Consider the following 115,343-nt stretch of genomic DNA (forward strand, 5'->3'; position numbering starts at 1 on the left):
AGTTATTATCGCATCAGGTGGTTTTCAGCAACCGTTTATTCCCTCAGTTTCAGCAAATCTATCATCACATATTTTTCAAATACATTCATCACAATATAAATCACCATCACAAATTCCTAAGGGAAAAGTACTAGTAGTAGGTGGTGGGAATTCAGGAATGCAAATTGCAGTAGAACTGGCAAAGACTCATGAAGTTACGGTGTCTATTAGTCATCCTTTAACGTTTTTACCGTTACAACTTTTTGGAAAAAGTATTTTTAATCTGCTAGAAAAAGTGGGTTTATTGTACGCTGAAATAAATACAAAGAGGGGAAGATGGTTTCAGAAGAGAAAGGACCCTATTTTCGGTTTTGAAGGTAAGAAACTTATTCGTAATGGAGCAATCAAACTGCAAGAAAAAGTAGTAAGTGCATCAGGAAATAACATTATGTTTCAGAATGGTGATACTTATAGTGCAGAAAGCATTATATGGTCAACTGGTTTTGTTCAAAATTATAATTGGATTGAAATTGAACAGGCAGTGAATGAGAAAGGATTTCCTAATCATATAAAGGGAATCAGTCCAGTAAAAGGATTGTATTATATCGGATTACCGTGGCAATCTCAAAGGGGTTCCGCACTTATTTGTGGTGTAGGAAAGGATGCAGCGTATGTACTTTCTGAAATCAAAAAAATAGATCAGTAGCAATAACTACTGATCATCCATATGTACATGAATTAGGAGAGGTCAAACATTTATTAACTTTATTATAATAGATTTTCATAGAATTAAAAACTGAAAATTCAAATTTAATGTTGAGAAAGTTTTTTGTATCGAAATATATGAAAAAATAGGGATTTTTATTAAAACAGAAAAAGATATTTCTATTTTAGTAAATTATGATATATTCTAAATAATCGTGTTTTTCCATAAATGTAATTATTTTCATTGTAGTTTTGTTTATATGAGGGAAGGAGAAGTAATTATGAAGTTTGATGATCAACGCTTACTAGGAGTCCGATTAGGTTCTGTACTTGTGACAGAGGAAAATCAATATTTAGTAATTAAGAAAAAAGATCATTATGCACTGTTAAATATACATAATTTAGAATGCACTCATGTTGAAGTGCAGTTAGAACATTTGGAAGAAATGTTGCGGGAAGATTTCCAAGAAAGTATAACGGAGATTATCGCACCAGAACATATAAAAATTGTTGCGAAAAATGTTATATAGATAAAGATGCTGGAAGGAACAGCTTCTTTATTTTCATTATAAGGATAACGTTTTTACAACCTCACCAATGATCCCTTCCATTTGATGAACACCTAAATCGGAATTGGTCATAATAACAGCAACATTCCCGCAGTATGGATAACAAACCATCATACATTGAAATCCAACGCCCCATCCGAGTGAATAAACCTGTAATTTCCCATTAGAATCATCTAGAAAAACACCCAATCCAGTCCATTTTGAGCAACCTTGAGGAGAAATCATGTCTATTACTAATTTTTGAGAAAGTTTTAGTTTGCCCTTTCCTTGTAAGGAATGAATGATTTCAATAACTAAAGCTGATAAGTCAGTTGGTGTTGTCCAAATACCTGAAGCAGCTGCGAATGGATAAAATGGATACTTCTCATTTGTTACAGTTCTATCTTTATTATGTCCGCAAGCAAAAACATCGGTTTTATCTATGTCTTTTGGAGAAAAAAGTGTACTATTTTTCATTTGTAATGGCTGGAAGATGTGTTCTTCTACTAACTGACTAAATGATCTTCCTGTAATATCTTCTAGTAGTAGTTCGATTATACAAAAGTTTGCGTCTGAGTAGTGAAATTCACTTTCTGGTTTATAAGTTACCTCTATAGGTACGGGGCAATATAGTGTTTTACCGGAAAGGAGCTCAGACATATTAGGTAAGCCTTTTGCAGGTGTATAATGTTCAAAACTATTAGGTGGATCAATGAGTCCAGATTGATGGCTTAATAAGTTTCTCAAAGTGATGCTTTTTTGTGAAGTAAATAGATTAGTAGGATTGTTCCAAGATGTGAGTTTATCATTTACGTCTTCGTCTAAATGCAAGATTTCTTGATCTGATAACATTAGTACGAGCATTGTAGTGATGAATTTGCTGATAGAACAAGAATTAAAGAGAGAATTTGTAGTAACAGCTCTAGTTGTTCCAGCTTCAAGTGTTCCAAAGGCAGTCGCTTCATCTAGTTTGCCATTACATATAACAGCGAGGCTTAAACCTGCAACGGAATATTGGTTCATTTTCTCGTATATATTGCTACTTTTTAAGTTCATGGTGACTCCTTTCTTTAAAGACAGAATATTATTTTTATTATACAGTAGTAAAAAAAAGAAAACACTTCGTCATTCACCAATGAAGTGTTTTCTTTTTTAGTTAGTTTGAAGTGAACTTTTGAAAAAATTTGTCTCGGTACATGTACATAACCCATGAGATTGTTATTAAAGAAATGATGATTTGTTTGTTTTTAATTGGTGCATTGAAAACAAGCCAACCAACTATATCAAATAACAAATGTAGCACGATTGAAAGAACTACAAATTGAAGTAACGTATTTAAAAATCTTTTCATAAAGTGTCCCCCTAAAATAATAGGTTTTATTAACAGTTTGATATAGTGATATTATACATTAAATGTTTATTGTGGTAAAATTTACATAATTTAGTGGAATAAAGCAAATGAAAGTTAGTAAGGGGGAACATTCATGGAATTCTGGATGGTTATACTGATAGTAGCCGTTGGTTTCATTTATATCGCTGAAAAATTAGCTACAATTGAAAAGAAAAATGATGCGCGTTTAAAGAGAATTGAAGATAGATTACAATTAATTACGAAAGAAATGGGAATTATAGAAAGAGAACCTGAAATTAATAAAGAACTACGCCAGCTTGTAGAAGAAGGCAAAAAAGTTACAGCAGTTAAGAGAGTAAGAGAAGCTTTTGGGTTTTCTTTACTAGAAGCGAAGCAATATGTTGATAAATTATAAAAAAGATCATCCATTTGGGTGATCTTTTTCACTGCACCATGCGTGTATTTACATAAGCCGCGATTATAAAGTGTCCAATTATATGGAACAAACATTTGAGATAAATTGTCTAATATAGGTAATAACTATTTAGCTTGAAAGAAAGGGTTGATAACATGAAAAAGAATACGTTGTTAAAAGTAGGATTATGTGTAAGTTTACTAGGAACAACTCAATTTGTTAGCACGATTTCTTCTGCACAAGCATCACAAAAGGTAGAGCAAACAGTAATCAAAAATGAGACGGGAACCATTTCAATATCTCAGTTAAACAAGAATGTATGGGTTCATACGGAGTTAGGTTATTTTAATGGAGAAGCAGTTCCTTCGAACGGTCTAGTTCTTAATACTGCTAAAGGACTAGTGCTTGTTGATTCTTCTTGGGATGACAAATTAACGAAGGAACTAATAGAAATGGTAGAAAAGAAATTTCAGAAGCGCGTAACGGATGTCATTATTACACATGCGCACGCCGATCGAATTGGCGGAATAAAAACGTTGAAAGAAAGAGGAATTAAAGCGCATAGTACAGCATTAACCGCAGAACTAGCAAAGAAAAGTGGATATGAAGAGCCACTTGGAGATTTACAAACAGTTACGAATTTGAAGTTTGGCAATACAAAAGTAGAAACGTTCTATCCAGGGAAAGGACATACAGAAGATAATATTGTTGTTTGGTTGCCGCAATATAAAATTTTAGCTGGAGGCTGTTTAGTAAAATCTGCGGAAGCTAAAAATTTAGGAAATGTTGCGGATGCGTACGTAAATGAATGGTCCACATCGATTGAGAATATGCTGAAGCGATATGGAAATATAAATTCGGTAGTACCTGGTCACGGGGAAGTAGGAGACAAGGGATTACTTTTACATACATTGGATTTATTAAAATAAGAAATTGTAGAAATACAAAAGAAAGGAGAAATAATTTTCTCCTCTCTTTCTTCTAACTATATTTAAATGCTGAATCTGTCGATTACGTCAGCATATATTACTGAGATTTTAATTCCAAGTATACAAATACTAGTACTGTCATAATTGCAATAACAACGTAAGTAGCATCAAGCATTATAAGTGTTTTTAAAGTTTCAGTCATCGTAATTCACCCCTGTTATAAAAATATAACATGATCTTTTTATTGATTAGATAAGAGATCATAAAGATAAAATGTATATGAAATTTCTTAAGTAGCTTCTATATAAATATATCATATAAATAATGTAAGTAATGTTAAGATAATGTAAATGTATTGTAAATAAAGAGGTTTACAATGAAGGCTTTAATAAAAAAATGATAGTTCCTTAAAATAAAAAATACGCTATTTTCATATGAGATGAATTGCAATTATTTGTATAAGGGATTCAAAAAAATTTTTTCGTTGTATATATTTCTCCAAATTAATTATTTAGCTATTTAAAAGTATCGAAAGATGTGTGCACACTAATGTATATTTTTTGGATGTCAATAAAAGTATTATGTCAACAATATGAACTGTCACAAATCTTTATATATTATTGTGATTGATATCACATCACTTTTTTTCAATGGGTATTATGCTTAAGGTGTAATGAATGATTGGGAGAGGGTGGGATGATATGTTTTGTTATCAATGTGAACAAACGCCAACAGGCGGATGTAAAGTAATGGGTGTTTGTGGCAAGAATGAAACGATTGCGAGTTTACAAGATACGATTGTGTTTGGGCTAAAAGGAATTGCAGCTTATCGCACACATGCTGCTCAGCTAGGGTATACGGATGCATTTGTAGATGCTACAACACAAGAAGCTTTATATATGACATTAACAAATTCTAACTTTAACGAACAAGAGCATATTGATATGGCTATGAAAGTTGGGAAATCAGCTTTACGGGTGATGGAGTTATTGGATGAGGCACATACGAATCATTTTGGTGTGCCAGAGCCTGTACAAATTACACAAAATCGTGTAGAAGGTAAAGCAATTGTAGTTACGGGCCATAATTTATTTGCATTAGAAGAACTATTAAAGCAAACAGAAGGAAAAGACATTAATATTTATACGCATTCTGAAATGCTACCAGCACACGGATACCCGCAGCTGAAAAAATATAAACATTTAAAAGGAAACATCGGTAAGGCATGGTATGATCAAAGACGCCTTTTTGAAAAATTTACTGGTGCCATATTAGCTACAACGAACTGTGTTATGCCAATTAAAGGCTCGTACTCTGATCGATTCTTTTCATATGAAATTGCAGGTTTAGAAGGTGTACAAAAAATTGAAAATGATGATTTTACACCATTGATTCAAAAAGCGCTAGAACTTCCAGAAGTACATATGGAGTCGGATGAACAGTTAGTGACAGGGTTTCATCATAATACAGTATTATCATTAGCTCCAGAAATTATTGATGCAGTAAAAGAGGGGAAGATAAAGCGTTTTTTTGTTATCGCCGGTTGTGATGCACCGGGAAAAGGCGGAGAATATTATCGTGAATTAGCAACGTCACTTCCGCCAGAAACGGTTATTTTAACAACTTCTTGCGGGAAATTCCGCTTTAATGATGTGGATTACGGTGTTGTACCTGGTACGGAAATTCCGCGTTACATTGATTTAGGACAGTGCAATAATTCAATTTCTACAGTGAAAATAGCGGCTGCTTTAGCTGATGCTTTTCAATGTGAAGTGAATGAATTGCCAGTAAGTATTGTACTATCATGGTTTGAACAAAAAGCGGTTGCCATTTTACTCGGGCTATTTAGTCTTGGGATTCAAGATATTCGCATCGGTCCAAAGGCTCCTGAATTTATTTCACCTGGCGTGCTTGATGTATTACAAGAAACATTTGGTTTAAAACTAATTACAAATGCAGCAGAAGACATGGCTATGATGTTATCGTAACGGAAAAGATGTTTTCACTTAATTGTGGTTTTATAAATCATTTGTATGTGTGTGAGTAAACGCACATACAAATGATTATTAATAAAGAAAATCGCTATATCTATAAATTTTATAGAGCTTTTAAAGTGTAACACCACATGCCCATCACCTTAAGATTTTAAGTATCCCCAAAACGAAATTTCTACATGAATATCTATAATTTTACCTCTTTTTCATTTGATTTGAAAATAAGCTTTCTATTTTAAAAAACCAACGATACCACCTCAAATTATAGGAATAAAATCCATTCATTTATTAGGAAAATGGATTGAAAATAATAAGGTAGACTAAAAAGTAAAATATTATTTATGATAATCATTCTTTTATAAAATTTAAATTGGAAATAGCCCTACTCATTTTGATTGCGCATTTTCAAAATGGAGGGGCTTTTTTTACTGTAAAATCAATAACTGCATCTTATTTTTGTTGAAAAAATTCTCATTCTTATTTTGAAAGTGATATGGGTACATTTACATGCACATCAATCTTTTATTATGAAGTGGCCCTTGAATATATTGTTTTTTATTGACAGACATAAAAATGATTTATTTGCTGTATTGATAATTTGTAGACGTTATAATAAAATGTTTATGTATATGTAAACTTAATTTATTTTTGTTTGGTTTTATTGTGAGGTTAGGCAGTGTTAATAACAATAAAATAATGAATATATCACCTGCAAAAAGAATGAAAACAATACGGAGAAGATGATTTTGTTAAAAATTCGAAAAATAAGCGTTATTAGCTCTTGAAGAAAAATGACTAGAAAAATTACAAGCATATGGAAAATAGGGTTATACAAAAAGTCCTAAAGGGGGACGGAATTATGGAGAAAAGAAAGTATTCAGTAACACCACAAGATCGAATGAATTATGTATTAGGTCTTTATTCTGCAGATCAACAAATTAATGCAGTTCTTTATTTTCCTGTAGGTATATCTAAGGAAATACTTGAAGAATCAGTAAGGATAACGTTGCAATTGCAACCAGTTTTGAACAGCCGGTTTGTAGAAAATGATATTCCTTACTGGGAGGAACATTCATCTGACACTAACTCATCTATTTGCTTTTTTGCAGAAGGAAATAATCAAGAACTTGAAATAATGGCAATAGATTTTATTAAGGAACCTGGTGATCGTATTCAGGGGCCTATGGTTCAAACGAAATTATTACGGGGCACTACAATAGATATGTTAGTTGTGAAATTGTCTCATCTATGTTCAGATGGTGCAGGAGTCAAGGAATATATAAAATTGCTTGGAACAATATATACTCACCTTTCATTGGGACGGTCTAAGAAGCAAATTATAAAGGAATTTGATGAGGGAAATGAGAGTTGTCGAGATCAATCACATGTATTCAAATACGCTGGAATATCGGACATAAAAAGTGCGTATCGTCCTAACCAAGAACAACAGGCATCGTTATGGTCTTTTCCATCTCAACCTAACAAAAATAAATTTCCCCAAATGTCCGTACGGCGATTGAGCCATAAGCAAACTCTACGTTTAACCCAATGGACAAAAGCACAACAGGTTACCTTGAATGATGTAATCATGACTGCTTACTTCCGAGTTTTATCACATTTCACTGTGTATGCAGAACCTCGCACTGCAGAAAAAATGATTGGTTTGACAATTGATTTACGTCGATATCTGCCTAATAATACAACTGGTGCTATTTGCAACTTATCTGGTATGGAAATGCCAGTGATTAAAATGGAAGACGATGAAACATTTAAGCAGACTCTTGTTCGAGTTAAACAATCAATGGATAAAATAAAGTCTCAAAATCCAGGTCTTTCTTCAGCAGCAGGAATGGAGTTACTGGCAGAAATGAAGCTATCTACAGTGAAGGAAATGTATAATCAGCAATATGAACAGGCTGTACAGATGGGGATGGCGTTGCCATTACTGACAAATTTGGGAGTGATTGCTGAGGAACCTATTCAGTTTGGTCAAATTCAAGCTGAGGACGGGTATATGGCATCACCTATTATGTATGCACCATTCTTTTCAATGGGAGCAAGCTCTTATAATGGAAGGCTTACATTTACGATCGGTTATCATGCGCCGGATACATCAAAAGAAAAGGTAGAAAAATTTTTAGATAGTGTTGCTAATCAACTATCAGAAATAAAATAAAAGAGAATATAGAGAACAGATTTCTAACAGAATTGTATTTTAGGGGCTCGTATCATGTACGGATAATCTCTGGAAATTTTCTCTGACCGCACTTGCCTTTATGCTTTATATGCAATGGGAATGGTAGTGAGAAACAATTTGTATCGTGAAAAAACAAGATATATCGGTATAAAAACAATAAAACAGAGCTGATTTAAATTACACTTTGAATCAGTTCTGTTTTGCTAGTGTGATGGTCCTTACAACAAAAAAGTAGGCTGTATCCGATTAGGGTAAAGCGGATTTTTAATTTTTTTGAAAATAAAGTTGACATCCATAACTACTTAGTCATACAATGTAGATGTAATAAGTGATACTGAATAGTTCGGATTCACAAAAACTGTTCAGTAAAAAATTCGCCTTAGTACTCTGTGATACTGAATATAAGTCAGACAGAATAGGGGGTAAAGGAGGATCAGGACATGGAAAATTTAACTGAAATGCTGAAAGGTTCACTGGAAGGGTGTGTACTGGAAATCATTAGTCGCCGTGAAACGTATGGCTATGAGATTACCCGCCACCTGAATGATCTTGGGTTTACCGAAGTTGTGGAAGGTACGGTGTATACCATCCTCGTACGATTAGAGAAGAAAAAGCTTGTGAATATTGAAAAGAAACCATCAGATATGGGACCGCCTCGTAAGTTTTATTCATTAAATGAAGAAGGCCGCCAGGAGCTTGAATTGTTTTGGGAAAAATGGGATTTTGTATCGTCAAAAATTAACGTCTTGAAGTCAAAATAGGTTCATAAGATAAAATGTTCCGGCCGATACTTTGGGAATTTCTTGTTCGGTTTTATAAAAAAGGAGGAAAATAAGATGTTAGAAATGTTCAAAAAGTTAATTGGTGATAAAAAAGAGTACAAAATGATGATGGCACGAGTTGAGGCTCTGCCAGAGGACTACCAATTTGTATTTAAGAAAATTCAAAACTACATGTGGAATTTTTCAGCGGGTAACGGGATGGATATGTTACACATACAGTATGAATTAATCGATTTGTTCGAAGCGGGTGCAGCGGAAGGAAGACAAGTGCTTGACATTACTGGGGATGACGTGGCTTCCTTTGCTGACGAACTAGTGGCAAATGCTAAAACTTACGTCTCCAAGTATCGTGAAGATTTGAATGAAAGTATTATGAAGAAATTGAGAAAAAAATAAATGGAATAAGTAGTACAGACTGATTAGCTGGTTACACATATGAATTGCCATCATAGCTATTCAGTTATATTTTTAACTCGGTACTAAGTAATACAGAATATCAGTGATACTAAATAGATAGAGGTAAATAAATAGTCTTCGCAAAACATTTTTATAGGGAGGAAAAAAGTATGAGTCATGCAGCGATTTCTGTAAAAGGCTTGAAAAAATCCTTTAAAGATAAGGAAGTTTTAAAAGGGGTAGATTTTGAGGTGCAGCGTGGAGAAATTTTCGCGCTGCTAGGCTCAAATGGAGCGGGAAAGACGACAACGGTCAACATCCTTTCGACACTCATGAAGCAAGATAGCGGTGAAGTAAGTATTTGTGGATTTGATGTACAGAGTCAACCAGATCATGTTCGTCAAAGTATCAGTTTGACAGGGCAGTTCGCAGCTTTAGACGGTATGCTGACTGGGAGGGAAAACTTGATAATGATCGCCAAATTACGTGGTGTTTCCAATCCCGCTCAAGTTGCTGACAATCTACTTGCAAGATTTAGCCTGACTGATGCGGCAAACCAAAGGGCAGATCAGTATTCAGGCGGGATGAAGCGCCGGCTTGATATCGCGATGAGTTTGATTGGGGCGCCAGCAGTTATTTTTCTTGACGAACCAACGACTGGACTTGATCCTGAAGCGCGAATCGAAGTGTGGGATACAGTCAAGGAACTTGCTGGTAGCGGTACAACTATTTTGCTTACGACTCAGTATTTGGAGGAAGCAGAACAACTGGCAGACCGTATCGCTATTTTGCATGGCGGAAAAATTATTACGACAGGTACTCTTGCTGAACTAAAAGAGATGTTCCCGCCAGCAAAAGTGGAGTATATCGAGAAGCAACCGACATTGGAAGAAATATTCCTTGCGATCATTGGAAAAAAGGAGGAGATGTAAATGAAAAGTAAAACAGGTGTATTACTAGGTCGTTTAATGCGTAACATTATGCGCAGTCCGGATACAATTATTACAGTGGCGATTACACCGATTATGATGATGCTATTATTTGTCTACGTGTTTGGCGGCGCAATAAAAACTGGAACGGAAAACTACGTTAATTATTTATTGCCGGGAATTTTGCTAATGGCTATCGCATCCGGTGTAGCTTACACTTCCGTTCGACTATTTACGGATGTAAAGAGTGGGCTGATGGCACGTTTCATTACGATGCCTATTAAGCGCTCATCGATATTGTGGGCTCACGTTCTAACCTCTCTGGTTGCTAATGTACTTACTATCGTGGTGGTTATTCTTGTTGCACTCTTAATGGGTTTCCGTTCCAGTGCTAATATTCTAGATTGGCTCGCGGTAGCTGGGATACTTGGGATGTTTACGCTGGCGCTAACATGGCTAGCTATCATTCCAGGATTGAAAGCGAGGTCTATGGAAGGGGCGACTGCTTACTCGTACCCGCTAGTTTTTCTTCCATTTATTAGTTCGGCCTTTGTGCCTACCGAAACGATGCCAAAAATTGTTCGTGCGTTTGCAGAGAATCAGCCTGTAACTTCAATCGTGAATGCGATTCGTGCTCTTTTATATGAAGGAACTGTTGGAAACGATATTTGGATTGCGCTCGCTTGGTGCGTAGGTATAATGGTCATCTCTTACTTTTTCGCCAGTAAAGCATTTAAACGTCAGTTAGGGTAAGAAACGTGATAAACGAAACCTTCAGGAATAATATATATTTAGAAAAGCACGGGAGATTTTCCGTGCTTTTATTATTTATCATGCTCTCATTGTAGTAAATGAAATGGTATTTAAAAATAGGATAATTATCCAGTGATAAAGCTTAATATTTGAGGCTCACTGCTTATGGAATGTATAAGCACACTCGTTTTTGTAAATCTGCTAATACTTCATCGGGTATTTCTTTGATTTTAATATCCTTCCCTAGAAAAAGCAGCCAATTTATTATTTCCGTCACTTCATCGGGATTGTTAACATTGATAAAAGCTTTTAAAATGGCTGTGGATTGGTAAGGATTAGTATAAGATATTGAAATTTTTAAAGGATGGTATTTTTTGAACTGGGCAATTGCTTTTGGTCCAAGTTCAAGTACCAAGTTGATTATTTCGTCCTTCTTACTTAGTTTTTCTAAAATCTTTTTCTTATTTAGCCTTTTGTTCGTCGTGTATGGTTCGATATTAATGAGATCATCGACAGGAAACATCATCTTCTTTTCTTTTTTTAAGTCAAACCCTTCAATGATCCAATGGCTTTTTTCTTGATAAAGGTGCAATAGATAAATTGGATAAGTCTTGATTTCTTCATCTTCTTTAATGGTAATCAATAAATGGTTATCCAAAAGAAGGATTTGAATGAGTTTTTCTAACATAGGATGGGGGAGATCAGAAAGCTCAAGTAGATCGGGATTATGAGGGTTAGTCCCTTGGAAAAGCAAGAGTTGATTTAAAAGAACGAGATCATCTTGCTGGGTTTCTGAGATGAGTCCTAGTAGTTTTTCGGCTAAAGATTGACGACTCTTTAGGTAGGGAAGTTGTTGATTCCTCGTAGCCATAAAGGCAATAAAAAGAGCTTTCACTTCATTATCAGTAAAGCGAACAACGGGCAGGATAGAGTTGTGCATAACAAAATATCCCCCGGACCTCCCAACTTCAGCGACAAGTGGCATTCCCATAGCTTCAATTTCTCTAATGTCTCTAATAGCTGTCGACCGTGATATGTTAAATTCTTGTATAATTTCAGAAATTGTAAAGTGAGAGCGGTTGTTGATATACCGCATAATTGTATTAATCCGTTCAACTTTTTTCATTTTAGTCTCCTAAACAGTATCATTTTTTGATATGGTTTAAAGGTATTATAAACGTATCAGATGAAAAGATAAATCGTTTGATTAATAAAAAAAGAGGCAGGTTTTGCATATGAAAAATTATACGATAGAAGAAAAAGATAGCTTTATTGTGTTAGGTATTGGAACTGAAATTAAGAGTGAATACACAGACTTTGCTGGAATAAATAAAGAAAAGGAAGACTTTTGGTCGGCTGTTAAAGAAGATGGAAGGCTGGACACTTTAAAAGCTTTAGCGACAAATGAATACATTTTTTCCGTGAGCGAAGCGGTGAATAACAAAATGATGTATTATGCGGGTGTCATGACAGAAGCACAAATAGAAGAAGAATCTAGAGTAATCCAGTTTCCGAGGGGAGAATACTTAGTAGTGAAAGGGGAGGACAAAACGGCTGAAGAGCTAAGTAATAAGTTGACTGGTATCGCCTTCGGTCAAGCTTTACCAGATGCAAATGAGTTTGCTTATGTTGGTGGACCAAATACGACGGTTGAGATGGGGAAAAGAAACGGCTTAGTGTTTGGTGAAATGTGGATTCCAGTTGTTAGGAAGTAAAGTGATAAAAGGTACGAATATGGGAAGTAGAGGCTAACAATCTTGGATTGTTGGCCTTTTTAACATGAATATAATATTCATATGTCTATTGTATTTTTTGCGGCAAGATTAAATAGCTTTTTTGTTACTTTACAATAAAGTATACTTAATATCAGTAATTCATGTAATTAGGGGTGGTTTCTATATTTAGAGAAAATACAAAAAGGATACTTCTGTCATTAGTAACAAATCCAATACTAATAATTGTATATGGGATTTTTTGTTATGAGTTGGCCTTATACTGTAAGTACGGAAGAATGAATTATAATATTTACATTTTGTTATTATGTATAGTACTTTTTATATCCATAACTACATTTACTACAATGCGGGTGATAAAAAATAGAGAATATGAATCTAAAAAATTAACAAATTCAATAGCATGGAGATCCATTTCTATTATCATTATTGTTGCAATTACATCATTTTATGGGATGCAGATTTATAAAAGTGCAATAAATTACAATGGTAAATTGGCATGGTTTATAGAAAAGTTAAAACATGAAAGGTCAGTTAAACTTAAACATAATAATATATATAAGTCTGGAGTAGAAGGTATTTTTGAAGATATAAATAAAAAATATCCTTTGCCAAAGAAATTGTATATGGCAACTGATTTTGATCTTACATTTCATTCAGATGGAACAATCACAGCGTTTGATACATTTGTTTATGGGAAAAATGATGATGGGAAAGAAGAAACTTATTTAATCTCTTATAATAAGAAGAAGTCAGAAGATATTACTATAATACGAGACGGATACGCAAAGCCTGATTATAATGATGATAAATTAGTAGAACCTTTAATTGAAACGGTTAAGGCGATTCCAGTTAAGCAAACGGTTAGAAAATGGAATGAAAGTAAGTATGGGTTGATTTATTATGGAAAAAGAAATTGGGGATCCAATACAGAGGGAATTATTAATATTACTGAGGATGGTAAGGGGCAGAGTCTTAAAAAAGCAGCTTCTGATATCATTGGATATACTGTATCTATATTTGTCCCTGGAAAAGAGCAAGAGCTAGTCCCTGCTAGATATAATTTAATAAGTGACGCAAGTTGGAGTAAATCAAAGACGCCTCCAAAAGAAGATATGCTTAAAGAGAAGAAACAACAAGATTTAAAGAATGAAAAAGAACAGTTTTTCCTATCGAAAGAAGTTGGTTATAAACTAAATATGACAGATAAAGCATTAGGGAGCGCCTTTTATTCATTAAGCAAGACTAGTGATGAAGGGAAAACATGGGAGGTTATCAATCCAGACCCATTTAATGGGGGGATTGGTAGTGTATCAGGAATCACTTTTATAAATGATAAACTTGGGTTTTTAGGAGCAATTAGGCCTTCTGGTAATGAAGGAGAGTTATATCGCACAGATGATGGGGGAGTATCTTTCAAAAAGGTAGAATATCCGCCGCATGAAGTGAAATTAGATCATACACAGTCCACAATAAGTCCTTTTGATTCACCTAGTATGCCATATGAGAAAGATGGGGTTTTTAATATGTTAGTTGGACAAGGGGCAGATGGAGACTACAATGGCGATAGTAGTGCACTTTATCAATCAAAAGATAACGGAGAGACATGGGAATTTGTAGAAGAAGTGAAAAAGAAATAATCAGAATTTTTTTGAAAAATAAGGTAACTACTTAGCTATACATTTTATTTAGAAGTTTGGTAAGGGGTATAATTCCAGCCATGAAGATAAAAATGGACCTATACCTCGCTGCCTTTCTTTGTTTTATTTCTTATGCTTACTATCAACGCTATATTTATAGAAAGGTATTTTGGTGATATACAAAAATGGATTCGAAATATCACATGTTGTTTTGCTTTATTTGTAGTGGTTTTAGTAGCTCTATGGATAGGGTACTCTTAGATCCTTACTTAAGAGAATGAGAAGTATGTGATTACAATACATTCGATCCGATAATATTACTTAGCTGCATCGTTTTATATTAATCTTTTCTCTCCTCAATCATGATAAAATGTACAATAGGAAATTTATGTAAAATAAAGGGGGAAGGTTTATGGTCAGCCTGAGTACATTGGTAGCTTTTGCAATTGTTTCGCTTAGCATGGTTTGTTCACCTGGGCCTAATATGATTTACCTCATTTCCCGTTCCATTACGCAAGGACGTATGGCGGGATTTATTTCTTTATTGGGCATCATGCTCGGATTTGTAATCTATATAATCGCAACTATGTTTGGACTTACAGTTCTATTCGTTGCTGTTCCCGCTGTATATGAAGCAGTAAAGTGGGCAGGTGCTGCTTACTTACTGTGGCTTGCCTGGAATTCGATTAAACCGGGTTCTACATCTATTATGGAACCTCGTATGATTTCTAATGAGCCACCAAGGAAATTATTTCTGATGGGACTCATGACGAATCTTCTGAATCCAAAGATTGCTATTTTGTATGTATCACTTCTACCTCAATTTGAAGATCCAGAGAAGGGATCGTTGCTTTTTCAAGGTGCAGTTTTGGGGCTTACGCAAATCACTGTTAGCTTTATAGTTAACCTTGTAATTGTATGTACAGCAAGTAAAATTGCAAAATGGTTTGGCACACGTCCGACGTGGCTACGAGTACAGCGTTGGCTTATGGCAAGTGTTTTAACGGGGCTTGCTGTACGTCTTGCTTTTGAACGTCGACAGTAAGAGCCTCTTTACCTTCAGTTTCTATAATATAACCTAATAAATATTAATATAATTTATGTATAGTAGATATTTACCTTATAAAATAAGGGGGGAATATTATGACTGAGACAAACGAATCTTTAGAAGTTAATTTGAAAAAAGATGTGAAGTTTTCTATTATAATTCCTGCGCATAATGAAGAAAAGTACATTAGAAAATGTTTAGATTCAATTGCAAAGGCATCAGAGGCATATAAAGAGCAAACGGAAGTTATAGTTGTTTTAAATCGTTGCACAGATCAAACAGAGGAAATAGCAAAATCTTATAATTGTGTTACATTGAAAAATAACGATAAAAACTTATCTAAAATTCGAAATGCAGGGGCTAAAATAGCTAATGGAGAAATAATCGTCACTATAGACGCTGATACCATAATGACAGAGTCTATGTTGTCTAATGTAGATAAATATTTAGCTTCAGGTAAATACATTGGTGGTGGGGTAAATGGGAAGTTTGAAAGAATATCTTTAGGAATATTTCTCTCCGCAATGTTAATCATAATCCCCTTACTTTTTAAGTACGGAGCTATATCTGTAGGGATTTTTTGGTGCTATAGAAAAGATTTTATGGCAATCAACGGATTTAATGAAAACATGCTTATGGCAGAAGATGCAGATTTCGCTAAACGTTTAAAAGAGTGGGGAAAGAAAAATAATAAGAAATTCGGTACTATTAAAAATGGAATGATAACTTCATGCAGAAGATTTGATACATATGGAGACTGGACTTTACTTAAAAATCCAAAAGTAATTTTAGCTTATCTAAAAGGAAATGATAGAAAATACGCAGATAAGACATATTATGATAACCAAGAAAGATGAAAATGGAGAAAATCTGCAGGGGAGAGCTAGTACTTTTTTAGATATAATGAGAATCCAACTTAATTTAATAGATATTATAAGAAAACCATCAATTTGATTACCCTTTTTCAAATTGATGGTTTTTATTTTTGAAATAAATATGTATTTTTTTATAAAAATATTTTTTGACCCCCATAAAACTTTGTACTCCTCCGAATATGTATAGTGAAAAAAATAAATAGAAGAAAAATGACTATGAAAGAATATAGAAGTATTAATAAAATTACTAGATTAAGTGGCATCCAAAACGGAAGGATGAAATTACCAATTATATAGAGAAGAGTTATTCAAGGATTGCAGATAAAATAGAAAATGAATAAGCAAAACGAACGGTAGAAAATAAGAAAGTAGATAAAAATACAAACTTAACTTTAGTGCCGAGAGAAAAGGAAAAATCATTAAGAAAACGTTAGACTCTAAAAATATAACTAACAGCAAGAAAACAAGACCGAAGAAAAGTACCAAGAAAATCTGGTTAAATGGTCACTTTTGTAGTGGCCATTTTGCTATTTGAAGGAGGCTGGGAGATTACAAGTGTTGAGTTTAGTAATGAAGATCTTAAGAAAACCGAAAATAGAAGATATCGTATGTAACATACAAAACAACGAAGAAGATAAAGAAGCGTTTATCGTACAGTATCAGCCTTTTATTAGAAAATCAATCTCATCTGTCTGCCGCCGATATATTACAGAACAGGATGATGAATATAGCATTGGATTGTTTGCATTTAACGAAGCAATTGAACAGTATTCCTATACAAAAGGAAAATCCTTTTTAGCGTTTGCTGATCTTCTTATAAAAAGAGATGTAATTGACTATATACGTAAGGAGTCTAAACATAACTTTGTCTTTTTAAAAGAAGATGAGCAAGAGGAAATGTTAGAAATGCAAGTGTCGCTTACGGAGTATATGAAAGAGATGGAAAATAGTAACCGTAAGGAGGAAATTCTTCATTTTCAAAGTGTGCTAGCTGAGTTTAAAATCACATTCTCAGAGCTTGCTAAAGAATCTCCTAAGCATCGTGATACGCGTGAGCACTTAATAGAAATTGTAAAAATTATTATAAAAGAAGAGGAAATGATGGAAGAGCTGTTCCGAAAGAAAAAGTTACCGCTTAAACATATTGAACCGCGTGTTAGGGTAAGTCGTAAAACGTTGGAACGACATAGAAAATACATTATTGCAATGTGTATTATTTTTGCAAACAACTATACATATATTCTGGATTACATAAGAGGGGAAAAGCATGATGAATAAAGGAATTGTGATGGATATAAAAAAGCATAGCGTAGTTGTTTTAACACCAAATGGAGAGTTTATTACGTGTAAAAGAAAAGGGGATTCTTGCATGATCGGGGAGGAAATCTCATTTGATGAGCAAGAACAAAAAGTATCGCATTTTTCGATCCCTTCCTTTTTAAAACCTGCATCAATACTTGTTGCTTGTTTTCTATTTGCAGTGCTGTTTTTCTACAACCAACCAGAAGAAAAAGTATTTGCTTACGTCTCAGTTGATATAAATCCAAGTTTAGAGGTGAGCGTAACGAAGGATTTTCGTGTTATAGATTTACAGGCTTGTAATGATGATGGAAGGCGTATTTTAAAAGAATTGAAGCAATGGGAAAATAAACAATTACAAGAAGTAATACGTACTATTATAAAGCAAAGTCAAGAGGATAAGTATTTAACGAATGATAAGCAAGTTATGCTAACAGCAGTTGCAAAGGACAAGGCGCTAGAACCACAGTTAGAAAAGGCAATGAAAGAATTGAAGAAAGAATATGAGTTAAAACATATTACAGTTGAATATCAAAGTAGCACGATGCAAGTACGAGAGAATGCTAGAAAAGCTGGAATTGGCACAGGTGTCTATATAAAGCAAGAGAATGAGAAAAACAAATCGCTTACGCCTCCTGCCACGCCGCCTAATCCGGTGGGAAATGAAGAAGAGGTGCAATCACAGCCGGAGTCATCTCCTGATGCATCAGTGGATTTATCTCCTGTAGACGAAAAAAAATATGAAAAGCAAGAGCAGAAAGAACAAAAGAAAACAGAGGAACAGCCATCGAAGCAAATAAAAGAAAACAATGGAAGAGGATCTCAGCAAGAAAATAGAGGGAATCAACAGGAGAATAAAAGTAGAGAAGCTCAACAAGGAAATAATGGAAATGGGCAAGGGAACAACGGAAGAGGATCACAACAAGGAAATAATGGAAATGGGCAAGGGAGCAACGGAAGAGGATCACAACAAGGAAATAATGGAAATGGACAAGGGAACAACGGAAGAGAATCACAACAAGGAAATAATGGGAACGAGCAAGGAAACAACGGAAGAGGGTCTCAACAAGGGAATAATGGAAATGGGCAAGGGAACAATGGCAGAGGATCCCAGAAAGAAAATGGTGGAAACGAGCAAGGGAACAATGGTAGGGGGTCTCAACAAGAAAATAGAGGCCACCAGCAAGGGAATGAAAAGAAGAATCAATAGAATATGGAAGTGAGAGATTCATTTCAAAGCTAAAAGGATTTATCCCGCTATTTGCCGGGCAGTAAGACCTCCAGCTCAAAATTCAGCGGAAGCAAAGAAGTTAGGTGGGGATTGGGCTGCCCGTAAATGCCCGATTGGTGAGGGCTGATTAAAGTTGCACTTTATTATTCTATAGTTCTATTAAGAAGGAGTATGTGAAAAATATAATGGAGAAAAACATTCAACAAGAGAAAGATAAAGAAAAACCTGTTTTTTATGATCCGAAAGGAAGGAGAAACATAGCCTTTATTTCGTTTCTATGTATTTCAATAGTTAGTGTAGGTGTTGTATTCTATTTTTTCTTTCAAAGTATTTTTTCAACACCAGAAATTCCAAATATGAATACCGCTGTACAACAAGATACTAAACTTGTACCAATTAATCAAAAACTTAGTGATCAGCAGTTAAAGAAGGAAGAATTTAACCCAAATACCGAAACGAAGGATAATAAAAATTTGGTGAATCCGCCGAAGGATAGTAAACAACCTAAAGAAGTGTATGGTTTTTACGTAAACTGGGATGAAAATAGTACCGCTTCTTTAAAAGAAAATATCGATTCCTTAACTACGTTAGTACCAGAGTGGTATCATTTAAAAGCAGATTTAACGATTAGAAGTGAGATCAAACCTGAGATAGTAAAGTTGGCAGAAAAAAATCAAGTGAAGATTATGCCTTTGCTTACTAACTATACTGAGGAAGCTTCTGGTCCTGATAGTGGGCTAATTCATAAGTTACTGAATTCCTCAAATGATGTAAAGACAAAGTTTATTAATGATTTAGTAAGCCAAGTTAAAAAAAATCAGTTTTCAGGTATTAATATTGACTTTGAGGCCGTACCTGAAAGTGATAGAGAAAACTTAACAAATTTTATGAAAGAACTTACTACGGAATTTCATGAACATGATTTGCTCGTTACACAAGATGTTCCAGCTAATGATAAGGCTTTTGATTATAGTGCGTTAGCAAAAATAATAGATCGAATGATTGTCATGATGTACGATGAGCACTATGGAGCCGGGGAACCAGGACCAATTTCTTCAAATAAATGGTTCCAACATACATTGAAAGAACTGAATATTCCGTCTAATAAGCTTATAGTTGCTTTCGGTAACTATGGATATGATTGGGAAGTAAATAGTAAAGAAGCTGCGAAGTCTTTAACTTTCTCAGAAGTTATGGCAATGGCTCATGATTCAAATATGAAAATTCAATGGGATAAGATTAGTGGAAACCCTTATTTTAGATATAAAACAGGAGAGAAAGAACATACTGCTTGGTTCTTAGACAGTGTTACTCTCTATAATCAAGTGAAAATTGCAATGGAGAACAATGCAAAGGGCTTTGCATTATGGAGACTAGGAGCAGAAGACCCTACAATATGGAAAGTTTTAAAAAATCCTATTGAGGCACAAAAAAATCCTAATGTATTACATAAAATCAATAGTTTAGATGAAGTAAATTATTCTGGACAAGGTGAAATTTTACAGATTGAGAATGAAAGAAAAAATGGATTGAGAGATTTTAAAGTAGGCAAAGATGGTTATATTACAGATGAAGTATATCAATCCTTACCATCTGCATATGAAGTGCAACGATATGGAAAACCAAATGGGAAACAAGTAGTATTAACATTTGATGATGGACCAGACCCGAAATATACGCCAGAAATTTTAGATATATTAAAAGAGAATCAAATAAAAGCTGCTTTTTTTGTACTTGGTGAAAACGCACAACTAAATACTAGTATTGTAAAAAGAATATACGATGAAGGGCATGAAATTGGGAATCATACTTTCAAGCATCCTAACATAGCTGATACGTCTTTACTACGAACGAAAGTAGAACTTAATACGACGCAACGTTTAATTCAGGAAGTAACTGGACATTCTACGGTTTTATTTAGACCGCCATATGAAGCGGATGCTAACCCGGATTCATCAAATGAAATATTGCCTATTTTACGTGCACAAAATATGAACTATACAATGGTAGCGGAAAAAGTTGATCCCGAAGACTGGGCAACACCATCAACAAATGAATTAGTAAGACGTGCTCTTAATCCTATTTATAAGGGAGAGGGAAATATTATTCTTCTCCATGATGCGGGAGGGGATCGTACCCATACAGTAGAGGCGCTCCCAATCATTATTAAAGACTTAAAAAAGCATGGATATAGTTTTGTAACAATTTCAGATTTAATGAATAAAGAACGAGATGAAATTATGCCTCCTGTTTCTTCTGAGGGGAAGCAATATTTACTTTACAATAAAGCTGTCTTTTCAGGAGCTGGATATTTTAAGCATATATTAACAACTATTTTTTATATTGCTATTGGATTAGGGATTTTTCGATTTTTATTCTTAATTTATTTTGCATGGAAGCAGAAAAGAAAAACGTTATCTCGCTATATTAATTCGTCTTATCAACCTTTTGTTAGTGTTGTCATAGCGGCATATAATGAAGAAAAGGTGATAGCCAAGACGATTCACTCAATTTTGAATAGTAATTATAGAGAATTTGAAGTTATTGTTGTGGATGACGGATCGACAGATGGTACGTCAAAAGTAATGAAAGAAACATTTTATAAACACCCTAAAGTTCGTTTCATTCAGAAAGAAAACGGCGGGAAATCATCGGCAATGAACCTAGGGTTTCAACAATCGCGAGGAGAAATCATTGTCACTTTAGATGCGGATACTATTATTGCGCAAGATGCTATTTCTTTAATGGTTAGACACTTTGAAGATCAGAATGTAGCTGCAGTTTCAGGTAATGTCAAAGTGGGGAATAGACGGAATTTGTTAACTACTTGGCAACATGTTGAGTATATTACAGGGTTTAATTTAGAACGTAGAGCTTTTGATGAGTTAAATTGTATTACAGTCGTTCCAGGAGCTATTGGGGCGTGGCGCAAGAAGAATGTAGTTGAATCTGGATATTTAAGCGAAGATACATTAGCAGAAGATACGGATCTTACTATTACATTTTTACGTCAAGGGCATAGAATTGTATATGAAGAAAAAGCGTATGCTTTTACGGAATCACCTGAGGATGTGAAAAGTCTCATTAAACAGCGATATCGTTGGTCATATGGTACACTTCAATGTCTTTGGAAACATCGAAAAGCGTTGTGTAATTCAAAACATAAAACATTAGGGTTTATTGCACTGCCTAATATGTGGTTATTCCAATATGTTCTGCAATTCATTGCTCCTTTTGCAGATATATTAATGATTATAGGACTATTTAGTAGTAATCCGCTAAAAGTTTTAGGGTTTTATCTTGTATTCTTTTTAATGGATCTTCTCGCTTCTCTGTTCGCATTTAAATTAGAGGAAGAGAACCCAAAACCATTGGCATGGTTAATTTTACAACGTTTTATTTATCGTCAATTTATGACTTATGTTGTCATTAAATCTATATTCTCATCGCTTCGAGGAGTAGCGGTAGGGTGGAATAAACTAAAGAGACTGGGGAGTGTTAAACATTCCACGGAACATAAGGAGGCATCATAAAAGAGCAGACTATTTGCTCTTTTTTCATTGATTTTAGTTAGTTGAATGTAGAGTTGTAGCATAAAAACTGCTGCTTCTATAACGAGATTCCTATTCACCATTAATAGTGAGACATTATGTTAAGCTAATCCTTTAGTTTCGGATTAAAGTTTTTTTATATTTTTTTAAAATGACGGACACAAAAACGCATATACCTTCGAATTATATATATGGATAACATAAATATGTATATAAAAGGGGAGAAATAAGATGAAAGAAAAAAAAGAAATGTTTCAAGAAATCGCTGAGGTGTTAAAGGTATTGGCGCATCCAGTTCGTCTATCTTTAGTAAAAATAATGCTTGCAAAAGGTCCTACTAATGTAACAACAATGTATGGGGATTTACAAATGCCTCAAAGTACAATTAGTCAACATTTATCTAAACTAAAAGCTGCTAAAATGGTTACAGGTACTCGGAAAGGATTAGAAATTTATTATGAGGTAACTGACAATCGCACAAAATCAATATTAGCATGTTTAGTTTAAATAATGCCTTCTATTTCAAAATAAAAAACGCTATTCTTTTCTATGATTTTACAGAGAGAATAGCGTTTTTTATTTTGAAGGAGTATCTTTTTATTAGCTTGATGGTGATATGGTATTATCTCTAAAATACAAAAATATTGATTTCGCTTTTATTCTTTCTCAGGAGTTTGAGCTCAAAAGGCCGACTATCACTTTGTTTCCAATGAACTGGACAGTGGAAGAACTTATATTTTTGAATAGAGGGCATTCTATGTTTTTGATATATTAATAGTTGGGGAACAAAAATAAGGGGGATATAGAAATGGAATTATTTGATTACTATAAGCGAAAAGGAAAGATGAAACTGTTAATTGGGACGGGTATTTTTATTCTTGCTTTATGCGCTGTATATGAAGATTGGGGACATATTAATTGGGGGCAGTTTATCTTTTTTGTTATCGCTGCTTCTATCTTTTTTGGAATTGGATTTTGGCAGTTAAGAAAAGAAAAGTTGATACAAAAGAATATGATAAAAAGTAATGCAACATTTTGGGATGTTGATACTTTAGTTGTATTAGAATTACCTAAACGAAACAAGCAATTTGGTTTATATCATCCTGATGGTAAGTATATAGCAGGAACAAAGGTGGTTTCATCAAATATTCTTTTTTCAGTAATACCTTTTTTACATAATAAAGATGTTTACGGATTAGAAACGAGTAGCGGGGAAATTCTAGCTTATTTTCATACTGAAGTGGACGGATATGATTGGGTAATTTATGACTCGAATTATAACCAAATTGGTATGTTTAAAGAAAAAATGATACAAGGATTTACTATGATACGAGGTACTTTGATGACAGATAAAGCCACAAAATTGTCAGATGTAGAAGTTGAGTTTGATTTTATTCAAAGTACTCTCCGTACAATAGATGGACGTACATTAGCAATTGGTAAGCAGGGATATATGCCTATAGAATGGAGTGAAAGGTTTATGGGTTTAAATGTACCTACTATTACCTTAGGTTCTAATGCGTCTAATAATGAAAAAATTCTCGGTTTAGGGGTGCTTCTTTATAGCTTACGTACAATTGAGATTAGAAAAAGTAGAGCGAGCGTTTAATGAGGCGGAAGTAGTGTTTATATGCGAAAATTTATAGAAATCTCATTTTTCTAATTGTATCTTTTTAGATTGATGGATGTGGCGTCACGTCCATCAATCTAAGAAAACAAGTTAGCTAAAAAATGATGAAAATAAACTTTATAGAAATAAAAAATATGAACGTAGAGGATGAAACAAAGTATATAGTGCTTTTTTAGTCATGTAATCTTTTAATTTGATGATCTTTTCCCCATTCAAACAGATTATCCATTATTTGCATTAAAGATTTTCCGTATTCACTTAGTGTGTACTCAACCTTTGGTGGTACTTCTTGATATACGGTACGATAGATAATCCCATCAGCTTCAAGTTGCCGAAGTTGTTGTGTAAGAACCTTTTGTGTAATGTTTGGGATTTCTCGTTTAATTTCATTTGTTCGCATTTTTCCATCCGACAAAATACATAAAATATGAACTTTCCATTTTCCACCGATTACATCGAGTGTTGTTGCAATTGGGCAATTATCATTTTGATTCATATAACACCTCCAAAGGTACTTCAAGGTTCCTATAGTACCTGAAAGTACGTACTTTTCAATTATATGTAACTCATTCATACTAATACGTAAAGGATTGATTAATTTATAAAGGGGCTGGAAAATGATGAGAACACTTGTAATTGTAGCACACCCTCATATTGAAAAATCAAAAATTAATAAAAGATGGATAGAAGAACTTGAGAAACATTCAGATGAAATTACGGTGCATGAATTATATAAGGTGGCACCGGATTGGGAGTTTAATATTGAAGAAGAGCAAAAGTTATTAGTAGAACATGACAGATATATATTTCAATTTCCGCTTTACTGGTACAGCACACCACCATTATTAAAAAAATGGTTCGATGATGTATTAACATATGGATTTGCGTACGGATCACAAGGAGATAAAGTGAAGGGGAAAGAATTTGGTGTAGCTATTTCTATAGGTGGATTAGAAAAAGACTATGAAAATAGTGGGATTACAATGGATGAGTTGACGAAACCATTCCAAGCTACATGCCTATATACAGGTATGGAATTTATACCTTCCTTTTATTTATATGGTGCAGAATATAAACTAAGTGATGAAGAGATTGATAAAAGTGCACCTGAGTATGTGCAATATGTAATGAACAAGAAGTATTCTAATATATAATGAAAAATAGCCATTTACTTATGAAGTAAATGGCTATTTTATATTCTTCTTATATTCACTAAGTGTAATCTTTAGTAAATTAATAATTAATCTGGTAAAATAAAAAACCTAACATATATAAAGGGGAGTTTTACTTGAGAACGATGCAAAAATTACTACAAAAAAGAGCAATGCAATCACCAAATTTGGAAGCGCTTGTAGGGGGGAAGAAAAGATATTCGTTTCAGCAATATAATGAACGAGTAAATCAGCTTGCACATTATTTGTTACATAATGGTGTGCAAAGAGGAGATCGTATAGGAATACTATGCAAAAATAATCACCCATTTCCAAGCGTTATGATGGCAAGTTTAAAAATTGGAGCGGTATTTATTCCGCTAAATCATCAGCTTACTGTATATGAATTAGAAACGATTGTAAAAGAAGCGAAATTAAAAGTGTTAGTTATTGATGAAGAATTTAGTGAAGTGTTATTAAATGTTGATGCTGTTAAAGAAATCCCTTATGTAATTCAAACGACAAAAGAAGGCTTTGGTTCATTTGAATTAGAGTTGCAAAAACAGCCAACGACAGAACCGAACGTAGAAGTTCATGAAGAAGACGATGCCATTTACTTATTTACTTCAGGAACGACTGGACAGGCGAAAGCATGTGTAATTGGACATAAAAACTTACATCATTATTTTGCTGAAATTGCGGGACAAAGAGAAATCCCAGCAGGTGAACGCTTTTTATCTGTGCATCCATTGTTCCATATGAGTGGCGTGCTTTCTATTTTAAATTGTATTTATCATGGCGTTACGATGATTTTCTTAGCTGATTCGAATCCTACTCTTATTTGGGATAAGATTGAAGAAGAGAAAATTACTACGATGCTTGCGTTCCCTGCTGTTTATAGTTACATGCTTGATGAATTAAATAAAAAAGAACGTAATATTTCAACCTTTAAAGTAGCACAAAGCGGTGGTACAAAAGTGCCAGAAACACTCATTCAAAAATATATGGAAAAAGGAATATATATGGTGCAAGGTTATGGTAGTACAGAAGGTTGGGTTGTAACCTCATGGCATCCAATGATGGGAAAAGAAAAGATGTCTTCTGTAGGAAAAACCTTGAAAAATGTAGAGGTGAAAATTGTTCATCCGGAAACAGGACATGAACTAACAACAAATGAAGTTGGAGAGATTCATGTGAAAAGTCCATACATGTTTAAAGGGTATTGGAATAATGAAAAGGCGACAAAGAAGGTAGTAAAAGATAACTGGTTTAACATGGGTGATGCTGGCATGATAGATGACGATGGATTCCTGCATATTATGGGAAGATATAAAGACGTTATTATACGCGGTGGTGACAACGTATATCCAGATCAAGTAGAAGATGTTATTCATGAAATACATGGTGTTTTAGAAGTTGCAGTAGTTGGAGTTCCAGATGACTTTTGGGGAGAGGTTCCAAGAGCTTACATTGTGAAGGATGGCGAAACAACATTAACAGAAGAAAGTATTATTCAGTATTGTAAGGAGAAGTTAGCAAGTTACAAAATTCCAGAAGTGGTATTCTTAGAAGAGTTACCGAAAAATGCTTTAGGGAAAGTGTTAAAGAGGGAATTAAGAGAAAATGTACTTGTAAAATAAAAAACGATTAGATAATGAGGAATCCAGTTATGTACAAAGCATAACTGGATTTTTTGTTTATGGTTCTGTTAGTAGATATCATAAAGATTTTAAAAATTTCGTGTTTTTGGTGTAATATTGAAAATAAAGGGAGCTAACTAATTTCAGTACAAGGGGGAGAAAAGATGGCTATAAAATTAGAAACTGAGCATTTATGTATAGAACCTTTTACCAATGATGATGTTTTTAGAATTAAAGAATTGGCTAATGACAAGGAATTAGCTAATATTCTTGGGCTTCCGCATCCATATAAATTGGAGTTCGCGCAAGATTGGGTTGATATGCAACCAGAACTTATAAGGAAAGGAATCGAATATCCTTTAGGAATTGTCTCTAAAGAATCAAGAGAAATTGTAGGTACAATTACACTAAGAATTGACAAGGGTAACAATAGAGGTGAACTTGGTTATTGGATTGGTAAGAATTATTGGGGAAAGGGTTTTGCAACTGAGGCTGTAAACAGAATGATTCAATTTGGCTTTATCGAATTAGGTCTAAACAAAATTTGGGCATCTGCCATTTCTAGAAATAGATCGTCGATTAAAGTATTAGAGAAGTCAGGTTTACGTAAAGAAGGCACATTGAGACAGAATAGACTTTTATTAAACACATATGAAGATGTTGATGTGTATGGAATATTAAAGACAGAATACAACGTTTTAAATTACAGATAAGTTTGGTAGTGTGATGACAAAAGGAAATCCTTTAGAACAGGGTTTCCTTTTGTATTTTAATAGAAGCATGTTTATCAAAAACATAATGATTTACTAGATTTTGTATTTTGTGTAAGATAATAAAGAATATTCAAATATTAATCAAGGGAAGAGATGTAAATGAAGCTGCCGCTATTACAGATAGAGACAGAGAGACTCATGATCCGTCCGTTCCAAAATGATGATTATGAAAGTTGGTTAGATGGATTTAATAAGAGGCTGCCATCTCAGTATAAATACGACGATGGTTATCAAGTTATGGCATCATCAACAAAAGAATGGTTCACGGAATGGATTAGAGGATTTGATGAAGCAGCACATCGAGATGAGATGTATGTATTAGGTATTTTTCGTAAAGAAGATGGGGCTAATATTGGAAAGCTAGAGCTAATAAAAATTTTACGTATGGACTATCAATGGGCGATGATGGGATACTCCATACATAATCAATATTGGAGAAATGGATATGGTGTTGAAAGTGTGAAAGCTGCGTTACCGTTATTTTTTAGTAGCCTTGATTTTCATAGAATCGAATTACATATACGTGTTGATAATGAGCCATCAATGCGTCTTGCGAAAAGAGCAGGTTTTTCTTTTGAATGCAAGAGAGAGGCGTTTTCATTAGAGAATGGTAAGTGGATGGATTTTCTTATTTATTATAAAAATAAGGAGATGAATATATGAGAGTGTTTATTACAGGTGGCAGCCGCGGGTTAGGATTACAGTTAGTAAAAGTATTTTATGAAAATGGGCATATCGTTTATCCATTAGTTAGAACTGAGGTTGCGGTAATGCAATTGAAGCAAATGTTTAGTGGTAGATGTTTTCCTATATTGGCAGACTTATCGGCTGATGAGAGTACGGAGCAAATTAAGAAGCAGCTTGAGGAATATACAGAGTATGTTGATTTAGTTATAAATAACGCTGGCATTACTGGGAAGGAGACTGAGATTTTACATACAAATTCAGAAGAGTTAACGGACTTATTTAATATTCATTGCTTAGGTGTAATTCGGGCTGTAAAAGGTACATATGTGGCGTTAGCTAAATCGGATCATCCGAGAATAATAAATGTGTCCTCTCGATTAGGATCATTACATAAAATGGCGAACAAAGAGTTTCCGCAAGGCCAGTTCTCATATTCATATCGAATTGCTAAAGCAGCACAAAATATGTTAACACTCTGCTTACAACAAGAGTTTGAGAATAAAGGAATTCGTGTAACTGCCATTCACCCAGGAAAATTAAAAACTGATATTGGTGCCTTTGATGCGAATATGACTCCGGCTGAAGGAGCAAAAAATATATATGATTGGGTAATAGATTCAAATGAGGATATTTCAGGGAAGTTTATTGAGCCTGGTGTGGGGGAATTGAAGTGGTGATATACGATCTTGCAATCATTCAGAATCTATTTGGCCCTTCTAAAAAAGTATTAAATGGCTTACCAAATGCAGTAACGATTGAAGAGATAGAAGAGAATGTTCTTTATGATGTACAAACTTATAAAGAAAAGATAAGTAGATTTGAAGAAGTTTGTTTTAACTAGGAGTTAAAAAGAGCGAGTATTGTATTAAACAAAAGGTTTAGTAGTTATAACTCAAGTGTGAGAGTGTTACTTGATGCCGGTTTTTCTTTGTATGCCGCAAAGATAGAAGTATGTAGAGAATTGAACAATGTAGAAGGACCTGAAAGACAATATACATATCGATCAATAGCAGAAGGAACGTTATCGGAAAAAGAATTTAAATATATTTGGGAACAATGTATGTCGGGTTCAGGGAATCAAACTTCAATTTTAACTATCGATGAGCATTTTTATTCAGTGCAAACAGAGTTAGGTACGGGCTGGGAAAAGTCATGTATTGTTTTTTATGATAAAACTGAGCCAATTGGTATGTCCATACCGCATATAGAAACTGGAACAGAAAGTGAAGGACGATTATTTTATTTTGGGGTAATGCCTTATTATCGCGGGAAAGGAATTGCTTCTCGGTTGCATCTTCAATCGTTGCATATGTTAAAGGAAATGGGGGCTACTTATTACATCGGAAGTACGCATACTTCAAATGAAAAGATGCAGAGGATATTTTGGAGAAATTATTGTTCGGTGAAAACGGAGACAGAGCTTTATTATAAAATTTTTAAAGTAGATTAGGAGAAAAGAAAATGAAGACTATAAATGTATTTCATTACGACGCATTTACGAATAAACCAAATAAGGGAAATCCAGCAGGTATTGTATTAGAAGCAGATGGATTAACGGAAGAGGAAATGCAAATTATTGCTGAAAAAGTTGGATATAATGAAACAACTTTTGTTCTTTCCTCAGAAGTAGGAGATATAAGAATGCGCTATTTTACACCTGGTTTTGAAATGGATTTATGTGGTCATGGGACAGTAGGGACGATATATGCCTTGCGCGAAAAAGGTTTATTAGAAGAGAAAAGTAACCTTACGATTGAAACGAAGGCTGGGATTTTACCGATACAAATAGGTGTAAATGAAAATGGAGAACCCTTTATTAAAATGAGACAGGCAGCACCTCAGTTTAAAGAATTTACAGGTTCAAAAGAAGAATTAGCTCATAGTATCGGTTTAGAAGTAAATGATTTAGATGTAACTTTACCGATTGTATATGGAAGTACTGGTAATTGGACTGTAATTGTACCGATTAAAAATCTTAATGCATGTGAGAGAATGAAACCTAATAATGCTGCATTTCCATCAGTATTAAAAGAAATACCTAATGCTTCTATTCACCCAATTTGTCTAGAAACTTATGATGAACTAGCACAAATGCACGGCCGTCATTTTTCATCAGCTTACGCTGGGACGATTGAAGATCCAGTGACAGGAACAGCTTCAGGTGTAATGGGAGCGTATTATGCGGAGTATTTAGAGAAAGATTTTGAACATGAATTGGGTTTAATCGTTGAGCAAGGACAGGAAATAAATAAAGATGGTCGTGTAACTGTTTATGTAACGAAAGGGATAGAAAACGAAAAGTTACAAATAGATATTGCTGGAACAGCGGTGTATGTGAAAGAGTTTGAAATTTCGATATAAAGTGAAACTTTAATCAGTGGGGCTCTTACTGCCCAGTGAATAGCGGGATAAAAAGAAAGCCCGGAATACATCCGGACTTTTATTATCTGTTCAATACTTCAATGTACGAAGCATTTCCAGTTGTTCTTAAAGCGGAGCGGAAATTATTATTTTCTAACGCCACAGCAACTTGTTGTAATTGCTGTGCATCATCATGATGAATAAGTAAGCTGTCAGCACCGCTTTCTTCTATATGAATGTGTTCAATATTTCCAATGGCATCATGTACAGCTTTTAAAAATTCAGGTTTCATGGTGTCCTCCTATATGTATGTAACGTTTTTATTTAGTATTTCCTTATTTATGAAATATAAAAGTAAATGAAAGGAGAAATAAAATGAATATAAAGCAGTTTAACGAACATATAACATCACTATTTGGAGAGGACCTTCATAAATACGGCGATGGTGAATATGGTTTTACTCATATAAGTAAAGATGAATTTCACAAAATCGGTTACACAACAAATTTGACAGTAGAGACGATTGAAGAAGCGTATAAAAATGGAGTCAATATGATAGTTACACATCATGCGCCGTGGAGTTTTTTATTTGGTATGGAAGAGGCTTGTATTGAGAAATTGAAGCAATATGAAATGAATCATTTTTGGATTCACTTGCCGTTAGATTTTGTAAAGTTTGGCACGTGTACTTCGTTATTTAACGAAATTGGGATAGATACAATACTGGAATATTCCACGTATGAGGAAGAAGAACTACCGGGAATAGGAGAATATAAAGAATCGATTCCTTTTTCAAACTTAGTTGGAAAACTTGAAGAAAGAATGGAAGAGAAAGTGAAGAGCTGGAGAAATCACGATAAACCAGTAAAACGAATCGCGATTTTAACCGGTGCAGGAAACAATACAAATTTGATTGAACGTGCATTAGAAAAAGGGTGTGACACGTACATAACAGGTGAAAAAACATTATATACAGTGCAACATGCGAAATTTAAAGGGATTAATTTAATTGTAGGCAGTCATACGTTTACAGAAGTGTTTGGTGTAGAAAGTTTGGCTCATAAGTTAAAAGAAAGAGATAATTCAATAGAAATTACTAGATTAAATGAAGATCATTTGGAGTGAAGAAATTACATCGCATTACCATAAATGGAATGAACTATATGATGGAATATTGAAGGAAGCAGTTGCAATGAAATAAAATTATCTTTTGTTATATTAAGATTTTTAGGAGGAATTCCCTTATGTTTGTCAAATAATAGTAAAGTTGTCTTTTGAATTAAGGGAATATTCGGAGTTAAAGGGTGAGAGAATGGATATTTCAATAATCACTGCACAACTAGTTAAGGAGAAAGTGATTTCACATTATCCAAATAGTGTAAAGGTGTTAAACGGGGGAACAACAAGTACTATATATTTGTTAGATGAACAATACGTTGTAAAGTTGAATGAATCGGATGTCATACGTGAAGAAGCTTATTTTCTTCAGTTTTATAAAAAGGATGAATTATTTCCAAAGCTTTTTTATAAGGAACCTTTAAATCGCTATATTGTTTACTCATTCCTTGAGGGCACAACTTTTTGCAAACTAGGCCATAAACGGAGCGTTCTTTGTAAACTTGTAAAGGAAGTTATCAATAAGTATGAAGTAGCTACAGAGATTGATGGCTGGGGATGGAAAGAAAACCTAGTTCAATCTTGGAATGAATTTTTAACGACAAATGTGATGGAAGCTCATCAAAATGTAAGACGTTACATAAGTGAGGAAGCGTATAGAACGGTTCTTAAGTTAGCAAATAGTCCAAGTAGGGGGACTGGAATAAATCAGCCATTTTTATTGCATGGTGATCTTGGATTTCATAATTTTATATTTCAAGAGAATAAACTGCACGGTGTAATTGATCCTTTACCAGTGTTAGGAGATCCTATATATGATTTAATTTATGCGTTCTGTTCAACTTCGGAAGATTTAACAAAAGAAACGATTGGTTATGCGATGAAACAATGTGTATTTCATAAAAATGACCGTGATTTATATGAAGAGATAGTCATAGGATTATATTTGCGTATAGATACATGTTTACGGCACCACCCGAAAGATTTAGAAGATTATTTAGCAGCTTGGCGTTATTGGATGGGTGAGGTTGAGGTGACTTTATAGTACAAATATTTTTAGGGGAGATGGTGAGATGAATGTTGTAGAAGCGAAAAAGGATTTACTGTAATTCCATTATCGGTTACATTTGTCTATTTACTTACTTTTATAAGTTTATTAATTGAAAATAAAAAAGCAGCTTAATAAAAATTTAGGGATAGGGGGAATTATGATGAAAAATTACGTTTGTACAACGTGCGGTGTGCAGTATGCAGCGAGTGTAGAGGAACCGGTGAGTTGTCATATTTGTGATGAAGAGAGGCAATATGTGAATCCGAAAGGGCAGTCTTGGACGACTTTAGAAAATTTACAAACAGATGATACATATAAAAATGAAATAATAAAAGAGGAAAATGGACTTTATAGTATTACGACAAAACCAGGATTTGCGATCGGTCAAACGGCATTTGTAGTGAAAACAGAGTCATATCGTTTACTGTGGGACTGTATTACGTATTTAGATGAAACGACAATTACGAAAATAAAAGAGCTTGGCGGATTAGATGCGATTGCATTGTCTCATCCTCATTATTATTCAACGCAAGTAGAATGGGCAGAGACATTTGGTGTACCAATTTATATACACGAAGATGATAAAGAATGGGTGATGCGCCCAAGTAGTCGTATTATTTATTGGTCTGGTGAGTCTTTACAATTAGCGGATGGGATTACTGTACATCGTCTTGGAGGACATTTTAGTGGTGGTTCTGTATTGCATTGGGAAGAAGGGAATGATGGAAAAGGGATTTTGTTAACAGGTGATATTATTCAAGTTGTAGCAGATGAGCGGTGGGTAAGCTTCATGTACAGCTATCCAAACTTAATTCCACTACCAGCGAGAAAAGTGGAAGAAATGGTGAATCGAGTGAAGCCCTTACAGTTTAATCGTTTATACAACGCTTTTCATCGAGTAGTAAAAGAAAATGCAAATGAGGCAGTTGAACGTTCTGCTGAAAGATATATAAAAGCAATAGAAGGAAAGTTGTTTCATACGTAAAAGGAGAGTAGCTTAATGAAAACGTTAGTATGTTTTGGAGATAGTATTACAGCTGATGAAACGTTTTATGATGGAATGCCGAGATTAACACCACGTTTGCAAGAGATGTTTCCGAATTGGATAGTAGTGAATGCAGGTGTTCCAGGTGATAATACATTCGATGCGTTAAATAGGATTGAAGAAGATGTAATATCATATAAACCAGATTTCGTAACAGTTTTTCTTGGTACGAATGATGCAGTTTCTTTTTCTCAAGTGTCATTACAAGCATACAAAGAAAATTTAGAGAAGATTGTGAACCATATTTCGTCAGGTAAAGTGCTGCTTATTAGCCCTGCCCCAGTTGATGAAGAGAGGCAACATAATAGAACAAATGAAGTGCTCTGTCAGTATGCAGACGTGGTAGAGGAAGTGGCAAAAGAAACAGGAAGCTATTTTCTAAATTTGTATGCAGAAATGATTCAAGAACTGAATTATAAAAGGTTTGTAGAAAATGATGAAAAAGATGGATTACACTTTGGGCCAGAAGGTTATGAGTATGTAGCGAAGTTAATTGGTGAAAAGTTAAAAGGGATTTTATAAAAAAAGCAAAGCGATATCGCTTTGCTTTTCATTGTTTTTAGTAAATTAATCTAGAAATGCTTGCTGCAATGCTTTGAGCCCATCGCTATAGATACCATGAAACAGATTTATTGCCTCTTCATCACTAACCTCAACAGGAGTGAATGTACCAGACCACTCTACTAACGATGTATTACTTTCAGTACCTTCTTTCACCTGGATTGTAGATAAATAATTAGTGACTGGGAACGGTGCATTCATGATTGAATACGTGTAGTAGCGTTCTTTATCATTGAATATTTCTAAGCGTTCTATAATTGTATCACCATCTGGATTAGCTAGATGACGTACACGACCGCCTTCCGTTAATTTACTGCTAGGTATATAAGGTAACCAGTCTGGAAGGGAGTTGAAACCTCCGATTAATTGCCATACTTGTTCAGGTGAACCGAAAATTTCCATAGATGTAGTAGTATGTGCCATATTCATTACGCTCCTTTTCATCCCGGTATTTACGGGTAAATAATCAGTGGGGGATGCTCCCACTGATTAAAGTTTCATTATTATTTTACGTTGATTGGTAGTGGTGCATTAGGTGCTACTAGTTTTTGTTCGCGCATTTCTTCCCAGAATGCTGCTGGAATTACTGTATTTAAGGCGTTTTGGTCTTCTACAATTCGTTCCGGTTTACTTGCACCAGGAACAACGGCAGCAACTGCTGGATTTGCTAGTGAAAATTGTAATGCAGCAGCTTTGATGCTGATGTCGTGACGATCTGCAAGAGCTTTGATTTTCTCAACCTTTGCAATAATTTCTGGCGATGCTTTTTGATATTCGAAGTGAGCGCCTCCAGCAAGAATACCTGAGCTATATGGGCCACCAACAACAATATCCATATTATGCTTTACAGCTGCAGGCATTACTCGTTGCAATGCACGTTCGTGGTCTAATAATGAATAGCGACCAGCTAGTAAGGATATATTTGGTTTCGCTTCTTCTAAATCAAGCATAAGTTCAATTGATTCTACTTTGTTTACTCCAAGCCCCCAGCCCTTAATAACTCCTTCTTCACGTAAACGTGTTAGCGCACGGAATGCTCCTGTTCGAGCTGTTTCAAATTGTGAAATCCACTCATCACCATAAAAGTCTTGTGCTAAATCATGAATGAAAACAAAGTCTAGACGATCTGTTTTTAAACGTTTCAAACTTTGCTCGATAGAACGAAGTGTTGCATCTGCGCTATAGTCATTGATCATTTTATTTTTGCGACCAAATTCGAAAAGCCCGCCTTTTTCACCTAAATCACGTGCAGATGGATCTTCTAATTCATCCGAAATAGTTCGACCTACTTTCGTACTTAAAAAGTAATCATCACGATTTCTTTTTGATAGTGCTTCACCAAGACGAATCTCCGCTAAGCCAGATCCATAAAGTGGAGCTGTATCAAAGTAACGAACGCCATTCTCCCAAGCAGCATCCACTGTAGCGATTGCTTCTTCTTCAGGAATATTACGGTACATGTTTCCTAGTGGTGCTGTACCAAAACCGATTTTTTCTTTTAGTAATTTACTCATTATAGATATCCTCCTAAAATGTATTTAAAAATGAATTCATCATTGTAAATGGATGTGAAAATGAAAACATGTCATTTCATCGTCTGACAAAATGTATGATAAAAATACTCACTTTAAAGTACGGGTACCAAAAGGTTATTTCTAATACTGCATGACTCACTCAACTCTTACAAATGCTATTATGAAATGTATTTTACATAATGAAAAGTACGTACTTTAAAGTGATATAGATACTAAAAAGTAATACAGGTACTTTTTGGTGCCGTACTACTCATCTGCTGTTTACGTATGCTATTATGAAACATGTTTAATACAATAAAAAGTACGTACTTTAAGGTGCTATAGATACTTAAAAGTAATATTTAAATATTTTAGCTTATTTGTCTTATAAAATTATTAAAGGAGATTTTTATATGAAAACATACAATATTCCTGTAGAGGCAACTTTAGAGGTTATCGGTGGAAAGTGGAAAGTAGTTATCCTTTGTCATTTAAAGAAAGACAAAAAGAGAACGTGCGAATTAAAACAATTAATGTCTGGTATTACACAAAAGATGTTAACGCAACAATTACGTGAATTAGAAGAAGATGGTGTAATCGAGAGAAAAGTGTATAACCAAGTGCCGCCAAAAGTAGAGTATTCGTTAACCGAATACGGTCATTCTTTAGATGCTATACTCGATTCTCTTTGTAACTGGGGAGAAAATCATCTTGAAAAGAATGGTAACACGTCTATGCTTATAACAGCAGCTGAATAAAGAAGGAAAAAACGAACGAGAATACGTTCGTTTTTTCTTTTTGTATAGAGGGAGATTTTTAAGTGGCATAATTACTTTTTTGTAATATAGGTACTTTTTTGTGCTGTAGGAACTAAAATGTGCCGTATAGAAAATTATTTATTTTTACGCAACAATAGAGAAGAAATTTAGAAAAAAGGAGAGGAGCACGCGTGAAACAATATAATATACCGATAGAGGCAACTTTAGAAATTATCGGGGGAAAGTGGAAGGTCGTCATTTTATGTCACTTAACGAAAGGGACGAAGAGAACGAGTGAGTTGCAACGTCTAATTCCTGAAATTTCTGTGAGAATGTTAACGCAGCAACTACGTGAGCTGGAAGAAGATGGTGTGATTACACGTGAAATTTACAAAGAAATTCCCCCTCGAGTAGAATACTCCCTAACCGATTATGGGTGGTCTTTACAAAATGTATTAAATCAATTAACCGCATGGGGAGAACGATGCATAGATAGAAAAAACACAGAAGTTAAGTGAAATCTCTATATGTAATATTGAAAACACTACCTAATGAAGAGGTGGTGTTTTTCGTTTTAAAACTTTAGAAAGTTGTTATGATGAAAAGTAAAATTTTTGAGGACCTGTTTCAGTCATGGGTACTTAAAAGTGCCTACATCACTTTAAAGTACGTACTATGCTTCATAATATAACCGTTTTATAATGACACTCGTAGCAAGAAGTCATAAAGATTTTAAGCTATGTTCAAAAAGACTTATTAACTAGTATAGTTTTTTGTTCAATTTTTTAGTAGGAGATGTTTTTATGGTTGAAGAACTTTTTTATAAAAAAATACTTAAAAATCTGTTTTCAGATCCAGTTCAAATTACACTTTGGAATGGAGAAACAATACAATATGGCGAAGGGGAACCTCAATTTCATATAACATTCCATAAGCCGCTCTCAAAAAAAGAAATTGCTAAGGATCCTTCTATTGCATTCGGTGAAGCATATATGAATGGGGATCTTGAAATAGAGGGTAACCTTGAAAAAGCAATTCAATCTATTTATAAAAGGCAGGATAGCTTTTTAGGTGATAGTAAGTTGCAATATTTCAAAAGTAAATGGAATTTCTCAAAACAAAAAAATAAAGATGATATTGCTCATCATTATGATATTGGGAACGAGTTCTATAAATTATGGCTTGATGAAACAATGACATATTCTTGTGCATATTTCCAAAATGAGCAAGATTCTTTAACGACAGCGCAGCATAATAAAGTGAATCATATTTTGAAAAAGTTGAACCTTCAAAAAGGTGATACGCTATTAGACATCGGTTGTGGGTGGGGTGAACTCATTACAGCTGCCGCTAAACAGTACGGTGTGAAAGCGATGGGAGTAACGTTAAGTGAGGAACAATATGCTAAGACTTCCGAGCGAATTAAACAAGAGGGACTTACGGATTTAGTGGAAGTATCTTTACTTGATTACCGCGATATTAAGAATCGTAAATTTGATAAAATTGTTAGTGTAGGTATGATTGAACATGTTGGAAAAGACAACATTACGCAATACTTTGAAACAGTTAATACACTACTAAATGATGGCGGGATTTCTCTGCTGCATTGCATTACTTCTCCGGCTAATGGTGGTGCTACGAATGGTTGGATTGAAAAATATATATTCCCTGGTGGGTATGTTCCTGCTGTTAACGAATTAATCACGAACATGACAAACGAACAATTTTTCATTGTTGATGTGGAAAGCTTACGTAGACATTACGGGAATACATTACAACATTGGGCTCAAAATTTTGAAAACGTACTAGAGGAAGTTCGCAAAACGAAAGATGAGCGATTTATCCGCATGTGGCGTTTATATTTAAATGCATGTGCAGCTTCGTTCTTTACAGGTAATATTGATTTACATCAATTTGTATTTACAAAAGGGATTAATGATACAATTCCGATGACACGTTCGTATATGTATGAATAAGAGTATATAACCAAGTAGCTCTCAAGTCATTGAGTATAAATAAAATGATGATAGGATATAAGTCTATAACGTAAAGTCGAGATGGGAATCAGAAAATGATTTCTATCTCGACTTTTTGATATATAATTTTGAAATTAAAACTATATACTTTTAAAGGTAAAAATATATAATAAATGTAGAAACAAAAATTTATGAGCAAGGAAGTTGAAGAACATGACATTAACAATGGGCTTTATTGGATTTGGAAAATCAGCTAACCGTTATCACCTACCTTATCTAAAGACACGTAATAATATAAAAGTAAAAACGATTTTTGTACGTCAAATAAATGAAGAATTAGCGGCTCCATATGAGGAAAGAGGTGTTTACTTCACTACTGATTTGGACGAATTGTTGAATGACAAAGAAATTCAAGTCGTGACGATCTGTACGCCAGCACATACGCATTATGAATTAGCAAAAAAAGTTATACTAGCCGGAAAATCAGTTATCGTTGAAAAACCATTTTGCGATACAGTAGAACATGCGAAAGAATTATTAGCTTTAGGACGAGAGAAAGGTGTAGTCGTTATGCCTTATCAAAACCGTCGTTTTGATGGTGATTTTTTAGCTGTAAAGCAAGTAGTTGAGCAAGGATTCCTTGGTGATATTATTGAGATTGAATCACATATTGATTATTTCCGTCCTGGTTCAATCACTCATGAAGCTCCAAAAGAAGAAGGTTCATTTTACAGTTTAGGTATTCATACGATGGACCGTATGATTTCATTATTTGGCCGTCCAGATACGGTAACATATGATATTCGTAATAATGAAATGGAAGGTGCGGTTGATAACTATTTCGATGTTGGTCTACATTACGGAAATCACCTGAAAATTAAACTGAAAACGAACCATGTCGTAGCGAAAGATTATCCACGCTTTATCGTTCATGGAACAAATGGATCATTTATTAAATACGGTGAAGATCAGCAAGAAAATGATTTGAAAGCGGGGATTATGCCTGAGAGTGCAGGGTTTGGTGAAGATTCACCGATGTACTATGGAGTTGCTAAGTATCGTAATGCAAATGGTGACTGGATTGAAAAACAAATTAAAACACCGCTTGGTGATTACGGTCGTTTCTATGATGCAGCGTATGACACAATTGTAAATGGTGCACCAAAACTTGTGAAAGATGAAGAAGCAGTAACGAATATTGAAATCTTGGAAAACGGATTTGCTGCCCCATCACCTTCAGTTTACAAACTTGAGGCTTTACATTTGAATGAATAGAAGAGAGTTTGCGGTATAAAGGAGGTATGGAAATGGCAAGCGGATCAACACAAGTAAAATACCTCGGCATTTATCAAAAGATTAAACAGCAAATTTTAGACGGTGAATATAAAATCAACGAAAAAATTCCGAGTAGCTCCGTCCTTGCTGAAGAATTCGATGTTTCAGCACTTACGATTAAAAAAGCGCTAGATCTATTAGTAAGAGACGGCTACATTATCCGTCGGCGCGGAAGTGGAACAGTGGTACAAGATTGGCATCAGCAGGAAAAGGCACGAATGATTCAAACTTTAACAGGTACGAAAGCTGTTTACGGTAGTGAGGTAGAAAGTAAAATTATCGAGTTTGCGATTGTAGGTGCTGATGAAGTAGTTGCTGAGAAATTGGGAGTTTCAATTGGTGATTTCGTCTATAAAATCATTCGCCTTCGCATCATTCACAGCATTCCGACGATTATGGAGCATACATGGATGCCAATTTCGGTTATCCCAGGTGTTGAGGCTTCTGTTTTAGAGGAGTCGATATACTCACATATTCAAAATAAACTTGGTCTTGAAGTAGGGACATCTGTTGTCAGGGTTAAAGGAATTCGCCCAGATGATAGGGAAAAGCAGTTTATGAACTTAACAAATCAGGATTTCCTAATGCGAGTTGAGCAAGTAGCTTACTTAACGGATGGACGAACTTTTGAATATTCTTACGCAGATCATTTACCGGAAACCTTTGAGTTTGAAACAGTCATTACGGCAAAAAATTATAAAGAGACATAAAAAACGGTTGAGGCAAGTATTGTCTCAACCTATTTTATGTCTTCTACAGTTATTATTCATCAGCAGTAATCAGCATGGATGTGTTCCCGGTTTTTTCAAGATGAACTTCTCCCCAGGAACAGAGGGAATCAAGTATAGCTCCTAAAGACGAACCGTAATCCGTTAAAGAGTACTCTACTTTCGGTGGTACTTGGTCATATACTTTCCTTTGGATTACACCATCTTCTTCTAGTTCCCGTAATTGTTGCGTTAACATTTTTTGCGTAATACCAGGCATTAAACGTTTTAATTCACTCGTTCTTTTTGTTCCTTTTTTTAAATGACAAAGGATAACAACCTTCCACTTTCCACCAATAACTTCTAAAGTCGCTTCTACAGGAATATTATATGTTTTCATAAAAAACCCTCCTTTGATGAGTTTAGATTTCCGTTTTGGGGTTACATATGTTTTCGTGCCAAAATTATTACTTTTTAGTGCCTATAACACTTTAAAGTGCGTACTTTTTATTATGTTAAATATATTTCATAATAGCACATGTAAGCAAGAAATGAATAAAATGTACTTTAAAGTACATTGGGAATTGGTTAGCGTAACACTATAGGGACATTCATATAAAACAAATAATTTGTTACGTTCAATAGAATATATCCAAGACTTAACATTTGATTAATAGAACTGTAAAGTTTAAAATTACAGTAAGATTTTTAAAAGTGAGTTGTTAACGTCTGTAAAATGTAGCATGAATAATAGAGATAAATGAAACATTGCTGAATAACTAACATTATGTGAATTTGATTCTAAACTGTAATTTTTTTTAATACATTTCAATAAGCGATATTTAAAATGTACGTTTAATAACATTAAAGGAGTGAGTTAAATATGGTAATTCTATATACAACAGCAAGCTGTGCTTCATGCCGAAAAGCGAAAGCATGGCTTGAAGAGCATCAAATTGATTATATTGAAAAAAACATAGTATCAAATTCTATGACAGTTGATGAGCTTAAATCGATTCTTCGTTTAACTGAAGAGGGGGCTACTGAAATTATTTCAACTAGATCCAAAACTTTTCAGGACTTAAATATAAATATTGATGAGCTCTCGCTAAATGAATTTTATACATTAATAATTGAGCATCCACTAATGTTGCGTCGCCCGATTATGCTGGACGAAAAAAGATTGCAAATTGGTTTTAACGAAGAAGAAATTCGCAAATTTTTACCACGTAGCGTCCGAACATTTTTAAACATTGAACTGCAAAAGCTGGCTAATTAATAAGTAATATTTTTTAGGGAAAGTGGTATGAAAGGAGGAAGCAGAAAATGATAGAAGTATGTGTTACAGTCAATTATAACGATAGAAATTATCAAACAAATGTTATTGTAAGTAAAGATACGATATGGACAAAAATTAAACAATTGGCAGAAGAACAAGTCAAAAAACAGTGGGGCTTTTAAATTGGATGATTTAAAAAGTGAAGTTACACTTTAGAGGCTTTAACTAAATCTAAGACTTTTCAGGACTTAAATATAGATAAGAAATTTGTATGAAAGGAGGAAGAAGGAAATGATAGAAGTATGCGTTACAGTTAATTATAACGATAGAAATTATCAAACAAATGTTATTGTGAATAAAGATACGATATGGAAAAAAAATAAACAGTTGGCAGAAGAACAAGTGAAGAAACAGTGGAGTGTTTAAATGTATTTTTAACTTAAAAAGCTAAATGAAGTTATGGAATCTATTTCTTTATGCTAAGAGTGGTTCTTATATATTTTAACGTTCAACTAACCTATCTGTAATGTTTATGGCTACAGTATGTTAATATAGGAGAAACAATATTTTTGATTGTAGGAGGAAAACAATGAACAGCGACTTTACCTTGGCCATACACAGTTTAACTTATTTAGCTTTACAGCCAGACCGGATGTCAACAAGTAATGCTATTTCAGAAAGTGCAGGTGTTCACCCAGTACGCATTCGCAAAGTACTAAGTTTGTTAAAAAAACATAAGTTTATACAATCGAAAGAGGGAACTGGTGGAGGTTTTATTTTCGCTCGCGATTTAGATGAAATTAATCTTTGGCATATTTATCAGATAACCTCTGAAGGTGCTTTGCAGCCGAAGTGTCCAGAATCAAACAATCAGTGTGTTGTAGGTTCGAACATGCGAAAAGTTCTTTTCGCTATTTTCTTAGGTGCTGAAGAGCATCTAGGTGAATACTTAAAGAATTATACAATGAAAGAAGTTGTTGACCTTATCAATCAAGAGCGTTAAGCGGCTTAATTATTATATAGCCGTGAGTTCTTAATACTTAAATGTAATGAAAAATATTACAGTATAATTTGTTTTTATATCTTTTTTATCGTCACAAAAAATATTTATAGGAAGGTGAAACGGTATGATGTCAAATAATAATCATGTTTTAAAAGTAGGAGATTGGGTTCGTGGAATATCAAATGAAGGTGAATTAATAGTTGGTTATATTGTATCACTTGATGATGTAGAGGATATAGTTACAGTTAGTATTGTGAAACGTGACGGCCAGTACACAATAAACGAAGCGATTTTACTCTTTAGTAAACACGTTAACAAACTCCCTGAATCAAAGGTAATAAATAAGGAACAAATCCTTTATCTTATAGATCTTGCATTATTAACAGGGGATGAAGAATGGTTTATCGAGCTTTCTTCAAAATTAAACTCGATAAAAGAGCTAGTTAATGAGGGATTTTAAAATTTAAACTTTTGAGGGTGCACACAATCCGCCTTATGGGACACAATTACTTTTCGCATAAAAGGAAATGATGTAAAAACGATTCATTACAAACATAGAGATATCCCTGAAGAAGAGCCGAACAAACTACAATTAAGATGATATTGAAGTGATTTGTTTGTGTATTCCTGATAACGATAATTATGTAAATGAGCTGTCCATATGGGGCAGCTTTTTTGTTTTTTGCTCAGTGTAGCTTTTTAAATTGTATATGAATTCAATATTAATAATATATATCCTAAAATTTGGTTTTTGTATTTTGGGATTTTTTTCTTTTTACCTACATTAATTATTTATTAGAATATCTTTTGTGTTTAAAATAAAATTTTTTGATAAAAGGGGATATAAGTATTTTTATAATAAGTCACCTAGGAAAACAATGTATTATTGTATTTTTTTACTAACTAATTCAGCTTTAAGCGATAAAAACAATGGCTACATGCTAACTGTAAAATATTATCCATATAAAATTATTCCACTTTAATATTTCTGAAAATATAAAAATATTAATTTTATAAATATACACGTTATAATGAGGGCGTCGAGAGAAATTTTATTATCTCTGGAGAAAATATAAAAAATGCGATTATTAGTAAGAAAGGTGTGTGATTAGAGGCGAAATGTATGTAATGTGCTTCAGTGGCTTGTGTAAGCAATATCATCAGTGCTACCGAAGTTATGAAAGTAAAGTATAGAATTGAGAAAGAAATGCCTCGCAAATGAAGAGAGGCCGGTTTAGCTAAAATTACTGTTAAAAGTAAAAAAGAGAAACCATTAAAGTAATACACTGTTATTAGAAATGTTGCAACGTATTTATGAAGTCTATTCTATATTGTTCTCTTAAGGGGTCTTTATATAAAGAGCGGATATTACGAGTAAACTTTTTTGTGAACGCTAACAATTATATTAGGACGCTAATTAGCGAATGTTTCAATTTGGATTCATTATGATGAAGGACATACAATGTGGGGCAACTTGTAAGGAATTCATTTTCCAAAAAGGGAATATTTGTTAGGTGCAAAGAGAGATGCAGGAATAGATACAAGGGGGAGTTATTATATGAACGGGAATACTGCAAAGAAAATAGAAGTTCAAGCTGAAAATACCGCACTAAAAAATGAGCAATATGCAGATCCGAAAAAGTGGCATAAGCAGGATACTACATGGGCACTCAGTCTATTTGGAACTGCAATTGGAGCAGGGGTGCTCTTTTTACCGATTAATGCAGGTTCAGGTGGTTTATTATCTTTACTACTAATTACATTGCTTGCATATCCAGTTATGTACTACTCACATAGGGCACTTGCTAAAATGATATACGCTTCTAATTCTGCTGATGAGGGGATCACAGGTACAATTAGAGAGTATTTCGGAAATAAAGCGAGTATCATTTTTAACATCGTATATTTCGGTTCAATTTATACAATCGTACTAATGTATTCGGTTGCGCTTACAAACACTGCAAGTAGTTTTATCGTGCATCAATTGCACATGCCAGAACCTCCAAGAGCTATTTTATCACTTGTATTAGTTCTTGGTCTTATCGCTATACTGAATTTTGGTCAAGATATTACTGTAAAGGTAATGAGTATGTTAGTGTATCCTTTCATAGTTTCTCTACTGTTTATCGCAATATCTTTAATTCCACAGTGGAATACGTCAATGCTTAGTTTTTCAGCTGTTTCAACTGTTTCAACAGGAACAGGCTATTTTGGGACGATATTGATGATTCTACCAATCATCGTATTCTCATTTAATCATTCACCTATGATTTCATCATTTGTTGTGAAACAGAGAGCTACGTATGGAATCGAAGCCACTGATGCGAAATGTGCGCAAATACAAAAGGTTTGTTATATCATGACATTCGCTGTTGTTATGTTCTTCGTTTGGAGTAGCGCATTGAGCTTGACTCCAGAGGATATAAAAATGGCAAAAGAACAAAACTTATCAATTCTTTCATATCTTGCGAATGAGCTTAATTCGCCTGTAATCACGATTGCAGCTCCAATTATTGCTTTTGTGGCTATTACAAAGTCTTTCCTTGGCCATTATATCGGAGCATTTGAAGTAATGCGTGACATGATTATTAAGTTTGGTAAATCACGTGGAAAAGATATTGAAGAAAAAACAATTAAGACAATAATCCTTACTTTTGTTGTATTATCATGCTGGTTTGTTGCTTATACAAATCCAAGTATTCTTGGACTTATTGATTCTCTAAGCGGTCCATTAGTTGCTGCTATCTTATGTCTATTACCGATGTATGCGATTCAAAAAGTGCCAGTACTAGCTAAATACAAAGGGAAAATGAGCAACGTATTTGTTATTATTGTAGGTGTACTTACTGTCTTAGCAAGTATTAAGTCATTATTCTAATTCACTACTGTTGGTTTTAGTATCAAAATAGTTGGATCTGAGAAAATAAGGAGCAAGTTTTGAATAGTTTTTTTCAAAACTTGCTCTTAAAATATTCTAAGGAATTAATTTTACAAATAAGTTTATTCATATTAGTCATCTAGCGTTTTGGTCATATACTCATCCAATATTATCAAGACCTAAATCGAAAAATTTTAAATATCAAGCGCCTAACGTATTATATATCCCTAATATGTTAGGCGCTTTTATTTTGGATAATAAATTTTGAACCTGAATTTGAATAGTATATTTCTCTATTTGATGCTTATTTAATATTGTAAAATTTGTATTGAAAATTCGAGGTTTTAAAAGTATCATATACATATTCAAACATTTGAAGATGTATATGATACTTTTTGAAATTGAGGAAAAGTAACGGAGGGATTTCAATGGGAAACGAAATGCAACAATTTAAAGCAGATTTCTTTAAAGCCTTAGCACACCCTTTGCGAATAGGTATTTTAGAATTATTGTCAGAAGGTGAAAAAAGCGTAAACGAAATTCAAGATATTTTAAATAAGGAAGGCTCAGCTGTTTCTCAGCAATTAAGTGTACTACGTTCAAAAAATATTGTTGTTGGTAGGAAAGATGGAAAAAGAGTTTTATATTCTTTACGAGACCCTATTATTGTGGATTTATTGGTGGTTGCACGGAAGATTTTTAATAACCATTTAATCGATACGATTTCAATGTTAGAAGAGCTAGATGAAGCAGAAAGTGAAATGATGGCCAAGGAGGGATAGGTTGAGTATTGAGGTTAAGAAAGAAGATATCATCCAACATGGGATTGAAACATTTCGCTCATTAGGAGCTCATTACGTTTGTGAAGTTTGTATAAAAAGTGGGAATTCTTGTTGTTTTTCATGCCAACATTTACAAGATGGAGTTGGATGTCGAAAAAGAAATACTGCTTGTACAGCTTGGTTATGCGGAATTCAAGGTTTTTTATTTGATCAACTAGGGTTACTGGATGAATGGAATCGTTTTTGGAGTGAAATTCCAGGACAAATGTTTCGTAGAGATATTACTCCAGATAAGGTAAGGATTAGATCGTTTATTGATACGAAGAAGCTAGATAGTAGAGCCGGAGAACGTCTAGCAGAAAGATTAAAATCCTATGTACAACAAGGTGGAGATATAGGTGAATTGGAGTGTCATTTAAGTAAAACATATAGTAAATATTAGGATGGTTTTTCTTTTTGTGAAAAGGACAATTTTCTGTATAAGGGACCGAGAAATACATTTGTAATCCAGATCTATTAAAAATAGAAAAGAAGGGTTTGTAATGAGAAAGTTATTTACAGGAAGGTTTGAAGGATATTCATTAGCACATTTTCAAAAGGATCTTCTTTCAGGAATGATTGTTGGGGTTGTTGCGATTCCACTTGCTATGTCTTTTGCTATTGCCTCTGGTGTTAAGCCAGAGTATGGGATTTATACAACCTGTATTGCTGGAATACTCATTTCACTGTTTGGTGGTTCGAAGTATCAAATTGGAGGACCTACAGGTGCTTTTGTTCCGATTCTTTTAGGAGTTGTAATTACCTATGGATACGAAAATTTACTACTCGCGGGTTTGTTAGCTGGAATTATTTTATGTCTTATGGGAATCTTCAAGCTAGGCTCTTTAATTAAGTTTATTCCACGTCCTGTAACAATTGGTTTTACTTCAGGTATTGCTGTTATTATCTTTACGGGACAAATTGCTAGTTTTTTAGGTTTAACAGGTATAAAAAAGCATGAGGAATTTCTAGCGAATTTGAAGGAACTCTTCACTCATATCAGTACTACCAATTTTTATAGTGTTATAACTGCTTTGATTTGCTTTTTTGTTATACTCATAACACCAAAGATTTTACCAAAAGTACCTGGTTCATTAGTAGGTGTTGTTATTTCAACTGTAATTGCAACTGTATTTTTCTCAGGTCATGTACCTACTATTGGTACAGCATATGGCACGATTCCAAATACAATTCCTCAGTTTGATATACCAGAAATCACATTAGAACGTATAAAACAGTTAATTGGTCCTGCATTTGTTATTGCGATGCTCGGTGGAATTGAGTCGCTTTTATCCGCTGTCGTGGCAGATGGTATGACAAATAGTAAACACAACAGTAACAAAGAGCTTGTCGGTCAGGGGATTGCAAATATTGTTACCCCGTTATTTGGCGGGATTCCAGCAACTGGAGCAATTGCTCGTACAGCGACTAATATTAAGAGTGGGGCTGTATCTCCGATGTCGGGTATTATTCATGGGGGATTTGTGTTATTGACACTTTTACTGTTAGCTCCATATGCTTCACATATTCCTCTTGCTAGTATGGCTCCCATTTTAATGGTGGTAGCTTGGAATATGAGCGAACAAAAACATTTTTATCACATACTCAAAATGAAGACAGGAGATTCCCTTGTATTACTAGTAACATTTTTACTTACTGTATTTACTAGTTTAACAACAGCTGTGGAGATCGGTCTTATTTTAGCTGTTATTTTGTTTACAAAACGTATGAGTAATATGCTTGTTATATCTAAAGTGCTTCCTGATCATACAAAAAAGAATGAAAAATTGTTATCGCATGTGGTAAATAAAGCTCATGATTGTCCACAAATTAGTATTTATACAATAGAAGGCCCATTATTCTTTGGGGCTGCTCAAACATTTGAACAAAATATTTTAGCAACTATTCATTATAAACCTAAAGTTTTAATTTTACGTATGGGAAAAGTTCCTTTTATTGATACCACAGGAGAGTCTTACTTTAGGAATATTGTTCAGCACTTCAAAAAACAAGGTGGCGTACTTCTTATTTCTGGAATTCAATCAGAGCTAAAAGCCAATCTAGATAAGAATGGATTGTACGCTGAAATTGGGAAAGAAAACTTTTTTGATCATACCGGGGAAGCAATTAATTGTGCTTTAGGACATCTGAATACAAAAAAATGTATAGGGTGTAAGCATTTTGCTTTTCATGAGTGTACAGGGCTTTCTCAGCAATCTCAGGAAATCAATACAATAAAGAATAAAGTAAATGCATTAGATTTTTAAAAATTTCACTTCACATACAAAGTTTGTTTGATTTAATCTACTTTTTCATCATTTTATTAAAAAATAGAGAAGAAGAAAGTTTGCTTTGGAGAATGTGGAGAAGATTTTTTACAAGGTGTGAACAGGTAGTTTTTTTATACATTCAACAAATAAGTATCAAACAGTAAGAAGAGAATATTTCCCGTATATTTAAACGAAAAAGGGAAATTAAAAATAATATTTATTTAATAGAATACACGAAAACGAGTGGAGGAAATAAAAATATGTCTAATTTACCAAATTGTCCAAAATGTAATTCAGAATACACTTACGAAGATGGGAATCTTTTTGTTTGTCCAGAATGTGCTCATGAGTGGACTTTAGAATTAGAAGCTGAAAATAGTGAAGATACAAAGGTAATTAAAGATGCAAATGGAAATATTTTAAACGATGGTGATTCTGTAACAGTAATTAAAGATCTTAAAGTAAAAGGAACTTCATCAGTTGTAAAAATTGGTACAAAAGTAAAGAGTATCCGATTAGTTGATGGAGATCATGATATTGATTGTAAAATTGATGGTTTTGGAGCTATGAAATTAAAATCTGAATTTGTTAAAAAGGTATAAATACAATTTTGTTACATCAAAATTAGTTTGAAGTTAATGAATATACACTGTTTTTCAGCTGTACCCTGTGCCCAACAACTTAAGAATTTCGAATTACCTCGAAATGATAAAATGAACTTTTGGTTATGATTCAGCAGATTTTTTTGGGGAGTACCATGAAATTTTAGCTTGCTAGCGATATAGTGCTGCCGAAATATTTGAAATAGCTATAAGACTATTCTTTCGATGGTATGATGAAAGATATGGAAAAGGAATAGGTGTCAATCAGACCCCAATATTAATCTTGACCATTAGCAACAAAAAACCACCTCTCATAAAGGTGGTTTTTCAGTATTAATATATTTTAATTAGTCACGTCTAAATGGACCTTTTGGAGCAATTAGCTCTAAATTAGTACCATCTGGATCGGGGAAGTAGGCAACTCCTGTACCAAATCCAGATTTCTAGCCGTCTTCTTGAAAGATAATTGGTTCGTCATATGGGTGCTATCCTATGCCCATCAAGCTAACAAAATGGATTGCCTCTGAAACAAAAAAATTTTTATTACTATAAAAAACGTAAAGTATCTGTTTTTAGAAAAAAATAATTTTTATAAATTGATGGAGATATAACTCAATTCTTTTATATATTTAGTTAAATAGGATTGTCAGAATGAACTTAAAGTAATTATGATTTCTAGAAATGCGAACTGATGTTTTGAATTGGTTTAAAGTTGCTGGAACAAAATAAAACCAATTGAGCAAAAAAACTTGCAAAAATAAAAAGAGAGATGTATATTAATTGATATATCAATTAATGTTTTGACAAGAAAGAAAAGGAACATTTTATGAAGGAAATGTTCGTAAATATCAGTGGAGAAGAACGCAAAATACTTATTCATGTTCTATTGCAGATGCAAAAAAATGTAGAGAATATTAAAGAATAGAGAGTGTAGGGGGCAGAATAGTGTGGAAATAATCGCAGCTATTTTAGTCGGGATCGTAGCATTAGAACATTTGTTTATCATGATCCTTGAAATGTTTTTTATTGATTCAAAAGTAGCGAAACGTGCTTTCAAATTACCGAAGCATTTAGAAGGAGATCGAAACGTAGCCATTATGTTTGCAAACCAAGGTTTATATAATGGATTTTTAGCGGCTGGTCTCATTTGGGGACTTGTACTTGGGCTCAATCCAATTGGTTATATGATCCAATTATTTTTCGTGATTTGTGTGGTGATAGCAGCTATTTTCGGAGGTTTCACATCTAATAAATCAATTATTGTGAAACAAGGACTTCCGGCTGTTTTAGCACTGATTGCCCTTTTATGTATGATTTAGAATCAAAGTTTCTCAATAAAAGAACTCATTTTTGAAAAATACGCTATTCTTTCTGTAGAATTATAGGAAAGGATGGCGTTTTTGTATGCCTATTTCTATAAGTAGTGAATTATAACTATTTCCTCAAGGGACTCAACTGCTTTTCAGCTTTTGGATATATTTTCATCCATCTTTGTTTCCTCCTATTGTTGGATAGTGTAATAATTGATAAAAATTTTGATGAAATTGAATTATAACGACTGATCAAAAAAGTTAGTGATTAAAAATATTATTCTTTAGTACATACATTTTTAAGATGTTAAATATATTTCATAATAGTCTCTGTAAGATAGGGATAAGTAGAATAGTACTTTAAAGTACCTATAGCACTTTAAAGTGCGTACTTTTTATAACTTTGAATATCATTCATAATAGCACCAGTAAGAAGAAAACAAGCTTTACGGTACTACTAGTTACCAAAGATGTTACAGCAGTTTATTTAGAATCAGATTGATTGAAGGGTTGTACTATATGGCCTAATAATTTCGAAAAAATGTCGGTGTGGCATAAAACAATTATGGAGGTTAAAGATATGAGCACTTCAAATTTGAATGAAATAAGTAAACAAATTTTAACAGAGGAGGAAACACTTCAATTTTCCTCTTTTACAAATGAAGATGCCTTGCAACTAGGTTTATTTATCGTTGAAACAGCAAAGCGAGAGGGAAAATTGATTGCTGTTGATATAACGAAAAATGGTGTGCAATTATTTCATTTCAAGATGACAGGGACAAATGAGGAAAATACGAAATGGATTGAGCGTAAAAAACGAGTCGTTTCCCTGCATGATCGTAGCTCGTATTATATGCAGATACAAAGTGAAATAACTGGAATTTCATATAATGAAAAATATCTTTTAGATACTTCGGAATATGCTGCGTTTGGTGGATGCTTTCCTATCAGAATAAAAAACGTAGGGGTTATTGGAATGATAACAGTTTCAGGATTACCACCAGAAGAAGATCACGAATTGGTAGTAAGAGCAGTTAAAAATCATTTGAACCAATAGTTGTAACGAGTCAATAGATAATTAATTTTAGGGGGCAACACTATGCCATTAATTGAGCTAAATACTTGGCCAACCATGTCAACAGAAGAAAAGAAGGAATTTATTTATCATGTAACGGAACTTACAATAAAACTATTAAAAATTGTCCCTGACAAAATTCAAGTGTTGATAACGGAACTTGAGAAAGAAAATTGGGGGAAAGCTGGGGCGGTAGCAAGTGATGCTACCTTTGCTGAGAAAAGTAGGGTGTCCGATTGGGAGACAAAAGAGTCTTACGATACACCAGGTTGTAACGTTAATGGAATGGCTATTATTAAGATTGATATATGGAATACATTTGATCAAGAGACAAAGGATAAGTGGGTAAAAGAACTTACACAAGTAACATCTAAATATACTCATGCACCTTTGGATAAAGTGCTAATTCTTATTCGTGAAATGATTCCAGGGAACTGGGGACAAAGTGGTGTAACAGGAGCTAATGCAGATTTCCTTTCCAAAAGTCGTACATTTTAATCATTAAATAAAAAAGGCAAAAATGAACACATTTCTGTTCGTTTTTGCCTTTTTATTATTTGTCTGTGGTAATGAACATGATCCTTTATATGTTTAAGTAATATTCTCTAAAGTTGCCTCTACGGGAAAGTGTATTTCTTCATTTGAAAGTCTTTTTCATGGAATGTAGATTTCAATTTTTGAGCAAAATAAGCTAGGTTATATAAATGTTACTTTTTAGTACCTATAGTACTTTAAAGTACGTACTTTTTATTAGGGTGATTATCATTCATAATAGCACATGTAAGAGAGAAACAAGCTTTACGGTACTAAAAAGTACCTATAGTAATTTAAAGTGCGTTCTTTAAAAAAAGAATGAAACCATTCATAATAGCGTTTGTAGAGATTAAATATGTTTTTTAGAAGATAAAAGGGCCTTTTTATCGCACTATTATGATAGGGATTATAGGGAAGAGGGGAAACTCAATTGAATTCATATACAGCATCGTCTTCAGAAGTTCAGACGAATCGAAGAAGTATATTTGCGTTGTTAGCGTTAGCAATTAGTGCGTTCGGGATTGGGACAACTGAATTTGTTAGTGTTGGTTTATTACCATCTATTTCGGAAGATTTACATGTGTCGGTTACAACAGCTGGTTTAACAGTTTCTTTATATGCGTTAGGTGTAGCGTTTGGTGCTCCAGTATTAACGTCATTAACAGCTAATATGTCACGAAAAACGTTATTAATGTGGATTATGATTATTTTCATTATTGGTAACGGAATCGCAGCGGTAGCAACAAGCTTCACTGTATTACTTATTGCGCGAATTGTTTCTGCACTTTCGCATGGTGTGTTTATGTCAATTGGTTCAACAATTGCTGCGGCACTTGTCCCAGAAAATAAACGGGCTAGCGCGATTGCGATTATGTTTACTGGCGTAACAGTTGCGACTATTACAGGTGCACCAATTGGAACATTTATTGGTCAACAATTTGGCTGGAGAACATCATTTTTAGCAATTGTAGTAATTGGAATTATCGCCTTAATTGCAAATAGTATTCTCATTCCATCTAATATGAAAAAAGGTGCGTCTGTATCATTCCGCGATCAATTTAAACTGATTACGAACGGAAGACTGTTACTAGTTTTCATTATTACTGCATTAGGATATGGGGGAACATTCGTAACTTTTACGTATTTATCTCCGTTATTACAAGAGGTAACAGGATTTAAAGCAAATACGGTTACTATCATTTTATTAGTGTATGGAATCGCCATTGCGATAGGGAATGTGATTGGCGGAAAATTATCGAATCATAATCCAATTCGAGCGCTATTCTACATGTTCTTTATTCAAGCGATTATACTATTTGTTTTAACATTTACGGCACCATTTAAGGTAGCTGGGTTAATCACAATTATTTTAATGGGGCTATTCGCATTTATGAATGTTCCAGGGTTACAAGTATATGTCGTAATGTTAGCTGAACGATTTGTACCGAGTGCTGTCGATGTTGCATCGGCAATTAATATTGCGGCGTTTAATGCTGGGATTGCTCTTGGTGCTTATTTAGGCGGTATTGTAACGAACTCGTTAGGGTTAATTCATACAGCTTGGGTAGGCGGCATTATGGTAGTAGGTGCTGTTATTTTAACAGCATGGAGCATGACATTAGAAAAAAGAGATCAAGTAAAATAAAAGGAGAGAAAATAAAATGAAAAATTTACAAAGTAAAACAGTATTAAGTAATGGTGTGGAAATGCCTTGGTTTGGTTTAGGTGTATTTAAAGTAGAAGAAGGACCAGAACTTGTAGAAGCGATTAAATCAGCAATTAAAGCAGGATACCGCAGCATCGATACAGCTGCAATTTACGGAAATGAAACAGCTGTAGGTGAGGGGATTCGTGCCGGTATTGAAGCAACTGGTATTTCAAGAGAAGAATTATTTATTACTTCAAAAGTATGGAACGCAGATCAAGGATATGAAGAAACAATTGCTGCATACGAAGAGAGTTTAAAAAAATTAAAACTAGATTATTTAGATTTATATCTTGTTCACTGGCCTGTAGAAGGGAAATATAAAGATACGTGGAGAGCGTTAGAAACACTTTATAAAGAAAAGCGTGTACGTGCAATTGGCGTAAGTAATTTCCAAATCCATCACTTACAAGATGTAATAAAAGATGCGGAAATTAAGCCAATGATCAACCAAGTAGAATACCATCCTCGTTTAACACAAAAAGATTTACAAGCTTTCTGTAAAGAACAAGGTATTCAAATGGAAGCATGGTCACCACTTATGCAAGGTCAATTATTAGGTAACGAAACATTACAAGAAATTGCTGAGAAACATGGTAAAACAACAGCACAAGTGATTTTACGTTGGGATCTTCAAAATGAAGTGATCACAATTCCAAAATCAACGAAAGAGCACCGCATTATTGCAAATGCCGATGTATTTAACTTCGAATTAACGAAAGAAGATATGGAAAAAATCGATGCATTAAATCAAAATCACCGCGTTGGTCCAGATCCTGATAACTTTGATTTCTAATAGAAATGAGTAAAAAGAGTGCAAAAATTGCACTCTTTTTTTATTGAATAGACAATAAAATGTTTCTGTTTATATTATGACTTTTAAATTACTTTAGGCGAGCTAAAGAACTGATTAACAGTATTAAAGTTTGACATAAAATAATGGATTCTATATTATATATGCTATAGCATGTAAATTGCGGTTTATTTAGAGGTGGCATATGGACTTATATGAGTTAACAGGACATCTTGTTCATTATACTGATGTGAAGTTAACAAATTATATAATGTAAGTTTTTAATCACATATTGCTTATAAAATTTATCTTTTGTGTGCTACAGCATATAAAATACACCTCTTAACTTGTAATGTTCAAAATTTAAATAACATAGTAGAAAATTCATGAAGCGAGGAGATTTTAGTAATGGAAAAATTCATATTAGCGTTTGATAGAGAACTTGTAATCGCAGAAAAAAAAGACACAACATGGAGCGTCCAATCGCAGTTTGTAGGTGCGAATCCAGTTGCTTTAGCTTCTGATCCATACGACCAAGAAAGAATGTATTGTGGTACTTTTGATAGAGGATTATGGAGAAGTAAAGATGGAGGAAGTTCATGGGAAGCAATTGGTACGTTGCCTTCCTTTGGTGAAGTGTTCCCAGCTAATGCTATTCATATGAGAGCTATTACAGCAGTTTCTGTATCTCCAGCGAAGGGGGATGACGGTAACGGGATTGTATATGTAGGAACTGAACCGAGCGCAATGTTCGTATCCAAAAATGGAGGAGACAGTTTTGAGCTGCTAACGGATTATCGCCAAATGCCATCATATTCATCATGGTTCTTTCCTCAAAGAACATATACACACCATGTAAAACATATTGAAATTGATGCTAATAATCCAGAAACTATTTATACGACTATTGAGGTTGGGGGATTAATTAAAAGTGTAGATGGAGGTAAGACATGGATTGAGGAAAAAGAGGGGAACTATCCTCAAGATATTCACATTCTTACATCACATCGCAATGCCCCAAATCGTTTATACGGGGTGTTCGGTGATTCATTCTTGAAAGAACCAGGTCAAGAGTATGCGGAGAGTAATGATGGAGGTAAGACTTGGAACTATATGTGTAGCGGGCTAAAGCATCATTACGCATATCAAATGGCAGTTAACCCAAATGATCCAGAAAATATTATTATCGCGACATCTTCAAATCCACACGTAGCGCATGATTACAATAATGGAAATTGTGAATCATTTATTTATAAGAAAGAAAAAAATCAGTCTTGGGCAGAAATGAATGTAGGTTTACCAACTCCTAAAGGCACAATCATACCAGTATTAAAGGCAACAAGTGATGGAACGTTTTATCTGTTTAGCAATAAAGGAGTGTATCAGTCAGTAGACGGTGGTTCAAATTGGACATCATTAGAGATTCCTTGGGAGAATAGATTTATGGAACAACATCCTTATGAGATGTTAATTATTAAATAAGTGACAGGTATAGTTTTTACTACTATTCATTGGTAATGTTTAGTTGAATTTAAATTAAAAATGTAAAAAGCCAGGTAATGTGTTATTCATGCTACCTGGCTTTTTTGACCAGCAATTTAAGGTTATTTTCATATTTGTGTAAATATGAAACAAGCAGGATACATGAATAGAGAATGGGTAAAATAATACCGAATGATCACTAGATTGTATCAATGATGCTATAAGTGTTTTTTTAGGGAAACTGAAGCAAGAAGCAGTGGTTTAGATTCAGAATGACTAGCAATTGGTGTTATGGTTTTCAATGGTTCAAAAATGAACTCATTTCAACTCATATTATCTTCGCAATGTATCATTTTGAAGAATATTAAAACTTAGGAGGAAATGAATTATGACAAAAGATTTCTATACTGCACTGAAAGAAAGACGTACTTACTATGGAATTAACAAAGAGGTACAAGTATCGGATGAAAAAATTAAAGAAATTGTGGAGTTTGCTGTGAAATATACTCCATCAGCTTTCAATTCTCAAACTGCGCGATTAGTTGTATTATTTGGTGAAGCTCATGATAAATTATGGGATATTACAACTGAAACATTAAGAAAAGTAGTTGGAGATGGAGATTTCTCAGGAACGCAACAAAAAATGGATTCTTTTAAAGCTGGTTATGGAACAGTACTATTCTTTGAAGATGAGGCTATCGTTAAATCGCTTCAAGAAAAATTTGCTGCATATGCTGAAAACTTCCCAATTTGGTCACACCAAGCATCAGGTATGCACCAATTAGTCGTGTGGACAGGTTTAGAAGCAGAGGGATTAGGGGCATCTTTACAACATTATAATCCATTAATTGACGATGAGGTAAAACAAGAATGGAATGTCCCTGCTAATTGGAAACTAATTGCACAAATGCCATTTGGTAATCCAACAGCTGCACCAGGTGAAAAAGAATTCCAACCACTTGAAGAGCGTGTGAAATTTCATAAGTAATATTAAAATGCAATAAAATGGAAATTTAATCAGTGGTGGTCTTACTGTCCGCAAATAGCGGGATAAGCTAACTGTATTGCGAAAATAAAACTGTTTAGTTACAAAAATTCTATTCATTATTTCTGTTAATCGAGTATGTATTAATAAAAGTTGTTAAAATCACTATTTTAATCTTTAAAGGAACAAGGTGATCGGTTTGATCATCTTGTTTCATTTCTTAAATTTTATTTTATTTATTAAAAAACGCTAGGTTTTCATAAATGCTTGAAAAACTAGCGTTTTAATAATAGGTATCTGTAATTTGATTACTTAAAACTATATACGAAAAAGCTTTTATGTTATTCCTCAAGTTCTATCCATTCCTGTGACCATTCTTCTATTCCGCGAATAATAGCTTCTAAAGCAAATCCTTTTTGAGTTAAAGAATATTCTATACGAACTGGTGTCTCAGGAAAGACTTTACGTTCGACAATTCCTTCTAGTTCTAATTCTTTCAATCTTTCTGAAAGTAATCTTCCGCTAACAGGAAGAGAAGATTCAAGCGTACAAAAGCGCTGAGGTCCAGAGAAAAGTTGGTAAATAATGAGTGCTGTCCATCGTTGACTAAAAAATTTCATTCCTTTTTCAAAGCGAGGGCATAATGTAGAATCATTCATTTTCCTTCACCTCCTAAAACAAATTATATAACATCTTACTATTAGTAACAAATATTTTTATAATTAATTACTTGACGTAAAGTAATTACAAATGTATACTCACTTACATAAAGTAACTAAGTTGTTTTATGTAACTGAAACTCTTTTCTTTAAATGGCCAAAGTTGTAATGATACATATTGCATATAAGCTGAGAGAAAAAAGAATAGCATCTGTAAAAACACTTACGTTGTGTAAGTTAAACAATAAAAAATATAACAATGGAAGAGAATTTTTAGAGATTCTCAATACTAGGAGGTACCTAATGGTTACAACAGATACAATTCATATGTTAGAAGATAAAATTCAATTTATACATCAAGATGGAAAGGATATTTCTTTAGTAGGCCCTATCAAATTACCAATTAATTTATATGGGGAGACTAAAGTTTTCCAATGGTATTCTTGGTTACAATGTAGTGAGGTTACAAATAGTGTAGAAGAAATTATCGAAAAACTCTCATCTATTAATTTAGCTGATATGCAGCAATCTAGTGTGCTTGTATATGGTGATTTTGAGAATTCTGAAGATGCCCTAATTCGTATGCATAGTATTTGTCACACCGGTGATATCTTTGGTAGTAAACGTTGTGACTGTGGATTCCAATTAAAGCAGTCTTTACAAATGATTACAGAACATGGTTCAGGTGCTTTATTTTACTTAGCGAATCATGAAGGAAGAGGAATTGGTTTGTTTAGTAAAGCTATGACGTACCTCTTGCAAGAAAATGGGTTAGATACAGTAGAAGCTAATCTGAACCTAGGTTTTGAAGATGATGTTCGAAACTATGATGATACAATTGAAGTATTAAAAGCGCTACGCTCAAAACCTGTAAAACTTATTACAAATAATCCGAAAAAATTAGAAGCGTTACAAAAAGCTGGATTAAATGTTACGAGTCGTGAACCGTTATGGGGTGATGTCTCAGAGTTTAATGAGAAATATTTGCAAACGAAGATTCAGCGTTCTGGACATTTTGAAGGGGGACACTTACATGATTGAGCATGAATTGTATATGAAGCTAGCACTAGAAAATGCCAAGGCTATGAAGGGACAAACGACTCCAAATCCATTGGTTGGATCTGTGATTGTAAATGATAATCGAATTGTAGGGGTCGGAGTACATATGAAGGCCGGAGAACCACATGCCGAAATACATGCGATACGTATGGCTGGAGAACAGGCACGTGGTGGTACAATCTATGTAACTCTTGAACCTTGTTCTCATCATGGTAGAACAGGGCCTTGTGCTGAAGCAATTGTACAAGCAGGAATTAAGAAGGTAGTAGTTGCTACACTTGATCCAAACCCGCTTGTTTCTGGACGTGGAATTAAAATTCTACAAGATGCAGGTATTGAAGTACTTGTAGGAGTGTGTGAAGAAGAATCTGAAAAAATGAATGTAGTCTTTAATAAATATATTTTGACAAAGCGTCCATTTGTAACGATTAAATCAGGAGTTACATTAGATGGGAAAATCGCTACGTCTTTATCGGATAGTAAGTGGATTACATCTACAGAAGCAAGACAGGAAGTACACCAAATACGAAATGAAAACGCAGCCATTTTAGTAGGAGCGAATACTGTACAAAAGGATAATCCATCATTGACAACGCGTATTCCAAATGGAAGAAATCCAATTCGCGTAATCTTGGACTCAACATTACGCATACCGATGGAAGCTAACGTTGTTACAGATGGAGAAGCTCCTACCTGGATATTTACAACAAATAATCATGCAGCGAAAAAAAAGAAGGCATTAGAAAATGCAGGAGTCAAAGTATTTGTTACTAGCGGAGAAAAGCATATAAACTTACATGAAATGCTTGATGTTTTAGGGCAAAAAGGAGTTTCCTCCCTGCTTATTGAAGGTGGTGGAGAGGTAAATGCTTCGTTTATTGAAAATAAATTGATGGATAAACTTATATTATATGTCGCACCAAAAATTATTGGGGGCAAATTGGCGCCTAGCTTTGTAGAGGGGACTGGTATTACTAAAATGCAAGATGCGATTGAATTTAAGGATATATCATTTACCCAGGTTGGAAAAGATTATAGATTTATTGGCTATCCAGCATATCGAAAAGATGAGAAATAAGGGGAATAAAAACTACTTATATTTTTCGATAGATGGATGGCAGAATGGAGCGATGAAGAGTGAAGTTTGGATTTGATATCGATGATACATTAATTGATTTAAGGCAGCATGCTTTTCATTTATATAATAAAAAATTAAACAAAAAAAATAGGATTGGATATATTTCATTCTTTAAAAACAATTGAAATTCATGAAGCATTTGGCATGACTTCGGAGGAAGGCAGTCATATGTGGAATAGTTTGCTGGATGAAATTTATTATACTTCTTGTTCACCGTTTCCGTATGCAGTAGAGACATTGCAAGAATTAGAAAGACAGGGACATGAAATTTACTATATAACGGCGCGACCTAAAGAGCATGGAGAGCAAACAAAAAAATGGTTAATAGAAAAAGGTTTTCCGGTACATGAAGATCGCTTTTTCTATGGAATGAAGGATGAAGAAAAAATACACTTCATACAAGAAATAAAATTAAACTATTTCTTTGATGATAAGCCGGCAGTCTTAGAAACGTTAATAGGAAAACCGATAAATGTGTATGCAAAAACTACTTCTTACAATCAACATCTCAACATCAAGCGTATTACAAGTTGGACAGAGTTAGGAGATATTATAAAGAAAGAAATGTGAGGATTTAACTGGCAAATCAAATAGAGCTAAGAGTATATTGAGTGTTACAATTTTAGAGGAAAGACATAGGTGTTATGTCTTTCCTTATTTTTTAATACTATCGTTTTTATTAGTGTGATGTGCTAGGAGTACTTCTAATAGAGAGGAAATAGAAAAATGAGCAATAAGAAAAATATTTTTAAGCTAGTCTTGTATGGTAGTGTAATTTATATATCAATGATGGGTTCCCCTGGTGCCACAATATTTTTGGATATTTTGGATGAGAAGTTCAAGAATTAATAGGGTGTGTTCATAATCATGAATTTTTGGAAAACCAAAATTACAATGTTAGGTTATTTTGAATCAGTAGTGGATGATATGCAAAATTGCATATTACAAAATAAACATCGTAATTTTTGGATTCTTGGTATAAAATACATTACTTAAACTATATATTAGAATGGAGAAAGTGAATTGGAATTATTAAGAAACAGTAAGGTTGGTACAAAACTAAACATATTAATAACTATATCAAGTATTGCATGTATAGTATTATCCCTAATAGGGTTTTGGGGATTAGAAAGAGGGAAAAGTACTTCCTCTAATATGTATGAGGATAATTTACTACCAATTGAGTGGATTGGTATTGTAGAATCTAATTTTTATCATGTTAATATGAACTTTATGGAAATTATGGTATCAAAAGATGAAAAAAGAATGAATGAATTAATAAGAGAAATGGACGGAATTCGTCAGGAAAATGATCATCTTTTAAAGCAGTTTGAGGCTAAAGTTATTTCTACTAAAGAAAAAGAATTATATAACACGTTTTATGAAACATTTAATAAATTAAGAACTCAAATGAAGAAAGCGCAAGAATTAGGGAAATCTAATAATGAGGAAGCATATGCATATTACCTAAAAGAGATTGAACCTAATATGCAAAAATCAATAAAATCAATTCGTGAATTAATTTTATATAATAGTAATAATGCAGAGCTTTTACAGAAGGAAAATAATAATAGTGCTCAAAATACAATGATAATGTTTGTTAGTATTTCGCTTTTAGCAATTTTAATAATTATATTAATTGGATATATTATTAAATTAACTATCCGAAAACCACTTGTGTTACTACAAAATGATATGGAAAAAGTAGCAGCTGGAGATTTAACAACACGTACTCCTTATAAAGCAAATAATGAATTAGGGCATATTGTTCAGTCTTTTAATAGTATGTTAGATAACCTTCAACAATTAATTGCGAATGTTAAGATGACAACACAAGAGGTTATTTCTACTACGGAGGGCGTATTACAAGATACAAATCGAGCGTCTAGTATTTCAAATGAGGTTGTACAGACTGTTTTAGAAGTAAAAACAAAAATAGAAGGACAAGTATCTAGTATTCAGGAGAGCTCATCCTCAATGGAAGAAATTACAACAGGGGTGCAAACTGTAGCTGAATCTTCAGCAGTAGTCGCTGAGGTAGCAGTAACGACTACAGAACGAATAAATATCGGTAGTGAAGTGATAAATCACTCTATTCTTCAAATGAATAGTGTGCATGATGTTGTCGAGGAAACATCAAAAGTAATAAATAAACTTGTTACACGTACACAACAGATTGATACAGCTCTCGCTGCAATTACTAATATTGCCGAACAAACGAATCTTCTTGCCTTAAATGCCGCTATTGAAGCGGCACGTGCTGGAGAGAATGGGAAAGGATTTGCAGTGGTTGCCGCAGAAGTTCGAGACTTGGCTGAGCAATCTAAAGAATCTGCAAAAGAAGTTAATCATTTAATAAAATCCATTCAAAAAGATACCCAAGATACAGTTAATGTCATGCAAAAAGGACAACAAAAGGCAGTAGAAGGAAAAGAAGCTGCTTACAAAGCGAATCAAACCTTCTTGTCTATTATGAGAGATATTGATAAGATTACAAGTCAAATTCAAGAAGTATCCGCAGCGACAGAAGAGATGTCTGCTGGTACAGAAGAAGTAAATGCTTCTCTTTCGCTAGTTTCTGAAACTGCAACGGATGTGAAAAAGGAGACTCTTCAAACAGTAAATTCAATTCAATCACAGGCCGTATCAATTGAACAAATATCAATTCAATCCAACAAAATGAAAGAAAAGGTGGAAGAATTAACGGAATTGGTTTCAAAATTTAATATTACAGAATAAGATAATTTATTCAATTACAAATGTAATAACATGTATGAAAACACATGAAGACTTAAGGGGCTTCGTGTGTTTTTTTATTGAATAATGTATGAAATAATATTGGATCATTTCATGGTATTTCAAAATTTTCGGTTTTATATTCATATATGCAAAATTACATATATTTAATGATTGATAATCACGAGTTAATGTAACTATAATAATTACACTGATAAATAACTTACTGACGACAGTTATAAGTGAAGAAGGAGGGTTTTATTGTATTTTGTATATGAAAAATAGAAAAGGAGATATGCAAATGAAAAGGTTACTTGTTATAGGCCTAATGTATACAATGTTTTTCCTCATAGGAAATATACACCTGCATGCTGATGAACGAACAAATGTAAAAGAAATTACTAGTTTAGAAGAGCCTACTTGGATATTTCAGGCGGGCATAAGTAAGGGGAAATATCACGATCGACAAGATTTAGGATTTATTTTGAAGAGAAATACACCATTAAAGGTAAGACAAACGAATCCTAATTTTAAAGACAAATTAACATTACGTTTATTGTCTAATGACTCAAAAAATGAAAAATCCATACAAGTAGGAAATGAATGGGTTACTATCCAAGGTGATACGCCTTTAGTTCCTTTCATAGATACTCCGTATGGTGAAGAGCACGCTGTACTTGAGTACCAACTAGGGAATGAAAGTGCTACTAAACCTCTTCCCATTTATAAACAACAAGGAAGTGTATCTCAATTTTTTAGTACATGGGATCAATTTGATGGAGAGTATGCGTTAATTCAAGGGGAGAGTTTTCAATTATTTGTACCTAAAAAAGATAAAGAGTTAGTAAGATCTTTAAAAGATTTTCAATCGTTGGATGAGTTAATTGCATATTATGAAGATATTTTTGCGATGTATGATTCCATTATTGGTTTAGATGGCTCAACGGTTGAAAATAAAAAAAGTCAAAATCGTTATTTCTTAAAAGCAGATATATCTGGTGCTGGCGGTGCCTATTATGGCGTAAATTGGACAGCCAATAGTACAGATAGTACAAAGATGTGGTTAGATAAACTAAGTTGGGGAACTTTACATGAAATCGCTCATGGATACCAAGCTGGTTTTGATAATCAAGGAATATTTACAGGAGAAGTTTCTAATAATCTATTCGGTGTTCAATATCAATATAGTAAATATGGAAAAAAAGCAGATCAAGTTGGTTGGTTGTTTAATTTCGGGAAGAAGGAACAGGTAGAACGGAATTTATACAATGCTTTAATGAAAGAAAATAAAAATTATGATGACTTAGATTTACGACAAAAACTTATTCTTTTAACGATGGCGAAACAAAAAGCTGGTAATGAAGCTTTTGCAAAAATGTATCAAGGTTATCGAAAACTAGCTAGCAATGCTGCTTTCAAAAAAGGTGACCATTCTTTACCAGATTTAATGAATCAATATTATAGTGAGAATGCACAAGTTGATTTTACACCCGTTTTTGAAAGATGGGGCTTTAAGCTTAATCATAAACAAGTAGAGATAAATAGGGCGAAAGGTTATCCGGCTGTTACGTCTTTAGCGTATATAGTGCCTGAATCACAATTAGCTAAGGCGAGAGCTCTAATTGATCCTGATATTCCGATAAACTCTAACTTTGAAATAGTTACGAATCAGCAAATTGCTTCACTTGGGTTAAAAGGGAATTTGCATATCCATTTAAATACAAATGAAATAGATACATTGAAAGGAGGAAAGATTAAATTAAAAGAAGGGAATACAGTTATTCAAGAAAAAACAATTGAAACAGCAGATATCAATTTACAAGACGTACCAAATGGAATCTATACGGTTGAGATTTCAGGTGGGAAAACGGATAGTATGTACCATTTCAGTACGTATTATGCCTATGTAAAGGAAAAGGATAATAGTTTAACGATTGATGTTAACGAAATGAAAGTGAGCAATTTGGTAAATGAAACGATTCAATTCCTAGGATTAGGAGATGATCAGTTTGCCGAATTAAATACAGACTTAGAGCAAAAGCGAGCTGTTTTTACGGTTACTACTAAAATGCCTCATAGCTATTATGCAGGTGAAAAATATGCATCAATAGAGGTGTTTAATGAGAAAGGTGAAAAAATTTATACGAAGGAAATGGAAGGAACAAATGTAACCGTTGTAAAAGATATCATCCCACTAAAAGAAGGATATAGAATTAAAATCTATCATGATGAAGTAAAAAAACGATTAACTAGTAAAGCTACTATTATTAATCCTATGAATAAAACAAATGAATTTATAATGACAAAATGGGGATTGAAAAATACTTATTTGCAAAATAATCCAGAAAAAAATCTTATACAAAGAATTGATGAAGAAATGGAAGCGATTATAGGCAATCCGTTTTTAAAAGAGATACCAATGCAAAAAGTAGAAATGAAAAAGAATGTGTGGATGGCAATAAATATGTTATCAGAACCACAAAAAATAACGTATATAAATAAATATAAAGATAGCTTATATAATGAGTAATTTTTGAGAAATGAATTGAATCTAAAAAGTAGCAAACCAATCTATTAGCCTATGTATATAGAGGTATGTAAAATCGATTGGCTATAGTTACAATTTTTATCTAAGCTTAAAATTGTAAAATACATTTATTTAATTCGATAATACGATTATAAAGGAGTAAAAATATGAAGAATTTCGTAAAGGTAGGTTTAACTACAGGAGTGGTGTTATCGGCGATTATGCCTTATGGAGGAGTACATGCGGCAAAAGAAGATTTAAAAATGGAAACAAAGGAAGATACGTTCCGAACAGGTAATTTAACAGCACCTTCTCAAAAATCGGCAGAAAATGTAGCAAAGGATGCACTAAAAGGAAAAACAGAACAAGCATTATCATCAAAGCAAGTTAATACGGAATCCAAAGTTAATTATAATGTTACGCAAAGTCGTAAATCTTATGATGGTACTACATTGGTACGTCTTCAACAAACGTATGAAGGACGTGATGTATACGGATATCAACTAACAGCACATATTAATGATGATGGTGTACTTACGAGCATTTCGGGGGATAGTGCCCAAGATCTACAACAACAGGAAGATTTGAAACAACCTATTACTTTATCAGAAGAGGATGCAAAGAAACAGCTTTTCAACATCTATGGAAATGATCTTACATTTATTGAAGAACCAGAAATTAAACAAGTAGTATATGTAGATGAAAATACAAATAAAGCTACAAACGCATATCAAATTACTTTTAGTGCATCTACACCTGAATATGTATCTGGTACAGTATTAATTGATGCTTTTGGTGGTACTCTATTAAAAGAACTCGTTCAAAAATTAGGTATACAAGTAGATAGTAGTATTGTCCAATCTGCGACAGTAAATAAATCACAAGATCCTTCAAAATTAACAGGTACAGGAAAAGATGACTTAGGTATTAATCGTACGTTTGGAATTACGCAGCGAAGTGATGGAACGTACATGCTTGCAGATTATTCTCGTGGTAAGGGAATTGAAACATATACTGCTAATTATAAAGATTATAATAATTATAGAAGAAATGTATGGGGTTATCTCGATGATTTAGTAACAAGTAATTCTACAAATTTTACTGATCCTAAAGCAGTTAGTGCTCATTATTTAGCAACGAAAGTATATGATTTTTATCAAGAAAAATATGGCCGTAACAGCTTTGATAATAACGGACAAAAAGTAATTTCTGTCGTTCATGGTTGGAACACAAATGGTACGAATAAAGGAAATCCTAAGCAGTGGTTTAATGCATTTAGTAATGGAGCTATGCTAGTATACGGAGATCCAATTGTTAGAGCATTTGATGTGGCAGGACATGAATTTACACACGCGGTTACAAGAAATGAGTCTGGACTTGAGTATGCAGGAGAAGCTGGTGCAATTAATGAGGCTCTATCTGATATTTTAGGAGTAGCAGTTGAAAAGTATGCTAATAACGGAAAGTTCAATTGGACAATGGGAGAACAATCAGGTCGTATTTTTAGAGATATGAAAAACCCATCATCTATCTCTTCTAGATATCCGGAGGACTATAGACATTATAATAACTTACCTATTGATGCTGACCACGATCATGGTGGTGTACACACGAACTCTAGCATTATTAATAAAGTAGCTTACTTGATTGCTAGTGGTGGAAACCATAATGGAGTAAACGTACATGGCATTGGAGAAGATAAAATGTTTGATATTTTCTATTATGCAAATACGGATGAATTAAATATGACTTCTAACTTTAAAGAATTAAAAGAAGCTTGTATTCATGTAGCAACGAACTTATATGGTAAAGACTCATTAGAAGTACAAGCTGTCCAACAAGCCTTTAAAGCAGCTTATATTTAATATTATTGTGATGAATTATAAATTCTTTCATTTTAATATAGTGATTAATTTGTATATATAGAAAAAAACCTTGTAGAATTTTTCTGCAAGGTTTTTTTGAATGTTATCCCGCTATTTGCCGGGCAGTAAGACCCCGCCCTAAAATTCAGCGGAAGAAAAGAAGTTAGGTGGGGGTCGGGCTGATTAAAGTTTCACTTTATGTTATATGGTTTTTAGTTAATTAGGATAAAAATAATCCTATAACTGTATGTAAGAATGTGTGATTTTACAACCTTTTCTATGATAAAAAAAGATACTACTTTAGCAAATATAAAGAGTTAGAAATTATAGTTTATAGGGCACTTTTTTGTTCCTATGGAACTTTAAAGTGCGTAATTTTCTTTATCGTTAATATATATCATAATGGTATTTATTAGTTGGTTTTAGCTTTACTCTGCTGTTGATGTGATTTTTTAATATGACAATGATTAGAATCAGAATTATCGAGTAGATCTAAATGCTGATAATTTCGATTTTTAATTCCGTACAGAGTGCAATAGCTACATAATTTTCGTTTATACTCTTTTGAAAAAAGGGTGGATCAGCTTATTTTCTGTTAAAGATAAGAGAAATGAACCACAATATAAACGTAATTATTTATTCCAACGTAAGTCAATCATGTAGCACATGAATTTGGAGGGATCTATATGCATATGCAATTAAAAGGAAAAACAGCACTGGTTACTGGATCTACGGCAGGCATTGGAAAAGCAATTGCCACTTCATTAGTAGCGGAAGGAGCTACTGTACTTATTAATGGACGCCGTGAAGAAAATGTTAATGAAACGATAAAAGAAATTCGAATGCAGTATCCAGATGCTATCCTTCAACCCGTAGTAGCTGATTTAGGAACAGAACAAGGGTGCCAAAATGTGATTGAAAAGTACCCTGAAGTAGACATTCTTATTAACAACCTAGGAATTTTTGAACCTGTAGAATATTTTGATATCCCTGATGAAGATTGGTTTAAATTGTTTGAAGTCAATATTATGAGTGGTGTTCGACTTACTCGCTCGTACTTGAAAAAAATGATTGAAAGAAAAGAAGGAAGAGTCATCTTTATTGCTAGCGAAGCAGCTATTATGCCATCTCAAGAAATGGCTCATTATAGTGCGACTAAAACGATGCAACTCTCACTTTCTCGTAGTTTAGCTGAGCTGACGACAGGAACGAATGTGACTGTTAATACTATCATGCCTGGTTCGACTTTAACGGAAGGAGTGGAGACTATGTTAAATAGTCTTTATCCTAATGAGCAATTGACAATAGAAGAAGCTGAGAAGCGATTTATGAAAGAGAATCGACCAACCTCTATTATTCAAAGACTTATTCGACCAGAAGAAATTGCCAATCTTGTCACGTTCTTAAGCAGCCCACTTTCTTCAGCAATTAATGGTTCCGCGTTGCGAATAGACGGGGGATTAGTACGTAGTGTGTTTTAAAAAATTAAAAACAACATAGTATTCTGTAGAAAGTAAAGATGGTAAGACAAATAAGTTGTATTTTACTTATTAATAGAAATATACAAAAAGTAAATTGTGATATGAAAACAGCCGGATTTTCTACTATAAGAAAAATTCGGCTGTTATTTTTTTACTTGTTGTAAAGGATGGAAGCTTTTAAGGTTGTGGCACGCCTCTTAAGACAAAGATAAGGCGAAGCAATCCCACTGTTATTTGTATTACTTAGTGAAAGTTACCAAACGTTTTTCAACACTATTTTTCCAATTGCTTTATTTGATTCCAAATACTCATGTGCTTGTGCAATTTCATCAAACGTAAAAGGTTTCGAATCTAGCAATGGACGAAGTTTTCCTTCTTCTACTATTTGCGTTAGTTTAGTTAAAATTTCCCCGCAAGCGTCACGTTTATCTATATGTAATATTTTTAACGCCATAAAAGTAACGTGCAGAGTAAGTCCTTTTGCGTGTAAAGGAGAGAGGTTATGGGTTGAACGGGCTGCAATTGTTACGACAGTGCCATTAATTGCAGCAGCTTCAAAAGAGTTATCAAGATTCTTGCCACCTACTGTATCAAATATAACTTCAAATCCGTTGCCATTCGTATGTTTTTGCACATATTCTTGAACAGATTCTTCTTTATAATTAATAGCTATATCGGCTCCTAGACGATGGGCTATTTCCATTTTGTTTTGCTGAGAAGCTGTTGTGAAAACTTTAGCACCTGCCCATTTAGCTAATTGAATGGCTACGTGTCCTACGCCACCGGTAGCTCCATGAATGAGAACATTTTGACCAGGTTTAATATTTGCACGATCAAATAAAGATTCCCAAGCTGTAATTGCCACTAATGGTAGAGCAGCTGCTTCTTCCATTGTTAGGTTTTTAGGTTTGTGAGCAATCAGTCGTGCATCAGCAAGCATAAATTCTGCAAGTGCACCTCCAGTTTCTTTAAAACCTCCGGCACAACCGTATACTTCATCCCCAGATTTGAATTTCGAAACACCTTCTCCTACTTCAATAACAATACCAGCTACATCTCCATGTAATATAGCTGGAAACTCAGGAGCGACTGCTGAAACGGCACCACTACGCATTTTTGTATCGATTGGATTTACACTTGTTGCTTTTACATGGATTAGAACATGACCTGGTAAAAGTTTTGGTTTTGAAACTTCTTCTAATTGAAATACAGATGAATCCCCAAAAGAATGGATAATTTGTGCTTTCATTGTTTATACCTCCTGTTTGTGGTTATAGCATAGCAAAGTACAAAAAATAAGTATAATATTATGATTTAGTTAAAAAATGAACGCCGGTTAGCGTTTCACTTAATTCCCAAAGCATGTCTGCATAGTCTGTATTACTAGCCCAAGGTCTCACTCCTGATGGCCCTGGATTGTCAGCAAAAACAGCTTCTGCAATATCAACATTTTCGCAATACACGCCACCTTTGTCATCAAGTTGATCGTTTGCGGCACACCATACAATTGTAGCGGCCCCTTCTGGGATACTTTTAAATTCTTCATCGTATTTTATTAAAGCTCGATTTCCATGCTCGTCCAGTGCTCCCATTGAATGCATTTCTTCATCAGTTAAATTTCGGGATAAACTTGTTACGATTGTTCCAGGGTGGGCAGAGAATGCACGTACATGAAATTCTTTACCACGTTTATCTAATTCGATCGCAAATAATGCATTTGCTGTTTTGGATTGTCCGTAAGCTTGCCATTTGTCGTAATGACGATTTGTAAAGTTTGGATCGTTAAAATCAACACCACAAATACGATGACCGCGCGAACTAACTGATACAACTCTTGCTCCATTTGCTTGAACTAAAGCGGGCCAAAGTCTTGCTGTTAATTGGAAATGACCTAAATGATTTGTTGCGAACTGGGATTCATATCCTCGTACATCGCGTTTTAATGGGTTAGCCATTATTCCTGCGCCGTTTACTAAAATATGTAGTGGACGTCCAGTACTAAGAAATCTATTTGCAAAAGCATCTATAGAATCAGGATTAATAAGATCTAGTTTTTCCAATCCCACCCGCGGAATATTTGCAGTAGCTTCTTGAGCTTGTTCTATTCTTCTGGCTGGTACGATAACTGTAGCGCCCGCTTCCGCAAGTACGCGCGTGATTTCAAGTCCTAATCCTGAATATCCTCCAGTTACAATAGCTATCTTTCCGCTTAAATCTTTTCCACCTAGAGCCTCTTTGGCAGTAGTTCTTGCATCGAATCCAGAATAAATTGGTTTTTGAATTGTGTTTTCATTATTATTATTCATTGTGTAACTCCATCTCCGTTCCTTTATTAAATTTCCCTGTTTTTATACGCTCAAAGTGAGTAATTTTATAATTTATAATATCTAAAGTTGCTTGCAAATTCGTTAGTTGTATTGTGATTTGTTTTTGATGTTCCTCAAGTATTGTTTTGCAAGCTTCATCGTTTTTTTCTCGTGAAAATTTCATATATTCTTGTATTTTATTTAATGGCATTTGTGTTCTTTTTAGATGATTAATGAAAAGTATTCGATCGATATCTAATTGAACATATTGCCTATTATTATTCCCATTTCTATTAGCTGGGGGAAGAAGGTTAATTTTTTCGTAGTATCTAATTGTATCTGTACTTAATCCTGTTTTCTTTGCAACATCTGATATTGTGAATATATCGTTCATTTGTAATTACACTCCTTTCACTACAAGTGTATGACTTGAAGTTAACTCCAAGTCAATCATTTTGTTTGAGGAATTTTTATAAAGAGAAGGAGATTGCATGAAATAGTGTAGCGCATATGCAAAAGCAACTTTGGAAGTTGCTGAAGGAAAGGGAATTGTTATTTTGTGTAGCATGAATTAGTGCTGAAAGTGATAAGCAAGCATGTAGTATAGGTACTTTAAAGTGCCTACATCACTTTAAAGTACGTACTGTTATTCATGTTATGGCCGATTTATAATAACACTCGTAGCACAAAGAAAGTTATAACGATTACAATCGGCAACAATGTGGTGTTGCAGTGTTGCTTATAAATTTTGAGAAGAAATATGAAAAGTATAGATTTATATGAATGAGGGAAAGTGAGTGAAACACATGGAAAAGTTTGCGAACCATTTTGGATATAATCGTATGTTTGCGGAAAATCAGCTTACATTAGGAGTCCACATTCCGATTGAAAATTATCAGTTTCATGCTCCAACGATGGAAAAACAAGTAGAGTTAGTGCAAAAAGCAGAACAATATGGTTTTACAGGTGTATGGCTTCGCGATGTTTTGCTGCAAGACCCTGATTTTGGTGATCCTGCAACAGGTCAAATTTACGATATGATGATTTATTTGACGTATTTAGCAAGCAAGACAGAGAAAATTGCATTTGGAACGTCGGCAACAGTGTTGTCACTTCGTCATCCATTGCGTGTAGCAAAAGAAATTGCTACATTAGATCAACTATTTCCAGAAAGAATTATGCTTGGCGTTTCATCCGGTGACAGACGTGCCGATTTCAAAGCGTTAGGTGTTAGTCATGAAACACGAGGTGAAAAGTTTAGAGAAGCATTTGCTTACTTGGAAGACATTTTGTATAAAAACTTCCCGTCTATCCAGTCGACGCTAGGAGAAGTGCATGGTGCGAATTTAGTTCCAAAACCGTCTAAACGTGTTCCAACCTTTATTACAGGTTTTAGTCAGCAAAATATGGAATGGTTTGCTGAACATGGAGATGGATGGATGTATTATCCACGTAGTCCAGTGCATCAGGCAGCAGCAATTGGACAATGGAGAGAACGAGTAGAGGATTATCATCCAGATGTATTCAAACCATTTATCCAACCGATGCATTTAGATTTATCTGAAGATCCAAATGAACGTCCTACACCGATACGTTTAGGTTACCGTACAGGGCGTAAGGCACTAATTGAATTACTTGATGTATATAAAAGTATTGGTGTGAATCATTTATTCCTTGCTCTATTTGATGGTCAACGTCCAGCTGACGAAGTATTGGATGAGCTAGGAGAAGAAGTACTACCGCATTTCCCAGCCTTGTAAAGGAGTGAAAAGAATGAAAGCAATAGGACTTATGCAATATGGAGATAAAAGCGTACTACAAGAGATTGAAATGCAGACACCGCTATTGGGAGACAACGATGTACTGATTGAAGTATATGCAGCTGGTGTAAATCCTGTGGATTGGAAAATACGTGAGGGTTTACTTCAAGACGTAATTTCTTATGACTTCCCGCTCGTTTTAGGATGGGATGTTGCAGGTGTAGTTGCTGCTATAGGGCCAAACGTAACAGCATTTAAAGTGGGGGATGAAGTATATAGTCGTCCAGATATTGAACGAAACGGCACGTACGCAGAGTACGTGGCTGTAGATGAAAAATATGTGGCGGAAAAACCGAGAAATCTATCTTTTGAAGAAGCGGCATCAATCCCTCTAGTAGGTTTGACAAGTTGGCAAAGCTTAGTGAAGTTCGCAAATGTTCAAAAAGGTAATAAGGTTTTAATTCATGCTGGATCTGGCGGGATTGGTACGTTTGCTATTCAACTAGCGAAAAGTTTCGGTGCACATGTTGCAACTACGACTAGTACGAAAAACATGCAATTTGTAAAGGATCTAGGCGCTGATACTGTCGTCGATTACAAAACGGAAGACTTTTCTTTGCTTTTGCATAATTACAATATTGTATTTGATGTGTTAGGTGGGGATGTACTAAAGAATAGTTATAAAGTACTTGCACCAAATGGAAAGTTAGCGTCTATTTATGGTCCGAAAGGTATGGAAATTCCGCAAATTGAAATAGCAAGAGAGAAAAATATTGAGAGTGACCATATATTTACTGAACCTAACGGATATGAACTTTCTCTTATTACAGAATTAATTGAGAGCGGGAAGATTAAACCTGTTGTCACGCATGTGTTGCCTTTACATGTAGAAGGTGTAAAAAAAGCACACCACATAAGTGAGTCAGAACGTGCTCTTGGGAAAATTGTATTGAAGAAACATTGGTAAAGTATGAGGTTTTAGAGACAGTATGGTGCTAAGTAGCGAATGAACTTATATATTCTATTCTAGCAATTGTTTTAAAAGAGAGAGAACAAATGGATTCAATGACATTTCTTTTACCCCGCATTAACAGGCAGTAAGACCCCCACCTCAAAATTCAGCGATATCATAGAAGTTAGGTGGGGCAACTGCCTGTAAAAGCCCGATTGGTTCAACTAATAATCAGTGGGGATGAACAAAACCCCCACTGATTAAAGTTTCACTTTATCCGGAGCGACAGGGGATTTAGCGAAACGCAAAATTTATCCTGCTTTATATAAGCTATTTAGTAATCAAAATATACCGCAATCTATTTCGATTATGGGTATCGGCAGAAGGGTAATGTCAGATGTGGAATTTCAAACAAAGGTAGAACAATCCCTTGCTACATTTTCTAGAATATCTACTGATGACGAATCAGGAGTAGAAGAATTTATTAGTACATTTCGTTATTGTCAATTAAATACAGCGAATATAGAGGACTATCCAGATTTGTTGCGCCTTGTAAAGATGCGTGAAACAGAATTAAACATTCCTGAAAACCGCATGTTTTACCTATCTGTTATACCAGAAGTATTTGATGTCATTGCTTTAAATATTAAGAAAAGTGGATTGTGGGCTACAAAAGGATTGAACCGTCGTCTTATTATAGAGAAGCCTTTTGGTTATCATGTAACGTCTGCTCGTGAGTTTAATGAAAAAATGATTGAAGATTTTGATGAAACTGACATTTGTTATATCAATCATTATCTTTGAAAATGAATGGTAATTAGGAATACACTTAGAAAAGCATTACGAAATAAATAGTATGTAATGCAAGACATTTTTATTGACGATAATAATTTATATGGTTAATATACTAGACATAAGATTATTTAATTACTAAAAGTAATCGAATATACATTTGTTTGTTAGGTTCGATAAATAAGTAATCTGTGGTAGAAATGCTTTGAATTGCCACTATTAATATTGGGGACAATTAGAAAGCGAAAGGTATAAAAGGAATTGGAATTTGATAACTCTTTGTTTTTTTATAAAAACAGGGGATTCTGTACAATTCATTTTTAAAATATTGACAAGGATTATACAACAAGAGGGGGACTGAAATTGGAATCAATGACCTTTGTTTTATTTGGAGCGACAGGGGACTTAGCGAAACGCAAAATTTACCCCGCACTATATAACTTATATAGAGATCAAAAGCTTCCAAAGCAAATATCTGTTATCGGGCTTGGGAGACGTGAAGTATCTCATGTAGATTTTCAAAAAAGAATAAAAGAATCAATAGAGACGTTTTCTCGCCATAGAGAAGAAGGGACTTCAGATCTCGAAGGTTTTTTAGATAATTTTCGCTATTGTCCATTAGATGTGAGTAAGCCGGAAGACTATGAGAGATTATTACAAGTCGTTCGCGAAAGGGAAGAAGAACTACATATAAAAGGTAATAGAATGTTTTATCTTTCCGTTGCTCCTGAATTTTTCGAGACAATCGCTTTAAATATTAAGGAAAGCGGACTTGATAAAACGGATGGATGGAAACGCCTAATGATTGAGAAACCGTTTGGGCATGACCTTACATCTGCTCGTGAGCTGAATGATAAGCTTAGTCGCACGTTTGAAGAAGACGAGATATACCGTATTGATCATTATTTAGGTAAACCGATGATTCAAAATCTTGAAGCACTAGAATTTGCAAATCCTGTTCTCCAGTCTATTTGGAATAAAGAACATATAGCGAATGTACAAATCACAGCTAGTGAAACAGTTGGGGTTGAAGAAAGAGCAGGATATTATGATCAGGCAGGAGCCATTCGAGATATGGTTCAAAATCATATGTTACAAATATTAATGATGACTGCTATGAATCTGCCGGAAAAGGTTAATGCATGTGAAATTCGAGAGGAAAAGCGAAAGGTAATGGAGACGCTTCGTAAAGTGAAAAAAGAAGACGTTCAAAACCATATCATTCGCGGACAATATGCTTCAGGAGAGATAAAAGGCGAGCAAGTTGTAGCATATAAAGAGGAACCAGGAGTAAATCCTTCTTCTAACATAGACACATTTGTTGCTGCTCGATTGTGGATCGATAATCCGTTTTGGACTGGCGTTCCATTTTATATACGAACAGGTAAACGAATGAAAGAAAAGTCTACTCGTATTGTAATCGAATTTAAAAATACGTTAAAACAGCAATATCAAGATAGTAATCCAAATGCAGCACCTAACTTATTAATAATTGAAATTAGCCCAGGTGAGAATGTTTCATTACAGTTAAATAGTAAAAATCCATTGAAAAATGGAGAAATTGAACCGATGCGTATTAACTTTACTTGTGAGCAAGCGGATGTGGGAGTACCTGAAGCGTATGAAAGACTCATTCATGATGCTGTGAGTGGAGACGCTACATTCTTTGCACATTGGAGAGAAGTTGAATTGTCATGGGAATGGGTACAACCAATTCTTGAAGCATTCGAGGAAAACTTATTACCACTTCATGAATATGAGTCTGGTTCATATGGTCCAGATGCGTCGAATGAATTATTGCAAGAAAGTGGATTTAAATGGTGGTTAGATCAAGAAACGGAAAAATAAGTACTTTCTTTCATGAAAGCATTTAGGGGGACGATTACTATGACACAAAACATAAATCAATTAGCAGTGAATACACTTCGTACGTTATCAATTGATGCTATTAATGCGGCAAATTCAGGTCATCCAGGTCTTCCGATGGGAGCAGCACCGATGGCTTATGCATTATGGGCGAATCATTTAAGTCACAATCCTAATCATCCGAAATGGTTTAACCGTGATCGATTCGTTTTATCAGCGGGACACGGATCGAGCCTACTGTATAGCTTACTTCATTTAGCTGGATATGACGTTTCAATTGATGACTTGAAAAGCTTTAGAAAGTTAAATAGTAAAACACCAGGACATCCGGAGTTTGGTCACACTTCTGGAGTTGAAGCGACGACAGGCCCGTTAGGACAAGGAATTGCGAATGCTGTCGGAATGGCAATGGCAGAAGCTCATTTGGCAGCGAAGTTCAATAAGGATGGTCACTCTATTATAGATCATAATACGTACGCTTTAGTTGGAGACGGTGACTTAATGGAGGGTGTCGCTTATGAAGCGATGTCAATGGCAGGACATATGAAACTTGGCAAGTTAATTGTACTGTATGATTCAAATGAAATTTCACTTGATGGTGAATTAAACATTGCTTTTTCTGAAGATATTCAGAAAAGAGTAGAATCTGCACATTGGCAATATGTAAGAGTTGAGGATGGAAACGATGTTGATACGATTACAAAAGCGATTCAATTAGCGAAAGACAATACGGATCAACCTACTCTTATAGAAATTAGAACCATTATAGGTTATGGAAGTCCAAAAGTTGCTGGAACGAACAAAGCACATGGTAATCCGCTTGGGGTAGAAGAAGCGACAGCGACAAAACAAGTGTATGGTTGGCATTATGAGGAAGACTTCTTTGTACCTCAAGAAGTAAAAGCTCATTTTAATGAACTGAAACAAAAAGGTATTGAAAAAGAAAATGACTGGAATGAGCAGTTCAACTCATACAGAGAAGCGAATCCTACACTGGCAGATGAATTAGAAAAAGCGATTACAGGTGAGGTTTTAATTGAAGCGAAAGACATTCTATCCTTTGATACTGAAAAAACGATTTCTACTCGTGTTGCAAGTGGGGAAGCTATTAATCATTATGTGAAATCGATTCCTTCTATTTTCGGTGGAAGTGCAGATCTTTCTCATTCTACGATGACAGATATAAAAGGTGAAGCAGTATATGCAGTAGAATCGTATGCTGGCCGCAATATATACTTCGGTGTACGTGAACATGCAATGGGCGCGGCAGCGAATGGATTGGCGCTTCATGGAGGAGTAAAACCTTTCGTAAGTACATTCTTTGTATTTAATGATTATCTTCGTCCATCGATTCGACTGGCTGCACTGCAAAAGTTACCTGTTACTTACGTATTTACACATGATTCGATTGCTGTAGGAGAAGATGGTCCAACGCATGAACCAATTGAACAATTGGCAGCGCTTCGAGCAATTCCTGGTCTAACAGTTATCCGTCCGTCAGATGCAAATGAAACAGCAAGTGCTTGGGCGTATGCTTTACAGCAAACGGATGGTCCAGTCGTTTTAGTACTGAGTCGTCAAAATTTACCGGTGTTTAATGAAACGAAAGCGAACATAGAGAATCTCTCTAAAGGAGCTTACGTATTAACAGAAACAAATGAAAATCCGGATGTAATTTTAATTGCGACAGGTTCTGAAGTATCCTTAGCTGCTAGTGCGAAAGCAAAATTAGAAGAAGATCAAGTTTCTGTTCGCATCGTTGCAATGCCGAGCTGGGAGTTATTCGATCGCCAATCGAACGAATATAAAGAATCCGTTCTTCCGTCTTCTATAACGAAACGAGTATCTCTTGAGATGGGTGTATCTCTAGGTTGGGAACGTTATGTAGGACAAGAAGGAAAAGTACTAGCAATTGAAACATTTGGAGCTTCAGGAACTGGAGCTGAAGTCATGAATCTATTTGGATTTACGACAGAAAATGTTGTTCAAATTACAAAAAATGTGTTGAATTCTTAAGCTATGACTGTGAATACCTTTCTAGATTTATCAATACTGAAGGGTATTCAAAATCGTAGTGATATGAATTTTTAATAAAAGATAATCTGAGGAGGAATTATATTATGCAAGTAGGATTAATTGGGTTAGGTAAAATGGGATTAAATTTAGGGAAAAATTTAATGGATCATAAACATGAAGTAGTAGCATTTGATTTAAATACGAGCGCAGTAGAAGAAATGAAAGAGTACGGGGCAACGGGTACATCTAGTTTAAGTGAACTTGTTCAGTCATTACAATCACCAAGAATTCTTTGGGTAATGGTACCACACGCTGTTGTTGATTCTGTTATTGATGAGGTTACACCACTTTTATCAAAAGGAGATATTTTAATTGAAGCTGGTAATTCACATTATAAAGAGTCTATCCGCCGATATGAGCAATTAAAGAAAGATGGCATTCACTTTATGGATGCAGGAACTTCTGGCGGAATGGAAGGCGCTCGTAATGGTGCTTGTTACATGATCGGAGGAGATCAAGAAGCTTGGGACATCGTTGAACCTATCTTCCGCGATACTGCTGTAGAAAATGGATTTTTATATGCTGGAAAAGCTGGTAGTGGTCACTTCTTAAAAATGGTTCACAACGGAATTGAATACGGTATGATGGCTGCTATTGGTGAAGGATTTGAGATTCTAGAGAAAAGTGAATTTGACTACGATTATGAAAAAGTATCAAGAGTATGGAACAACGGTTCAGTCATTCGCTCTTGGTTAATGGAATTAACAGAAAATGCATTTTCTAAAGATGCAAAACTGGATGAAATTAAGGGTGTTATGCATTCTTCTGGTGAAGGAAAATGGACAGTAGAAACAGCATTAGACCTTCAAACAGCAACTCCTGTTATCGCAATGTCTCTATTAATGCGCTACCGCTCATTAGACAATGATACATTTACAGGAAAAGTTGTAGCAGCTCTGCGCAATGAATTTGGCGGACATGCAGTAGAAAAGAAATAAAGTGAAACTTTAATAAGTAGGGGCTTTATTCCACACCAATCGGGCTTTTACGGGATAAGCATATTAAACATGTAACTCATCAACGTTTAAAAACTGGAGGGAATGGATCATGAAATTTTTTATTGATACTGCAAATCTTGAGGACATAAAAAAAGCATATAAACTTGGAGTTTTAGCTGGTGTTACAACAAATCCTTCTTTAGTAGCAAAAGAGGGCATTAAGTTTGAAGACCGTATTGCAGAAATTTGTCAGGCAGTGCCGAAAGTTGAATCTGTTTCGGCAGAAGTAACGCCAGATGCTGTTACAGCTGAAGAGATGATCGCTCAAGCAGAGGAACTGATTAAGATTAACGGCGGCGATGAAAAAGTTACAATAAAACTTCCGATGACGCTAGCAGGATTAGAAGCTTGTCGCTATCTTACTGAAAAAGGTGTGAAAACGAACGTTACACTTATTTTCACAGTGAACCAAGCTCTTTTAGCGGCTCGAGCAGGTGCAACGTATGTTTCTCCATTTTTAGGGCGCTTAGATGATATTTCTGAAGATGGCGTATTATTAGTTGCTAAAATTGCTGAATTATTCGATGTTCATCAATTAGATACACAAATTATTGCGGCTTCTGTTAGACATCCAGATCACGTAACTCGTGTAGCGATGGCAGGTGCTCACATTGCAACAATCCCTTATAAAGTAATTGAACAACTTGCTATGCACCCATTAACAGACCAGGGTATTGAGAAGTTTGCTGCGGATTGGGCGAAAGCTCCTAAATTATAATGCATAAAAGTGAAGGGGCTTTCCGAAAATTGCTTTTCATGAGAGGACAAATCCTAAGTAACTTCATCGTTTAAACTGGATCCTCAGTTTGTAGTCTTACTACGTGAAAACAGCAGAGAAGAAAGTGTCATTTACTTTTGAAGAAGGAAAATATGCTCGTATGAAGCATGTATAAAATAACATTATAATTATGAAAGAGAAATCCCCTTATCAGAGAGAGTAGTTAACATGTATCTCTGATAAGGGAGATTCTTTTTGTATAAATTATTATTTTGTGAAGATGATTTGTATATCGATATATAAATTCTTACTCATGAAAGAACTATATAGGTTCTCTTAATTGTATAGTAATTTTGAAAGGGTTTACATAAAGGGGTGGAACTGAGTATGAATATGTACCTTTTAATGATTACATTATTATCAATCGTAATTGTTATTTTAGGGGTGTCGTGGTGGAGATGGCATGCGTTTATTAGTTTAACGGTTGCAAGTTTGTTTTTAGCGATTATGTCTGGAATGCCAATGGATAAAATAGTGAGTGCTTATGAAACAGGAGTTGGAAGTGTTCTCGGGCATTTAGTAGGTATTTTAGTATTAGGTACAATTTTAGGGAAAATGATGGCAGAGTCAGGTGCTGGAATGCAAGTGGCAGAGTTCTTTATTAAATCCTTTGGGATAAAAAACTTACCATGGGCTATGTTAATTGCAGGTTTTATTATTGGAATCCCGGTGTTTTTTGAAGTAGGCATTTTAATATTACTGCCGTTAGTAATTTCAATTCATAAAACAACGAAACAAAATATTTTATTAATAGCATTACCAGCAATTGCTGGGCTATCTGTCGTGCACGGTCTTGTTCCTCCGCATCCAGGGGCCATAGTTGCAATTGGTATTTATAAAGCGAATCTTGGGAAGGTACTAATGTATTCACTCATTATTACATTTTTTGCAGCGATTATTGCAGGTCCTATATTTGCGAAATGGATTCACAAACGTGTAATTCCTGAAAATGAGCCAGAATTGATTCGTGTAAATACAAAATCAACGAAATTACCAGGAATAGGAGTTTCATTTTTAGTTATATTGTTACCTGTTATGTTAATGGTTTTAGCTGCAGCAGCTCCTTATGTGCCTCTTTCTAATACTTTGATGAAGATTATCACATTAATCGGTAGTCCTATCATTGCACTATTGATTGCATGTTTTGCGGCGTTCTATTTTCTTGGATTTCGTCAAGGTATCGATAAAAAAGCTATTAAGAAGATAACAGAAGATAGCTTATTACCAATCGGTTCAATTGTTGCGATTATTGGTGCCGGCGGGGGTTTTAAGCAAATTCTTATCGATAGTGGGGTAGGGAATGCTATTGCTCAAATGTCTGAACATTTAGCTCTATCTCCAATTGTATTAGCATTTATAGTAGCTGGTTTAATTCGAATTGCGACAGGGTCAGCGACAGTCGCCTTAACAACAGCAGCGGGTATCATTTCGCCAATCGTTGAAAATACAACAGGTGTGAACTTAGAATTACTCGTTATTGCAACAGGTGCAGGAGCATTAATGTTTTCACACGTAAACGATGCTGGTTTTTGGATGGTAAAAGAATACCTAGGTTTAACAGTGAAAGAAACATTTAAAACATGGACAGTATTAGAAACGTTACTTTCATTTATCGCTTTTGGAGGCGTTTTACTACTCGATATGTTTGTTTAAGATAAAGATGTTTCTATTTAGATAATTGTGGCATACAACGTTATCAATAGATAAAAGGAATGTATTTTTATGGTGGGATACTGTAACAATTTTTTGTTAGGAGGAAGAAATGGTGAGCTCAAAATATATGATTGGTGTAGATATTGGGACAACTAGTACAAAATCAGTTCTATTTTCTACTGATGGATCTGTCATTGCTAGTCATGGAATTGAATATCCTTTATATTCTCCTACGCCTGAAACAGCAGAACAAGACCCAGAAGAAATTTTTCGTGCAGTAATACATACGATTAAAGAAACTGTACGATCAAGTAGTGTACAGCCAAGTGATATTCTTTGTGTCTCTTTTAGTTCGGCAATGCATAGTATCATTGCTGTAGATGAAAAGGGAAAGCTGTTAACGAGATGTATCACTTGGGCAGATAATAGAAGTGCAAGCTGGGCGGAGAAAATAAAGAATGATATGAATGGTCACGAAATTTACCTTCGTACTGGGACACCAATTCATCCGATGTCACCACTTTCGAAATTAGTTTGGCTACAGAATGAGAAGGCAGAGTTATTCGCAAAAAGTTATAAATTCATTTCTATTAAAGAATATGTTTTTTACAAGTTATATAAAAAGTATGTAATTGATTATTCTATAGCATCAGCAACAGGGATGTTTAATTTAAAATCTTTAAAATGGGATGAAGAGGCTTTATATGTTGCGGGAATTACAGATGAAAAGCTTTCAAAGCTTGTTCCAACAACGCACAGTTTAACAGGATTAGATGAAGAGCTTGCCAAAGAGATGAATGTACCTGTTTCTACGCCTTTTGTAGTAGGAGCGAGTGATGGAGTACTATCTAATTTAGGGGTAAATGCAATAGATCCTGGCGTTGTGGCTGTTACAATTGGTACAAGCGGTGCGATTCGTGCTGTAACAAATCGTCCTGTAACAGATCCAAAAGGGAGAATCTTTTGTTATGCGTTAACTGAAGACCATTGGGTAATCGGTGGTCCAGTTAATAACGGTGGTATGATTTTCAGATGGGCTCGTGACCAATTGGGTACTTCAGAGATTGAACTTGCGAAGCGTTTAGGAAAAGATCCATATGAAGTACTTACTGAAATAGCAGCAAAAGTGAATCCGGGATCTGATGGGTTATTATTTCATCCTTATTTAGCAGGAGAAAGAGCTCCTTTATGGAATGCAAATGCACGAGGATCATTTTTTGGACTCGGATTGTACCATAAGAAAGAACATCTTATCCGTGCAGTTTTAGAAGGGGTAATTTATAACTTATATACCGTTCTTCTCGCTTTAAAAGAACTCATTGGCGAACCGAAAAAAATTCAAGCGACAGGCGGCTTTGCAAGGTCGGAACTTTGGAGACAGATGATGGCGGATATTTTCCATCAAGACGTATATGTTCCTGAAAGTTTCGAAAGCTCTTGCTTAGGAGCTGCAATCCTCGGTTTATATAGTTTAGGTGAAATAGATACATTATCCGTAGTTTCTGAAATGGTAGGTGCAGATTTTCATCATGAGCCAAACATGGAAAGTGTGGAAAAATATAAAGATTTAACGCCAATCTATATTCGTCTGTCCCGTCAATTGGAAGAAGAATATGAAAGTATAGCAGCGTATCAAAAAAAGTGGGTTTAAAAGTTATTTACCAAGAAAATATGGTAACGTATAAAGAGGTACTCCGATTTTTTTTGGATACTCTTTCAACATAAAATATGTTAAGAAGTATGATGAACGAAAAATATAGGGAGAGAGGGTTATGAAAATGAAGGATAACAAAGAGTTTATTGGATATGTTGGAACATACACGAAAGAAAATAGTGAAGGAATATATAAGTTTACGTTAGATGTAGAAGCAAAAAAAATTAGTAATGTAACACTTGCCGCTAAGCTGGATAACCCTACATATGTAACGATTAACCGAAATAATGAATATCTTTATTCTGTTGTTAAGGAAGGCGAATCTGGCGGTGTAGCTGCTTATTCCATTGATAGTCATACTGGAGAACTAAAAGCGAAAAATAGACAAGTAGTAGAAGGTGCTTCTCCTTGTCATATTAGTGTTGATAGTGGGAATCATACAGTAGTTACAGCGAATTACCATAAAGGAACGATTGAGTCTTTTGAAATAAATGAAGAAAATGGAACTGTAAATCCTGCTTCATCTATTATGGCACATGAAGGTTCAGGTCCGAATAAAGAAAGACAAGAAAAACCACATGCACATTACGCGGGGTACACTCCTGATGAAAAATATGTAGTGGGCGTTGATTTAGGGATAGATAAAATAATTACGTATGAAGTAAAAGATAGTACATTAATAGAAGTGAATAGCCTGTCTGTGAATCCAGGAAGTGGACCAAGACACATTGCTTTTCATCCAAATGGAAAATACGCTTATGTAATGACGGAGCTTAGTTCAGAGGTTATTGCGCTAACATATAACTCGGAAGAAGGATCCTTTACAGAATTACAGTATATTTCTACTCTTCCAGAACAATTTGATGAAAATAGTCAAGGCAGTGCTATCCATATTTCTTCTGACGGCCGCTTTGTATATGCAGGTAATCGTGGTCATAATAGTATCGCTGTTTATAGCGTAGATCAAAACTCAGGCCAGCTTACATTTGTGGAACATACATCTACAGAAGGAAATTGGCCAAGAGACTTTGTATTAGATCCTACTGAAAAGTTTCTTGTTGCTACAAATGAAAAGTCACATAATCTTGTGTTATTTTCAAGAGATGAATCTACAGGTAAGTTAACACTTTTACAATCTGATGTTGTTGTGCCAGAGCCTGTTTGTGTGAAGTTTTTAAATGCTTAAGTTGTGTTGAAGCTGAATGCATGCAGAGGTGTCGTTATTTGTCGGTAAGTCGATATCCTTTGTCGAAACGTCGATATATTAAAAAAATCGTTGATATATTTGAAGTTGTGTTCGATATATTAAAAAAATCGTTGATATATTTGAAGTTGTGTTCGATATATTAAAAAAATCGTTGATATATTTGAAGTTGTGTTCGATATATTTGAAAAATCGTTGATATATTTGAAGTTGTGTTCGATATATTTGAAAAATCGTTGATATAATTTCATATGCCTAAAAAAAAGCAAAGCGATATCGCTTTGCTTTTTACTGTTTCTTTTTCGGTCTACGTACTAACTCGCCGCCGCAGTTTGGACAAACGTTATGTCTTTCTTCTGTACATGGTGCGCAAAATGTACATTCATATACACAAATGTATGCTTCAGAATCTTGTTCGAGCGATTGATCGCAAATTTGACAGTTTGTTTTCATTTCTAGTGCCATAATAAGTCTCCTTTTTAGTTAGAAAATTTATAATTTAATTATAATTCGTTAAATAGAAATAGTCCTTTTCAATTGAAAGGAAATCGAATGATAAAGTTATGAATTGAAACGAAAGATGCTGGTTTATTTTAAAATTGATTATTTATTACAGTTGGAATATTATGAAATAGTCAAAAGACAACAGGGGGTATAGATTTTGACTAATCATAACGATCATTTAAAAGCAAACTGCGAAAAATGCTTCGGTCTATGTTGCGTTGCATTACCGTTCGCAGCATCGGTAGATTTTGCAGTGAATAAAGATGGTGGTAAACCATGTTCCAACTTACAATCAGATTTTAAATGTAGTATACATAAAAATCTTAGAGGAAAAGGTTATAAAGGTTGTACAGTATTTGAGTGTTTCGGTGCTGGACAGAAGATTTCTCAGGGTACGTTTAAAGGGATTGATTGGCGGAAAGATGCAAAGCATGCAAGAAAAATGTACGATGCTTTTCCAGTTATGCATCAACTTCATGAAATGCTTTGGTATTTGAATGAGGCGATTCTTTTAAAGGCAACACAGCCAATTCATAAAGAGCTGGAGAACGCAATTGAGGAGACAGAGCGACTTTCGAATTTAAATCCAGATGAGTTAATGAAAATAAATGTTCCAATGCATAGGGCAGAGGTGAACATTCTCCTTTTAGAAACGAGCGAACTAGTATGGAAGGAAATGAATACTGCGCGTAAGAAACGAATCATTCACCGCGGAGCAGACCTTATGGGAGCGAATCTGAAAAAGAAAAATTTACAAGGTGCAAATTTAAGAGGAGCTTATTTAATTGCGGCTAACTTAAATGGTGCAGATTTAAGAGGAGCAGATCTCATCGGAGCAGATTTGCGAGATGCAGATATTCGCGGGGCTGATTTTACTAATAGTATTTTTCTGACGCAAGTTCAAGTTAATGCTGCGAGAGGGGATAAGCATACGAAATTACCGAAATTATTGTCTCGTCCATCGCATTGGAGTGCGTAAAGAGTGAGGAGTGTTTAGTGTGGATATATTTCAGTATTTAGAAGAGATGCAAGAGGATGTCTTTTCGTTAGCAGTAGAGCAAATAGAAGCGAAGTATTATGATATTTGTTGCGTGTTGGCGTCTACAGAATGTGCAGAGCGAATTAAAGTAATTGATTTAGAGTCATATAAGGAAAGTATTCGAGTAGGTTTGGATACAACTGTAGAAAGGGCTACTAATGAAGAAGCAAAAGCGATTTATTTTGAGTATGACCTTGATAACGAATGGGATAGTCAGTTCTATATTTGTGAGGAGTATTTTCTAATGGAAGAAGAGGATGACGATTGGGCATCTGAATGGACATATAATATTGAGGGGCCGGGGTCTGTAGAATTAGCAGATATGTATACTGAAAATGGCTTTGACACAAGTGAAAAAGCAGTCGGTATAACTTTATATTTAATTGCTAAAACGCTGTGTAGTTTTATAAGTGTACGTAGTGAAGTGCAAAGTAATATACCGATTTGTATTGGTTTTCACGACCAAGATCCAATTATGCGAACAGGCAGAGACTAAGAAGCTCTGCCTGCTTTTTATTTCTTTTCAAAAGTAGTAATGAAAACGCTACATATAATGAGAATACCACCAATGAAAAAGTTACTATTTAATGTCTCATTTAATAAGAGCCAGCCAAGTAATGATCCAACGATAGGTTGGAAGAAGAAAAATAAGGAACCGATGCTTGCATCCATTAATTCTAATCCTTTATTCCAAAGGAAAAAGGCACCTGCTGTTGAGACGATTCCTAAGTATAATACGCCTAATATTACGTACGTATTTACTGTTCCGATAGAGGATGTTTGTAGTTCCCATATCATAAAAGGTGTAATAAAAAAGAGTGAAAAGAATATGGCATACGTTGTAATAACTAAAGATGAAAATCGAGCTGAAGCGGTTTTTACATAAATAGATAGTAAAGCCCACGTAATAGCGGCTCCAACTAAAATGATTGTTCCGATAAAATAATAGCCAATTTCAATGTCCCATCCGATTACGATAATGACACCGATTGTCGCTATTATAGTAGATAAAAGTCTACGAGCAGTTAGTTTCTCTTTCAAAATGAGCGCTGCAAATATAACCATAAATGCAGGTGTAGCTGATGTAACTAACGAGCCTGTATGAGCGTCGGATAATTTTGTTCCGATAAATTGGCATGTGATCGAAATGAAATAGCCGATAAATCCAATCCAAGCGAAGAGGAGCCAATCTTTTTTGCGAATGGTTACTTTTTTCTTTTGCTTTTTCTCAGCTAGTTTTAAAATGCCATACAAAACAACAAAAGCGATAATAAAGCGTAGCCAAACGAGTGTTAGTGGTGGGATAAAATCGAGTACGTATTTGCTAACAACATACATACCGCCCCATATACTTGCTGCTAGTGATAAATATATAGCTCCTAAAATTGTTTGTTTCATGTAAAGTACCTCCGTCTATTTTTAGGGTATTATGAGTTCCCTAAGACGAGGCGTAGTGTATGTGTTATATGATTGCCCGTCTTAGTTTATAGACGGCCTACAGGTTGATCGTTTTCGAATGAAGTGTTGTAGTACATGCGTGTATGCTCCTTTCTATTTTTATAATGATATTATAACTTAATTTTCTGATTATTGGAGGTTGTTATGAAATATATCGTTATAAAATCACATGTTAGCAATTATCCTAATCCAATTCGCTTAGAAGAGGGGGATGTAGTGAAAATGATAGAGAGTTACGCTGGTCCGGAAAACTGGGAAAACTGGATGTTTTGTCACGAAGAGAAGTATAACCGGAAAGGATGGGTTCCGGAGCAAATTATAAGAAAAGATATGAATGGAACAGGAATTATTATAAAACAATATACTGCGAAAGAATTAAATGTGAGTATTGGAGAAAGATTGATCGGATTAGAAGAATTGAATGGATGGGTTTGGTGCGAAGGAAGAGATGGTGAGAAGGGCTGGGTACCAAAGGAAAACTTACAAAAATATTAATAATAATATTTGATCAATAATTAGGAAACATATTTTTGCTTATGAGTATATTGGTTGTAGGATAAAAAGTAGATTAATAGAGAAAGAGGAGGAGATTATTATAACTACAACCGTTATTTCACATTTTTACAATGAAGAGTATTTATTGCCATGGTGGCTTATGCATCATACGAAACTTTTTGATCATGGTATTTTAATTAATAAAGGTTCAACAGATCGTTCCGTTGAGATTTGTAAAAAATTCGCACCGCATTGGGAGGTGCGAGATTCTGTAAATCCAGAGTTTGATGCATATGCGACAGATCATGAAGTGATGAGGATAGAACAAGAAGTACAAGGATGGAAAATGATTTTAAATACGACTGAGTTTCTTTGCGTGCAAGATAAAAATCAGTTTTGGAAATCGCTAAATGAATTGGGGGGGAGGATGTATTGGCTGGACGGGCTTATTATGGTTGATGATCCTAACTACAACTATCCTGACCTTAACTTTGGAATACCTTTAATGAAACAGCGATTTCATGGTTATTTACCAGAAGATTGGCCGTTATGGAGAAGAGGTAGATTTATTCATAATCATGAGCATGGAAGTTATACGGTTGGAAGACATTTATCTGCGCATGAATCGATGATTTATCCACCTCTTGCTTGTATATTATGGTTTGGATTTAGTCCGTGGAACGATGTGATGAGAAAGAGAAAGTTACAAATTGGTCCGACTCTTTCTGAAGCTAGTAAGCATGGGGGAATGGGGACGCACCATATTATTACGCCGGAAAGATTAGAAGAATGGTATAAGGAATTAGCGAGAGGAACGAAGGATTTACGTTTTAGTGACGTATATCGTTATGTTTTTGTATAAATGATTCCCACCATAAAATTGTTTCTTCTATTCCTGTATTTAAATCGTATGTTGGTTTCCAGTTTACTTCAGTTTTTAAACGTTCTACACTAACGCCGACGAATAAAGGTTCATCCTTAGAGAAAGGAATCGCGTCTAGTTTAATTAAATGTTCTTTTCCTATCTTTTTAGCGATGATAGAAGCTAGTTCTTTAATTTGTACAGATTGACCTGAAGCGATATTGATGGTGCCTGTAACGCCATGTTCTAATACTGTTACGAGAGCGTCAGCGACGTCACTCACATGGAGGAAATCTCTCGATTGTTTTCCATGTGTACATAGTGCTTCCTCATTTTTTAATAAGGAAGTAATAATGTTAGAAACGAGCCGATTACCTTGTTCGTGAGGTCCATACATATGAAAAATGCGGCCCCAACACATGCTGAGGCCTGTTTGTTGTGCATACGTTTCTAGCCAGGAGTGCAGTGCGTTTTTACATAAAGAATACGGGGTTTTATAGGAAAGGAGCGGTGAATCTTCAAATAATACGCCGTTAAACCATTCGTATTCTGCGCCAGTACCTGCAACTACAACACGCTTTCCACCGCATATTGTGAAGTGTTGAATCAATGAAATACTAGACTTTAGCCAATAGTAATTATTAATAGATATATAGCATGCTGGTGGCACTGCTTCCCAAGCAAGGTGAATGAGATGGCTAGGCTGAACATCCGAAATGAATTGTTTTACTTCGTCATCGCGAAGCAAGTTTACTTTATGCCAATGGCAAGGGAGGTGAGAGGGGTTATTTTTATTATACGTGGCGTGCACTTCATATCCCTTTTGTATAAGTGAATGTACAACATATTTACCTATCCAGCCACTACCACCTGTTACAACAACTTTCTTCATGGCTCGATCACCTCAACTTCTGGAACCGTCACTAAAAATTTACCGCCCCATTCACGAATGAAAGAGCATTCTTTCATAATTTCGTCTTTCAAATTCCAAGGAAGTATGAAAATGTAATCCGGTTTTGTACGTTTAATTTCTGCTGGAGATTTTACTGGAATACGAGTTCCTGGTAAAAGGAGATTTTGTTTGTGAGGATTTTTATCTACTGTATAAGCTAGAAATTCTTTACCTATCCCGCAATAATTCAAAAGGGTGTTTCCTTTAGCTGGAGCACCGTAACCGATAATTTGTTTGTTTAAAACTTTCGCTTCAATAAAAAACTTTAAAATATTTATTTTCAATTGTTCGATGCGTTTAGAAAAAAGGAGATAGTAATCTAAAGTATCTAACCCATGATCGACTTCTTTTTGAATTAATTTTGTAACATTGGAATGGATAGTTGATTGGGCACTTAGATGGTTTACAAAAATCCGTAAGGAACCACCATGCGTTGAAAGTTCTTCTACATCAATAATTTTTAAATGATGATAACTTAAAACTTTTTGAAGGCTTATAAGTGAGAAGTAGGAGAAGTGTTCATGGTAGATGGTATCAAATTGGTTAAAGGATATAAGGTTTAATAAGTGTGGGAATTCAATTGTTATCGTGCCATCACGTTTTAATAGTGTTTTTAAACCAGCGACAAAATCATGCAAGTTCGGAACGTGTGCTAATACGTTATTTGCGACGATTAAATCAGCTTGTGGCAATTTTTTTGCTAAGTCATTACTGAAAAAATTTACATGAGTAGGAATTCCTTTTTTGATAGCAATTTCTGCTACGTTTTTCGCGGGTTCAATTCCCAATGTCTCGATATTTTCTTTTTTAAAGTATTGTAATAAGTACCCATCGTTACTTGCGATTTCAATCACTTTTGAATGTTTCGTTAAGTTGAAACGCTTAATCGCCATTTCTACGTATTGTTTAGCGTGTAGTAGCCAACTTGAGGAGTAAGAGCTGAAGTATAAATAGTTATGAAAAATATTTTGTGGGGATTCAAATTCATCTAGCTGTACGAGTAAACAAGAGTTACAAACAAATGTGTGCAGCGGATAAAAAGGTTCCATTTTATATGAGCTTTCAGGAGCTACAAATGAATTAGCAAGAGGGGAAACGCCCAAATCTAAAAAAGTGTTGGTTAGTAATGAGTGGCAAAAACGGCATTTTTTCTGTTCCATTTTATAGCCCCCTTATAAATTTTTGAATGCATCGATTTGTTGTCGTGTGAAAGATTCTATATTTTCACCAGATGCATATTTTTTGTACCAATCAACAGTCCAAGCGATAGCATCATCTGTTGATAACTTAGGAGTCCAGCCGAGTTTGTTTACTGCTTTTGTACTATCGAGTGTTAAAACAGGTGATTCATAAGGAGTATTTGTAGAGGAGGAAATGATTGTTAGTGGGTTATTCCATAATTTTATTACAGATTCAATGACATCATGAACGGTTCTGTTAGGTTCATTCATTGGGCCGAAATTCCACGCTTCTGCATATTTAGCATCATTCCAAAGTTTCTCAGCTAAAAGGATATAGCCATGTAGAGGATCTAAAACATGTTGCCACGGACGGACGGCATATTTGTTTCGAATACACAAAGTATGATTGTGCAAATATGCCCGAATGATATCAGGGAATAATCGGTCTTCTGCCCAATCACCACCGCCGATGACGTTACCAGCTCTGACTGAGGCGAGTTTCTGGGTATTAGTGCGGAAGAATGATTTTTGATAGGATGTTGCCGCTATTTCAGCGCAAGCTTTACTAGCGCTATAAGGATCGAAACCTCCTAGTCGGTCATTTTCCACGAACGCTCGGTCGCCACTACCGTCATTCTCATAACATTTATCGCTTGTCACATTAATAATGGCACGTACGCTTTCGACGGACTTTGCTGCTTCTAGCACGTGGACAGTACCTAAAACATTCGTTTTGAATGTATCGATAGGATTTTTGTATGAAGCGGTTACGATTGGCTGAGCTGCTAAATGAAATATTATGTCAGGTTTATGCTGCTTCATGGCATGAAATAAAGAATGGTAATCTGTAATATCGCCTTTCATTGTCGTGCACTCTTTTGCTACGTTACCTTGTTCAAAAATGTTAGGAATGGATGGGGGATGAGAAGAAAAGCCTACTACTTCTGCACCTAAAGAACTTAAGAAAAGGGTGAGCCAGGAGCCTTTAAATCCAGTATGTCCTGTAATAAATACTTTTTTCTTATTCCAAAAAGATGATGAAGCCATATTACCAAACCTTCCACGGAGCGTTATTACTTTCCCATAGCTCGACTAATTTATTTTTATCGCGCAATGTATCCATCGGATGCCAAAAACCAGAATGTTGATATGCGGCCAATTCATTTTTGTTTACTAACTGAACTAAAGTGTCTGTTTCAAAAACAGACTTATCTCCACTAATGTAATTGAAAACTTCAGGATTTAAAACGAAAAATCCACCGTTAACCCATCCGCCATCACCTAATGGTTTTTCTTGAAAAGATGTTACAGACTGTTTATCTAATATGAGAGAACCAAATCTACCAGGAGGTTGTACGGCAGTAACAGTAGCCATTTTTCCATGTTTTTTATGGAATGTAATAAGTTCTTTTATATTTACATTACTTAATCCATCACCATAAGTGAGGCAGAAAGGTTCGTCTCCGACATAATTTTGAATCTTTTTCACTCGGCCACCCGTTTCGGTATTTACACCAGTATCGATTAGTGTAACTTTCCATGGTTCTACACGATGAGAATGGCTAGTAATTGTATTATCGTTTAACTGTATTGTGAAATCAGACATGTGTAAGTTGTAATTTAGAAAGAACTCTTTAATTGCATATCCTTTATAGCCTAAGCAAATAATAAACTCAGTAATCCCGTAATGACTATACAAACTCATAATGTGCCATAGAATGGGTTTTGTTCCAATTTCAATCATAGGTTTCGGTTTTAAATGTGTTTCTTCCCCAATTCTTGTACCGTACCCACCAGCAAGAATAACAGCTTTCATTTTTTCCTCCTAAAATAAAAATTTATTATTTATACAGTATTCATGTTTTATGCAAATGAGATTGTTTTTGATTAAGTGAATGAAAATGTTTGAGGTGATGACGATGCAGAAAATATTACGGTTTGAATTTTGGAAATAATTCTTGATATTCAGGGTTATGACGGAGGTCTTGTGTTAGGTTACTAAGCTCTAAAAAACGTATGTCCAGTACTTCAGGAGATTGACCGTAATGTGTTTGAAGTCCCATTTGAACACCCCTTTTTGAAAGGGTAGGTGTAATTTGTAATTTTCTTGCCTTTGATTGTTCATTCCAAGGGCTAAAATAAAATTTTAAAATAAATGAAGGATAGTCATAAATTATATATCCGTGCCGCGAATGATGTCTACCAGGTAAATATGCACCGTCTAGATGATTGTGAATAAATCTCCAAGCACATCCGAGATTTGGGTTATAAGGGAAGACACCGTGGTATCGCTGTTCTACTAAGGGGATAGAATATCTAGGCTTTGAATAATTATAATTATGATTATCTATCATTAAAATCATTCTAATCGCATACATGTTTTGGCCTAGTGTATGAAGAGATGAAAAAAATTCTTCAGTATTATTACAACAAAAGAATTCAGTAGTATTTAAAACGATTTTCCAACCTGAAACTTCTCTTTCAATTTCCATCACTTCAATATCAGTATTAGTTGGATCAAACTCAAGAAATCTTGAATTTCGTACTTCCCAGTGGGGTGCTAATAGTTTACAAATCTCTACGGAACGATCTGTAGACCCTCTATTAATTAAAATGCCGTGATCGAATATTTTCGTGTGATGCATAAGCCACCATGGAAGTAGGTATTCTTCATTATAAAAATGAGAAATGATTGTCTTTTTCATATTAATTCCCTCCTATACAAGCAATCATTATTAGTAGGATATGCTTTTAAATAAGAAAGGTTAAAAGTGGCAGACAATGTAGTGATTAGGTAGTAGTTTAGTAATTTTATTGTATAAGTGTAGATTACTTGTATTGAATCATCATAGGAGGAGATTGGAATTTTGTATAAATTGTGAATAATAAACCGTCACGTTTGACTGTACAGTTTATGTGTTGTATGATGTAAGTAATATAAACAAGGGGGGGAAGATCGTTGGGAAGGTGTATCGAATCGGACAGTTGGCTCTCATGGCTCACGTGTCGAAACGAACGATTGATTATTATACGAATCTAGGTATCTTAAAAGCGGAGCGATCTCAATCTAATTATCGCTATTACGACGAAACAGCATTTGAGACATTACAATTTATTGAGAAGTGCAAAGAAATGCATATGCCGCTTTGTGAGATTAAAGAGAAAATCGAGGAGAAGAAGAAGCTGCTCGGTATCAATGAACACGTTTCGAAACAAGTGAATGAAGTGACAGACCATATTCATCAATTAGAAGTGGAGCTTACTGAGTTAAAGCCGCTTTTAGATGGATTGACTGATTCACAACGTGAAAAAATATCGAAATCTTTATCTGGTCAAACGACAGCTTTAATACAGACACTTGCTCTATTATTATAGAATAAGTGAAATCCGACCTCTTTAATTTTTGTATCGGGCTATGTTTTCTAACAAACAAATAAGAAAACATTATAGTATACAGGAGGTGGACACCTTAGTTTTTTAACTAAGGGGATTCATTGGAAATATTTAATTTAGTCATGGTTGCGATTTTAATCGCATTTACTGGATTTTTCGTAGCAGCAGAGTTTGCGATTGTAAAGATACGTTCAAGCCGTATCGATCAGCTTGTTGCGGAAGGAAAACGCGGTGCTTTAGCAGCGAAAAAGGTAACAACAAATTTAGATGAATATTTATCTGCTTGTCAATTAGGTATTACAGTTACAGCTATGGGATTAGGTTGGTTAGGTGAACCGACAATTGAAAAGTTATTACACCCGTTATTTGAGAAATGGAACTTAAATCCTTCTATTTCATCAGTATTAACATTTGGTCTTGCTTTTATGATTATGACGTATTTACACGTTGTAGTAGGGGAATTAGCTCCGAAAACGATGGCAATTCAAAAGGCTGAAAGGGTAACGTTATTATTGGCAGGTCCATTAATGATGTTCTATAAAGTAATGTATCCATTTATTTGGGTATTGAACGGTTCAGCTCGTGTGATAACTGGTTTATTCGGTTTAAAGCCAGCTTCAGAACATGAAGTAGCTCATACAGAAGAAGAATTACGTCTTATCCTTTCAGATAGCTATGAAAGTGGTGAAATTAATCAAGCTGAATACAAGTATGTAAATAACATTTTTGAATTTGATAATCGTATTGCAAAAGAGATTATGGTACCGCGAACAGAAATCGTTGGTTTCTACCTGGAAGATTCAGTAGAAGAACACATGAAAGTGATCCAAAATGAGCGATACACACGTTATCCGATTTTTGGAGAAGATAAAGATGATATTATCGGTATGGTCAACGTAAAAGATTTCTTTATTCGATATATGACCGAGGATCAAAAAGATTTATCATCTATTCGCTCGTATATGCGTCCGATTATTGAAGTGATGGAAACGACTCCAATTCACGATTTATTACTTCAAATGCAGAAGAAGCGAATTCCGATGGCTGTTTTATATGATGAGTACGGAGGAACAGCCGGAATTGTAACGCTTGAAGATATCTTGGAGGAAATCGTCGGCGAAATTCGTGACGAATATGATGAAGATGAAGCACCGCCAATTCAACATGTGAACGAGCAACATATCATTGTTGATGGAAAAGTGCTTATCTCAGAAGTGAAAGATTTATTTGGATTACACATCGAAGAAGATGATGTGGATACAATCGGTGGATGGATTATGATGCAAAATCATGAAATCGAAGAAGGACAACACGTTGAGGCGGAAGGTTATGAATTTAAAGTGTTAGAAAAAGACGCTTACCAAATTAAACGTGTTGAAATTCGTAAGATGGAACAAGAACAAGAAGAAGAGAAAGCAGCAACTGTGTAAGTTGCTGCTTTTCTTCTAAAGTACAAAAAATGAGAACTTAGGAGCGGATATTTTGATTCAAGAAGCCTTACGTGTATATCGATTACAATTGTATGTGATCTTTAGTGGTTTACTACTTATGTGGACGATTACTCCGTTTGGAAAACAAGTGACAGGGTTCGGTATTGGATTAGCAGTAAGCGCCTATTGTCTTTGGTTATTAGCTCGCAGAGTGGAGAAACTCGGAAAAAGTATCGTAATGAAGGAAAAGGCTCCTGGATTAGGAGTTTTAAACCGATTTGCAGCTGCTATTTTAGGAGCTATCATCATGTATGAAATTGAGCATGAAATGGAAATGTGGGCATTCGGTACAGGTATTTTAGGTGGTCACTTTTTAATGATTGCAAATTTAGCGTATGCAAATATGCAGTTAGTGAAAGAAGAAGAGAAGCAAAGAGAACATGCTTCGAAAAAAATAGAGCTATGATGAAAGGGACCTAATCAGGTTCCTTTTTTAGTTTAGCGATATGATACAAGTAATCAAATTAACGACAAATATAATACGCTTCTTTTTTGCGTTTTTCAATAGTATGAAAAATAATAAAAAAATTTTAAAAAACCCATCGATTTCTAAAGGTTATGTATGTTATTATGACAAAAGACTTTTTGAAAGAGGTGGATACCAATGTTACAAGCGCTACTTATTTTTGTGCTTCAAATTATTTACGTTCCAATATTAACAATCCGTACGATTTTGCTTGTAAAGAATCAAACAAGATCCGCTGCTGGTGTTGGATTGTTAGAAGGAGCTATTTACATTGTCAGTTTAGGTATTGTGTTTCAAGATTTATCAAATTGGATGAACATCGTTGCCTATGTCATTGGCTTTAGTGCGGGACTGTTATTAGGCGGTTATATAGAGAATAAATTAGCAATTGGTTATATTACGTATCAAGTTAGTTTACTAGACCGTTGTAATGAATTAGTAGATGAATTACGTCACTCTGGATTTGGCGTTACAGTATTTGAGGGCGAAGGTATTAATTCTATACGTTATCGCTTAGATATCGTCGCAAAGCGTTCTAGGGAGAAAGAGCTTTTAGAAATCATTAATGAAATTGCACCGAAAGCGTTTATGTCTTCGTATGAAATTCGCTCGTTTAAGGGTGGATATTTAACGAAGGCGATGAAGAAAAGAGCGTTAATGAAAAAGAAAGATGAACATGCATCGTAAAAAAGAGGAGTAGTGCTGCATTAAAAGTGCAGTATAAGTCCAAATGTAAAAGGGAGGAATCTATTTTGATGTAGATTCCTCTCTTTTTTATTGTTAATTGAAAAACTAAATCGTATAATTATTTTTTCTACTCATCCTCAAATTAATGATTAGCCATATAATTTGAAAAAATACCGGTATGATAAACGCGATTAATATAACGATAAGTGATATGGACTTAATTTCAGGTGTTTGAATAACACCAGCACCATCGACCTCTCGTAACCAAATAATAGCGGCCCATATTCCAAAAACGATAATCCAAAATAGGTTACCAATCCACCAAGAAATCCATCGTTTTTTCATGTTAGCACCCCTTACATTTATCTACTGTTAAAAGTATATTTTCGTTCGTTACAATTATCCCGTAAAAGCCCGATTGGTGAGGGCTGATTAAAGTTTCACTTTATAATGAAATAACTATAAAATTAGTTTTTCTTAACTGTATATCTAACTTGTTTGAAGGTTACTATTTCTCCATCATCATTATCATCTTTTGTTTGCAAAAGTTGAACTTTTGGTTTGTAGTCTGTCCGATGAGCGTGTTCGATATCTTTAATGTTAAGCTTGTAGGATTCACCATTCTTTAGCTTTTGTTCTAACACTTTTTTATTAGCAACATAAATAAAAGTTACTTTATTTTCATCAATTCCCTCGGTCTTAATTTCTAACTCATTATCTTTTGTTGTAATCGTTGGTGTTAATAGTGCCATACTGCCGTTTCCAGTTTCTAAAGAATTTTCTGCTATAGTTGAACATCCTGATAGTATGATTCCGGTGAATAGAAGAACAAGTAATTTCCTTTTCATAACATCCCCTCCGATTCTATGTGATTTTTGATTTTGGCATTGTTAGACTGCTAGTGTGGAGCGTAAATGTTTAGCTAGTACTCTTTTTATTGTACCATAATATGTAAATTAAAAAGGCTGTATATCCAATGTAAGAGAGACTGAAAAATTTACTTATTGTTGTAAATTCGTGTGTTTTAGCTTCTATTTCAATCGAAATGTAGACGAGAAAAAGAAATTTTTTTATAGAAATTATAATTTTTACATTTTACTATAATGATAGGGAATAGATGAATTCATTTACTTCGGAGGTAGTTATTTGAACATTAATGAGAAGGCAATTGAAATGTTTGAACAAAATAAATATGAGGAAGCAATGGAACTGTTTCAACAAGCAGTACATAAATCTAGAGGTGTACAATCTCTCAATAATCTTGCTTGGATGTATTTTTATGAGGAAGAGAATGATGATAAAGCTCTTGAATTAATAAGAGAAGTTGTTAAGTTGAATCCTTCTTCATACTTTCCTTATAACATCTTAGGGGACATTTACATGAAACAAGAAAAATGGACAGAAGCGAAAGAAGCATTACAAAAGTCTATTTCGATTCAACCATCAGATGAAGCATATCATAATGTAGCTGTAGCGCATTATAACCTTGGAGAGCTGGAAAAAGCTTCAGAATTTTTCTTGCGAGTTGCAGGGGATTCGGACTATATCATGTATAGCTATGTAAAATGTTTAATTGATTTAGAACGAATGACAGAAGCAAAAGAGAAGTTAGATACTTTTAACAGGGAATCTGATAATTTTTTAGGGGAAATTCATGTAGCAGATTTATATGTTGAGTTGAATTGCTATAAAGAAGCAATTGAATGGTTCGAAAAGGGATATAAAGAATGCTGGAAAAGTCCTAATTGGATTGGTAGATTTGTGTATGCTCTATATAAAACGAATAATTTCTCCCGTATAAATGAAGTTATACGGGAATCTATCGAAGCGAAAACAGCAGAAATAGAAGATGTTCAAAATGAAGAAGTAGAAGAAAACTGGACAGAAAATGATAAGAAAGAGTTAATTGAGGAATATACAGAAGAGAATAATTGTTATAAAACAATGGTAGAACGTATCAAATCTGGATATGTTCCAGGATTAGAGTTTGAAACTGATTATATAGGAGGTTGCTATTTATTTGGTTGTAAAAGACATAATCACCTTGAATATGAAAAATAAAAAGATTCGACTGTCACATATGATGGTCGAATCTTTTTATTAATAGAAGAACCTGAACCATCAAGCTCGTTTGATGGAGAACTAGCTGAGCCGTCTACGAAGTATTATTCTTTATATAAAGCTAGAATGGTGCCGACTACTTTTATTATTAAAGCTAGAAAGTAAAGTGTTTTTATAAAAGAAGCCTATGATTTCAAATAGATGAAATGATAGGCTTCTTTATTTTAAAAAAATGAGGTCAAAGGTGTACTTTTCTTATAAAAATGCATTTCATATAAAAGGTGTAATTATTTTTGGGAAGGGGGATTGTTGTGCGTCATCATAGAAAGTGCAAAAAATTTGGAGTGGCACTGCCTCTTCCGCTTATAGGAGCAACGGGTCCGACAGGTAATAGTGGTCCAATCGGTCCAACTGGAGGGCATGAAGGTCCTGTTGGTCCTACAGGGGTGACTGGACCGACGGGAGCAACTGGGCCCCAAGGTCCTCAAGGTATCAGGGGAATACAAGGTCCCCAAGGGACAACAGGAGCACAAGGAATACAAGGGGCTATTGGTGATACAGGAGAGCAAGGTATAACTGGCCCGACTGGTCTCCAAGGTGCTCAAGGATTAATCGGTAACCAAGGTCTAATTGGTGATATTGGAGTACAAGGATTAGAAGGAATACAAGGAGCAACGGGTCCTGCTGGTAGTCAAGGTATACAAGGCACACAAGGAATACAAGGGGAAATAGGCGAGCGAGGACAAACAGGGGCACAAGGAATGCAAGGAGAGAGAGGCATAACTGGAGTCTCGGGTGTAACTGGTCCACAAGGCCCTCAAGGTGTTCAAGGAATACAAGGAGAGCAAGGGGCTATTGGTATACAAGGAGAAGACGGCTTCCAAGGTATACAAGGAATTACTGGAGAGGAAGGCCCGCAAGGAGCTCAAGGAATACAAGGGGAAGTGGGTCCAACTGGTTCTACTGGAATGCAAGGTGCCCAAGGTATAAGTGGAATAAAGGGGATAACGGGTGCAATAGGTTTACAAGGACCACAAGGTGTGCAAGGAATACAAGGTATAACGGGAGCAACAGGTTTTCAAGGGATAAAAGGAATAAGAGGTATAACGGGAGCGACAGGTAGCATTGGTATTCAAGGCTCAGAAGGACCACCGGGCGGTCCGACGGGAACAACTGGTCCAATTGGTCCATCTAGTGGGGTGACTGGACCAGCTGGACCACCCGGTCCACCAGGAGGTCCAACCGGTCCAACGGGAGCGACTGGTTCAACAGGTGTAAGCGGTGGGATAGGACCAATTGGAGCGCAAGGAGTGCAAGGTACAACCGGTCCAACAGGTCCTCAAGGTGTAAGAGGAGCGCAAGGTTCCCAAGGTGTAGTTGGAGCAGTTGGAGTACAAGGGGCACAAGGTCCTCAAGGTAACCAAGGTATAACCGGTCCAACGGGTGCAGAAGGTTCTCGAGGAATACAAGGTCCGCTGGGAGTAATCGGTCCAACAGGTGCAGAAGGCCCTAAAGGTATTCAAGGTATTCAAGGTGTAATCGGTCCAACAGGTGCACAAGGAATGGTGGGAATACAAGGTGTAGCTGGTCCAGCTGGTGTTACAGGAGCGGAAGGAGCTCAAGGTGCACAAGGAATCCGAGGAATAACCGGTCCTGCTGGATCACAAGGTATACAAGGAGTTCAAGGGATACAAGGAGAAACAGGAGCAGCTGGAATACAAGGTCCTCAAGGTGTTCAAGGGATACAAGGGACTACCGGATTGACAGGCACACAAGGTGCACAAGGTCCTCAAGGAGTACAAGGAATAATAGGACCGACTGGAGCTATTGGCTTGCAAGGTTCTCAAGGAGTACAAGGAATAACGGGTCCAACAGGAGCGCAAGGAGTGCAAGGAATACAAGGAGTGCAAGGAATTATCGGTCCAACAGGTGCGCAAGGAATTAGAGGTCCCCAAGGAAGTGCAGGGGAAGTCGGTATAACAGGCCCACAAGGAGTCCAAGGAGCGCAAGGTAGTCAAGGCCCACAAGGCCCACAAGGAAATGTTGGAATTACAGGAGCAACGGGTGAAACTGGGGCTACTGGACCACAAGGTGTGCAAGGAGTGCAAGGGATTACGGGAATACAAGGAATAACGGGAACGACAGGCAATACAGGTGCAACGGGTCCGCAAGGAATACAAGGTATACAAGGGATTCAAGGGTTGCAAGGCCCAATTGGAGCAAGTGGGGTGACAGGTGCTAGTGGTAGTATAGGCCCAGTTGGAGCACAAGGTAGTCAGGGCCCAAGTGGTGTGGTGGGACCGACAGGAGCAACTGGTAGTGCAGGTTCAATAGGTTTCTTGGGGATAGCGGGAGCGACAGGAGCGACTGGCTTACCTAGCGGGGGTGGTTATTTCTTTTCTACTTCAACGAGTACAATTGCAGCGAATGCGTTAATACCAATTAATTCTGGATCTACAGTTTTTGGTTCTGATGTCAGTTTAACAAATGCAACAACTGTAACGTTAAGTACGCCGGGAATTTATTTAGTAAGCTATTATTTTCAAGGCGATCCAACTGCCGGAAATGAAACAATTTCAGTGAGGCTTACTTTAAATGGAACACAAGTCGCAGGGAGTTTTATTTTTTATGTTACAGGAGGTACTTTTATATTAGAACCAGCAGTTTCGAATACGATGGTCATTGAAGTTACTTCTTCAAATGCAACTTTGTCTTTACAAAATGGTCCGTTAGCTATCGGGCATGTAACGACATTATCTGGTGTGATAACAGCTAGTTTAAATGTATTAAAAATAGTTTGATACGTTAGTTATAACGGGGGAGATGCTTGTGAAGAATCAAGATAAGTGTAGTAAGTTTCAAGCACCTATTCCTTTTCCGCCGCCAGGTATTACGGGGCCCACTGGTCCAACCGGTCCAACTGGTGCTTTAGGTGGACCAACTGGACCGCAAGGAATACAAGGCGTACAAGGTCCAATCGGTCCAACCGGCCCACAAGGAATACAAGGAGTGCAAGGGGTGCAAGGAGAAAATGGTCCAACCGGCCCAACTGGTTTAACTGGACCACAAGGTTCTCAAGGTAATCAAGGACCTATGGGAGAACGAGGCCCACAGGGAATACAAGGTGTTCAAGGAATACAAGGAGAAAGAGGTCCGACTGGTCCAACTGGTATTCAAGGGATACAAGGAATTCCTGGCCCAATCGGTCCGACCGGTCCAACAGGAATACAAGGCATACAAGGAATGCAAGGAGAAATCGGTCCAACCGGCCCAACAGGAATACAAGGAATACAAGGAGTTCAAGGGGAAATTGGTCCGACTGGACCAACTGGAAATACTGGTATACAAGGTGTGCAAGGTAATTTAGGAGGTAGTGGTTTACAAGGTGTAACCGGAATACAAGGACTACAGGGTCCGATTGGTCCAACAGGGCCAACTGGTTCTCAAGGAATTCAAGGGGAGCAAGGACCAATGGGTCCACAAGGGGAAACTGGTGTTCAAGGTTTACAAGGTCCCCAGGGAGAAATGGGGCAGGTAGGTCCAACAGGAATACAAGGAATACAAGGAGTGCAAGGTGTAATCGGTCCGACAGGTCCAACCGGTTTACAAGGTGATCCAGGTCCAACCGGCCCAACAGGAGCCACTGGGATAACTGGTCCGACAGGTTCTGCAACTGGCCCGACTGGAGCAACCGGTCCAACTGGTCCACCAGGAGGTCCAACTGGTCCAACCGGTCCAGCAGGATCACCAGGGGGTCCAACTGGTCCGACTGGAGCAACAGGGGCAACAGGAGCGACCGGAGCAACAGGAGCGACTGGAATTCAAGGGGTACAAGGAATCCAGGGACCGACCGGAGCAACTGGTGTAACAGGTTTGCAAGGAGTACAGGGACCAATGGGGGCAACGGGTCCAACGGGTGATCAAGGCATTCAAGGTCCACAAGGGATACAAGGAGTAACCGGTCCGACTGGTCCGCAAGGTCTACAAGGAATCCAGGGACCGGTAGGAGCAACCGGTCCGACTGGTCCACAAGGAGTGCAAGGGGCACAGGGGCCAATCGGTCCAACCGGCCCTCAAGGTCTACAAGGCATACAAGGTGAGCAAGGAGTAAGGGGAGCGACCGGTCCAACTGGTTTACAGGGGCTACAAGGAATCCAAGGTCCGAGTGGTCCAACCGGTCCTCAAGGAGTGCAAGGCGTACAAGGTCCGAGTGGCATAACCGGTCCAACTGGTCCTCAAGGAATACAAGGTATTCAGGGACCACAAGGAAGTATAGGCCCAACCGGTCCTCAAGGGATACAAGGAGTGCAAGGTCCACAAGGCCCAACCGGCCAGACGGGAGCAACGGGTCCTCAAGGAATTCAGGGAATACAAGGTCCAATTGGTCCAACCGGCCCCCAAGGAATTCAGGGGATACAAGGCGTGCAAGGTCCACAAGGCCCAACTGGTCAGGCAGGCCCTCAAGGTCTACAAGGAATAACTGGCCAGGCGGGCCCAACTGGTCCAACAGGAGCAACCGGACCTACTGGTGCAACGGGTCCCCAAGGTCCTCAAGGAATTCAAGGACCACAAGGAGAAACTGGTCCAACAGGAGCAACCGGACCTACTGGAGCAACGGGTCCTCAAGGTCCACAAGGAATCCAAGGTCCACAAGGGGTAACGGGGCAGGCGGGAGCGACCGGCCCTACGGGAGCAACAGGTCCACAAGGAATCCAAGGAATCCAAGGGCCACAAGGTGTGACGGGAGCAAGCGGAGCGACTGGAGTGACTGGTGCAACCGGACCGACCGGAATACAAGGCATACAAGGAATAACTGGAGCAACAGGGGTAACGGGGATAACGGGCCCAACAGGTGCAACGGGTCCAACAGGCTTAACTGGAGCAACAGGATCATCTGCTATATCGACAGGTGGCGGATATTTCTTTTCTACATCAACAAGCACAATTGCAGCAAATGCCAACATCCCAATTAATTCTGGATCCACTGTATATGGAACTGGTGTATCTTTAACTAGTGCTACGACAGTCACAGTAGCGACGCCAGGAATATATTTAGTAAGCTACTATTTTCAAGGGGATGCGACTGGTGGGAATGAGACAGTATCTGTTAGATTGCTATTAAATGGAACGCAACTAACAGGGAGTTTTATACAAAACGTAACGACATCAACTGTAGTAATCGAACCAGCCATTTCAAATACACTTCTTGTGAATGTGACGAGTGCCAATTCAACATTAATATTACAAAATGGCCCGTTAGGTGTAGGGCATGTGACTACTATAGCAGGTGCGATTACAGCAAGCTTAAATGTAGTGAGAATTTTATAAAGAATATAAAAAACACAAGGAATGTCTTTGTAAGACACACCTTGTGTTTTTTAATATTAAATAAACATTTTCCTTATCTTTTCGGTTGAAAAATATGCTGAAAGAAGTATTTGTGATGTAAGTTATCTACAACCTTATTTGCTTGATATGTGCGTTGTTTTTCAATTCGAAGTCTTTGCTCCATCATTTTAATTGCGTGATCAGATAAACGTAACATACTACATTCTCCTTTTCTATAAATATAGGTGACTATTTGATATCGATCCCATATTTATAATTAAGGAGGCAAAATGTGTAACATAGGCAAAAAGCACCTTCCTCTCCCATTACGCTTACGAGGTTAGCTGTCGGACTCGGGAAGTGAGAGTTTCCCTACTTAAAAAAGATTCGCCCCAAGTAGCATAGCTACAAAAATGGTTCCCCCGCTCCAAAATTTGGACTCAGCAAAAGGTTTTATAAAGTAAAAAATAACATAAAGGAGCAAACAAGTCAAATTATTTTGTGTATTCTGTCTTTTTTAATTGCGTAAGAATCATACCGTCAGGAAGTATTGTATCTGATACTGTAATGAATCCGTGTTTTTTATATAAAGTAATAGCAGGGGTATTCGCTTTACCTGTTTGTACAATATATGTCATTGGAGAGGGAAACATGTTAAATATATAAATTAGGAGTTTCGTTGCGATTCCTTTTTGAAAAAAATCGGGCGATACAACTAGCCTATGGATATCGATTAGTTTTTCTTCTTGTACAAAAGAAATAAAACCGACAAGTTTATTTTCAGAAAAATATCCATAGAATGTTTCAACGCAATTTTGAATATCGTTTACAGTATCATATAAACGAGGTATGGCAGTACTATTTAAGTAGTCTGCTTCAACTTTATAAGCTGGAATTTGAACCTGTAAAATGGATGTTGCTACTTCAAAAGAAGTGGAATTTAACTTAAGAATCATAGATAATGAAGCCTCCTTTAAATATGGTATATGAATATAATTGCTTTATGGGTGAGTTTGACAATATTTTTCTTTTTTGCATATAATATATGTATCTCCATATGTAAAATAGTAGTAAATATATTTCTATAGTGAAATATGATTAGCAATGATAAATACATATGTTTGTATTAAATCATACAAACTATAATAGAAATGGAGGACTAAAAATGGGATGGATTATCACATTAATAGTTGGTGCTATTATAGGTGCAATTGCTAGTTCTATAACAGGTAAAAATTTCCCAGGTGGTATGTTCGGAAATATTATCGCAGGTTTATTAGGTGCTTCGTTAGGCGGTAGATTATTTGGATCCTTTGGTCCATCATTTGGTGGGATTCATGTCGTGCCAGCATTATTAGGTGCAATCGTGTTAATTTTTATTGTATCATTTGTAGTGAAAGCTACAAAGAAATAGATATATAGATTATGATGAAGAGCCCTGAATAAGGGCTTTTCATCATTCGAAGAGGTGGTTTCGTTGGAGAAAATAAATATAAGAAAAAGAGATAAGTTAAGAAAGTTTTTTAGAGAACAAAATTATTTGGCGGTATTACTTGGATTTGCGTTATTGTTCATTAATATTTTATTGCTAACAAAAATATCATTTGTTTTTACACCGTTTATCGTATTTTTAAAAACAATTTTCTTCCCAGTACTATTAGCAGGCGTGCTATTTTATATTTTACATCCATTCGTTTCGCTTTTAGAAAAGAAAGGTGTTTCAAGAATCGTATCGATAGCTTCCATATATTTAATCGTACTAGGATTATTTGTATTTTTAGTTGTAACGGTTATCCCTATTATTAAAGATCAAATTGATGCATTAATTGATAACTTACCGTATTTTGGCCATGAGATTGAACAAGCAGCACGTAGATTCGGGGAAAGTAATTTACTCGGTAAAATTCAAGAGAATTTAAATATTAATGTTGCGAATATGGTAAAAGAATACACAGTTGATTTTACAAAGTCATTATCATCAGTAACTGGGAATGTAACTGGATTTTTGAGTACTGTTACAGAGGTTGTTTTGACATTTGTAATGGTTCCATTTATTTTGTTCTATCTTTTAAAAGATGGTGAGCAATTGCCGAATCACTTTTTAAAGTTTATTTCAGAGCAAAGACAACCAGCAGCAATGAGAATACTAGATGATATGCATTATGCGATTAGCTCGTATATTAGAGGTCAAATTATCGTCAGCTTATTTATCGGTATTATGCTATTAATTGGTTATCTTATAATTGGTATTAAATATGCGGTATTACTTGCGATTTTAGCGATGATTGTAAATATCGTTCCGTACGTAGGACCAATTATCGCGATTACACCAGCGTTAATTATCGCATTTATCGACTCGCCAGCAATGGTGTTAAAAGTAATTATTGTTATGATGGTTGTACAATTAGCAGAAGGTAAATTTATTTCTCCGCAAGTCATGGGTAAAAAGTTAGATATTCACCCGATTACTATCATTTTTATCATTTTAACTGCCGGAAACTTATTTGGGATTATGGGGATTATTTTAGCCATTCCAGGATATGCGATATTAAAAGTGTTAGTTACACACGGTTATAGATTTGTTAAGTTGAATACGTGAAAAAAAGCGCTAAAACAGTGGGAACTGTTTTAGCGCTTTTTTATTAACAATTCATTTGCATATTGGCGCGCCCATTGATCCGCTTCTAATATAGCATCTAGTGAAGGATCTTTTACGTTATGATGAGCTTCAATTGTTTTGTAAATTGTTTTTTCAATATCGAAAAAGGCAATTTCATTTTTTAAGAATAGCGCATTCGCAATTTCATTTGCTGCATTTAATACAGCGGGAGTAGTACCACCGATTTTGCCACATTCATATGCGTATTGTAGACAAGGGAACTTCTCTAAATCTGGTTTTTCAAAATGTAAACTACCGATTTCTAATAAATTTAATTTTTCATAGGAAGAAGGTAGCCGAGTAGGATAGTGAAACGCATATTGAATCGGCATTCTCATATCAGGAGCACCGAGCTGTGCCATAACTGATCCATCAATAAATTCTACTAAAGAATGAATGATACTTTCTTTATGAATCATTACATTAATTTTTTCATATGGAATATCAAATAGCCATCTCGCTTCCATTACTTCGAACCCTTTATTCATTAATGTGGCAGAATCAATCGTTAGTTTTGCGCCCATTAACCAGTTTGGGTGCTTTAAAGCATCTTTTGCTTGTAATGTTTGCATTTCATCACGTGTTTTATCACGGAATGCACCACCGGAAGCTGTTACAATTAACTTCTCAATCTCTTTATTATTTTCTCCGTTTAAACATTGGAAAATAGCTGAATGCTCACTATCTACTGGAATTAAGCGACATCCGTTTTGTTTCGCTAGTTCAGTTACGATATGTCCAGCTGCAACCAAAGTTTCTTTATTAGCAATAGCGATATCTTTCTTCGCTTTTAATGCTTCAATTGTTGGAAGTAATCCTGAAACACCTACAACAGAGCTTAATACAAGATTTGAATCAGGGTGAGTAGCTACTGCAATTAAGCCATCAGTCCCGTGTGTGATTTTTGTATTTGCTGAAATACGCGTACGAAGCTTGTCTGCTAAGTCTTTTGTCGCAACGCTTACAATACGAGGTTGAAACGTTTTGATTTGTTGCTCAAGAAGATCGATATTATAATTTGCGGTTAAACCGACGATTTTAAAATGTTCAGGATGAGCTGAAACGACATCTAATGCAGATGTGCCGATGGATCCTGTGGAACCTAAAATGGATATATATTTTACCATGAAAAAACCTCCAAAGTTGTTTCGAATATTTCTGCAAACCTATATAATATTAGACAATTGAAGTGGAAATTCCTTCTATATAAAATAGAAAATTTTGGTTTGTTTGGAAGTGAAATGTGATAAACTGTAAAAAATAACGAAAAAGCAATGAAAGAGAAGAGTACATATTCGAAACTTTTTAGAGAGCTGATGTGTGGTGGGAATCAGTAAGGGATGAATATGGAATGGGCTCTGGAGCTTCTAACTGAAATGAGTAGGTAAAGACGGTTACTTCACGTTAAGAAGTTGAAGTGAGCTATAATGATAGCTAAATAAGGTGGTACCGCGGGAGTCTCTCGTCCTTTTTAAGGATGAGAGGCTCTTTTTATTTTGAGAAAGGAGGAGTTAGTGTGAGTGAAAAAATAATGTTAACAGGAATTAAGCCGACAGGTTATCCGCATTTAGGAAATTATATTGGTGCGATTAAACCTGCATTACAAATGTCAAAGAATAATGAAGGAAAAGCATTGTACTTTATAGCTGATTATCATGCATTAAATGCTGTGCATGATTCAGAAAAGTTCAGCAGTTATACGAAAGAGGTAGCAGCTACTTGGTTATCGCTTGGACTTGGAGAAGATGTTGTTTTTTATCGGCAAACAGAAGTACCGGAAATTCTAGAATTAGCTTGGATTTTAGCTTGCCTCACTCCGAAAGGTCTTATGAACCGTGCTCATGCGTATAAAGCGAAGGTGGAGCAAAATAAAGAAGCAGGGTTAGAGGTCGATGCGGGAGTGAACATGGGGTTATATACGTACCCGATCTTAATGGCAGCTGACATATTATTATTTCAAGCTACACATGTACCTGTCGGAAAAGACCAAATTCAACATATTGAAATCGCGCGTGATATTGCGACGTATTTTAATCATACATTTGGCACGACATTTACACTTCCGGAGTATGTCATACAAGAAGAAGGAGCAATATTACCTGGCCTTGACGGAAGAAAGATGAGTAAAAGTTACGGAAATGTGATCCCATTATTTGCAGAGCAAGAAAAACTACGAAAATTAATATTTAAAATCAAAACAGATTCTTCACTTCCAAATGAACCGAAAGAACTAGAAACCTTATTTACAATTTATAAAGAATTTGCGACAGAAGACGAAGTACAGTCATTACGTGAAAAATATGAGACTGGAATCGGATGGGGCGATGTGAAAAAAGAGTTGTTTCGCGTTGTAGATCGTGAGTTAGCTGGACCTCGTGAAAAGTACGCAATGTATATGAATGAGCCGGATTTATTATATGAAGCATTAGAAAACGGTGCTGAGAAGGCACGCGCTATTGCAAAGGTAAATTTAGCGGAAATTAAAAAACGGATTGGATTTAAGAGGGAACGTTAAGCGTTCCCTTATTTTTTTTGATAATCTGTAATAATCCTCTCAATAACAGGGGGAAGATTACTAGGTAATTCATCAAGTGAAAAGAAGCGTAGTTCTTTTGATTCACTTTGATCGCATACAAGTTCACCATGAAATTCTCGGCAAATATAAACAACGAGTACACCGTGTACTTGATCGCCGTTTGGATAGATTTGAAAGTAATCTGGTCCAGAGTATGTACGGAATAGTTCTGGATTTTTAATGATAAGTCCAGTTTCTTCATATACTTCTCGCTTTAAAGCATCTTCTAATGTTTCATTATATTCTAAGGCACCGCCAATAATGCCCCAGCGGTTAAAATCTGTACGGAGTTGCAGCAATACTTCATCTTTTTCATTTAATATAATGGCGTGTGATCCTATTAGAATAAGTGGATGATTTCCTACTAGATTTCTCATATCTTCAATATAACCCATGTCATTGCTCCTTGTATTTAATAATAGTTAGGAAGTTCTTTTAACATTCTTTCTGTTTTACGTGCTGTAAAGGCTAAGTTATGGTCATCTTTCGTTCTGAAAAATAATGTGCGTAAAAAGGTTTTAATATTGGCACATAAAATACAATACTCATTAAGCGAAAGGCGTTTTCTAATTTGAGGAAGCCTTTTTATTTTTTTATGAATAATAGAAATTAAATCGTTCTGAGGAAAATCATGATACAGCATTGCTAGTAATGGAGTAACAATGCGTTCATCTTCGTTATTATGAAAAAGGTCAGATGGAATAAAGATTTTATTTAATAAACAATGAATTAATTCTTCGTACCATTCAAAAGTGGTATACGTATTATGAACAATTTCAGTAAAGGCATCAGATACATGAGCAAGACAATGAGCCCATCCTTTATTTTCGATATAGCCCCGAAAATCTGTTTCTAAGTTTGTGTATGTAATGAGTTTATTTTTTATTTCTTCGATATCCTCCTCTGTACAAAAGTAGTGCGAATTAGCGAATTGGAGTATTAACGCAATTAACGAAACAGTGTAAGAACGTGTGAAAACCCCATCTGTATGTGGGGAGTAAATGTCACAATATAAATACTCATCACTTAAACAAGTTTGCAGAAGTAATTTCAGCTGATCGTCCATAAGGAATTCATGATGAATGAAATGCGCAAAACATTTATATATAAGTTGGTAACGAACGTAGCTATCAGTCGTTCCGATATACTGAAGCATGTTCAAAGTTAACTCATTTACGTCTATATGTTGCAGTTGCGTATAGTCATTTTGTTGTATAAGCTCTAACTGTTGTTGCAATGCTGTAATATCCACTGGAGAACCTCCTCCGCACTTTAAAGATGCGATCTTTTCTAGTATTCTATATATTCAAGGACAATCCTGCTCATGCAAGGAGAACGATTAGAAATTCGAGTATGATATAGATGAGGGAAGAATATGACGACGATAGAACAGTTAGAAAAACATTTTAAAATAAGAAGAAATGCTTCTTCTATTATGATAAAAGAAAATAATGCAGAGATTTTTACAGAAGAGCAATTAGAGGAAATGATGCAATATTGCGTTGCTGAAGCTAAAAAAGATGGATTAGAAAAACTACATTTTGAAATCTCTTCAAAAAGTCCAAATTATGATGTGTATAAAAGATGTTTTGAAACGTATTCATTTGAATATGTTACGGAAAACATGATTGTATTTAAAGATATATACGAAGTAGAAGATGTAGAAAGTGAAATTGATTTTAAGCTTATTGAAGAAGTTGGAGAAGAGGCTTTTTATTCACTGTGGAATGAAGCAACGGGAGAACCAGTCGCTCATGATCAATTTGTGCATATGATGCTACAAGAAATTGGTGAGCAATGGAAAGAACATTGCTTAACAGCGAGTGTCGATAAAAAGCCGATAGGAATTGTAATCCCGCATATTGAAAGAGGTACGTTAGAAGAAGGGAAACTTATGTACTTCGCAGTTACTCCAAATATGCGTAATAAGGGATATGAAGCTGCGTTATTTGCAGGTGCGATGTTTGTCTTAAAGGAAATAGGTGCATCTTATTATATTGGTGAGACAAATGTACAAAATGAGTGGATGAAGGATGTTTTTGAAAAGAATGGATGTCAGCTGCTGAGTTGTACTGAGCGGTATATGAGGGAGTTTTAAAGGAGGAAGAATACACTCTCTCGAACTCATTTAGCGGGAGCTTAGGGCTCAAAAATAGTGTATATCTAATTATATGTATGAAATTTACTTAAAGTTTTTAATAGGCATTTTTATGAGTAAAATTACGTTATCAGTCATTACTATGACTGATAACGTAATGAAGAACATAGTTTAGATATTGAACCATGGAGAAAGGTACATAATACGAAGTATTCGTAGGGGAAAATTAGAAGTCATGCATTCATTATGTGAATCCACTGACATAAGTTTTCTTTCAGATAACCTAAATACCTCCAACACAATACGCTTATCTATCCAATTGGCAGGATTCGAAAAAAACTATCGAAAGTTTATTAAAAGGAGTGAGTATCCATGTATTACTTTTTAGACATATTTGTTCGTGACGTAAGTTGGTATGTTTACTGGGAAGCGATCCTTATCGGTGTTTTAGTTGCTACATCCCTTTACTTTTTCACAAAAAACAAGTGGGGTTCTCTCTTTCTTGGAATCCCGATAAGTGCCGCTTACCTTTCATTTGTTCATCACTATTCGTATCATTTGATTCTGATTAGTATCCATGTTGCTTTGCAATATCTAGTGCTGACCATGATAGAAGAGTGTACACTTCGTAAAAAGAAACGTAGCGGCTAACGTTATCATTCTATGTATTTCTAAACATCATTCATACTCCAGGCGGGTAACTTCCTTTGAAAATGGTAAATATTCTATTTTACACATGTAATAATCCTCTTCTATGTCTGGGAGTTCTAATTGATCTGCTACTAAGAACAAATCATCAATTTCAATGTCTACTCTTGAAGATTTATAGTGGTTTTCATTTACAGTGATATAGCATTCACCTTCTACCTTACTAACATTTCCTTTTAGATAATAATTTAATTCCAGAAGAGTAGAAGCTAACAAATAAACTGAAGAGATAACGAAAATAGACAGAACTACTATCCCTTGCCAGAATCCCCTCTTCTTTCGCTTTCTATTCTTTTTATAAAAAACAACCAATCCCACAATGAATGCAATCAGTAGTGCAGAACACAAAAAAATATCTAGTATAAAATAATCTCGAATGATGTTTCACCCCTTTTGTGATTTTTTTCTTACAACACAGATATGAATCGTTTTATAGCTTTTTTAATTTCACTATATAATATTTTCATTACGAATAATATATTATATCTCAACTTTATTAGATATCTTATTTTTTAATGTTACCACCTTTTATCTCACAGCTCTTCCCCTGTTATTTTTTCAACCAATAAGTACCGTGGAGAATTCTACAGTTTCTCTTATATAATTAGATATAAAATATGTAAAGGTGTGAAAGGGTATGGAGAAACACGAAGGAATCAAAGATATTTCAAATGAAATTACCGAACACACTCGCCCTACTCTACAAGAGTATTTTAATATGTTTATTCATATCAAACATGTGGAAGGACGCGGGCCCCGTACCATACAGCAATATCAAGAGAACTGGCGATATTTCCTTGAATACTTAACGGAAAAGAACAAATCGCATACGTATTTCGAGGGAATCTATGTACAAATTTTGAACAAGTAAAAGAACTTTTTGCCTGTTTGTAAGATAAAAAGAAAAATGAGAACGACAAAGTAGTTATTACTATAATACAATAGAGTAAGATTTGATTATAAGAGAAAGCGTTGGTGAAAGAATGGAGCAGCAAAGAAATTGGCTACAAGCAACTGTAGAAAGAATTGAAGATAATACGTTACAAATAAAGTGGGAAAATAATATAGAAGAAGTTCGTATTTATTGGAGTACTTCACCAGATCATATTGAAGAAAATGGAGAACTACTTGCAACTGTAAATGGAGAATTATCATATACAATTGAAAACCCGAGTGAAAATGAACGTCCATATTTTAGACTAGTAGGAAGTAATGGACAAGCAGTGACAGTAGCTGAGCGTAGATTGCCATTACAAGGTGCGTTTAACTTCCGTGATATGGGTGGATATGAAACGACAGATGGACGTAAAGTGAAATGGGGCAAATTATACCGTTCTGAAGAATTAGCAGGACTAACAGAGTGGGATATCGACTATTTACAAAAGTCTGGTTTAAAGTTAATTTGTGACTATCGTACAGACTTTGAGGTAAAGCATAAGCCAAATCCTGAGATTACAGGTGCTCGTCAAGTGTGCTTACCAGTTATGCAAGACTTAGCGAAAGACTTAAATATAAATGAGTTTTTCCAAGTTGGTGACCTTTCTATGTTAGGAAAACCAGGTGAGTATCTTGTGAAAATGAATCAAGATTTCGTAAGTGGTAACGAGGCATTCGTGAGCTTCTTAAACTTAGCGCAAAACCCGGAAAACTTACCGTTAGTAAACCACTGTACAGCTGGAAAAGATCGTACTGGATTTGGTTCAGCATTATTACTACTTTTACTAGGTGTACCAGAAAAAACAGTAATGGAAGACTACTTACTAAGTAACGGATTCCGTGAAAAGCTAAATGAAAAAATGATGGCCTTTTTAGGTGCGAAATTACAAAACGATGAGAGCAGAGCGATATTAGGTGCAATGTTTGAAGCACGTGCAGAATACTTGCAAGCTGCGATTGGTGAAATTCAAAAGCAATACGGATCAGTTGAAGCATACGCTGAAAGGGCTCTTGGCTTTACGAAAGAGTCGTTAGAGGAAATGAAAGAGTTATTACTAGAAGATTAATAATGAGAAGGAGGCTGAGCGGATTAGCCTCCTTTTACTATTGTTGCTATAATTTTGTTAATGAGGATGTTGTGCACCGAGGAGAAAATGGATGAAAAGCGGGGGATAAAATGATTCATACACGTGTAAAAGCAGAGGGGTTAAGAGAAAAGCTGGCAACAATACTAAGTCAAGAGTATAAGGAACTAGCTATTCAAGATTTAAAGGTGATTGGAACGGGAGTGCAAAATATTGTTTTTCAAGGAGATTCAGAAAAGGGGTCTTTGGCATTTCGAGTACCGTGGGAAAGAGAAGTGGAAAATATAAATGAAGACTTATTTAACAGTCGGATTTCGTTGCAAAAGGAAGCGGAGCTGTCTAAGTATTGTTATTCAAAAGGTATTCCAGTACCAAGGATACACGGATTGCATCTTTCAACCGAACTTGATTTTTTAATTTCGGATTGTGTATATGCTGATCGTATGCCAATTTCCGCATGCAAAA

At 35.2% G+C, this 115,343-nt stretch carries 111 protein-coding genes, 7 pseudogenes, 1 riboswitch and 1 other annotated feature (2 of these 120 running past the window's edge); of the genes and pseudogenes, 90 read left to right on the forward strand and 28 right to left on the reverse strand.

Annotated elements, in window-relative coordinates; translation table 11 throughout:
* Both M1D66_RS10190 and M1D66_RS10195 read left to right on the forward strand, forming a co-directional pair.
* Window positions 1-685, forward strand: the 3' portion of a protein-coding gene (locus M1D66_RS10190; RefSeq protein WP_149287611.1) for a flavin-containing monooxygenase. It extends 359 nt beyond the left edge of the window; 685 of the gene's 1,044 nt are visible here — the last part of the coding sequence; its start codon lies beyond the left edge, outside the window; its stop codon occupies window positions 683-685.
* Between the two features lie 280 nt (window positions 686-965).
* On the forward strand, window positions 966-1,214 hold the full coding sequence (locus M1D66_RS10195; RefSeq protein WP_000666948.1) for a hypothetical protein: 249 nt from the start codon (window positions 966-968) through the stop codon (window positions 1,212-1,214).
* A gap of 36 nt (window positions 1,215-1,250) precedes the next feature.
* Here M1D66_RS10195 and M1D66_RS10200 read toward each other — a convergent pair whose 3' ends face one another.
* A complete protein-coding gene (locus M1D66_RS10200; RefSeq protein WP_149287612.1) occupies window positions 1,251-2,288 on the reverse strand; it encodes a serine hydrolase domain-containing protein in 1,038 nt (345 codons plus the stop codon).
* A gap of 100 nt (window positions 2,289-2,388) precedes the next feature.
* Window positions 2,389-2,583 (reverse strand): hypothetical protein, encoded by a 195-nt coding sequence (locus M1D66_RS10205; RefSeq protein ID WP_000819660.1) that lies wholly within the window; start codon window positions 2,581-2,583, stop codon window positions 2,389-2,391.
* 133 nt (window positions 2,584-2,716) lie between these two features.
* Between M1D66_RS10205 and M1D66_RS10210 the strand changes: the two genes are divergently transcribed.
* The 8 genes from M1D66_RS10210 to M1D66_RS10245 all read left to right on the forward strand — a co-directional run bounded on the left by M1D66_RS10210 (window position 2,717) and on the right by M1D66_RS10245 (window position 10,978).
* Window positions 2,717-2,998 (forward strand): hypothetical protein, encoded by a 282-nt coding sequence (locus M1D66_RS10210; RefSeq protein ID WP_000397722.1) that lies wholly within the window; start codon window positions 2,717-2,719, stop codon window positions 2,996-2,998.
* A 155-nt stretch (window positions 2,999-3,153) separates the two neighbouring features.
* The gene (gene bla2, locus M1D66_RS10215; RefSeq protein ID WP_086412733.1) at window positions 3,154-3,927 is read left to right on the forward strand and encodes a BcII family subclass B1 metallo-beta-lactamase; all 774 of its coding nucleotides are present in this window, start codon (window positions 3,154-3,156) and stop codon (window positions 3,925-3,927) included.
* Between the two features lie 701 nt (window positions 3,928-4,628).
* Window positions 4,629-5,915: a hydroxylamine reductase gene (hcp, locus tag M1D66_RS10220; protein ID WP_088362003.1), complete on the forward strand. Its 1,287-nt coding sequence runs from the start codon at window positions 4,629-4,631 to the stop codon at window positions 5,913-5,915.
* A gap of 865 nt (window positions 5,916-6,780) precedes the next feature.
* Entirely contained in the window at window positions 6,781-8,097 is a 1,317-nt protein-coding gene (locus tag M1D66_RS10225) for a condensation domain-containing protein (protein WP_000415478.1), read from the forward strand.
* A gap of 461 nt (window positions 8,098-8,558) precedes the next feature.
* The gene (locus tag M1D66_RS10230; RefSeq protein WP_000429487.1) at window positions 8,559-8,879 is read left to right on the forward strand and encodes a PadR family transcriptional regulator; all 321 of its coding nucleotides are present in this window, start codon (window positions 8,559-8,561) and stop codon (window positions 8,877-8,879) included.
* 75 nt (window positions 8,880-8,954) lie between these two features.
* Window positions 8,955-9,296, forward strand: coding sequence for a DUF1048 domain-containing protein (locus tag M1D66_RS10235; RefSeq protein WP_000891986.1), 342 nt, complete (start codon window positions 8,955-8,957; stop codon window positions 9,294-9,296).
* A 170-nt stretch (window positions 9,297-9,466) separates the two neighbouring features.
* Window positions 9,467-10,228 carry an ABC transporter ATP-binding protein gene (locus M1D66_RS10240; RefSeq protein WP_006929456.1) on the forward strand — a complete coding sequence of 254 codons (762 nt, stop codon included), beginning with the start codon at window positions 9,467-9,469 and terminating at the stop codon, window positions 10,226-10,228.
* Window positions 10,229-10,978, forward strand: a complete 750-nt coding sequence (locus M1D66_RS10245) for an ABC transporter permease (protein WP_000837816.1) — start codon at window positions 10,229-10,231, stop codon at window positions 10,976-10,978.
* 163 nt (window positions 10,979-11,141) lie between these two features.
* On the opposite strand, the gene M1D66_RS10250 is transcribed toward M1D66_RS10245, so the two are convergent.
* Window positions 11,142-12,104 (reverse strand): helix-turn-helix transcriptional regulator, encoded by a 963-nt coding sequence (locus M1D66_RS10250; RefSeq protein ID WP_242555224.1) that lies wholly within the window; start codon window positions 12,102-12,104, stop codon window positions 11,142-11,144.
* A 109-nt stretch (window positions 12,105-12,213) separates the two neighbouring features.
* Between M1D66_RS10250 and M1D66_RS10255 the strand changes: the two genes are divergently transcribed.
* The 10 genes and pseudogenes from M1D66_RS10255 to M1D66_RS10300 all read left to right on the forward strand — a co-directional run bounded on the left by M1D66_RS10255 (window position 12,214) and on the right by M1D66_RS10300 (window position 23,964).
* Window positions 12,214-12,693, forward strand: a complete 480-nt coding sequence (locus M1D66_RS10255) for a GyrI-like domain-containing protein (RefSeq protein WP_000801038.1) — start codon at window positions 12,214-12,216, stop codon at window positions 12,691-12,693.
* A gap of 173 nt (window positions 12,694-12,866) precedes the next feature.
* A complete protein-coding gene (locus M1D66_RS10260) occupies window positions 12,867-14,351 on the forward strand; it encodes a WD40/YVTN/BNR-like repeat-containing protein (protein ID WP_074048016.1) in 1,485 nt (494 codons plus the stop codon).
* Window positions 14,352-14,456: 105 nt separating this feature from the next.
* Window positions 14,457-14,612 (forward strand): annotated as a pseudogene (locus M1D66_RS10265) (DUF3963 domain-containing protein); the annotation flags it as partial.
* Window positions 14,613-14,763: 151 nt separating this feature from the next.
* Entirely contained in the window at window positions 14,764-15,396 is a 633-nt protein-coding gene (locus M1D66_RS10270) for a LysE family translocator (RefSeq protein ID WP_140335667.1), read from the forward strand.
* Window positions 15,397-15,494: 98 nt separating this feature from the next.
* A complete protein-coding gene (locus M1D66_RS10275) occupies window positions 15,495-16,256 on the forward strand; it encodes a glycosyltransferase family 2 protein (protein ID WP_000140997.1) in 762 nt (253 codons plus the stop codon).
* A gap of 573 nt (window positions 16,257-16,829) precedes the next feature.
* Entirely contained in the window at window positions 16,830-17,552 is a 723-nt protein-coding gene (sigI, locus tag M1D66_RS10280) for an RNA polymerase sigma factor SigI (RefSeq protein WP_002082432.1), read from the forward strand.
* Complete coding sequence (locus tag M1D66_RS10285) at window positions 17,542-18,783, forward strand: anti-sigma factor domain-containing protein (RefSeq protein WP_242555223.1); 1,242 nt, start codon at window positions 17,542-17,544, stop codon at window positions 18,781-18,783. Before sigI ends, M1D66_RS10285 begins: the two co-directional genes overlap by 11 nt.
* 206 nt (window positions 18,784-18,989) lie before the next feature.
* Window positions 18,990-22,337, forward strand: a complete 3,348-nt coding sequence (locus M1D66_RS10290) for a trifunctional glycoside hydrolase family 18/polysaccharide deacetylase/glycosyltransferase family 2 protein (RefSeq protein WP_242555249.1) — start codon at window positions 18,990-18,992, stop codon at window positions 22,335-22,337.
* Window positions 22,338-22,586: 249 nt separating this feature from the next.
* Window positions 22,587-22,862, forward strand: a complete 276-nt coding sequence (locus M1D66_RS10295) for an ArsR/SmtB family transcription factor (protein ID WP_000660066.1) — start codon at window positions 22,587-22,589, stop codon at window positions 22,860-22,862.
* A gap of 301 nt (window positions 22,863-23,163) precedes the next feature.
* Entirely contained in the window at window positions 23,164-23,964 is an 801-nt protein-coding gene (locus tag M1D66_RS10300) for an ABC transporter ATP-binding protein (protein WP_140335668.1), read from the forward strand.
* A gap of 193 nt (window positions 23,965-24,157) precedes the next feature.
* Here M1D66_RS10300 and M1D66_RS10305 read toward each other — a convergent pair whose 3' ends face one another.
* Window positions 24,158-24,481 (reverse strand): winged helix-turn-helix transcriptional regulator, encoded by a 324-nt coding sequence (locus tag M1D66_RS10305; RefSeq protein WP_001072981.1) that lies wholly within the window; start codon window positions 24,479-24,481, stop codon window positions 24,158-24,160.
* Between the two features lie 124 nt (window positions 24,482-24,605).
* Between M1D66_RS10305 and M1D66_RS10310 the strand changes: the two genes are divergently transcribed.
* From M1D66_RS10310 to M1D66_RS10340, 7 genes and pseudogenes are all read left to right on the forward strand, one after another.
* Window positions 24,606-25,139, forward strand: a complete 534-nt coding sequence (locus M1D66_RS10310) for an NAD(P)H-dependent oxidoreductase (protein ID WP_016123075.1) — start codon at window positions 24,606-24,608, stop codon at window positions 25,137-25,139.
* A gap of 143 nt (window positions 25,140-25,282) precedes the next feature.
* A complete protein-coding gene (locus M1D66_RS10315) occupies window positions 25,283-26,776 on the forward strand; it encodes a class I adenylate-forming enzyme family protein (protein ID WP_086385188.1) in 1,494 nt (497 codons plus the stop codon).
* A 164-nt stretch (window positions 26,777-26,940) separates the two neighbouring features.
* Entirely contained in the window at window positions 26,941-27,489 is a 549-nt protein-coding gene (locus tag M1D66_RS10320) for a GNAT family N-acetyltransferase (protein WP_000985518.1), read from the forward strand.
* Between the two features lie 159 nt (window positions 27,490-27,648).
* A complete protein-coding gene (locus tag M1D66_RS10325; RefSeq protein ID WP_000775352.1) occupies window positions 27,649-28,212 on the forward strand; it encodes a GNAT family N-acetyltransferase in 564 nt (187 codons plus the stop codon).
* Window positions 28,209-28,913 (forward strand): SDR family NAD(P)-dependent oxidoreductase, encoded by a 705-nt coding sequence (locus M1D66_RS10330; RefSeq protein WP_001263475.1) that lies wholly within the window; start codon window positions 28,209-28,211, stop codon window positions 28,911-28,913. The genes M1D66_RS10325 and M1D66_RS10330 overlap by 4 nt, the downstream gene beginning before the upstream one ends.
* Window positions 28,910-29,686, forward strand: a pseudogene (locus M1D66_RS10335) (GNAT family N-acetyltransferase). Before M1D66_RS10330 ends, M1D66_RS10335 begins: the two are co-directional and overlap by 4 nt.
* 11 nt (window positions 29,687-29,697) lie before the next feature.
* A complete protein-coding gene (locus tag M1D66_RS10340) occupies window positions 29,698-30,597 on the forward strand; it encodes a PhzF family phenazine biosynthesis isomerase (RefSeq protein ID WP_242555222.1) in 900 nt (299 codons plus the stop codon).
* Window positions 30,598-30,679: 82 nt separating this feature from the next.
* Here the strand turns inward: M1D66_RS10340 and M1D66_RS10345 are convergent, their stop codons facing one another.
* A complete protein-coding gene (locus tag M1D66_RS10345; protein WP_000801642.1) occupies window positions 30,680-30,889 on the reverse strand; it encodes a hypothetical protein in 210 nt (69 codons plus the stop codon).
* A gap of 83 nt (window positions 30,890-30,972) precedes the next feature.
* Between M1D66_RS10345 and M1D66_RS10350 the strand changes: the two genes are divergently transcribed.
* From M1D66_RS10350 to M1D66_RS10370, 5 genes and pseudogenes are all read left to right on the forward strand, one after another.
* Window positions 30,973-31,722, forward strand: coding sequence for a Nif3-like dinuclear metal center hexameric protein (locus M1D66_RS10350; RefSeq protein WP_086385121.1), 750 nt, complete (start codon window positions 30,973-30,975; stop codon window positions 31,720-31,722).
* 187 nt (window positions 31,723-31,909) lie between these two features.
* Window positions 31,910-32,758, forward strand: coding sequence for an aminoglycoside phosphotransferase family protein (locus M1D66_RS10355; RefSeq protein ID WP_153595157.1), 849 nt, complete (start codon window positions 31,910-31,912; stop codon window positions 32,756-32,758).
* A 42-nt stretch (window positions 32,759-32,800) separates the two neighbouring features.
* Window positions 32,801-32,896, forward strand: a pseudogene (locus tag M1D66_RS10360) (DUF7010 family protein); the annotation flags it as partial.
* A gap of 25 nt (window positions 32,897-32,921) precedes the next feature.
* A complete protein-coding gene (locus M1D66_RS10365; protein WP_086385122.1) occupies window positions 32,922-33,749 on the forward strand; it encodes an MBL fold metallo-hydrolase in 828 nt (275 codons plus the stop codon).
* Between the two features lie 15 nt (window positions 33,750-33,764).
* On the forward strand, window positions 33,765-34,331 hold the full coding sequence (locus M1D66_RS10370; protein ID WP_086385123.1) for an SGNH/GDSL hydrolase family protein: 567 nt from the start codon (window positions 33,765-33,767) through the stop codon (window positions 34,329-34,331).
* Window positions 34,332-34,376: 45 nt separating this feature from the next.
* Here M1D66_RS10370 and M1D66_RS10375 read toward each other — a convergent pair whose 3' ends face one another.
* On the reverse strand, window positions 34,377-34,793 hold the full coding sequence (locus M1D66_RS10375; protein ID WP_053563924.1) for an SRPBCC family protein: 417 nt from the start codon (window positions 34,791-34,793) through the stop codon (window positions 34,377-34,379).
* Window positions 34,794-34,873: 80 nt separating this feature from the next.
* Window positions 34,874-35,884 (reverse strand): aldo/keto reductase, encoded by a 1,011-nt coding sequence (locus M1D66_RS10380; protein ID WP_000040529.1) that lies wholly within the window; start codon window positions 35,882-35,884, stop codon window positions 34,874-34,876.
* A gap of 413 nt (window positions 35,885-36,297) precedes the next feature.
* On the opposite strand from M1D66_RS10380, the gene M1D66_RS10385 reads away from it, so the two are divergent.
* The 5 genes from M1D66_RS10385 to M1D66_RS10405 all read left to right on the forward strand — a co-directional run bounded on the left by M1D66_RS10385 (window position 36,298) and on the right by M1D66_RS10405 (window position 40,663).
* Window positions 36,298-36,642 (forward strand): winged helix-turn-helix transcriptional regulator, encoded by a 345-nt coding sequence (locus M1D66_RS10385; RefSeq protein ID WP_029440930.1) that lies wholly within the window; start codon window positions 36,298-36,300, stop codon window positions 36,640-36,642.
* 191 nt (window positions 36,643-36,833) lie between these two features.
* Complete coding sequence (locus M1D66_RS10390) at window positions 36,834-37,160, forward strand: winged helix-turn-helix transcriptional regulator (protein WP_000816339.1); 327 nt, start codon at window positions 36,834-36,836, stop codon at window positions 37,158-37,160.
* A 285-nt stretch (window positions 37,161-37,445) separates the two neighbouring features.
* Window positions 37,446-38,618 (forward strand): cyclopropane-fatty-acyl-phospholipid synthase, encoded by a 1,173-nt coding sequence (locus M1D66_RS10395; protein ID WP_242283444.1) that lies wholly within the window; start codon window positions 37,446-37,448, stop codon window positions 38,616-38,618.
* 213 nt (window positions 38,619-38,831) lie between these two features.
* Window positions 38,832-39,893 (forward strand): oxidoreductase, encoded by a 1,062-nt coding sequence (locus M1D66_RS10400; protein ID WP_242283446.1) that lies wholly within the window; start codon window positions 38,832-38,834, stop codon window positions 39,891-39,893.
* Between the two features lie 32 nt (window positions 39,894-39,925).
* Complete coding sequence (locus M1D66_RS10405) at window positions 39,926-40,663, forward strand: GntR family transcriptional regulator (RefSeq protein WP_016123066.1); 738 nt, start codon at window positions 39,926-39,928, stop codon at window positions 40,661-40,663.
* Window positions 40,664-40,715: 52 nt separating this feature from the next.
* Here the strand turns inward: M1D66_RS10405 and M1D66_RS10410 are convergent, their stop codons facing one another.
* The gene (locus tag M1D66_RS10410) at window positions 40,716-41,060 is read right to left on the reverse strand and encodes a winged helix-turn-helix transcriptional regulator (RefSeq protein ID WP_000860831.1); all 345 of its coding nucleotides are present in this window, start codon (window positions 41,058-41,060) and stop codon (window positions 40,716-40,718) included.
* A gap of 483 nt (window positions 41,061-41,543) precedes the next feature.
* Between M1D66_RS10410 and spxA the strand changes: the two genes are divergently transcribed.
* The 11 genes and pseudogenes from spxA to M1D66_RS10465 all read left to right on the forward strand — a co-directional run bounded on the left by spxA (window position 41,544) and on the right by M1D66_RS10465 (window position 49,513).
* The gene (gene spxA, locus M1D66_RS10415) at window positions 41,544-41,939 is read left to right on the forward strand and encodes a transcriptional regulator SpxA (protein ID WP_000236189.1); all 396 of its coding nucleotides are present in this window, start codon (window positions 41,544-41,546) and stop codon (window positions 41,937-41,939) included.
* Window positions 41,940-41,986: 47 nt separating this feature from the next.
* Window positions 41,987-42,121, forward strand: a complete 135-nt coding sequence (locus tag M1D66_RS10420) for a BA3454 family stress response protein (RefSeq protein ID WP_029440937.1) — start codon at window positions 41,987-41,989, stop codon at window positions 42,119-42,121.
* Window positions 42,122-42,230: 109 nt separating this feature from the next.
* Complete coding sequence (locus M1D66_RS10425; RefSeq protein ID WP_242555221.1) at window positions 42,231-42,365, forward strand: BA3454 family stress response protein; 135 nt, start codon at window positions 42,231-42,233, stop codon at window positions 42,363-42,365.
* A 163-nt stretch (window positions 42,366-42,528) separates the two neighbouring features.
* Complete coding sequence (gene saiR, locus M1D66_RS10430) at window positions 42,529-42,942, forward strand: Rrf2-family transcriptional regulator SaiR (protein ID WP_001083465.1); 414 nt, start codon at window positions 42,529-42,531, stop codon at window positions 42,940-42,942.
* Between the two features lie 124 nt (window positions 42,943-43,066).
* The gene (locus M1D66_RS10435; RefSeq protein ID WP_000987462.1) at window positions 43,067-43,402 is read left to right on the forward strand and encodes an IDEAL domain-containing protein; all 336 of its coding nucleotides are present in this window, start codon (window positions 43,067-43,069) and stop codon (window positions 43,400-43,402) included.
* A 7-nt stretch (window positions 43,403-43,409) separates the two neighbouring features.
* Window positions 43,410-43,543, forward strand: a pseudogene (locus M1D66_RS10440) (DUF3888 domain-containing protein); the annotation flags it as partial.
* 957 nt (window positions 43,544-44,500) lie between these two features.
* Window positions 44,501-45,820, forward strand: a complete 1,320-nt coding sequence (locus M1D66_RS10445) for an aromatic amino acid transport family protein (protein WP_242555220.1) — start codon at window positions 44,501-44,503, stop codon at window positions 45,818-45,820.
* A gap of 428 nt (window positions 45,821-46,248) precedes the next feature.
* Window positions 46,249-46,602, forward strand: a complete 354-nt coding sequence (locus M1D66_RS10450; protein WP_000526187.1) for an ArsR/SmtB family transcription factor — start codon at window positions 46,249-46,251, stop codon at window positions 46,600-46,602.
* Window position 46,603: 1 nt separating this feature from the next.
* A complete protein-coding gene (locus M1D66_RS10455; protein WP_000021463.1) occupies window positions 46,604-47,044 on the forward strand; it encodes a hypothetical protein in 441 nt (146 codons plus the stop codon).
* Between the two features lie 100 nt (window positions 47,045-47,144).
* Window positions 47,145-48,908 carry a SulP family inorganic anion transporter gene (locus M1D66_RS10460; RefSeq protein ID WP_071739360.1) on the forward strand — a complete coding sequence of 588 codons (1,764 nt, stop codon included), beginning with the start codon at window positions 47,145-47,147 and terminating at the stop codon, window positions 48,906-48,908.
* Window positions 48,909-49,171: 263 nt separating this feature from the next.
* Window positions 49,172-49,513 (forward strand): zinc ribbon domain-containing protein YjdM, encoded by a 342-nt coding sequence (locus M1D66_RS10465; protein WP_000067658.1) that lies wholly within the window; start codon window positions 49,172-49,174, stop codon window positions 49,511-49,513.
* Between the two features lie 347 nt (window positions 49,514-49,860).
* Here the strand turns inward: M1D66_RS10465 and M1D66_RS10470 are convergent.
* Window positions 49,861-49,995: pseudogene (locus M1D66_RS10470) on the reverse strand (VOC family protein); the annotation flags it as partial.
* Window positions 49,996-50,460: 465 nt separating this feature from the next.
* On the opposite strand from M1D66_RS10470, the gene M1D66_RS10475 reads away from it, so the two are divergent.
* From M1D66_RS10475 to M1D66_RS10505, 7 genes are all read left to right on the forward strand, one after another.
* Entirely contained in the window at window positions 50,461-50,832 is a 372-nt protein-coding gene (locus M1D66_RS10475) for a DUF1304 domain-containing protein (RefSeq protein ID WP_078994367.1), read from the forward strand.
* Window positions 50,833-51,364: 532 nt separating this feature from the next.
* The gene (locus M1D66_RS10480) at window positions 51,365-51,880 is read left to right on the forward strand and encodes a heme-degrading domain-containing protein (RefSeq protein WP_140159223.1); all 516 of its coding nucleotides are present in this window, start codon (window positions 51,365-51,367) and stop codon (window positions 51,878-51,880) included.
* A 42-nt stretch (window positions 51,881-51,922) separates the two neighbouring features.
* Complete coding sequence (locus M1D66_RS10485; RefSeq protein WP_242555219.1) at window positions 51,923-52,396, forward strand: tautomerase family protein; 474 nt, start codon at window positions 51,923-51,925, stop codon at window positions 52,394-52,396.
* Window positions 52,397-52,862: 466 nt separating this feature from the next.
* Window positions 52,863-54,077, forward strand: a complete 1,215-nt coding sequence (locus tag M1D66_RS10490) for an MFS transporter (RefSeq protein ID WP_001089896.1) — start codon at window positions 52,863-52,865, stop codon at window positions 54,075-54,077.
* 16 nt (window positions 54,078-54,093) lie between these two features.
* Window positions 54,094-54,933: an aldo/keto reductase gene (locus tag M1D66_RS10495; RefSeq protein WP_086385129.1), complete on the forward strand. Its 840-nt coding sequence runs from the start codon at window positions 54,094-54,096 to the stop codon at window positions 54,931-54,933.
* Window positions 54,934-55,338: 405 nt separating this feature from the next.
* Entirely contained in the window at window positions 55,339-56,412 is a 1,074-nt protein-coding gene (locus M1D66_RS10500; protein ID WP_086385130.1) for a WD40/YVTN/BNR-like repeat-containing protein, read from the forward strand.
* 388 nt (window positions 56,413-56,800) lie between these two features.
* A complete protein-coding gene (locus M1D66_RS10505) occupies window positions 56,801-57,400 on the forward strand; it encodes a nitroreductase family protein (protein WP_000158938.1) in 600 nt (199 codons plus the stop codon).
* Window positions 57,401-57,738: 338 nt separating this feature from the next.
* Here the strand turns inward: M1D66_RS10505 and M1D66_RS10510 are convergent, their stop codons facing one another.
* A complete protein-coding gene (locus M1D66_RS10510) occupies window positions 57,739-58,056 on the reverse strand; it encodes a winged helix-turn-helix transcriptional regulator (RefSeq protein ID WP_001000102.1) in 318 nt (105 codons plus the stop codon).
* 303 nt (window positions 58,057-58,359) lie between these two features.
* On the opposite strand from M1D66_RS10510, the gene M1D66_RS10515 reads away from it, so the two are divergent.
* The 7 genes and pseudogenes from M1D66_RS10515 (at window position 58,360) to M1D66_RS10545 (ending at window position 68,862) form a co-directional block, all read left to right on the forward strand.
* Entirely contained in the window at window positions 58,360-59,097 is a 738-nt protein-coding gene (locus M1D66_RS10515; RefSeq protein WP_153595159.1) for a GTP cyclohydrolase II, read from the forward strand.
* Window positions 59,090-60,193 carry a bifunctional diaminohydroxyphosphoribosylaminopyrimidine deaminase/5-amino-6-(5-phosphoribosylamino)uracil reductase RibD gene (ribD, locus tag M1D66_RS10520; RefSeq protein ID WP_140335670.1) on the forward strand — a complete coding sequence of 368 codons (1,104 nt, stop codon included), beginning with the start codon at window positions 59,090-59,092 and terminating at the stop codon, window positions 60,191-60,193. Before M1D66_RS10515 ends, ribD begins: the two co-directional genes overlap by 8 nt.
* Window positions 60,194-60,252: 59 nt before the next feature.
* A pseudogene (locus M1D66_RS10525) lies at window positions 60,253-60,823 on the forward strand (5' nucleotidase, NT5C type).
* Between the two features lie 453 nt (window positions 60,824-61,276).
* Window positions 61,277-62,992 carry a methyl-accepting chemotaxis protein gene (locus tag M1D66_RS10530; protein WP_086385133.1) on the forward strand — a complete coding sequence of 572 codons (1,716 nt, stop codon included), beginning with the start codon at window positions 61,277-61,279 and terminating at the stop codon, window positions 62,990-62,992.
* A 298-nt stretch (window positions 62,993-63,290) separates the two neighbouring features.
* Entirely contained in the window at window positions 63,291-65,519 is a 2,229-nt protein-coding gene (locus M1D66_RS10535) for a putative mucin/carbohydrate-binding domain-containing protein (protein ID WP_086385190.1), read from the forward strand.
* 164 nt (window positions 65,520-65,683) lie between these two features.
* Window positions 65,684-67,381, forward strand: coding sequence for a M4 family metallopeptidase (locus M1D66_RS10540; RefSeq protein ID WP_242555217.1), 1,698 nt, complete (start codon window positions 65,684-65,686; stop codon window positions 67,379-67,381).
* Between the two features lie 686 nt (window positions 67,382-68,067).
* A complete protein-coding gene (locus tag M1D66_RS10545) occupies window positions 68,068-68,862 on the forward strand; it encodes an SDR family NAD(P)-dependent oxidoreductase (protein WP_242555216.1) in 795 nt (264 codons plus the stop codon).
* 253 nt (window positions 68,863-69,115) lie between these two features.
* Here the strand turns inward: M1D66_RS10545 and M1D66_RS10550 are convergent, their stop codons facing one another.
* Genes M1D66_RS10550 through M1D66_RS10560 form a run of 3 tightly spaced genes read right to left on the reverse strand, consistent with a single transcriptional unit; the run spans window position 69,116 to window position 71,562 of the window.
* A complete protein-coding gene (locus M1D66_RS10550; protein WP_016122896.1) occupies window positions 69,116-70,111 on the reverse strand; it encodes a zinc-dependent alcohol dehydrogenase family protein in 996 nt (331 codons plus the stop codon).
* Window positions 70,112-70,169: 58 nt separating this feature from the next.
* The gene (locus M1D66_RS10555) at window positions 70,170-71,168 is read right to left on the reverse strand and encodes an oxidoreductase (RefSeq protein WP_242555215.1); all 999 of its coding nucleotides are present in this window, start codon (window positions 71,166-71,168) and stop codon (window positions 70,170-70,172) included.
* Entirely contained in the window at window positions 71,161-71,562 is a 402-nt protein-coding gene (locus M1D66_RS10560; protein ID WP_006922494.1) for a MerR family transcriptional regulator, read from the reverse strand. Before M1D66_RS10560 ends, M1D66_RS10555 begins: the two co-directional genes overlap by 8 nt.
* Before the next feature lie 412 nt (window positions 71,563-71,974).
* Here M1D66_RS10560 and M1D66_RS10565 point away from each other — a divergent pair, with 412 nt between their 5' ends.
* The 10 genes from M1D66_RS10565 (at window position 71,975) to M1D66_RS10610 (ending at window position 84,883) form a co-directional block, all read left to right on the forward strand.
* A complete protein-coding gene (locus M1D66_RS10565; protein WP_086385191.1) occupies window positions 71,975-72,928 on the forward strand; it encodes an LLM class oxidoreductase in 954 nt (317 codons plus the stop codon).
* Window positions 72,929-72,941: 13 nt separating this feature from the next.
* On the forward strand, window positions 72,942-73,895 hold the full coding sequence (locus M1D66_RS10570; RefSeq protein WP_086385137.1) for an NADP-dependent oxidoreductase: 954 nt from the start codon (window positions 72,942-72,944) through the stop codon (window positions 73,893-73,895).
* Window positions 73,896-74,189: 294 nt separating this feature from the next.
* Window positions 74,190-74,684, forward strand: coding sequence for a glucose-6-phosphate dehydrogenase (locus tag M1D66_RS10575; protein ID WP_086385138.1), 495 nt, complete (start codon window positions 74,190-74,192; stop codon window positions 74,682-74,684).
* A 351-nt stretch (window positions 74,685-75,035) separates the two neighbouring features.
* The gene (gene zwf / locus M1D66_RS10580) at window positions 75,036-76,520 is read left to right on the forward strand and encodes a glucose-6-phosphate dehydrogenase (RefSeq protein WP_086385139.1); all 1,485 of its coding nucleotides are present in this window, start codon (window positions 75,036-75,038) and stop codon (window positions 76,518-76,520) included.
* 39 nt (window positions 76,521-76,559) lie between these two features.
* Window positions 76,560-78,554 carry a transketolase gene (tkt, locus tag M1D66_RS10585; RefSeq protein WP_153595160.1) on the forward strand — a complete coding sequence of 665 codons (1,995 nt, stop codon included), beginning with the start codon at window positions 76,560-76,562 and terminating at the stop codon, window positions 78,552-78,554.
* A gap of 104 nt (window positions 78,555-78,658) precedes the next feature.
* A complete protein-coding gene (gene gnd, locus M1D66_RS10590; protein WP_001195925.1) occupies window positions 78,659-79,552 on the forward strand; it encodes a phosphogluconate dehydrogenase (NAD(+)-dependent, decarboxylating) in 894 nt (297 codons plus the stop codon).
* A gap of 109 nt (window positions 79,553-79,661) precedes the next feature.
* Window positions 79,662-80,330, forward strand: coding sequence for a fructose-6-phosphate aldolase (fsa, locus tag M1D66_RS10595; protein WP_000667676.1), 669 nt, complete (start codon window positions 79,662-79,664; stop codon window positions 80,328-80,330).
* Window positions 80,331-80,717: 387 nt separating this feature from the next.
* A complete protein-coding gene (gene gntP, locus M1D66_RS10600; RefSeq protein ID WP_242555214.1) occupies window positions 80,718-82,043 on the forward strand; it encodes a gluconate permease GntP in 1,326 nt (441 codons plus the stop codon).
* Between the two features lie 109 nt (window positions 82,044-82,152).
* A complete protein-coding gene (gntK, locus tag M1D66_RS10605; protein ID WP_242555213.1) occupies window positions 82,153-83,694 on the forward strand; it encodes a gluconokinase in 1,542 nt (513 codons plus the stop codon).
* A 121-nt stretch (window positions 83,695-83,815) separates the two neighbouring features.
* A complete protein-coding gene (locus M1D66_RS10610) occupies window positions 83,816-84,883 on the forward strand; it encodes a lactonase family protein (protein ID WP_153595162.1) in 1,068 nt (355 codons plus the stop codon).
* A gap of 306 nt (window positions 84,884-85,189) precedes the next feature.
* Here the strand turns inward: M1D66_RS10610 and M1D66_RS10615 are convergent, their stop codons facing one another.
* Entirely contained in the window at window positions 85,190-85,366 is a 177-nt protein-coding gene (locus M1D66_RS10615; protein ID WP_001162789.1) for a DUF1272 domain-containing protein, read from the reverse strand.
* Between the two features lie 196 nt (window positions 85,367-85,562).
* Here M1D66_RS10615 and M1D66_RS10620 point away from each other — a divergent pair, with 196 nt between their 5' ends.
* Both M1D66_RS10620 and M1D66_RS10625 read left to right on the forward strand, forming a co-directional pair.
* The gene (locus M1D66_RS10620; protein ID WP_000181428.1) at window positions 85,563-86,384 is read left to right on the forward strand and encodes a pentapeptide repeat-containing protein; all 822 of its coding nucleotides are present in this window, start codon (window positions 85,563-85,565) and stop codon (window positions 86,382-86,384) included.
* Window positions 86,385-86,403: 19 nt separating this feature from the next.
* Window positions 86,404-86,940: a hypothetical protein gene (locus M1D66_RS10625; protein WP_242283467.1), complete on the forward strand. Its 537-nt coding sequence runs from the start codon at window positions 86,404-86,406 to the stop codon at window positions 86,938-86,940.
* Window positions 86,941-86,957: 17 nt separating this feature from the next.
* On the opposite strand, the gene M1D66_RS10630 is transcribed toward M1D66_RS10625, so the two are convergent.
* Complete coding sequence (locus tag M1D66_RS10630) at window positions 86,958-87,842, reverse strand: DMT family transporter (protein ID WP_000814764.1); 885 nt, start codon at window positions 87,840-87,842, stop codon at window positions 86,958-86,960.
* Between the two features lie 204 nt (window positions 87,843-88,046).
* On the opposite strand from M1D66_RS10630, the gene M1D66_RS10635 reads away from it, so the two are divergent.
* Window positions 88,047-88,397: an SH3 domain-containing protein gene (locus M1D66_RS10635; RefSeq protein ID WP_000875289.1), complete on the forward strand. Its 351-nt coding sequence runs from the start codon at window positions 88,047-88,049 to the stop codon at window positions 88,395-88,397.
* 61 nt (window positions 88,398-88,458) lie between these two features.
* Entirely contained in the window at window positions 88,459-89,259 is an 801-nt protein-coding gene (locus M1D66_RS10640; protein WP_075678122.1) for a glycosyltransferase family 2 protein, read from the forward strand.
* Here M1D66_RS10640 and M1D66_RS10645 read toward each other — a convergent pair.
* The 5 genes from M1D66_RS10645 to M1D66_RS10665 all read right to left on the reverse strand — a co-directional run bounded on the left by M1D66_RS10645 (window position 89,228) and on the right by M1D66_RS10665 (window position 94,097).
* Window positions 89,228-90,151, reverse strand: coding sequence for an NAD-dependent epimerase/dehydratase family protein (locus M1D66_RS10645; RefSeq protein WP_000758374.1), 924 nt, complete (start codon window positions 90,149-90,151; stop codon window positions 89,228-89,230). The two genes, M1D66_RS10640 and M1D66_RS10645, sit on opposite strands and share 32 nt — an antisense overlap.
* The gene (locus tag M1D66_RS10650) at window positions 90,148-91,371 is read right to left on the reverse strand and encodes a class I SAM-dependent methyltransferase (protein WP_000435778.1); all 1,224 of its coding nucleotides are present in this window, start codon (window positions 91,369-91,371) and stop codon (window positions 90,148-90,150) included. Before M1D66_RS10650 ends, M1D66_RS10645 begins: the two co-directional genes overlap by 4 nt.
* Before the next feature lie 12 nt (window positions 91,372-91,383).
* Complete coding sequence (rfbG, locus tag M1D66_RS10655) at window positions 91,384-92,439, reverse strand: CDP-glucose 4,6-dehydratase (protein ID WP_000168654.1); 1,056 nt, start codon at window positions 92,437-92,439, stop codon at window positions 91,384-91,386.
* Window position 92,440: 1 nt separating this feature from the next.
* Complete coding sequence (rfbF, locus tag M1D66_RS10660) at window positions 92,441-93,208, reverse strand: glucose-1-phosphate cytidylyltransferase (RefSeq protein WP_000648807.1); 768 nt, start codon at window positions 93,206-93,208, stop codon at window positions 92,441-92,443.
* Between the two features lie 115 nt (window positions 93,209-93,323).
* Window positions 93,324-94,097, reverse strand: a complete 774-nt coding sequence (locus tag M1D66_RS10665; RefSeq protein WP_000750973.1) for a glycosyltransferase family 2 protein — start codon at window positions 94,095-94,097, stop codon at window positions 93,324-93,326.
* A 262-nt stretch (window positions 94,098-94,359) separates the two neighbouring features.
* Here M1D66_RS10665 and M1D66_RS10670 point away from each other — a divergent pair, with 262 nt between their 5' ends.
* From M1D66_RS10670 to M1D66_RS10685, 4 genes are all read left to right on the forward strand, one after another.
* On the forward strand, window positions 94,360-94,767 hold the full coding sequence (locus M1D66_RS10670; protein WP_000285635.1) for a MerR family transcriptional regulator: 408 nt from the start codon (window positions 94,360-94,362) through the stop codon (window positions 94,765-94,767).
* A 119-nt stretch (window positions 94,768-94,886) separates the two neighbouring features.
* The gene (locus M1D66_RS10675) at window positions 94,887-96,215 is read left to right on the forward strand and encodes a hemolysin family protein (RefSeq protein WP_000402258.1); all 1,329 of its coding nucleotides are present in this window, start codon (window positions 94,887-94,889) and stop codon (window positions 96,213-96,215) included.
* Between the two features lie 52 nt (window positions 96,216-96,267).
* A complete protein-coding gene (locus M1D66_RS10680) occupies window positions 96,268-96,681 on the forward strand; it encodes an ATP synthase subunit I (protein ID WP_153595164.1) in 414 nt (137 codons plus the stop codon).
* Window positions 96,682-96,879: 198 nt separating this feature from the next.
* On the forward strand, window positions 96,880-97,428 hold the full coding sequence (locus tag M1D66_RS10685) for a DUF2179 domain-containing protein (protein ID WP_000938438.1): 549 nt from the start codon (window positions 96,880-96,882) through the stop codon (window positions 97,426-97,428).
* 105 nt (window positions 97,429-97,533) lie between these two features.
* Here the strand turns inward: M1D66_RS10685 and M1D66_RS10690 are convergent, their stop codons facing one another.
* Window positions 97,534-97,773 (reverse strand): DUF3923 family protein, encoded by a 240-nt coding sequence (locus M1D66_RS10690; protein ID WP_000747693.1) that lies wholly within the window; start codon window positions 97,771-97,773, stop codon window positions 97,534-97,536.
* A 122-nt stretch (window positions 97,774-97,895) separates the two neighbouring features.
* On the reverse strand, window positions 97,896-98,276 hold the full coding sequence (locus tag M1D66_RS10695) for a hypothetical protein (protein ID WP_000823783.1): 381 nt from the start codon (window positions 98,274-98,276) through the stop codon (window positions 97,896-97,898).
* A 298-nt stretch (window positions 98,277-98,574) separates the two neighbouring features.
* Here M1D66_RS10695 and M1D66_RS10700 point away from each other — a divergent pair, with 298 nt between their 5' ends.
* The 4 genes and pseudogenes from M1D66_RS10700 to M1D66_RS10715 all read left to right on the forward strand — a co-directional run bounded on the left by M1D66_RS10700 (window position 98,575) and on the right by M1D66_RS10715 (window position 104,817).
* Complete coding sequence (locus M1D66_RS10700; protein WP_001024473.1) at window positions 98,575-99,489, forward strand: tetratricopeptide repeat protein; 915 nt, start codon at window positions 98,575-98,577, stop codon at window positions 99,487-99,489.
* Between the two features lie 42 nt (window positions 99,490-99,531).
* Window positions 99,532-99,654, forward strand: a pseudogene (locus M1D66_RS10705) (SAM-dependent methyltransferase); the annotation flags it as partial.
* 146 nt (window positions 99,655-99,800) lie between these two features.
* On the forward strand, window positions 99,801-102,290 hold the full coding sequence (locus M1D66_RS10710) for a collagen-like protein (RefSeq protein WP_242555112.1): 2,490 nt from the start codon (window positions 99,801-99,803) through the stop codon (window positions 102,288-102,290).
* A 22-nt stretch (window positions 102,291-102,312) separates the two neighbouring features.
* Complete coding sequence (locus M1D66_RS10715; protein ID WP_242555113.1) at window positions 102,313-104,817, forward strand: BC_3345 family exosporium-associated protein; 2,505 nt, start codon at window positions 102,313-102,315, stop codon at window positions 104,815-104,817.
* A gap of 73 nt (window positions 104,818-104,890) precedes the next feature.
* Here M1D66_RS10715 and M1D66_RS10720 read toward each other — a convergent pair whose 3' ends face one another.
* Window positions 104,891-105,034 carry a hypothetical protein gene (locus M1D66_RS10720; protein WP_000945243.1) on the reverse strand — a complete coding sequence of 48 codons (144 nt, stop codon included), beginning with the start codon at window positions 105,032-105,034 and terminating at the stop codon, window positions 104,891-104,893.
* Between the two features lie 96 nt (window positions 105,035-105,130).
* A riboswitch (cyclic di-AMP (ydaO/yuaA leader) is annotated at window positions 105,131-105,273 on the reverse strand.
* Between the two features lie 38 nt (window positions 105,274-105,311).
* Window positions 105,312-105,773, reverse strand: coding sequence for a GNAT family N-acetyltransferase (locus M1D66_RS10725; protein ID WP_000601226.1), 462 nt, complete (start codon window positions 105,771-105,773; stop codon window positions 105,312-105,314).
* A gap of 209 nt (window positions 105,774-105,982) precedes the next feature.
* On the opposite strand from M1D66_RS10725, the gene M1D66_RS10730 reads away from it, so the two are divergent.
* Window positions 105,983-106,231 carry a GlsB/YeaQ/YmgE family stress response membrane protein gene (locus M1D66_RS10730; RefSeq protein ID WP_000539731.1) on the forward strand — a complete coding sequence of 83 codons (249 nt, stop codon included), beginning with the start codon at window positions 105,983-105,985 and terminating at the stop codon, window positions 106,229-106,231.
* Window positions 106,232-106,294: 63 nt separating this feature from the next.
* The gene (locus tag M1D66_RS10735; protein WP_000411484.1) at window positions 106,295-107,416 is read left to right on the forward strand and encodes an AI-2E family transporter; all 1,122 of its coding nucleotides are present in this window, start codon (window positions 106,295-106,297) and stop codon (window positions 107,414-107,416) included.
* 29 nt (window positions 107,417-107,445) lie between these two features.
* Here the strand turns inward: M1D66_RS10735 and M1D66_RS10740 are convergent, their stop codons facing one another.
* Entirely contained in the window at window positions 107,446-108,603 is a 1,158-nt protein-coding gene (locus tag M1D66_RS10740; RefSeq protein WP_025708771.1) for a 1-deoxy-D-xylulose-5-phosphate reductoisomerase, read from the reverse strand.
* Window positions 108,604-108,741: 138 nt separating this feature from the next.
* Window positions 108,742-108,949: a binding site (T-box leader), on the forward strand.
* A 43-nt stretch (window positions 108,950-108,992) separates the two neighbouring features.
* Between M1D66_RS10740 and M1D66_RS10745 the strand changes: the two genes are divergently transcribed.
* The gene (locus M1D66_RS10745) at window positions 108,993-109,991 is read left to right on the forward strand and encodes a tryptophan--tRNA ligase (protein ID WP_212125690.1); all 999 of its coding nucleotides are present in this window, start codon (window positions 108,993-108,995) and stop codon (window positions 109,989-109,991) included.
* An 8-nt stretch (window positions 109,992-109,999) separates the two neighbouring features.
* Here the strand turns inward: M1D66_RS10745 and M1D66_RS10750 are convergent, their stop codons facing one another.
* Together M1D66_RS10750 and M1D66_RS10755 are read right to left on the reverse strand one after the other, a co-directional pair.
* Window positions 110,000-110,446, reverse strand: a complete 447-nt coding sequence (locus M1D66_RS10750) for an NUDIX hydrolase (RefSeq protein ID WP_153595169.1) — start codon at window positions 110,444-110,446, stop codon at window positions 110,000-110,002.
* Between the two features lie 17 nt (window positions 110,447-110,463).
* Window positions 110,464-111,303 (reverse strand): DUF2785 domain-containing protein, encoded by an 840-nt coding sequence (locus tag M1D66_RS10755; protein ID WP_000355451.1) that lies wholly within the window; start codon window positions 111,301-111,303, stop codon window positions 110,464-110,466.
* Window positions 111,304-111,426: 123 nt separating this feature from the next.
* On the opposite strand from M1D66_RS10755, the gene M1D66_RS10760 reads away from it, so the two are divergent.
* Window positions 111,427-112,149, forward strand: a complete 723-nt coding sequence (locus M1D66_RS10760; protein ID WP_153595170.1) for a GNAT family N-acetyltransferase — start codon at window positions 111,427-111,429, stop codon at window positions 112,147-112,149.
* 678 nt (window positions 112,150-112,827) lie between these two features.
* On the opposite strand, the gene M1D66_RS10765 is transcribed toward M1D66_RS10760, so the two are convergent.
* Complete coding sequence (locus tag M1D66_RS10765; protein ID WP_225321830.1) at window positions 112,828-113,175, reverse strand: hypothetical protein; 348 nt, start codon at window positions 113,173-113,175, stop codon at window positions 112,828-112,830.
* A 665-nt stretch (window positions 113,176-113,840) separates the two neighbouring features.
* On the opposite strand from M1D66_RS10765, the gene M1D66_RS10770 reads away from it, so the two are divergent.
* Window positions 113,841-114,860, forward strand: a complete 1,020-nt coding sequence (locus M1D66_RS10770; protein ID WP_000437802.1) for a tyrosine-protein phosphatase — start codon at window positions 113,841-113,843, stop codon at window positions 114,858-114,860.
* Between the two features lie 110 nt (window positions 114,861-114,970).
* Window positions 114,971-115,343, forward strand: the 5' end (the start) of a protein-coding gene (locus M1D66_RS10775; protein WP_242555114.1) for a phosphotransferase family protein. It continues 542 nt past the right edge of the window; only the first 373 of its 915 coding nucleotides appear in the window; the start codon lies at window positions 114,971-114,973; the stop codon falls past the right edge of the window.

The organism is Bacillus sp. PK6-16 (assembly GCF_056530295.1).

Coding starts and splice junctions, on each gene's coding strand:
- M1D66_RS10195 (WP_000666948.1), top strand. CDS start 966: ATGAAGTTTGATGATCAACGCTTACTAGGAGTCCGATTAGGTTCTGTA.
- M1D66_RS10200 (WP_149287612.1), bottom strand. CDS start 2,288: ATGAACTTAAAAAGTAGCAATATATACGAGAAAATGAACCAATATTCC.
- M1D66_RS10205 (WP_000819660.1), bottom strand. CDS start 2,583: ATGAAAAGATTTTTAAATACGTTACTTCAATTTGTAGTTCTTTCAATC.
- M1D66_RS10210 (WP_000397722.1), top strand. CDS start 2,717: ATGGAATTCTGGATGGTTATACTGATAGTAGCCGTTGGTTTCATTTAT.
- bla2 (WP_086412733.1), top strand. CDS start 3,154: ATGAAAAAGAATACGTTGTTAAAAGTAGGATTATGTGTAAGTTTACTA.
- hcp (WP_088362003.1), top strand. CDS start 4,629: ATGTTTTGTTATCAATGTGAACAAACGCCAACAGGCGGATGTAAAGTA.
- M1D66_RS10225 (WP_000415478.1), top strand. CDS start 6,781: ATGGAGAAAAGAAAGTATTCAGTAACACCACAAGATCGAATGAATTAT.
- M1D66_RS10230 (WP_000429487.1), top strand. CDS start 8,559: ATGGAAAATTTAACTGAAATGCTGAAAGGTTCACTGGAAGGGTGTGTA.
- M1D66_RS10235 (WP_000891986.1), top strand. CDS start 8,955: ATGTTAGAAATGTTCAAAAAGTTAATTGGTGATAAAAAAGAGTACAAA.
- M1D66_RS10240 (WP_006929456.1), top strand. CDS start 9,467: ATGAGTCATGCAGCGATTTCTGTAAAAGGCTTGAAAAAATCCTTTAAA.
- M1D66_RS10245 (WP_000837816.1), top strand. CDS start 10,229: ATGAAAAGTAAAACAGGTGTATTACTAGGTCGTTTAATGCGTAACATT.
- M1D66_RS10250 (WP_242555224.1), bottom strand. CDS start 12,104: ATGAAAAAAGTTGAACGGATTAATACAATTATGCGGTATATCAACAAC.
- M1D66_RS10255 (WP_000801038.1), top strand. CDS start 12,214: ATGAAAAATTATACGATAGAAGAAAAAGATAGCTTTATTGTGTTAGGT.
- M1D66_RS10270 (WP_140335667.1), top strand. CDS start 14,764: ATGGTCAGCCTGAGTACATTGGTAGCTTTTGCAATTGTTTCGCTTAGC.
- M1D66_RS10275 (WP_000140997.1), top strand. CDS start 15,495: ATGACTGAGACAAACGAATCTTTAGAAGTTAATTTGAAAAAAGATGTG.
- M1D66_RS10285 (WP_242555223.1), top strand. CDS start 17,542: ATGATGAATAAAGGAATTGTGATGGATATAAAAAAGCATAGCGTAGTT.
- M1D66_RS10290 (WP_242555249.1), top strand. CDS start 18,990: ATGGAGAAAAACATTCAACAAGAGAAAGATAAAGAAAAACCTGTTTTT.
- M1D66_RS10295 (WP_000660066.1), top strand. CDS start 22,587: ATGAAAGAAAAAAAAGAAATGTTTCAAGAAATCGCTGAGGTGTTAAAG.
- M1D66_RS10300 (WP_140335668.1), top strand. CDS start 23,164: ATGGAATTATTTGATTACTATAAGCGAAAAGGAAAGATGAAACTGTTA.
- M1D66_RS10305 (WP_001072981.1), bottom strand. CDS start 24,481: ATGAATCAAAATGATAATTGCCCAATTGCAACAACACTCGATGTAATC.
- M1D66_RS10310 (WP_016123075.1), top strand. CDS start 24,606: ATGAGAACACTTGTAATTGTAGCACACCCTCATATTGAAAAATCAAAA.
- M1D66_RS10315 (WP_086385188.1), top strand. CDS start 25,283: ATGCAAAAATTACTACAAAAAAGAGCAATGCAATCACCAAATTTGGAA.
- M1D66_RS10320 (WP_000985518.1), top strand. CDS start 26,941: ATGGCTATAAAATTAGAAACTGAGCATTTATGTATAGAACCTTTTACC.
- M1D66_RS10325 (WP_000775352.1), top strand. CDS start 27,649: ATGAAGCTGCCGCTATTACAGATAGAGACAGAGAGACTCATGATCCGT.
- M1D66_RS10330 (WP_001263475.1), top strand. CDS start 28,209: ATGAGAGTGTTTATTACAGGTGGCAGCCGCGGGTTAGGATTACAGTTA.
- M1D66_RS10340 (WP_242555222.1), top strand. CDS start 29,698: ATGAAGACTATAAATGTATTTCATTACGACGCATTTACGAATAAACCA.
- M1D66_RS10345 (WP_000801642.1), bottom strand. CDS start 30,889: ATGAAACCTGAATTTTTAAAAGCTGTACATGATGCCATTGGAAATATT.
- M1D66_RS10350 (WP_086385121.1), top strand. CDS start 30,973: ATGAATATAAAGCAGTTTAACGAACATATAACATCACTATTTGGAGAG.
- M1D66_RS10355 (WP_153595157.1), top strand. CDS start 31,910: ATGGATATTTCAATAATCACTGCACAACTAGTTAAGGAGAAAGTGATT.
- M1D66_RS10365 (WP_086385122.1), top strand. CDS start 32,922: ATGATGAAAAATTACGTTTGTACAACGTGCGGTGTGCAGTATGCAGCG.
- M1D66_RS10370 (WP_086385123.1), top strand. CDS start 33,765: ATGAAAACGTTAGTATGTTTTGGAGATAGTATTACAGCTGATGAAACG.
- M1D66_RS10375 (WP_053563924.1), bottom strand. CDS start 34,793: ATGGCACATACTACTACATCTATGGAAATTTTCGGTTCACCTGAACAA.
- M1D66_RS10380 (WP_000040529.1), bottom strand. CDS start 35,884: ATGAGTAAATTACTAAAAGAAAAAATCGGTTTTGGTACAGCACCACTA.
- M1D66_RS10385 (WP_029440930.1), top strand. CDS start 36,298: ATGAAAACATACAATATTCCTGTAGAGGCAACTTTAGAGGTTATCGGT.
- M1D66_RS10395 (WP_242283444.1), top strand. CDS start 37,446: ATGGTTGAAGAACTTTTTTATAAAAAAATACTTAAAAATCTGTTTTCA.
- M1D66_RS10400 (WP_242283446.1), top strand. CDS start 38,832: ATGACATTAACAATGGGCTTTATTGGATTTGGAAAATCAGCTAACCGT.
- M1D66_RS10405 (WP_016123066.1), top strand. CDS start 39,926: ATGGCAAGCGGATCAACACAAGTAAAATACCTCGGCATTTATCAAAAG.
- M1D66_RS10410 (WP_000860831.1), bottom strand. CDS start 41,060: ATGAAAACATATAATATTCCTGTAGAAGCGACTTTAGAAGTTATTGGT.
- spxA (WP_000236189.1), top strand. CDS start 41,544: ATGGTAATTCTATATACAACAGCAAGCTGTGCTTCATGCCGAAAAGCG.
- M1D66_RS10420 (WP_029440937.1), top strand. CDS start 41,987: ATGATAGAAGTATGTGTTACAGTCAATTATAACGATAGAAATTATCAA.
- M1D66_RS10425 (WP_242555221.1), top strand. CDS start 42,231: ATGATAGAAGTATGCGTTACAGTTAATTATAACGATAGAAATTATCAA.
- saiR (WP_001083465.1), top strand. CDS start 42,529: ATGAACAGCGACTTTACCTTGGCCATACACAGTTTAACTTATTTAGCT.
- M1D66_RS10435 (WP_000987462.1), top strand. CDS start 43,067: ATGATGTCAAATAATAATCATGTTTTAAAAGTAGGAGATTGGGTTCGT.
- M1D66_RS10445 (WP_242555220.1), top strand. CDS start 44,501: ATGAACGGGAATACTGCAAAGAAAATAGAAGTTCAAGCTGAAAATACC.
- M1D66_RS10450 (WP_000526187.1), top strand. CDS start 46,249: ATGGGAAACGAAATGCAACAATTTAAAGCAGATTTCTTTAAAGCCTTA.
- M1D66_RS10460 (WP_071739360.1), top strand. CDS start 47,145: ATGAGAAAGTTATTTACAGGAAGGTTTGAAGGATATTCATTAGCACAT.
- M1D66_RS10465 (WP_000067658.1), top strand. CDS start 49,172: ATGTCTAATTTACCAAATTGTCCAAAATGTAATTCAGAATACACTTAC.
- M1D66_RS10480 (WP_140159223.1), top strand. CDS start 51,365: ATGTCGGTGTGGCATAAAACAATTATGGAGGTTAAAGATATGAGCACT.
- M1D66_RS10485 (WP_242555219.1), top strand. CDS start 51,923: ATGCCATTAATTGAGCTAAATACTTGGCCAACCATGTCAACAGAAGAA.
- M1D66_RS10495 (WP_086385129.1), top strand. CDS start 54,094: ATGAAAAATTTACAAAGTAAAACAGTATTAAGTAATGGTGTGGAAATG.
- M1D66_RS10500 (WP_086385130.1), top strand. CDS start 55,339: ATGGAAAAATTCATATTAGCGTTTGATAGAGAACTTGTAATCGCAGAA.
- M1D66_RS10505 (WP_000158938.1), top strand. CDS start 56,801: ATGACAAAAGATTTCTATACTGCACTGAAAGAAAGACGTACTTACTAT.
- M1D66_RS10510 (WP_001000102.1), bottom strand. CDS start 58,056: ATGAATGATTCTACATTATGCCCTCGCTTTGAAAAAGGAATGAAATTT.
- M1D66_RS10515 (WP_153595159.1), top strand. CDS start 58,360: ATGGTTACAACAGATACAATTCATATGTTAGAAGATAAAATTCAATTT.
- ribD (WP_140335670.1), top strand. CDS start 59,090: ATGATTGAGCATGAATTGTATATGAAGCTAGCACTAGAAAATGCCAAG.
- M1D66_RS10535 (WP_086385190.1), top strand. CDS start 63,291: ATGAAAAGGTTACTTGTTATAGGCCTAATGTATACAATGTTTTTCCTC.
- M1D66_RS10540 (WP_242555217.1), top strand. CDS start 65,684: ATGAAGAATTTCGTAAAGGTAGGTTTAACTACAGGAGTGGTGTTATCG.
- M1D66_RS10545 (WP_242555216.1), top strand. CDS start 68,068: ATGCATATGCAATTAAAAGGAAAAACAGCACTGGTTACTGGATCTACG.
- M1D66_RS10550 (WP_016122896.1), bottom strand. CDS start 70,111: ATGAAAGCACAAATTATCCATTCTTTTGGGGATTCATCTGTATTTCAA.
- M1D66_RS10555 (WP_242555215.1), bottom strand. CDS start 71,168: ATGAATAATAATAATGAAAACACAATTCAAAAACCAATTTATTCTGGA.
- M1D66_RS10560 (WP_006922494.1), bottom strand. CDS start 71,562: ATGAACGATATATTCACAATATCAGATGTTGCAAAGAAAACAGGATTA.
- M1D66_RS10565 (WP_086385191.1), top strand. CDS start 71,975: ATGGAAAAGTTTGCGAACCATTTTGGATATAATCGTATGTTTGCGGAA.
- M1D66_RS10570 (WP_086385137.1), top strand. CDS start 72,942: ATGAAAGCAATAGGACTTATGCAATATGGAGATAAAAGCGTACTACAA.
- tkt (WP_153595160.1), top strand. CDS start 76,560: ATGACACAAAACATAAATCAATTAGCAGTGAATACACTTCGTACGTTA.
- gnd (WP_001195925.1), top strand. CDS start 78,659: ATGCAAGTAGGATTAATTGGGTTAGGTAAAATGGGATTAAATTTAGGG.
- fsa (WP_000667676.1), top strand. CDS start 79,662: ATGAAATTTTTTATTGATACTGCAAATCTTGAGGACATAAAAAAAGCA.
- gntP (WP_242555214.1), top strand. CDS start 80,718: ATGAATATGTACCTTTTAATGATTACATTATTATCAATCGTAATTGTT.
- gntK (WP_242555213.1), top strand. CDS start 82,153: ATGGTGAGCTCAAAATATATGATTGGTGTAGATATTGGGACAACTAGT.
- M1D66_RS10610 (WP_153595162.1), top strand. CDS start 83,816: ATGAAAATGAAGGATAACAAAGAGTTTATTGGATATGTTGGAACATAC.
- M1D66_RS10615 (WP_001162789.1), bottom strand. CDS start 85,366: ATGGCACTAGAAATGAAAACAAACTGTCAAATTTGCGATCAATCGCTC.
- M1D66_RS10630 (WP_000814764.1), bottom strand. CDS start 87,842: ATGAAACAAACAATTTTAGGAGCTATATATTTATCACTAGCAGCAAGT.
- M1D66_RS10635 (WP_000875289.1), top strand. CDS start 88,047: ATGAAATATATCGTTATAAAATCACATGTTAGCAATTATCCTAATCCA.
- M1D66_RS10645 (WP_000758374.1), bottom strand. CDS start 90,151: ATGAAGAAAGTTGTTGTAACAGGTGGTAGTGGCTGGATAGGTAAATAT.
- M1D66_RS10650 (WP_000435778.1), bottom strand. CDS start 91,371: ATGGAACAGAAAAAATGCCGTTTTTGCCACTCATTACTAACCAACACT.
- rfbG (WP_000168654.1), bottom strand. CDS start 92,439: ATGGCTTCATCATCTTTTTGGAATAAGAAAAAAGTATTTATTACAGGA.
- rfbF (WP_000648807.1), bottom strand. CDS start 93,208: ATGAAAGCTGTTATTCTTGCTGGTGGGTACGGTACAAGAATTGGGGAA.
- M1D66_RS10665 (WP_000750973.1), bottom strand. CDS start 94,097: ATGAAAAAGACAATCATTTCTCATTTTTATAATGAAGAATACCTACTT.
- M1D66_RS10685 (WP_000938438.1), top strand. CDS start 96,880: ATGTTACAAGCGCTACTTATTTTTGTGCTTCAAATTATTTACGTTCCA.
- M1D66_RS10690 (WP_000747693.1), bottom strand. CDS start 97,773: ATGAAAAAACGATGGATTTCTTGGTGGATTGGTAACCTATTTTGGATT.
- M1D66_RS10695 (WP_000823783.1), bottom strand. CDS start 98,276: ATGAAAAGGAAATTACTTGTTCTTCTATTCACCGGAATCATACTATCA.
- M1D66_RS10715 (WP_242555113.1), top strand. CDS start 102,313: ATGCTTGTGAAGAATCAAGATAAGTGTAGTAAGTTTCAAGCACCTATT.
- M1D66_RS10720 (WP_000945243.1), bottom strand. CDS start 105,034: ATGTTACGTTTATCTGATCACGCAATTAAAATGATGGAGCAAAGACTT.
- M1D66_RS10725 (WP_000601226.1), bottom strand. CDS start 105,773: ATGATTCTTAAGTTAAATTCCACTTCTTTTGAAGTAGCAACATCCATT.
- M1D66_RS10730 (WP_000539731.1), top strand. CDS start 105,983: ATGGGATGGATTATCACATTAATAGTTGGTGCTATTATAGGTGCAATT.
- M1D66_RS10740 (WP_025708771.1), bottom strand. CDS start 108,603: ATGGTAAAATATATATCCATTTTAGGTTCCACAGGATCCATCGGCACA.
- M1D66_RS10750 (WP_153595169.1), bottom strand. CDS start 110,446: ATGGGTTATATTGAAGATATGAGAAATCTAGTAGGAAATCATCCACTT.
- M1D66_RS10760 (WP_153595170.1), top strand. CDS start 111,427: ATGACGACGATAGAACAGTTAGAAAAACATTTTAAAATAAGAAGAAAT.
- M1D66_RS10770 (WP_000437802.1), top strand. CDS start 113,841: ATGGAGCAGCAAAGAAATTGGCTACAAGCAACTGTAGAAAGAATTGAA.